The organism is Enterobacter roggenkampii (assembly GCF_001729805.1).
Lineage (GTDB): Bacteria > Pseudomonadota > Gammaproteobacteria > Enterobacterales > Enterobacteriaceae > Enterobacter > Enterobacter roggenkampii.
The window spans coordinates 2,629,770-2,745,112 of record NZ_CP017184.1 but is presented as its reverse complement, the minus strand read 5'-3'; the positions used below and the strand labels follow the sequence as shown (position 1 = coordinate 2,745,112).

General features: G+C 56.3%; 97 protein-coding genes, 2 tRNA genes, 1 other RNA gene and 2 pseudogenes (2 of these 102 cut by a window edge). 74 read left to right on the top strand and 28 right to left on the bottom strand.

The annotated features are described in order from the left end of the window. The 27 genes from tssJ to BFV67_RS12765 all read left to right on the top strand — a co-directional run. On the top strand, nt 1-284 hold the 3' portion of the coding sequence (tssJ, locus tag BFV67_RS12900) for a type VI secretion system lipoprotein TssJ (RefSeq protein WP_023344389.1). The gene continues 220 nt to the left of window position 1, outside the view; only the last 284 of its 504 coding nucleotides appear in the window; the start codon falls outside the window, past its left edge; its stop codon occupies nt 282-284. 28 nt (nt 285-312) lie between these two features. Then, nucleotides 313-1,656 carry a type VI secretion system baseplate subunit TssK gene (tssK, locus tag BFV67_RS12895; protein WP_021240388.1) on the top strand — a complete coding sequence of 448 codons (1,344 nt, stop codon included), beginning with the start codon at nt 313-315 and terminating at the stop codon, nt 1,654-1,656. A gap of 17 nt (nt 1,657-1,673) precedes the next feature. Further along, nucleotides 1,674-2,912 carry a DotU family type VI secretion system protein gene (locus BFV67_RS12890; protein WP_008502648.1) on the top strand — a complete coding sequence of 413 codons (1,239 nt, stop codon included), beginning with the start codon at nt 1,674-1,676 and terminating at the stop codon, nt 2,910-2,912. Between the two features lie 3 nt (nt 2,913-2,915). Continuing rightward, nucleotides 2,916-6,536, top strand: a complete 3,621-nt coding sequence (tssM, locus tag BFV67_RS12885; protein WP_069598471.1) for a type VI secretion system membrane subunit TssM — start codon at nt 2,916-2,918, stop codon at nt 6,534-6,536. Between the two features lie 16 nt (nt 6,537-6,552). After that, nucleotides 6,553-7,269 (top strand): type VI secretion system-associated protein TagF, encoded by a 717-nt coding sequence (tagF, locus tag BFV67_RS12880; protein ID WP_008502646.1) that lies wholly within the window; start codon nt 6,553-6,555, stop codon nt 7,267-7,269. 11 nt (nt 7,270-7,280) lie between these two features. Then, complete coding sequence (tssA, locus tag BFV67_RS12875) at nt 7,281-8,297, top strand: type VI secretion system protein TssA (RefSeq protein ID WP_023325475.1); 1,017 nt, start codon at nt 7,281-7,283, stop codon at nt 8,295-8,297. A gap of 75 nt (nt 8,298-8,372) precedes the next feature. Next, nucleotides 8,373-8,897 carry a type VI secretion system contractile sheath small subunit gene (gene tssB, locus BFV67_RS12870; RefSeq protein WP_069598955.1) on the top strand — a complete coding sequence of 175 codons (525 nt, stop codon included), beginning with the start codon at nt 8,373-8,375 and terminating at the stop codon, nt 8,895-8,897. 3 nt (nt 8,898-8,900) lie between these two features. Continuing rightward, complete coding sequence (tssC, locus tag BFV67_RS12865; protein ID WP_069598470.1) at nt 8,901-10,400, top strand: type VI secretion system contractile sheath large subunit; 1,500 nt, start codon at nt 8,901-8,903, stop codon at nt 10,398-10,400. 369 nt (nt 10,401-10,769) lie between these two features. Continuing rightward, nucleotides 10,770-11,159 (top strand): T6SS amidase immunity protein Tai4 family protein, encoded by a 390-nt coding sequence (locus BFV67_RS12855; protein WP_100245875.1) that lies wholly within the window; start codon nt 10,770-10,772, stop codon nt 11,157-11,159. A 180-nt stretch (nt 11,160-11,339) separates the two neighbouring features. Then, on the top strand, nt 11,340-11,822 hold the full coding sequence (locus tag BFV67_RS12850; protein WP_008502640.1) for an Hcp family type VI secretion system effector: 483 nt from the start codon (nt 11,340-11,342) through the stop codon (nt 11,820-11,822). Nucleotides 11,823-11,879: 57 nt separating this feature from the next. Continuing rightward, on the top strand, nt 11,880-12,422 hold the full coding sequence (locus BFV67_RS12845; RefSeq protein ID WP_021240381.1) for a hypothetical protein: 543 nt from the start codon (nt 11,880-11,882) through the stop codon (nt 12,420-12,422). After that, entirely contained in the window at nt 12,413-12,820 is a 408-nt protein-coding gene (locus BFV67_RS12840; protein ID WP_031274939.1) for a putative T6SS immunity periplasmic lipoprotein, read from the top strand. The genes BFV67_RS12845 and BFV67_RS12840 overlap by 10 nt, the downstream gene beginning before the upstream one ends. A gap of 81 nt (nt 12,821-12,901) precedes the next feature. Continuing rightward, nucleotides 12,902-14,662, top strand: a complete 1,761-nt coding sequence (gene tagH, locus BFV67_RS12835) for a type VI secretion system-associated FHA domain protein TagH (protein WP_063616079.1) — start codon at nt 12,902-12,904, stop codon at nt 14,660-14,662. Further along, nucleotides 14,659-15,456 (top strand): PP2C family protein-serine/threonine phosphatase, encoded by a 798-nt coding sequence (locus tag BFV67_RS12830; RefSeq protein WP_008502637.1) that lies wholly within the window; start codon nt 14,659-14,661, stop codon nt 15,454-15,456. Before tagH ends, BFV67_RS12830 begins: the two co-directional genes overlap by 4 nt. Before the next feature lie 16 nt (nt 15,457-15,472). Next, on the top strand, nt 15,473-16,471 hold the full coding sequence (locus BFV67_RS12825) for a hypothetical protein (protein ID WP_069598469.1): 999 nt from the start codon (nt 15,473-15,475) through the stop codon (nt 16,469-16,471). A 9-nt stretch (nt 16,472-16,480) separates the two neighbouring features. Then, entirely contained in the window at nt 16,481-17,293 is an 813-nt protein-coding gene (locus BFV67_RS12820; RefSeq protein ID WP_008502635.1) for a type VI secretion system accessory protein TagJ, read from the top strand. Continuing rightward, on the top strand, nt 17,286-17,849 hold the full coding sequence (gene tssE, locus BFV67_RS12815; protein ID WP_008502634.1) for a type VI secretion system baseplate subunit TssE: 564 nt from the start codon (nt 17,286-17,288) through the stop codon (nt 17,847-17,849). Before BFV67_RS12820 ends, tssE begins: the two co-directional genes overlap by 8 nt. A gap of 2 nt (nt 17,850-17,851) precedes the next feature. Beyond that, nucleotides 17,852-19,723, top strand: coding sequence for a type VI secretion system baseplate subunit TssF (gene tssF, locus BFV67_RS12810; RefSeq protein WP_069598468.1), 1,872 nt, complete (start codon nt 17,852-17,854; stop codon nt 19,721-19,723). After that, nucleotides 19,720-20,763, top strand: a complete 1,044-nt coding sequence (gene tssG, locus BFV67_RS12805; protein ID WP_069598467.1) for a type VI secretion system baseplate subunit TssG — start codon at nt 19,720-19,722, stop codon at nt 20,761-20,763. The genes tssF and tssG overlap by 4 nt, the downstream gene beginning before the upstream one ends. Before the next feature lie 38 nt (nt 20,764-20,801). After that, a complete protein-coding gene (gene tssH / locus BFV67_RS12800; protein WP_069598466.1) occupies nt 20,802-23,417 on the top strand; it encodes a type VI secretion system ATPase TssH in 2,616 nt (871 codons plus the stop codon). 24 nt (nt 23,418-23,441) lie between these two features. After that, nucleotides 23,442-24,860, top strand: a complete 1,419-nt coding sequence (locus tag BFV67_RS12795; RefSeq protein WP_045410456.1) for a serine/threonine protein kinase — start codon at nt 23,442-23,444, stop codon at nt 24,858-24,860. 65 nt (nt 24,861-24,925) lie between these two features. Beyond that, the gene (tssI, locus tag BFV67_RS12790; protein WP_069598465.1) at nt 24,926-27,631 is read left to right on the top strand and encodes a type VI secretion system tip protein TssI/VgrG; all 2,706 of its coding nucleotides are present in this window, start codon (nt 24,926-24,928) and stop codon (nt 27,629-27,631) included. Between the two features lie 11 nt (nt 27,632-27,642). Continuing rightward, nucleotides 27,643-28,218 carry a hypothetical protein gene (locus BFV67_RS12785; protein WP_047747424.1) on the top strand — a complete coding sequence of 192 codons (576 nt, stop codon included), beginning with the start codon at nt 27,643-27,645 and terminating at the stop codon, nt 28,216-28,218. Between the two features lie 3 nt (nt 28,219-28,221). Next, on the top strand, nt 28,222-29,298 hold the full coding sequence (locus BFV67_RS12780) for a hypothetical protein (RefSeq protein WP_069598464.1): 1,077 nt from the start codon (nt 28,222-28,224) through the stop codon (nt 29,296-29,298). A gap of 75 nt (nt 29,299-29,373) precedes the next feature. Beyond that, a complete protein-coding gene (locus BFV67_RS12775) occupies nt 29,374-29,814 on the top strand; it encodes a DcrB-related protein (RefSeq protein WP_021240367.1) in 441 nt (146 codons plus the stop codon). A 3-nt stretch (nt 29,815-29,817) separates the two neighbouring features. Continuing rightward, the gene (locus BFV67_RS12770) at nt 29,818-34,176 is read left to right on the top strand and encodes an RHS repeat-associated core domain-containing protein (RefSeq protein WP_071965098.1); all 4,359 of its coding nucleotides are present in this window, start codon (nt 29,818-29,820) and stop codon (nt 34,174-34,176) included. Then, nucleotides 34,133-34,921 (top strand): macro domain-containing protein, encoded by a 789-nt coding sequence (locus tag BFV67_RS12765; protein ID WP_063617948.1) that lies wholly within the window; start codon nt 34,133-34,135, stop codon nt 34,919-34,921. The genes BFV67_RS12770 and BFV67_RS12765 overlap by 44 nt, the downstream gene beginning before the upstream one ends. Nucleotides 34,922-35,460: 539 nt before the next feature. Here BFV67_RS12765 and ychF read toward each other — a convergent pair. Together ychF and pth are read right to left on the bottom strand one after the other, a co-directional pair. Continuing rightward, nucleotides 35,461-36,555: a redox-regulated ATPase YchF gene (gene ychF, locus BFV67_RS12755; protein WP_003856650.1), complete on the bottom strand. Its 1,095-nt coding sequence runs from the start codon at nt 36,553-36,555 to the stop codon at nt 35,461-35,463. A gap of 126 nt (nt 36,556-36,681) precedes the next feature. Beyond that, complete coding sequence (gene pth, locus BFV67_RS12750; RefSeq protein ID WP_008499504.1) at nt 36,682-37,266, bottom strand: aminoacyl-tRNA hydrolase; 585 nt, start codon at nt 37,264-37,266, stop codon at nt 36,682-36,684. Between the two features lie 274 nt (nt 37,267-37,540). On the opposite strand from pth, the gene ychH reads away from it, so the two are divergent. Beyond that, on the top strand, nt 37,541-37,816 hold the full coding sequence (ychH, locus tag BFV67_RS12745) for a stress-induced protein YchH (RefSeq protein WP_008499505.1): 276 nt from the start codon (nt 37,541-37,543) through the stop codon (nt 37,814-37,816). A 122-nt stretch (nt 37,817-37,938) separates the two neighbouring features. Beyond that, nucleotides 37,939-38,997, top strand: coding sequence for a MerR family transcriptional regulator (locus BFV67_RS12740; RefSeq protein ID WP_069598463.1), 1,059 nt, complete (start codon nt 37,939-37,941; stop codon nt 38,995-38,997). Here the strand turns inward: BFV67_RS12740 and dauA are convergent. The 4 genes from dauA to lolB all read right to left on the bottom strand — a co-directional run bounded on the left by dauA (nt 38,983) and on the right by lolB (nt 43,337). Continuing rightward, entirely contained in the window at nt 38,983-40,662 is a 1,680-nt protein-coding gene (gene dauA / locus BFV67_RS12735; RefSeq protein WP_047747429.1) for a C4-dicarboxylic acid transporter DauA, read from the bottom strand. The two genes, BFV67_RS12740 and dauA, sit on opposite strands and share 15 nt — an antisense overlap. Nucleotides 40,663-40,786: 124 nt before the next feature. After that, on the bottom strand, nt 40,787-41,734 hold the full coding sequence (gene prs / locus BFV67_RS12730; RefSeq protein ID WP_003856663.1) for a ribose-phosphate diphosphokinase: 948 nt from the start codon (nt 41,732-41,734) through the stop codon (nt 40,787-40,789). Between the two features lie 125 nt (nt 41,735-41,859). Continuing rightward, entirely contained in the window at nt 41,860-42,729 is an 870-nt protein-coding gene (ispE, locus tag BFV67_RS12725; RefSeq protein WP_047747430.1) for a 4-(cytidine 5'-diphospho)-2-C-methyl-D-erythritol kinase, read from the bottom strand. Continuing rightward, nucleotides 42,726-43,337 carry a lipoprotein insertase outer membrane protein LolB gene (gene lolB / locus BFV67_RS12720; RefSeq protein ID WP_069598462.1) on the bottom strand — a complete coding sequence of 204 codons (612 nt, stop codon included), beginning with the start codon at nt 43,335-43,337 and terminating at the stop codon, nt 42,726-42,728. The genes ispE and lolB overlap by 4 nt, the downstream gene beginning before the upstream one ends. Nucleotides 43,338-43,538: 201 nt before the next feature. Here lolB and hemA point away from each other — a divergent pair, with 201 nt between their 5' ends. From hemA to kdsA, 5 genes are all read left to right on the top strand, one after another. Then, nucleotides 43,539-44,795 (top strand): glutamyl-tRNA reductase, encoded by a 1,257-nt coding sequence (gene hemA / locus BFV67_RS12715; protein WP_008499512.1) that lies wholly within the window; start codon nt 43,539-43,541, stop codon nt 44,793-44,795. A 41-nt stretch (nt 44,796-44,836) separates the two neighbouring features. Further along, complete coding sequence (gene prfA, locus BFV67_RS12710; protein ID WP_021240360.1) at nt 44,837-45,919, top strand: peptide chain release factor 1; 1,083 nt, start codon at nt 44,837-44,839, stop codon at nt 45,917-45,919. Then, on the top strand, nt 45,919-46,749 hold the full coding sequence (prmC, locus tag BFV67_RS12705) for a peptide chain release factor N(5)-glutamine methyltransferase (RefSeq protein ID WP_069598461.1): 831 nt from the start codon (nt 45,919-45,921) through the stop codon (nt 46,747-46,749). Before prfA ends, prmC begins: the two co-directional genes overlap by 1 nt. 121 nt (nt 46,750-46,870) lie before the next feature. Then, the gene (gene sirB1 / locus BFV67_RS12700; protein WP_023292212.1) at nt 46,871-47,680 is read left to right on the top strand and encodes an invasion regulator SirB1; all 810 of its coding nucleotides are present in this window, start codon (nt 46,871-46,873) and stop codon (nt 47,678-47,680) included. 36 nt (nt 47,681-47,716) lie between these two features. Next, nucleotides 47,717-48,571 carry a 3-deoxy-8-phosphooctulonate synthase gene (gene kdsA, locus BFV67_RS12695; RefSeq protein WP_008499516.1) on the top strand — a complete coding sequence of 285 codons (855 nt, stop codon included), beginning with the start codon at nt 47,717-47,719 and terminating at the stop codon, nt 48,569-48,571. Nucleotides 48,572-48,685: 114 nt separating this feature from the next. Here the strand turns inward: kdsA and chaA are convergent, their stop codons facing one another. Further along, nucleotides 48,686-49,786 (bottom strand): sodium-potassium/proton antiporter ChaA, encoded by a 1,101-nt coding sequence (chaA, locus tag BFV67_RS12690; protein ID WP_008499517.1) that lies wholly within the window; start codon nt 49,784-49,786, stop codon nt 48,686-48,688. A 270-nt stretch (nt 49,787-50,056) separates the two neighbouring features. On the opposite strand from chaA, the gene chaB reads away from it, so the two are divergent. Beyond that, nucleotides 50,057-50,287: a putative cation transport regulator ChaB gene (gene chaB / locus BFV67_RS12685; RefSeq protein WP_021240355.1), complete on the top strand. Its 231-nt coding sequence runs from the start codon at nt 50,057-50,059 to the stop codon at nt 50,285-50,287. Nucleotides 50,288-50,464: 177 nt separating this feature from the next. Next, nucleotides 50,465-51,160: a gamma-glutamylcyclotransferase gene (locus BFV67_RS12680; protein WP_069598954.1), complete on the top strand. Its 696-nt coding sequence runs from the start codon at nt 50,465-50,467 to the stop codon at nt 51,158-51,160. Nucleotides 51,161-51,189: 29 nt separating this feature from the next. Here the strand turns inward: BFV67_RS12680 and BFV67_RS12675 are convergent, their stop codons facing one another. The 3 genes from BFV67_RS12675 to BFV67_RS12665 form a co-directional block, all read right to left on the bottom strand. Beyond that, on the bottom strand, nt 51,190-51,429 hold the full coding sequence (locus BFV67_RS12675; protein WP_008499520.1) for a DUF1883 domain-containing protein: 240 nt from the start codon (nt 51,427-51,429) through the stop codon (nt 51,190-51,192). A 211-nt stretch (nt 51,430-51,640) separates the two neighbouring features. Continuing rightward, on the bottom strand, nt 51,641-53,425 hold the full coding sequence (locus tag BFV67_RS12670; RefSeq protein WP_069598460.1) for a methyl-accepting chemotaxis protein: 1,785 nt from the start codon (nt 53,423-53,425) through the stop codon (nt 51,641-51,643). Nucleotides 53,426-53,531: 106 nt separating this feature from the next. Beyond that, nucleotides 53,532-53,885, bottom strand: a complete 354-nt coding sequence (locus tag BFV67_RS12665) for a DsrE/DsrF/TusD sulfur relay family protein (RefSeq protein ID WP_008499522.1) — start codon at nt 53,883-53,885, stop codon at nt 53,532-53,534. Nucleotides 53,886-53,957: 72 nt separating this feature from the next. Here BFV67_RS12665 and nasR point away from each other — a divergent pair, with 72 nt between their 5' ends. From nasR to BFV67_RS12630, 7 genes and pseudogenes are all read left to right on the top strand, one after another. Then, nucleotides 53,958-55,142 (top strand): nitrate regulatory protein NasR, encoded by a 1,185-nt coding sequence (nasR, locus tag BFV67_RS12660; RefSeq protein WP_069598459.1) that lies wholly within the window; start codon nt 53,958-53,960, stop codon nt 55,140-55,142. Between the two features lie 228 nt (nt 55,143-55,370). Then, entirely contained in the window at nt 55,371-56,618 is a 1,248-nt protein-coding gene (locus BFV67_RS12655; RefSeq protein WP_069598458.1) for a CmpA/NrtA family ABC transporter substrate-binding protein, read from the top strand. A 2-nt stretch (nt 56,619-56,620) separates the two neighbouring features. Next, nucleotides 56,621-57,499, top strand: coding sequence for a nitrate ABC transporter permease (gene ntrB, locus BFV67_RS12650; protein WP_008499525.1), 879 nt, complete (start codon nt 56,621-56,623; stop codon nt 57,497-57,499). Between the two features lie 9 nt (nt 57,500-57,508). Then, nucleotides 57,509-58,297 (top strand): ABC transporter ATP-binding protein, encoded by a 789-nt coding sequence (locus BFV67_RS12645; protein WP_021240347.1) that lies wholly within the window; start codon nt 57,509-57,511, stop codon nt 58,295-58,297. A gap of 13 nt (nt 58,298-58,310) precedes the next feature. Further along, on the top strand, nt 58,311-62,297 hold the full coding sequence (gene nirB, locus BFV67_RS12640; protein ID WP_084833293.1) for a nitrite reductase large subunit NirB: 3,987 nt from the start codon (nt 58,311-58,313) through the stop codon (nt 62,295-62,297). After that, a pseudogene (locus BFV67_RS12635) lies at nt 62,294-64,818 on the top strand (nitrate reductase). The gene nirB and the pseudogene BFV67_RS12635 overlap by 4 nt, the downstream one beginning before the upstream one ends. Nucleotides 64,819-64,865: 47 nt before the next feature. Then, the gene (locus tag BFV67_RS12630; protein ID WP_021240345.1) at nt 64,866-66,272 is read left to right on the top strand and encodes a YchO/YchP family invasin; all 1,407 of its coding nucleotides are present in this window, start codon (nt 64,866-64,868) and stop codon (nt 66,270-66,272) included. Nucleotides 66,273-66,275: 3 nt separating this feature from the next. On the opposite strand, the gene narL is transcribed toward BFV67_RS12630, so the two are convergent. Both narL and narX read right to left on the bottom strand, forming a co-directional pair. Next, the gene (narL, locus tag BFV67_RS12625) at nt 66,276-66,926 is read right to left on the bottom strand and encodes a two-component system response regulator NarL (RefSeq protein WP_008499531.1); all 651 of its coding nucleotides are present in this window, start codon (nt 66,924-66,926) and stop codon (nt 66,276-66,278) included. After that, nucleotides 66,919-68,715, bottom strand: a complete 1,797-nt coding sequence (gene narX / locus BFV67_RS12620; RefSeq protein ID WP_021240344.1) for a nitrate/nitrite two-component system sensor histidine kinase NarX — start codon at nt 68,713-68,715, stop codon at nt 66,919-66,921. Before narX ends, narL begins: the two co-directional genes overlap by 8 nt. Nucleotides 68,716-69,024: 309 nt before the next feature. Between narX and BFV67_RS12615 the strand changes: the two genes are divergently transcribed. The 5 genes from BFV67_RS12615 (at nt 69,025) to narI (ending at nt 77,461) form a co-directional block, all read left to right on the top strand. Further along, entirely contained in the window at nt 69,025-70,422 is a 1,398-nt protein-coding gene (locus BFV67_RS12615) for a NarK family nitrate/nitrite MFS transporter (RefSeq protein WP_021240343.1), read from the top strand. A gap of 379 nt (nt 70,423-70,801) precedes the next feature. Beyond that, nucleotides 70,802-74,545, top strand: a complete 3,744-nt coding sequence (locus BFV67_RS12610; protein WP_045334908.1) for a nitrate reductase subunit alpha — start codon at nt 70,802-70,804, stop codon at nt 74,543-74,545. Next, complete coding sequence (narH, locus tag BFV67_RS12605; protein ID WP_021240341.1) at nt 74,542-76,077, top strand: nitrate reductase subunit beta; 1,536 nt, start codon at nt 74,542-74,544, stop codon at nt 76,075-76,077. The genes BFV67_RS12610 and narH overlap by 4 nt, the downstream gene beginning before the upstream one ends. Next, complete coding sequence (gene narJ / locus BFV67_RS12600) at nt 76,074-76,784, top strand: nitrate reductase molybdenum cofactor assembly chaperone (RefSeq protein WP_032652252.1); 711 nt, start codon at nt 76,074-76,076, stop codon at nt 76,782-76,784. Before narH ends, narJ begins: the two co-directional genes overlap by 4 nt. Next, nucleotides 76,784-77,461, top strand: coding sequence for a respiratory nitrate reductase subunit gamma (narI, locus tag BFV67_RS12595; RefSeq protein ID WP_021240339.1), 678 nt, complete (start codon nt 76,784-76,786; stop codon nt 77,459-77,461). The genes narJ and narI overlap by 1 nt, the downstream gene beginning before the upstream one ends. Here the strand turns inward: narI and BFV67_RS12590 are convergent. Continuing rightward, complete coding sequence (locus BFV67_RS12590) at nt 77,458-78,354, bottom strand: DMT family transporter (RefSeq protein ID WP_032652250.1); 897 nt, start codon at nt 78,352-78,354, stop codon at nt 77,458-77,460. The two genes, narI and BFV67_RS12590, sit on opposite strands and share 4 nt — an antisense overlap. A 107-nt stretch (nt 78,355-78,461) precedes the next feature. Between BFV67_RS12590 and BFV67_RS12585 the strand changes: the two genes are divergently transcribed. After that, nucleotides 78,462-78,905, top strand: a complete 444-nt coding sequence (locus BFV67_RS12585) for an Lrp/AsnC family transcriptional regulator (protein WP_021240337.1) — start codon at nt 78,462-78,464, stop codon at nt 78,903-78,905. Between the two features lie 59 nt (nt 78,906-78,964). Here the strand turns inward: BFV67_RS12585 and BFV67_RS12580 are convergent. The 5 genes from BFV67_RS12580 to BFV67_RS12560 all read right to left on the bottom strand — a co-directional run bounded on the left by BFV67_RS12580 (nt 78,965) and on the right by BFV67_RS12560 (nt 80,851). Further along, a non-coding RNA gene (locus BFV67_RS12580) (RtT sRNA) lies at nt 78,965-79,095 on the bottom strand. A 45-nt stretch (nt 79,096-79,140) separates the two neighbouring features. After that, a tRNA-Tyr gene (locus BFV67_RS12575) sits at nt 79,141-79,225 on the bottom strand. Between the two features lie 35 nt (nt 79,226-79,260). Further along, nucleotides 79,261-79,345: transfer RNA gene (locus BFV67_RS12570), tRNA-Tyr, on the bottom strand. A gap of 158 nt (nt 79,346-79,503) precedes the next feature. After that, nucleotides 79,504-80,346 carry a formyltetrahydrofolate deformylase gene (gene purU / locus BFV67_RS12565; RefSeq protein ID WP_021240336.1) on the bottom strand — a complete coding sequence of 281 codons (843 nt, stop codon included), beginning with the start codon at nt 80,344-80,346 and terminating at the stop codon, nt 79,504-79,506. Nucleotides 80,347-80,392: 46 nt separating this feature from the next. Next, the gene (locus BFV67_RS12560) at nt 80,393-80,851 is read right to left on the bottom strand and encodes a YchJ family protein (protein WP_032623056.1); all 459 of its coding nucleotides are present in this window, start codon (nt 80,849-80,851) and stop codon (nt 80,393-80,395) included. A 115-nt stretch (nt 80,852-80,966) separates the two neighbouring features. On the opposite strand from BFV67_RS12560, the gene rssA reads away from it, so the two are divergent. The 3 genes from rssA to galU all read left to right on the top strand — a co-directional run bounded on the left by rssA (nt 80,967) and on the right by galU (nt 84,083). Further along, nucleotides 80,967-81,869, top strand: a complete 903-nt coding sequence (gene rssA, locus BFV67_RS12555; RefSeq protein WP_032674974.1) for a patatin-like phospholipase RssA — start codon at nt 80,967-80,969, stop codon at nt 81,867-81,869. A gap of 91 nt (nt 81,870-81,960) precedes the next feature. Beyond that, complete coding sequence (gene rssB, locus BFV67_RS12550) at nt 81,961-82,974, top strand: two-component system response regulator RssB (RefSeq protein WP_069598457.1); 1,014 nt, start codon at nt 81,961-81,963, stop codon at nt 82,972-82,974. A gap of 200 nt (nt 82,975-83,174) precedes the next feature. Further along, entirely contained in the window at nt 83,175-84,083 is a 909-nt protein-coding gene (galU, locus tag BFV67_RS12545) for a UTP--glucose-1-phosphate uridylyltransferase GalU (RefSeq protein ID WP_008502780.1), read from the top strand. Between the two features lie 201 nt (nt 84,084-84,284). On the opposite strand, the gene hns is transcribed toward galU, so the two are convergent. Continuing rightward, entirely contained in the window at nt 84,285-84,698 is a 414-nt protein-coding gene (gene hns, locus BFV67_RS12540) for a histone-like nucleoid-structuring protein H-NS (RefSeq protein WP_008502781.1), read from the bottom strand. 549 nt (nt 84,699-85,247) lie between these two features. Between hns and tdk the strand changes: the two genes are divergently transcribed. Further along, entirely contained in the window at nt 85,248-85,862 is a 615-nt protein-coding gene (gene tdk, locus BFV67_RS12535) for a thymidine kinase (protein WP_069598456.1), read from the top strand. A gap of 68 nt (nt 85,863-85,930) precedes the next feature. Here the strand turns inward: tdk and adhE are convergent, their stop codons facing one another. After that, nucleotides 85,931-88,609, bottom strand: a complete 2,679-nt coding sequence (gene adhE, locus BFV67_RS12530; protein WP_008502783.1) for a bifunctional acetaldehyde-CoA/alcohol dehydrogenase — start codon at nt 88,607-88,609, stop codon at nt 85,931-85,933. A 478-nt stretch (nt 88,610-89,087) separates the two neighbouring features. On the opposite strand from adhE, the gene BFV67_RS12525 reads away from it, so the two are divergent. From BFV67_RS12525 to BFV67_RS12495, 7 genes are all read left to right on the top strand, one after another. After that, on the top strand, nt 89,088-89,735 hold the full coding sequence (locus BFV67_RS12525) for a YchE family NAAT transporter (RefSeq protein ID WP_008502784.1): 648 nt from the start codon (nt 89,088-89,090) through the stop codon (nt 89,733-89,735). 771 nt (nt 89,736-90,506) lie between these two features. Further along, nucleotides 90,507-92,138 carry an oligopeptide ABC transporter substrate-binding protein OppA gene (gene oppA / locus BFV67_RS12520; protein WP_008502785.1) on the top strand — a complete coding sequence of 544 codons (1,632 nt, stop codon included), beginning with the start codon at nt 90,507-90,509 and terminating at the stop codon, nt 92,136-92,138. Nucleotides 92,139-92,222: 84 nt separating this feature from the next. Then, nucleotides 92,223-93,143 (top strand): oligopeptide ABC transporter permease OppB, encoded by a 921-nt coding sequence (gene oppB, locus BFV67_RS12515; protein ID WP_069598455.1) that lies wholly within the window; start codon nt 92,223-92,225, stop codon nt 93,141-93,143. A gap of 12 nt (nt 93,144-93,155) precedes the next feature. Continuing rightward, entirely contained in the window at nt 93,156-94,064 is a 909-nt protein-coding gene (gene oppC / locus BFV67_RS12510; RefSeq protein WP_008502787.1) for an oligopeptide ABC transporter permease OppC, read from the top strand. A gap of 11 nt (nt 94,065-94,075) precedes the next feature. Beyond that, on the top strand, nt 94,076-95,089 hold the full coding sequence (oppD, locus tag BFV67_RS12505; RefSeq protein ID WP_023292231.1) for an ABC transporter ATP-binding protein: 1,014 nt from the start codon (nt 94,076-94,078) through the stop codon (nt 95,087-95,089). After that, nucleotides 95,086-96,090 (top strand): murein tripeptide/oligopeptide ABC transporter ATP-binding protein OppF, encoded by a 1,005-nt coding sequence (gene oppF, locus BFV67_RS12500; RefSeq protein WP_008502789.1) that lies wholly within the window; start codon nt 95,086-95,088, stop codon nt 96,088-96,090. The genes oppD and oppF overlap by 4 nt, the downstream gene beginning before the upstream one ends. A 14-nt stretch (nt 96,091-96,104) precedes the next feature. Further along, entirely contained in the window at nt 96,105-96,974 is an 870-nt protein-coding gene (locus BFV67_RS12495) for an ion transporter (protein ID WP_008502790.1), read from the top strand. Nucleotides 96,975-97,005: 31 nt separating this feature from the next. Here the strand turns inward: BFV67_RS12495 and BFV67_RS12490 are convergent, their stop codons facing one another. Further along, a complete protein-coding gene (locus BFV67_RS12490) occupies nt 97,006-97,335 on the bottom strand; it encodes an HI1450 family dsDNA-mimic protein (RefSeq protein ID WP_006810881.1) in 330 nt (109 codons plus the stop codon). Between the two features lie 33 nt (nt 97,336-97,368). Then, entirely contained in the window at nt 97,369-98,829 is a 1,461-nt protein-coding gene (gene cls, locus BFV67_RS12485; RefSeq protein WP_008502791.1) for a cardiolipin synthase, read from the bottom strand. A 144-nt stretch (nt 98,830-98,973) separates the two neighbouring features. Between cls and BFV67_RS24210 the strand changes: the two genes are divergently transcribed. Together BFV67_RS24210 and leuE are read left to right on the top strand one after the other, a co-directional pair. Continuing rightward, on the top strand, nt 98,974-99,147 hold the full coding sequence (locus tag BFV67_RS24210) for a YciY family protein (RefSeq protein ID WP_021240326.1): 174 nt from the start codon (nt 98,974-98,976) through the stop codon (nt 99,145-99,147). Between the two features lie 111 nt (nt 99,148-99,258). Further along, nucleotides 99,259-99,894 (top strand): leucine efflux protein LeuE, encoded by a 636-nt coding sequence (gene leuE / locus BFV67_RS12480; protein WP_008502792.1) that lies wholly within the window; start codon nt 99,259-99,261, stop codon nt 99,892-99,894. A gap of 109 nt (nt 99,895-100,003) precedes the next feature. Here leuE and BFV67_RS12475 read toward each other — a convergent pair whose 3' ends face one another. Both BFV67_RS12475 and BFV67_RS12470 read right to left on the bottom strand, forming a co-directional pair. After that, a complete protein-coding gene (locus BFV67_RS12475; RefSeq protein ID WP_000111939.1) occupies nt 100,004-101,014 on the bottom strand; it encodes a phage integrase in 1,011 nt (336 codons plus the stop codon). A gap of 96 nt (nt 101,015-101,110) precedes the next feature. After that, a complete protein-coding gene (locus BFV67_RS12470) occupies nt 101,111-101,410 on the bottom strand; it encodes a helix-turn-helix domain-containing protein (protein WP_000106733.1) in 300 nt (99 codons plus the stop codon). A 120-nt stretch (nt 101,411-101,530) separates the two neighbouring features. On the opposite strand from BFV67_RS12470, the gene BFV67_RS12465 reads away from it, so the two are divergent. Beyond that, complete coding sequence (locus tag BFV67_RS12465) at nt 101,531-101,809, top strand: regulatory phage cox family protein (RefSeq protein ID WP_001064688.1); 279 nt, start codon at nt 101,531-101,533, stop codon at nt 101,807-101,809. 41 nt (nt 101,810-101,850) lie between these two features. Then, on the top strand, nt 101,851-102,090 hold the full coding sequence (locus BFV67_RS12460) for a hypothetical protein (protein ID WP_000042568.1): 240 nt from the start codon (nt 101,851-101,853) through the stop codon (nt 102,088-102,090). 2 nt (nt 102,091-102,092) lie between these two features. Here BFV67_RS12460 and BFV67_RS12455 read toward each other — a convergent pair whose 3' ends face one another. Next, entirely contained in the window at nt 102,093-102,281 is a 189-nt protein-coding gene (locus BFV67_RS12455; protein ID WP_000184654.1) for a hypothetical protein, read from the bottom strand. Between the two features lie 97 nt (nt 102,282-102,378). On the opposite strand from BFV67_RS12455, the gene BFV67_RS24440 reads away from it, so the two are divergent. The 5 genes from BFV67_RS24440 to BFV67_RS12435 all read left to right on the top strand — a co-directional run bounded on the left by BFV67_RS24440 (nt 102,379) and on the right by BFV67_RS12435 (nt 105,910). Continuing rightward, nucleotides 102,379-102,549, top strand: a complete 171-nt coding sequence (locus BFV67_RS24440) for a hypothetical protein (RefSeq protein ID WP_167352772.1) — start codon at nt 102,379-102,381, stop codon at nt 102,547-102,549. Then, nucleotides 102,546-103,046 (top strand): replication protein B, encoded by a 501-nt coding sequence (locus BFV67_RS12450; RefSeq protein WP_069598453.1) that lies wholly within the window; start codon nt 102,546-102,548, stop codon nt 103,044-103,046. Before BFV67_RS24440 ends, BFV67_RS12450 begins: the two co-directional genes overlap by 4 nt. Nucleotides 103,047-103,112: 66 nt before the next feature. Continuing rightward, nucleotides 103,113-103,322: a DUF2732 family protein gene (locus BFV67_RS12445; protein ID WP_063441873.1), complete on the top strand. Its 210-nt coding sequence runs from the start codon at nt 103,113-103,115 to the stop codon at nt 103,320-103,322. Between the two features lie 31 nt (nt 103,323-103,353). After that, nucleotides 103,354-103,617, top strand: coding sequence for a DUF5405 family protein (locus BFV67_RS12440; protein ID WP_069598452.1), 264 nt, complete (start codon nt 103,354-103,356; stop codon nt 103,615-103,617). Nucleotide 103,618: 1 nt separating this feature from the next. Continuing rightward, on the top strand, nt 103,619-105,910 hold the full coding sequence (locus BFV67_RS12435) for a replication endonuclease (protein WP_069598451.1): 2,292 nt from the start codon (nt 103,619-103,621) through the stop codon (nt 105,908-105,910). 232 nt (nt 105,911-106,142) lie between these two features. On the opposite strand, the gene BFV67_RS12430 is transcribed toward BFV67_RS12435, so the two are convergent. The 3 genes and pseudogenes from BFV67_RS12430 to BFV67_RS12420 all read right to left on the bottom strand — a co-directional run bounded on the left by BFV67_RS12430 (nt 106,143) and on the right by BFV67_RS12420 (nt 111,660). Beyond that, nucleotides 106,143-108,371: an AAA family ATPase gene (locus tag BFV67_RS12430; protein WP_069598450.1), complete on the bottom strand. Its 2,229-nt coding sequence runs from the start codon at nt 108,369-108,371 to the stop codon at nt 106,143-106,145. 502 nt (nt 108,372-108,873) lie between these two features. Further along, nucleotides 108,874-109,899 carry a phage portal protein gene (locus BFV67_RS12425; protein WP_069598449.1) on the bottom strand — a complete coding sequence of 342 codons (1,026 nt, stop codon included), beginning with the start codon at nt 109,897-109,899 and terminating at the stop codon, nt 108,874-108,876. A gap of 1 nt (nt 109,900) precedes the next feature. Then, nucleotides 109,901-111,660 (bottom strand): annotated as a pseudogene (locus tag BFV67_RS12420) (terminase ATPase subunit family protein). A 166-nt stretch (nt 111,661-111,826) separates the two neighbouring features. Here BFV67_RS12420 and BFV67_RS12415 point away from each other — a divergent pair. From BFV67_RS12415 to BFV67_RS12395, 5 genes are all read left to right on the top strand, one after another. After that, entirely contained in the window at nt 111,827-112,681 is an 855-nt protein-coding gene (locus BFV67_RS12415) for a GPO family capsid scaffolding protein (RefSeq protein ID WP_069598448.1), read from the top strand. A gap of 55 nt (nt 112,682-112,736) precedes the next feature. Continuing rightward, a complete protein-coding gene (locus BFV67_RS12410) occupies nt 112,737-113,831 on the top strand; it encodes a phage major capsid protein, P2 family (RefSeq protein WP_069598447.1) in 1,095 nt (364 codons plus the stop codon). A gap of 3 nt (nt 113,832-113,834) precedes the next feature. Then, a complete protein-coding gene (locus BFV67_RS12405) occupies nt 113,835-114,590 on the top strand; it encodes a phage terminase small subunit (protein WP_069598446.1) in 756 nt (251 codons plus the stop codon). Nucleotides 114,591-114,689: 99 nt separating this feature from the next. Further along, nucleotides 114,690-115,196 (top strand): head completion/stabilization protein, encoded by a 507-nt coding sequence (locus BFV67_RS12400; protein ID WP_048998837.1) that lies wholly within the window; start codon nt 114,690-114,692, stop codon nt 115,194-115,196. Further along, nucleotides 115,196-115,343, top strand: the 5' portion of a protein-coding gene (locus BFV67_RS12395) for a tail protein X (protein WP_023333101.1). 56 nt of this gene lie beyond the right edge of the window; only the first 148 of its 204 coding nucleotides appear in the window; the start codon lies at nt 115,196-115,198; its stop codon lies beyond the right edge, outside the window. Before BFV67_RS12400 ends, BFV67_RS12395 begins: the two co-directional genes overlap by 1 nt.

The following is a 115,343-nucleotide window of genomic DNA, read 5'->3' as shown; positions in this document are numbered from 1 at the left end:
ACAACGCGTCAGCCACGCTTGGCGCGAATCTGCTGAACAGCGATGTGTTCTTCCTGATGCCGGGACAGCTGTCAAAAACTCTCAGCGGGCAAAGCTCGCCGGAGGCTCGCTACATCGGCGTGATGGCGGAGTACCAGGTGCTGGATGGCAAAAAATGGCGCGTTTCACTCCCTCTGCCCGTGCCTGGCGAAAATCATATCTACCAGTTCTGGAAATGGTCCGCCGATGAACTTCAGGCCAACGTTTTTCTCGACGTGAACGGCATTCGGGTCATCAGCCAGTAACGCGCTTCTAAACAGGAAACACATCATCATGACGAAAGCAGAAAAGGTCGTCTGGACCGAAGGCATGTTCCTGCGTCCACACCATTTTCAGCGGACTGAAAGCTATCTGCTCAACCATGTTCGTGAATGGGGCGCGCTGCAGCGATCGTATCTCTGGGGCTTTCTCGACGTTGAACTGGATGAAGCGATGCTTCGTCAGGGATGCATTGCCCTGAGCTACTGCAGTGGGCTGCTGCCGGACGGCACCTTTTTCCAGGTGCGCAACGGGCGCAACGGTCCTGTACCGCTGAAAATTCCTGACAATCTCACCAACGAAAAGGTGGTGCTCGCACTGCCGGTTCGTCGTGGCGAGAGAGAAGAGGTGATTTTCAGCGAAGAGCCATCCTCGCTGGCGCGCTTTATCGCGTTCGAGCAGGAGGTGGAGGACGATAACGCCATGTCGGTGGGGGATGCTACCGTCCAGTTTGGCCGCCTGCGTCTGACCCTGATGCTCGAAAAAGACCTCACGGCGGAGTGGACCGCCATCGGCGTGGCGTTTGTGACCGAGAAGCGTAATGACAACCACGTGCGGCTCGACAACAGCTACATCCCGCCGATGCTCAATGCCAATAACAGCCCGCAGATCTACAGCATGATCAACGATCTGCACGGCTTACTGGTGCAGCGCAGCCAGCAGATTGGCGGCCGTTTGCGCCAGCCCGGCCGCTTTAACACCTCTGAAATGATCGAGTTTACGCTGCTGTCGCTGGTTAACCGTCATCTGGGCGAGGTGTCTCATTTAAAAACCCTCCCGCTGCTGCATCCGGAAACCCTCTGGCGCAGCTGGCTGCCGTTTGCCACCGAGCTCGCCACCTGGACGTCGCAGCGTACCGCCGAAAGCGTGCTGCCGATTTACGATCATGACGATCTGGCGAACTGCTTCAGCAAGCTGATGCTGATGCTGCGTCAGGGGCTGTCGCTGGTGATGGAAGACCACGCTATCCAGCTGCCGCTTAACGAGCGCTCTCACGGCCTCAACATCGCCACGGTGCCTGAAACCAGCATGGTGCGTGAGTTCGGCTTCGTGCTGGCGGTCAAAGCCAACGTGCCGGGCGAACACCTGCAAACCCATTTCCCGGCGCAGATGAAGGTCGCACCGGTGTCGAAAATCCGCGATCTGGTTCAGCTTCAGCTGCCGGGCATTATGCTGCGCGCCATGCCGGTTGCACCGCCGCAGATCCCGTGGCATGCCGGCTACAGCTACTTTGAGCTCGAAAAGGGCAGCGAGCTGTGGCACGAGATGGATAAGTCCGGCGCATTCGCCCTGCACCTTGCGGGGGAGTTCCCGGGGCTGGATATGGAGTTTTGGGCCATCCGTAGCCCGACAGAATAATAAAGCGAGCGCTTAATATGCAGGAACGACAGGATACCGGCAGCGATGCCGCGTTCACCGGGGCCAGTAGCAACAATCAGCTGGTGGCGGCCGCCAATCCGCTGCTCAATGCGATTCCGCAGATCCGTCATTCGGTATCGCACGACGATCAGGTGGCGTTACGCCAGCGCCTGATCGATGAAATTCGCCGTTTCGAAGTCCGCTGTCAGCAGGCGGGGCTGCCCTACGAAGTGATCGTCGGGGCACGCTACTGCCTCTGTACGGCGCTTGATGAAGCCGCCGCGCTCACCCCCTGGGGCAGCAGCGGGGTCTGGTCAAGCAACGGCCTGCTGGTGACGTTCCATAACGAAACCTGGGGCGGCGAGAAGTTCTTCCAGCTGCTGGCGCGCCTGTCGCAAAACCCGCGCGAGCACATTCTGCTGCTGGAGATGATCAACTACTGCCTGCTGCTCGGCTTCGAAGGACGCTATCGGGTGCTGGACAATGGCCGCACCCAGCTTGAGACCATCAAGCAGCGACTGTGGCAGATGATCCGCGGCGTGCGCGGCAGCTATCCGGCGCCGCTTTCTCCCCATCCGGAAGATCGCCCGGTGCTGCGCAAGCTCTGGCGGCCGATGGTTCCTCTCTGGGCCTGCGTGGCGCTGGCCGGGTTTATCGCCTGTCTGTTTTATATCGTGCTCAACTGGCGTCTTGGCGACAGCACCAACCCGGTGCTGGCGAAGATTTACCAGTCCCAGCTGCCGGAAACCACTATTCAGCAACCGGCGCGTCAGCTTCCGGCAGTGCTGAACCTGCGCGGCTTCCTGAAACCGGAGATCGAGGCTGGCCTCGTCGCGGTGAAAGACGAAGCGGATCGCAGCGTGGTTATCCTGAAAGGCGACGGGCTGTTTGCCTCTGCCTCGACCGTCGTGCGCGACCGCTATGAACCGGTCATCCACCGCATCGCGCAGGCAATGAATAACGTGAGCGGCAAAATTCTGGTGGTGGGCTACAGCGACAACGTGCCGATCCGCAGCGCGCGCTTTGCCTCTAACTATGAACTCTCTCTGGAACGCGCCCGCTCGGTACAGAAAATGCTGCAGGGAAGCCTCTCTCAGCCTGGCCGCGTGAAAGCGGAAGGGCGGGGCGAGATTAACCCGGTGGCGCCGAACACGACGCCTGAAAACCGCGCCCGTAACCGCCGTGTGGAAATTACTCTGCTGGTGTCGCCTGAAAATACCCAGGCCGAGCTGAACGGATTGCCGCAAGGAAACTAAGGAATGCTGACGACTCTTCTTTCCATACTGACTAACCGCATTCTGTGGAGCTTCCTCGGCGTCACGGCGCTGGCGGCGGTGATCTGGATGATTGGCCCGCTGTTGTCCATCGTGGACACCCGGCCGCTTGAATCTGAACAGAACCGCATCATCAGTATCGCCGTGGTCTATCTGCTGTGGGCGCAGGGCCACATTTTGCCGCGTCTTTATAACGCCTGGCTGAACCGCAAGCTGATGGACAAGCTCAATGAGAACACCACCAGCCCGGAAGCGGCGGATCCGCAGAAGCGACTGAACAACGAGGAGCAGATCCTCGCCAGCCGTTTTGATGAAGCCGCGCAGATGCTGAAAAAAGCGCACTTCAGCAAGGCGGGGCAGGGCGCTCAGTGGACGCAGCGCTTCAGCACGCAATATCTCTATCAGCTGCCGTGGTACGTCATTATCGGCGCGCCGGGTTCCGGTAAAACCACGGCGCTGGTCAACTCCGGGCTGCAGTTCCCGCTGGCCGACCGCTTCGGTAAGACCGCCCTGCGCGGCATTGGCGGCACGCGTAACTGCGACTGGTGGTTTACCAACGAGGCCGTGCTGCTGGACACCGCGGGTCGCTATACCACCCAGGAGAGCGAGCAGGTGCAGGACGCCGGGGAATGGCTGCAGTTCATGGGGTTACTGCGCAAGTATCGCCGCCGCCAGCCGATCAACGGTGTGATCGTCACCATCAGCATTTCTGACCTGCTCACCCAGTCAGCCGAGGCGTCCCGCCAGCAGGCGGTGAACCTGCGCCAGCGTCTGTCCGAGCTGCATGAACAGCTGGGGATTCGCTTCCCGGTCTACGTGATGGTGACCAAGGCCGACCTGCTTAAAGGCTTCCGCGCCTGGTTTGCCGACTACGATAAAGCGCAGCGCGACCAGATCTGGGGCTTCACGCTGCCGTGGGAACAAACCAAACACGCCGATTACGACCTGATGGGCAACTTCCAGCAGGAGTTTTCTCTGCTGCAGCAGCGCCTCGACGCCGGGCTGCCGGAAACCATGCTCAAAGAGCATGACGCGAAGACCCGCGCCGAAGCGTATCTTTTCCCGCAGGAGTTCGCCGCGCTGCGTCCGCTGCTGGCGGATTACCTGAGCACGGTCTTCGCCCGCTCGAACTTCGAAACCGAGTTCTCTCCGCGCGGGATCTACTTCGCCAGCGGGACGCAGGAAGGCATGCCGTTCGACCGCGTGATGGGCGAACTGAACCGCGCGCTGTCGCTGCCGGAAGGGGCAGAGCGGGATAACTGGGATTCGGTCAGCAAAGAATCGCCAATCCCGGGCGCAAAAGGCCAGAGTTTCTTCATCAAGAACCTGCTGCAAAACGTGATCTTCCAGGAAGCCGGGATCGCGGGCGAAAACCGCTGGTGGGAGCTGCGCAACCGGGCGGTGATCTGGTCCGGCTACGCAGCGCTGCTGGCCCTGCTGGTGATCCTCGGCGGTCTGTGGCTCACCAGCTATGCCAAAAACAAGGCCTACCTGGAAGAGGTGGATGCGAAAGTTCCGCTGCTCGACCAGCAGAGCAAGGCCTTACAGAACCAGACCCAGCGTGACCTGTTCGAACTGCTGCCGCTGCTGAATAGCCTGGTGGATCTGCCGAAAAGCGACGCGTTTGACGTGAACGATCCGCCGGTCTCCCGCCGTATGGGGCTTTATCGCGGGGATGACGTCAGCGACGCCTCTCAGTCCCTGTATCAGAAAGCGCTGGATCAGATGCTGCTCCCTGCCGTCGCCATGCACATCACCACCTGGCTTCGCAACGATAACGGCAGCGATGTGGAATACAGCTACGAGGCGCTGAAAGCCTATCAGATGCTCTATCAGCCGAAGCACTACGACGGCAAATTCCTGCATTCGTGGGTAATGCTCAACCTGCAGCGTAACCTGCCGCAGAACGTCACGAAGGCACAGCTGCAGCAGCTTGAATGGCACCTGACGCAGCTGCTGGAGCCGAAAATTCAGGCCTCGCCGTACGCGCAGGACGAGTCCCTGGTGGCGCGCGAAAGAGCGATGATCGGCCAGCAGCCGCTTTCAACCCGCGTCTACGGCCGCCTGAAGCGCCTGCTGGAACATGACGACAACCTGAAGCCGGTCTCCCTTTCCGACCTGGGCGGACCGCAGAGCGAGCTGGTATTTTCCCGCAAAAGCGGCAAGCCGGTGAGCGAAGGCGTGCCGGGGCTCTATACGCCGGACGGCTACTGGAAAAGCTTTAACGGCCAGATTGACAGCGTTACCACCGCCCTGCACGAGGACGATGCCTGGGTGCTGGGGGCCGCCACGGCGCAGGATGATAAACAGCAGATCGATAACGCCGTGCGCCAGCTCTATATGCGCGACTTTATCGCTAACTGGGATCGCTTTCTCGCTGACATTCAGCTGAATAACAGCACCGACCTTTCCCAGCGCATCAACACCGCGCGCCTGCTTTCCGGCGCCAACTCGCCGCTGCGCCGCCTGGTGCAGAATCTGAGCCAGGTCCTCACGCTCTCCCGCGATACGCCAGCGCCGGAAGATGCGGGTAAAGCGCAGGCGCAAAGCAGCCGCGCCACCCGCACGCTGGAAGCGCTGTTCAGCAATAATGACAATGCGCCAACGCAGGCCGCCGCGGTTACCCAGGCGCCGGAGCAGCTGGTGACCGACCATTACGCGCCGATGATTGAGCTGGCCCAGCCGCTGGAGAAGGGCGGGAAGACCATCGTGTTTGACGATTTTCTCAAGCAGGTGGATGAGCTGTATCGCTACCTGACCGCGGTTCAGGACGCGGCCAACAGCGGTATGCCGGCGCCGGGCGGGGAGGCGATCAGCCGCCTGCAGGCCAGCGCCGGTCGTCTGCCGGGCGGGCTGCAAACCATGTTCAGCAACATGGCGGTGGGCGCCAGCAGCGACACCCAGCGCCGTGACCTGGAAAACGTGCGTAAGCGCATTAACGTTGAGGTGGGCGGGTTCTGCCGTCAGGCGATTGCCGGTCGCTACCCGCTGGTGCGCAGCGCCAGCACCGAGGTCACCCCTGACGATCTCGCGCGCATGTTTGCGCCGGGGACCGGGCTGATGGATACCTTCTTTCGCGATAACCTGACCAGCAAAGTGGACACCACCCAGGCCAACTGGCGCTTTATGCCGGGCATCGACGGGAAAACGCTGCCGGGAAGCGAAGGGCTGCTGAGACCGTTCCAGCAGGCCCAGTCGATTCGCGACGCCTTCTTTGCTAACGGCGCAACCACGCCGTCCTTCAAGGTGACGGTTCGCACCGTGCGAATGGATAACACCATTCTGAACCTGACCCTGGACGTGGACGGTCAGCTGCTGCGCTACAGCCACGGGCCGCAGGCGGTGCAGATCATGAACTGGCCGGGGCCGGGCGGCACCAACCAGGTCCGCATGCAGCTGGGTCTGGCGAACGGCAGCACGGCGACGCTGGTGACCAACGGTTCCTGGGCGCTGAACCGCTTCTTTGATAAAGCGAGCACCAGCCCGGGGGCGGGTAGCCTCAGCCGTCAGGCCACCTTCAACGTCGACGGACATCAGGTCACGCTGGAGTTTGCGCCAAACAGCATTCGCAACCCGTTCCAGCTTCCCCGTTTCTCATGCCCATAACCGCAAGGACAGCCGTATGACGAATACCCCTGCGATGAACCGCTACAGCTGGTATGGCAAGTTACCCAGCGCCGGAGATTTTTTGCAGCGCCGCTTTCCTGACACCTTACAGCGCCAGTGGTCGCACTGGTTCCAGGTCGGTCTGCTGGCCTGGCAGCAGGAAGAGCAGCGCAGCGGCGAGCGCCCGTTTCAGAAAGCACCCGTCTGGAATTTTGTGGTACCGCCCATGCTGGGCAGCCAGATGATCCAGATGGGCTGTCTGCTGCCCGGGCGCGACAGCGTCGGCCGACAATACCCGGTTTGCATTCAGCTGAGCTTCGCCCCGTCAGAGTGGTCGACCAGCCTGCTCAGCCAGGCCGAAAGCTGGTATCAGCAGATTGGACGCCTGGGGCTGCACGCGGTGCGCAACAGTTTTTCCGCCTCGCAGCTCGACGAGATGCTGATGTCCATTCCGGCGCCGCAGCCGGTCGAGCCGCAAAAGCGCTCCGACATCCTGGATGTGATTGGCTACGACGAGGACGGCCAGAGCACGCTGGGCTGGCCTCAGGCGGCAGAGTGCTTTGACCCGCTGCGTCAGACCAGCTACTGGTGGACCAACCGCTGCGACGGATACCCGCTCTACACCCACGTGCACAGCGGTAACTTTACCGGGCAGCTTTTCACCCTGCTGTTCGATCCGGCAGGGGGCGCCCGTCCGGGCCGTCACGGTCTCTATCCGCCTATGTTTGAATAAGCAGGGATCTCATGAATATCGAAGAATTTCTCGCGCCCATAAGCCCCGACAACCCCTGCGGCGAAAACCTGGAGTACGACGCTGACTTCCAGGCGATGAACCAGGCAAGCCTTGGGAAAGCGGAACAGCAGTTTGGCGACACCATCATCCCGGCGGAGCCTGCTGACTGGAACACGGTCGAAAAATACGCCACCAGCCTGCTGACCCGCACCAAAGATCTTCGCGTCCTGCTGGCGTTAACCCATGCCTGGACCCGCCGTCGCGGGCTGGCGGGCTACGCGGACGGATTGCTGCTGGTGCAGGAGGCGATCGCCCGCTACTGGGAGCCGCTCTATCCGCTGCTCGAAGAGTACGGTGAAACCGACCCGTTCTACCGCATCAACGCTCTCGCCGGGCTGAGTGATAAATCCGACCTGACGGTCGCGGTACGCAACGCCTCGCTGCTGCGTTCAAACGGCGATGAAATTTCGCTGCGGGATGCCCAGGCGCTGCTGGACGGCAGTAAAACCGAATGCCCGGACTATCCCGGCGGGCGCCCGCGGCTGATTGACGAGCTGGCTCGCGGCGACCAGCCGGGGACCGCCGCGGTCATCGTCATTAACGAACGTCTGCTGGCCATTCGCGAGCTGCTCATCGGGCATCTCGGTGAAAGCGGCGTACCGGAGATGGAACAGCTGCTGAAAACCGTGGGGCTGGTGGCCAGCGCCTGTCAGGTGACCGACATCAGCAAGCTGCTGCCGAACCGTGATGCGCAGGCTGAACCCCAGACTGAGCAGCAGCCGACGGCAACGCAGCCCGTTCAGCCGGTGACCGACTGGCGCAGCGTGCAGGTCACCAGCCGCGCCGACGCCCAGCTGATGCTGGAAAAAGCGAAGCAGTATTTTGCGCAGTACGAACCGAGCCACCCCGCACCGCTGATGATTGAACGGGTGCAGCGGCTGTCAGAACTTAACTTTATGGACATTATTCGCGACCTGGCGCCAGACGGCGTTAACCAACTGGAAAACATCTTTGGGCGCCGCGAATAGCGCGTCCAGGCATTATGACGTCAGGCATGGAGCCTGGCGTTTCACCTTCACCGCGCATCTTTGATGGAGAACATCATGGCAATGAGTAACAGTGGGCAGAAATTCATCGCACGTAACCGTGCCCCCCGCGTGCAGATCGAGTATGACGTAGAGATCTACGGTGCAGAACGTAAAATTCAGCTGCCGTTTGTGATGGGCGTTTTGGCCGATCTGGTCGGCAAACCGGTGGAAAACCTGCCGGCCGTCGACGAGCGTAAATTCCTCGAAATTGACATCGACAACTTTGACGAACGCATGAAGGCGCTGAAGCCGCGCGTGGCGTTCCAGGTGGACAACACCCTGACGGGCGAAGGTAAGCTCAACGTGGATCTGACCTTCGACAGCATGGACGATTTCCTGCCGGACGCGGTGGCCCGCAAGGTTGAGCCGCTGAACAAGCTGCTGGAAGCGCGCACCCAGCTCTCCAACCTGCTGACCTATATGGACGGCAAAAACGGTGCGGAAGAGCTGATCGCAAAAATTCTGCAGGATCCGACGCTGCTCAAATCCCTGAGCCAGTTGCCGAAAAATGACGAAAGCGCGAAAGGTAGCGAGGAATAATCGATGAGCAACCAGACTCAACAACACGAGCAGCAGGCGGGTCAGGCGTTCAGCCAGGATGAATTCAGCGCGCTGCTGAACAAAGAGTTCCGCCCGAAAACCGACCAGGCGCGTTCCGCCGTCGAAAGCGCGGTCAAAACCCTGGCGCAGCAGGCGCTGGAAAATACCGTCACCTTCTCGAACGATACCTACCGCACCATTCAGAACCTGATTGCCGGTATCGACGAACAGCTGTCACAGCAGGTGAACCAGATCATTCACCACGAAGAGTTTCAGAAGCTGGAAAGCGCCTGGCGCGGTCTGAGCTACCTGGTGAACAACACTGAAACCGACGAGATGCTGAAGATCCGCTTTATGAGCATCTCCAAGCAGGAGCTGGGCCGCACCCTGAAGCGCTACAAGGGCGTGGGCTGGGACCAGAGCCCGATCTTCAAGAAGATCTACGAGCAGGAGTACGGTCAGTTCGGCGGCGAGCCGTTTGGCTGCATCGTCGGCGACTACTACTTCGACCACAGCCCGCAGGACGTTGAGCTGCTGGGGGAAATTGCGCGCATCGGTTCTGCGGCGCACTGTCCGTTCATTACCGGTACCGCACCGGGCGTGATGCAGATGGAGTCCTGGCAGGAGCTGGCCAACCCGCGCGACCTGACCAAGATCTTCCAGAACACCGAATACGCCGCCTGGCGTTCACTGCGTGAATCCGAAGATGCCCGCTATCTGGGCCTGGTGATGCCGCGCTTCCTGTCGCGCCTGCCGTACGGCATTCGCACCAACCCGGTGGACAGCTTTGACTTTGAAGAGCAGACCGACGGCGCGAACCACAACAGCTACGCCTGGGCGAACGCCGCGTACGCGATGGCCGCCAACATCAACCGCTCCTTCAAAGAGTACGGCTGGTGCACCTCAATTCGCGGCGTGGAGTCCGGCGGGGCGGTGGAAAACCTGCCGTGCCACACCTTCCCGAGCGATGACGGCGGCGTGGACATGAAGTGCCCAACCGAGATCGCCATCAGCGATCGTCGTGAAGCCGAGCTGGCGAAAAACGGCTTTATGCCGCTGGTTCACCGCAAAAACTCCGACTTTGCTGCCTTCATCGGCGCGCAGTCCCTGCAAAAACCGGCCGAGTACCACGACCCGGATGCCACCGCCAACGCGCGTCTGGCTTCTCGTCTGCCGTACCTGTTCGCCTGCTGCCGTTTTGCCCACTACCTGAAGTGCATCGTGCGCGACAAAATCGGCTCCTTCCGCGAGCGCGAAGAGATGGAGCGCTGGCTGAACGACTGGGTCATGAACTACGTCGACGGTGACCCGGCAAACTCCTCCCAGGAGACCAAGTCCCGTAAACCGCTGGCGGCTGCGGAAGTGCAGGTGCAGGAGATTGAGGACAACCCGGGCTACTACGCCGCGAAGTTCTTCCTGCGTCCGCACTACCAGCTGGAAGGTCTGACCGTTTCTCTGCGCCTGGTATCTAAACTGCCGTCGCTGAAGACGAAAGACGCGTGATGATGAGTGCCGGCCCTGGAGGGCCGGCTACATTTCGGTGAATATGAGATAGCTAATGAATTTGACTCTGACAGCGTTAATACGAAAATTCATCAGCTATTTAGCCATTTATACATTGCTAATAATTTCATTCATGCTGTTTGTGACGGTATCTGGCTACTATTTGTTTATCTTTGACTGGCCGGCAGATTTCCCGCGAATCGCAATGCATGCATTTCTATGCGCTGGACTTAATGCATTAGCGATAGGGATATACGTTGTCGCAGAAAAACGGAAAGAGAAAAATTAGTATTTTACGCGGACTGATGCGCTGCGGATCCTATGGCAAAGGATATTAAGGTGAAACGTTTCTGTTTTTTCCTCGTATTTATGACCTCTTATGTGTGTGCCGGAAATAACTATCCTGATTTTTATCATCAGCAAACATACCGGCAGGTTTTAAAAGATTTAGTTCTGGCGCGATGCCTTGCGCAGGTGGCAGATAAAGGCAGCCAGTTTTCTGCTGATGCGGCCCGCAGTGCAAGTGCATTCATTGAGTGGATACCTTTTGATGCCGAAAATGGCACTGATAAAGTGGATGCCCTCATCGGAAAATATAAAAATCAAATTAACGTTTTTCATTCAGAGCGAAAACCCGATGTCAAAGGTGTAACCTTAAACTGTTTACGTCTTTATCATAGCGATGAGCTGAACAAACTGGTTCCGCAGGTCATCATAGGCGATCCTGATCGTACCTGGATTCAGGATAACCCGCAGTAGTAAAAGACTTCACATTCTTTCCGTTCATTCAGGGGGAATGTAAGACTGTCAAATGACACGGGTCATTTGATGTGAGGCAGAGGTAAAATATGGACGGTTTTATTCAGCCCCATGCTTTCCTGTTTGCCATATAAGTGCTTTTTCGAAAGCAATATTGTTCATCCACGAAGAGTAGATATTATGGCTATTGATATGTTTCTGAAGGTCGAGGGTGTTACGGGCGAATCTAAAGATTCTAACCACACCGGCTGGACTGATATTACCTCCTTCTCCTGGGGCGCTTCCCAGCCAGGTAATATGAGCGTTGGCGGTGGCGGCGGTGCCGGTAAAGTTAACTTTAACGACCTGCACGTTAACGCGCTGATCGACAAATCCACCACCGCTATCCTGAAACACTGCGCCAGCGGTAAACACCTGACCAAAGTTGAGCTGTCCGTTTGTAAAGCGGGCGGCCAGCAGGTGGAATACTCCCGCATCACGCTGGAAGATGTGCTGGTGACCTCTGTTCAGTACACCGGTGCTGACAACGGCGATACCGTTGGTGTGACCTATGCATTCCAGGCTGCGAAAGTGAAACAGCAGTACTGGGAGCAGACCACGTCTGGTGGTAAGGGTGCTGAAAGCAGCGCTGGCTGGAACATCAAAGAAAACAAAGAAGCGTAATTGCGTATGTGGCCGGGGAGTTTTCCCCGGTCATTATCAACCGGGAAGGAAGATAGCATGGCAAGTTTGCAGGAAGGAGGCGCCCGTCCTCTCACCATTGGCGAAATAGCACTGGCGCGCTCGGTTTTTGGTGACGCAATAAAGTATTCAGAAGTTAAAGTCCATAATAAAAGCTATTTGCCGTTTAATATGCAGTCGACAGATGTCGCGATGACCCCCAATGGTGAGCTCTATTTTCGCGAGCCGCATTATCGGGATGACTTCTCAATAGAGGTTCCGCGATATAAACACTGGTTTATTCACGAAATGGTGCATGTATTGCAGCATCAGATTGGAATGAATGTTCGAACCCGAGGTGCATTCAGTTGGGCAGCAAGTTATAATTATTCTCTGCCCCCCGATAAAAAACTATCGGACTTTGGTATGGAGCAGCAGGCTTCTATCATTTCAGATTTTTATTATTTGATAAATTACGGTCTGGGTGATTTCCGGAACATTGCTGGGTTTGAGGGAATAATCGGCCCCGACCTGAAGGATAAATACCTGCAGGTATTATCGTTGTTTATTCAAAATCCTAAAGACCGGCGGGTATGGTTATGAAACAGTTACTCAGTGTTGTAGCAATCGCATTAACGGTGAGTGCCTGCGTATCTCATCCTGCACAATATCAGTCGCTTTCGGTTACGCTAAAGAACAACGAACCCTGCTTTGCTATTCCCGCTAACTCCGGGTTAGACGCGCCTGTCACCAGCCATTCGCCCACCATAATGAAACGCGCGGGAAATGAATGGAAAGCGGTATCGCCGCCGTCAACGTTTAGCCCTGAAGTGACGTTAACGACCCAACAGTGTCACCAGTGGCAGGGGATTGCGTGGCAAGCCGGAGAATATGATGTTGCTCTGAAGGTGTCAGGGAAAAACGATTCTATTCGCTATGCGGCCCGCTTCACCTTACAAGAAGGTCCCTCAGGCCAGTTTAAGCTTACGCAGACTGAATAGAATGTGTTAACCCCAAACGCCGCCGTTCTCGCCCCGAGAGCGGCAGCGTTTGAGCGCTAATCATACCAGCAGGAATACGCCATGCGATTCACGATTATTTCTACGAAACCCGGTCATCAGCCGCCGCAAAGCAGCTGTGATTTTTACGCCCCGGGCGGCACCATTGGGCGCGGTACGGATAACAATCTGGTATTGCCGGACAATGACCGCACCATCTCTCGTCTGCAGGCCATTGTTCACGTTGACGCTCAGGGCGAATGCCGCGTCACCAACCGTGGCAGCGTCACCCGCGTAGTATTAAATGACATTCCGCTGGAGCGAGGGCGTCAGGTTGAGCTGCAGGATGGCGACATTCTCGGTATTGATGACTACCGTATCGAAGTGACCGAACTGATCCACGATACCCAGCCCGTGAGCCGCATGGCGGCCAGCCTGCACCAGCAGGCGCGTCCGACCGTGGCTCCTGCGCCTGCGCAGCAGCCGAAACCGGCGAGTGCCGCACCCCGTGGAAAAGCCGAGCCGACCGCCGTGCCAACGGAGATCTGGGATAGCCTGATGCAGGAGTTTTCCATCTCCGACAGCATCTCCAGCAACCGTACAAAACCGCAGCCTGCGGCATCGCACGATCCGTTCTCCCAGCCTGCAGCCCCGGAGCGTAACGCCGAAGATCCGCTGGCGATGTTCAACGACAGCGATCCCACGCTCGAACGTAAGCATGTCGATCCGGACTCGCTGTTCAGCGACGAAGCGCTGTTTAAAAAAGAGAGCATTTTTGACGACGTTACGCCTTCCACGCTGGTGCCACCAGTTGAGACCCAGCCAGCCCCGAACGAAGAGGCGACGGATGAGCTCGATCCGCTGGCCCTGTTTGGCGGTAAGTCCAGCGCGCCAGCCGCGCGTAATGACGACCCGCTCGGGCTGATGGGCGGCGCGCCGTTAACCCATCCGGATGACGTGATTAACGAGAAGCCAGCCCCCGTGCCGGAACCTGAGCAGGAAGAGGACGCGCTGGCCGATTCTCCCCTGTTCGCCCCTGAGCCGCAGGAAGAACCGCGTGCTGAAGAGGAACCCGCGCGACCGGATTACGCTGGCTTCACCATGCCGACGCCACAGGCCGTTGCGCGCAGCAGCGCTCAGGCACCGAAGGGCCGCCTGCGCATCGATCCGGTGAATAACGCCGCCGCCCCAACCGCCACGGCAAACAGCGGTGAGAAGGGCGAAGTGCTGCAGGGCGAGCTGCTGGAGGCGCTGCTGGAGGGGATGGGGCTCAGCGAAATGCAGCCCGTTCCGCAGTTTGACCGTGAAAATATGCGTCAGCTGGGGCAGATCCTCGGCATGTTCTCTCAGGGGACCGTGGCGCTGCTCTCCTCGCGCTCCATTCTCAAGCGCGGCGTAAAAGCCGACATGACCATGGTGCTGGACGATGCCAACAACCCGTTCAAGCTGTTGCCGACCGGCAAAACCGTGTTAATCCAGATGTTCGGCACCCCGATGCCGGGCTTTATGCCGCCGACCAAATCCGTGCGCGATGCGCTGATCGATCTGCAGGCGCACCAGCTTGGTATGATCTCCGGCATCCGCGCCATTATTGCCGCGATGCTGCAGTCCTTTAACCCGGAGCAGCTGGAAGAGCAGGCGAAGCAGAACGGCATGACCTCGCGTCTGGCGCTGCCGGGCAGCCGCAAAGCCGCCCTGTGGGACTACTTTGTTCGCAGCTATGGCGAGACGGCGGGCGAGATTGAGGACGACTTCCACACCCTGTTCGGCGAGGCCTTCCTTCATGCGTATGACATGGAGGTGAATCAGTACAAAGACTCACAGAGCGGATCGGAAGACAAATGAATATCGCAACGGCTTCTCTCTCCCGCCAGGGGACGCGCGCCAGCAACCAGGATCAGACGGGAGAAACCATTGGGGAACGTTCAGCCTGCTTTGTCGTCTGCGACGGCATCGCGGGGCTGCCGGGCGGCGAAGTGGCCGCCGCGCTGGCCCGCAACAGCATTATCTCCCGCTTTGATGGCGACAAACATCTTAATGCGCAGCATATTCGCGACTACGTGCAGACGGCGAATCGCACTATTCTCAGCGAACAGCAGGCCGTTCAGGACTATCGCCGGATGGGCACGACGCTGGTTAGCCTGTTCATTGACCGTGATTACGGGCTGGCCTACTGGGCCCATGCCGGAGACAGCCGCCTGTACCTGTTCCGCCGGGGATGGCTGTGGCATGTGACCACCGACCACAGCCTGGTGCAGCAGATGAAAGATGCCGGGCATCAGACCGACAACCTGAACAGCAATCTGCTCTATCTGGCGCTGGGAATTGAAAACGGCGGGCCGGAAGCGAGCTACAGCGACGTGGTGCAGGTTGAAGACGGCGATGCCTTTTTACTCTGCACCGACGGGTTCTGGCACGGCGTCAGCGAAGAGCAAATGAAGCAGTCGCTGCATATGGTGAATACGCCGCAGGAGTGGCTGACCTTAATGAACCAAATCATTCAAAAGAATGGCGAGCAGGAGGGGAATGCCCAGGATAACTATACTGCCCTGGCGGTATGGATGGGCAACCCTCAGGACACCACTTTGCTGCACACTCTCTCTGACGCAGCACAATTTCTTCCCTGCGGAACTGATTAGACACACAAGGAACGATATGAAACTTTGGCTATCGGGTTTGGCACTTCTGGCGGCGACCTCTACCGCGCAGGCTGAAAATTTCCGCATCGTGCAGTCTCCTGCGCAGAAGCTGGATATCTGGATCGACAACATCAAAGACAACACGCCGCAGAGCTGGTGTAAGCCTGAGGTGGCGCTACGCATTGTGGCGAACGGCAAGAAAGACGTCTCCGTGCTGGAGAACTTTGTGCCGCGTCTTGGCGCGCTGCTGGAACACCAGTGCAGCAAAGTCAATAAACTCAGCTGGACGCTCAACGATCCGGCGGGTACCACGCTGGCGCAGGGCGCGGCTGGCAAAGCGCAGGACTGGGCGCTGGTGGTGAAACAGGAGCAGGCCGCGCCTGCTGCGACCGTCACCGCCACCCCAGCCAGCGGCGCGTTACTGCCGCCCGATCAGAACGTGGCTTCCCGCACCGTTGCCGCCGACCGTACGCCGTGGCAGGAGTTTACCCTGCAGGACGGCTGCCACCTGCGCACCTTCTGGGAAGGGGGCGCCTCTGCACCGGCGCTCTTCATTCCGGATTCTGACACCACCCGCTGCGGCAACGGCAGCTGGCTGAGCGGACACACCGTTGTGTCGCAGTCCCGCAACGGCGGGCAGAAAGAGATGGCGGTAACGTATATTCATGGCTTCCCGGTAACCGGGCTGAATCAGAGCGCCGACCCGGAAAACGCGCTGATCACCTCCGTCAACAAAGAGCGCATGGTATTCAGCACCCCAAACAGCGACCAGAGCTGGATGATCCTGCCTTACGACAGCGCCCTGAACAGCTGGAAGAGCAACGGCACCGTCGCGGTGGAGATCTCCCGTGAAACCGCCAGCGACGATGCAAAGCTGCAGGCGCGTATCGCCGCGGTGAAAAAAACCTGGAGCGCCTGGGTGGCACCCGGCACCCCGCTGAATATCGTGCTGATTGACACCCTGCGTCCTCAGCTGCGCGATCCGGCAGTCGGCGCATGGCGCGCGGCAAATTAAGGAATGGCGATGAATACGCTCTATCAACACCTGGCGGGTGAGTCGCTCAATGACGCGCTCGCGCGTCTGGAAGCAGAAATCAAAGCCCGTCCGGCGGATGCCGACCTCCGCGCCGCGTTCGTGCAGTTTTTAACCCTTAGCGGCAACTGGACGCGTGCCCTGACCCAGCTGAAAAGCTGGCTGGCGCTGAAGCCGCAGGCGAAACCCACCGTCACGCTGCTGGAGCAGTCCATTCAGGGCGAGCTGCAGCGCGCGCAGGTGATGGCGGGACAGGCGCGTCCGGCCATGCCTGAAACCCAGTGGCCGTGGCTAACCACCCTTGCGGCGGCGCTGAGCGAGGAGGGCGAGCGCGCGCAGGCGCTGCGTCTGGAAGCCCTTGAGCAGGCGCAGGCCACCCCCGGCCAGATTACCCTCGAAAACGAGGAGACGCAGGCCTTTGACTGGCTGATGGACGGCGATGCCCGTCTCGGCCCGGTGTGCGAAACCATCGTCAACGGGCGCTATTTCTGGCTGCCGTTTAACGCTATCGCGGAGATCCGTTTCCAGGCGCCTGCCAGCGTGACCGACCTGGTCTGGCGTCACGCGCTGGTGCGCCTGACGGACGGGACGGAGCAGGTGTGCCAGATCCCGGCGCGTTACCCGTTTGCCGCCGATGCTTCTGACGCGGTTAAACTCGGGCGGACCACCGACTGGCACCCGCTCGATACTGACGGCACGCTCTATGAAGGCCAGGGCCAGAAGGCCTGGCTGAGCGAGCAAAGCGAAAGCCCGCTGCTGTCCTTAAGCCTCGTGACGTTTGCGACGGATGGAGCCGATGAGTAATCCCGCTGGCGAAGGCGATCTGCTGCGCAGCGGCTGGCAAGCCCGCAGCAGGCAGGAGAAGGTGGGGGCGCGCGACAAAATGCAGCCCTCGCTGCTCGATCGCCTCACTGATAACGACCCGGAAAAAAAGCGTGAGTCGGCCAACAGCAATCTGATCACCCACGCCGCCCTGCGCCGCAATGTGCTGCGCGATTTGCAGTGGCTGTTTAATACCATCAACCACGATGCCTCCGGCGATTTAAGCGCGCTACCGCACGTGAGCCGCTCGGTGGTTAACTTCGGCGTCGCGCCCCTGGCCGGGAAAAGAATGTCGGACATCGAATGGCACGACATTCAGCGCAAGCTCACCGAGGCTATCATCAATTTTGAACCACGCATTTTGCCGCAGGGGCTGCAGGTCCGCTGCGTGTCGGATACCTCCTCGCTGGATCTGCACAACGTGCTCTCCATCGAGATCAAAGGGCGTTTATGGTGCGTGCCGTACCCGCTGGAGTTTCTGTTTCGCACCGATGTCGATCTGGAAAACGGCCATTTTGAACTGAAAGATGCGGGGTAATCATGGAAAGTAAACTGCTCGAATACTACAACCGTGAGCTGGCCTACCTGCGCGAAATGGGGGCCGAGTTTGCCGAACGCTACCCGAAAGTCGCCGGACGGCTGGGCATGCGCGGCATCGACGTGGCGGACCCGTATACCGAACGTCTGATGGAAGGGTTCGCCTTCCTGACCTCCCGCGTGCAGATGAAAATGGACGCGGAGTTTCCGCGCTTCTCCCAGCGTCTGCTGGAGATGATTGCGCCGAACTATCTTGCGCCCACGCCGTCGATGGCGATTGCGGAGATTCAGCCCGACAGCAGCCGGGGCGACCTGAGCAAGGGCTTCATCGTGCCGCGCGGCACCATGATGGACAGCCTGGCGCTGAAAAAAACCGGCGTGACCTGCAGCTATACCACGGCGCACGAGGTCAACCTGCTGCCGCTGAAAATCGACAAGGTTGAGCTGGGCGGAGTTCCCGCCGATTTGCCCCTCGCACAGCTGGGTCTGAGCCAGCGGGGGATCGGCAGCGCCCTGCGGATCCGCATCGCCTGCGACGGCCCGCAACATCTCGGGCACCTGGACTTCGACCGTCTGGAATTTTTCCTCGCCGGTCCGGATATCGAGGCGCTGAAGCTGCTGGAGCTGGTGATGGAGCACCACGCCGGGATCGTCTGTCAGACGGTCAGCCCGCAGCCGCAGCGACAGCTGCTGGCGACGGACGCGCTGCGCCAGGAGGGATTTGAGCCTGACCAGGCGCTGCTGCCGGACGATCTGCGCAACTTTGACGGCTATCGCCTGCTGCAGGAGTATTTCGCGTTTCCGGCCCGTTTCCGCTTCATTAGCCTCAGCGGCCTGAGCACGCTGATCCAGCGCTGTGAAGAAGAAAAAGCCTTCGACATCTTCATCCTGCTGGATAAGTCGGATGAACAGCTGGAGCGCGTGGTCGATGCCAGCCATCTGGCGCTGCACTGCACCCCGGTCATCAACCTGTTCCCGAAAGTTGCGGCGCGGCAGAAGCTGAATGACGGTCAGCATGAATACCATCTGGTGGTCGATAACATTCGTCCGCTGGATTATGAAATCTACGCGGTGAAAAAAATCTATGGCAGCGCGGACGGCCAGCGTGATGACCAGACGTTTCGTCCGTTCTGGAGCACCTGGAGCGGCGATGCGGGCAACTACGGGGCCTATTTCTCCCTGCGACGCGAGCAGCGCGTGCTGTCCGAGCACGCCCTGCGCTACGGCACCCGTACCGGCTATATCGGCTCGGAGGTCTTCGTCTCGCTGGTGGATGAACAGCACGCGCCGTGGCAGGAAAACCTGCGCTATATCTCTGCGGAGGTGCTCTGCACCAGCCGTGACCTGCCGCTGATGCTGCAGCAGGAGCTCGGGGAGTTCATTATGGCGGACTCCATGCCGGTGAAATCCCTCACCCTGCGTAAAGGGCCGACGCCGCCGCGTCCGGCGCTGGCGGAAGGGTTCAGCACCTGGCGGCTTATCAGCCAGCTGCAGATGAACTACCTCAGCCTGATGGACAGTGACAATGAGGAGGGGGCTGCCGCGTTGCGCCAGCTGTTAGGGCTGTACGCCAACCTGGCCGAAACGCCCGTGGCGCGTCAGGTGGAGGGCGTTCGCCACTGCGTGCTGGAGCCGGTTCACCGCCGCGTGCCTGAACCCGGCCCGGTGGTGTTCGCCCGCGGGATCGGCATTACCCTGACGGTGGATGAGCGAGCCTTTTCGGGGGCCAGTCCGTGGCTCTTTGGCAGCGTGATGGAGCGCCTCTTTGCCCGTCTGGTCTCTATCAACAGCTTCACCGAGTTCACCCTGAAAAGTCAGCAGCGCGGCGAGATTGGCTACTGGGCGCCGCGCATGGGTAAAAGGGCGCTGATATGAGTGACGCCGCCACTGCACCGCTGCGCGTGCATCGCCTGACGAAGCTGCCGGACGCGTTCTGGCACGGCGTCCGCGAGACGCCCTGGCGCTACGATCTGTTTCAGCTGTTAAGGCGCATTGATGCCCAGGGCGGCGAGCGCTATCCGCTGGGCCGCGCGCCGCTGCCAAAATTTGAACCGCTGCGCATCGGCCAGCAGCCGTCGATGAGTTTTGCTCCGTCGACGCTGGCCAGGGTGCGTCAGCGGGAAGAGAGCGGGCTGCATGAGGTGTCTATCCTCAGCTTCGGCCTGTTTGGCCCGAACGGCCCGCTGCCTGTCCACATGACCGAGTACGCCCGCGAGCGTATTTATCATCATCAGGACACCAGCCTGAGCGCGTTTGCCGATCTGTTCCACCATCGTCTGGCGCTGCTGTTTTACCGCGCCTGGGCGGATGCGCAGCCCACCGTCTCGCTGGACCGCGCCGATAACAAGCGCTTTGAGGGCTATCTGGCGTCGCTGATTGGGATGGGCCAGCCGGGTCAGATGGACAACGGCAGCCTGAGCGCGCACGCGCGCTTTACCCACGCCGGGCACCTGACCCGTCATGGGCGGGATCCGGAGGGGCTGGAGAAGATCCTGCGCAGCTATTTTAAGGCGCCGGTCAAACTGGTCAGCAACGTGCCGCAGTGGATGCCGCTCTCCACGCGCGAGCAAGCGCAGCTGGGAGCAGGACGCCGCATGCCGCGCATGGGTGAATCCGCCTTTCTCGGCGTCGCCGTCCGCGACGTGCAGCATAAGTTTCGCATCGAGATTGGCCCGCTGAGCGCGGAGGAGTACAACCGCTTTCTGCCGGGTGAAGCGTGGGTCACCGAGCTGCGCGACTGGGTGCGTCAGTACGCCGGCGTGGAGTTTGAATGGGAAACGCGGGTGATCCTGCGCGCAGACGCGGTGCAGGGCGCCACGCTCGGCAGTCATGCGCGATTAGGCTATAACACCTGGCTGGGCCTTCAGCCGCAGCCTGTCCCGCGCGGCGATCTGGTGTATCGCGCAGAGCGGTAATCCTTCCGTATACCGAATCATTGTTAATGGAAACTAACATGTCAGAAATTAGCCGTGCCGTGCTTTTCGGCAAACTGGATACGCTGTTATTTACCTCTCTGGAAAGCGCCACTGCGTTCTGCAAGCTGCGCGGCAACCCCTATGTTGAGCTGGTGCACTGGCTACATCAGCTGATGCAGCAGCAGGATGGCGATCTGCAGCAGGTCATCCGCCACTTTGCCCTTGATGAACAGCAGCTGACGCGCGATATCGTTGCCGCGCTGGATGTGCTCCCGCGCGGGGCGAGTTCCGTTTCCGATCTCTCCGAGCATATCGACAGCGCCGTGGAGCGCGCCTGGGTCTTCGGCTCGCTGAAGTTTGGCGTCAGCCGCATTCGCGGCGGCCATTTGCTGATCGGCATGCTGAAAACCTGGAATCTGGCTAACGTGCTGAAAAGCATTTCGGCGCAGTTTACCCGCCTTAACGTCGAGGTATTGATTGAGCAGTTCGATACCATCTGCGCCAACAGTAAAGAAACACAGCAGGCCGCTGCAGCCGTCGACGCACCGGCGGGTGCGGTACCGGCTGCACAGGGGACGCTGGCCCAGTACGGTCAGGACCTGACCGCCCGCGCCCGCGACGGGAAGATTGACCCGGTTGTCGGGCGCGACGAGGAGATCCGCCAGATGGTCGATATCCTGATGCGCCGTCGTCAGAACAACCCGCTGCTGACCGGGGAGGCCGGAGTCGGGAAAACGGCGGTGGTGGAAGGGCTGGCGCTGCGTATCGCCGACGGCGACGTGCCGGAGCCGCTGCAGAACATTCAGCTGTGGCTGCTGGATATCGGTATGCTGCAGGCCGGTGCAGGCATGAAAGGCGAGTTTGAAGCCCGTCTGCAGGCGCTCATTAACGAAGTCCAGTCCAGCGCCACGCCGATCATTTTGTTTATCGATGAGATCCACACCCTGATTGGCGCAGGCGGCCAGCAGGGGACCGGCGATGCGGCGAACCTGCTGAAGCCAGCCCTGGCGCGCGGCCAGCTGCGCACCATCGGCGCCACCACCTGGGCAGAATACAAAAAGTACATTGAGAAAGATCCGGCGCTGACCCGTCGTTTCCAGACGGTGCAGGTTCACGAGCCGGACGAAGCGAAAGCCATTCTGATGCTGCGCAGCACCGTGTCACCGCTGGAGACGCACCACCAGGTGTTGCTGCTCGACGAAGCGGTCAGCGCGGCGGTGAAGCTGTCCCACCGCTACATCCCGGCGCGTCAGCTGCCGGACAAAGCCGTTGCGCTGCTCGATACCGCCTGCGCCCGCGTCGCGGTCAGCCAGAGCGCGCCGCCTGCGCAGCTGGAAGACTGCCTGCGCCACCTTGCCGCGCTGGACGTGGAAATTGAGATCGCAGAACGCGAAGCGCGCGTGGGGGCCGGTGATGCCGAGCGCGTCACGGCATTACGCGACGAACGCGACGCGTATGAGACAAAACGCGAAGCCCTGGCCCGGCGCTGGGAAGAAGAGCGCAGCCTGGTGCAGGAGATTATCCGCCTGCGCGCCGCGCTGTTCGCGGCGGGCGAAGAAGATACCGCCGAGCTGCGCGGCCAGCTGGCGGAACAGCAGCAGGCGCTGAACGCCTTACAGGGAGACGAGCCGCTGCTGTTTGCCGCGGTGGATGAAAACGTGGTCGCCGCGGTCGTCTCTGACTGGACCGGGATCCCGCTGGGCCGGATGGTGAAAAACGAGATCGACGCGGTACTCAACCTTGCCGACACGCTGAACCAGCGCGTTATCGGCCAGCGTCACGGTCTGGACCTGATTGCCCGCCGCGTGAAAACCTCCCGGGCGAAGCTCGACGACCCGAACAAGCCGGTGGGCGTCTTTATGCTGTGCGGTCCGTCCGGCGTCGGTAAAACCGAAACCGCGCTGGCGCTCGCCGAATCTCTGTACGGCGGCGAGCAGAACGTCATCACCATCAACATGAGCGAGTTCCAGGAAGCGCACACCGTCTCCACCTTAAAAGGTGCGCCTCCGGGGTACGTAGGGTATGGTGAAGGCGGCGTGTTAACCGAGGCCGTGCGCCGCCGTCCTTACAGCGTGGTGCTGCTGGACGAAATTGAAAAAGCGCACCCGGACGTCCACGAGATCTTTTTCCAGGTGTTTGATAAAGGCTGGATGGAAGACGGCGAGGGGCGCCACATCGATTTCCGCAATACCATTATTATTCTGACGTCCAACGTCGGCACCGAGCTGATTAGCGCCATGTGCGCCGATCCGGACCTGATGCCGGAGCCTGAGGCGTTAAGCGGCGCGCTGCGCCAGCCGCTGCTGGAGGTCTTCCCGCCCGCGCTGCTGGGTCGCCTGCTGGTGGTGCCGTACTACCCGCTCAGCGACGAGATGCTGGGGCAGATTGTTCGCCTGCAGCTCAAGCGCATTCAGCGTCGTCTGGAGGAGAATCACAGCATTATTTCTGAGTTTGACGACAGCGTGGTGGAACAGATTGTTCAGCGCTGCACCGAGGTGGAGTCCGGCGGCCGCATGGTGGATGCTATTCTGACCAACACCCTGCTGCCCCAGATGAGCCAGATCTTACTTACCGCCAGCCGCAGCGACGAGCAGTACCGACGTCTGCACGTCACCTGCGAGCAGGGCGAGTTTCACTGTCAGTTTGCCGCGTAATAATCATCAAGAGAACTGTAAAAGATGACGGATAATGATAACAATCGGACTGTCCCAAACGCGCTCCCGGTCGGGTACCGCTTCAACGAGTTTGAAATCAAAGAGGTGATCGGCGGCGGCGGTTTTGGCATTGTCTATCGCGCGTGGGATCACCAGCTCGAACGCACTATCGCTATCAAAGAATTTATGCCTTCCTCGCTCGCCGTACGCGGCGACGACATGACCCTGGTGCTGCGCAGCGAGCGCTTTGGCAAAGCGTTTTCCGCAGGCCTGAACAGCTTTATCCAGGAAGCCCGTCTGCTGGCGCGCTTTAACCACCCGAACCTGCTGCACGTTCTGCGCTTCTGGGTGCAAAACGACACGGCCTACATGGGGACGCTGTTTTACAGCGGCACCACGCTTTCGCGCCTGCGCGAGGAAAAGCCGGAGCTGATCAACGAGGCCTGGATCCGCCGCACGCTGCCGATGCTGTTCGGTGCGATCAAGACCATCCACGACGAAGGCTATCTGCACCGAGACATCTCGCTGGATAACATCCAGATCCAGGATAACGGCCTGCCGGTGCTGCTCGATTTCGGCTCCGCGCGCCGCACCATCGGTAACCTTTCCGACGAAACGGAAACCATGCTGCGCCCGGGCTTTGCGCCGATTGAGCAGTACACCGACGACAACGAAAGCGAGCAGGGCCCGTGGACGGACATTTACGCCCTCGGCGCCGTGCTGCGTACCCTGATTGTGGGTTCTCCGCCGCCGGTCAGCGTGGTGCGCTCGATTCAGGATACCTGCAAACCGCTGGTGGAAATCATGCCGCAGGGCTATTCCATTCCGCTGCTGCAGGCCATTGACCGCGCGCTGGCGCTGCACATGGAGGACCGTCCACAGTCCATCGATGAGTTCGCCGCGCTGATAGAGATGCCGGTCGCCGGGATTAACGACGTGCTGACGGCGAAAAAGCCCGGCACGATGCTGGTACCGGTGGAGGAGGAACAGCCGGCGTCGCTGCTCGACTGGCGTCGCTACAGGATCCCGGGCATGGTTGCCGCAGGCGTGCTGGTCGGCGTTGTCGCTGGCGCGATGCTGTTCAGCAGCGGCAAAGATGCGCCAGAGCAGGCTGCGCAGGCACCGGCAGAGACGCGTCCAACCGAAACCGCCGCGAACGCCCCAGACGTGAAGCCAGAAACGGCGAAGGTGAGCGAACCGGCGACGGCACAGCAGACGCCACCGCCTGCCGCGAGCCCTGTTGCGTTGGTCTATATCCGCATCCTCGACGGCGAAACGCTGAAAGTAAACGGCGAGCCAAAAGCGCTGCGTCCGGGAACCAACGGCTATGCATCGCTCAAGCTGCCGGCCGGTGAGGCGAAGATTGAACTGCAGGGCAACGGAAGAACGCGTGGCCAGACGCTGGATATTACCAAGCCGGGCACCTGGCTGGTGAATCCGTAGAATGACGCTCAGTTACTGATGCGAACCTCTTTTCTGAATCGCATAAGCTAGATGGAATAAAGATTATGCTCAACCGAATTACCGTTCAGCTCCCGGTGGAGGGGCTTCTGTTCTGGAAACTGACGGGCCGCGAGGCGATGTCCGAGTCGTTCGCGCTGACGCTGACCGTGCTCGGCACGGACGCGCGCATTGACCGCAGTAAGCTGCTGGGCCAGCCGGTCACCGTGACCATCCCGACGCAGAGCCTGCTGACGTCCCGCTATATTAACGGCAAGATTACCCGCGTGGCGGTCAGCGCCGTTGAGCTGACGGGCACCCGCTATGCGGTGTACCAGCTGACGGTGGAGCCGGACCTGTGGCCGATGAAGCGCGACCGTAACCTGCGTATTTTCCAGGGTCAGACGGTGCCGCAGATTGTGAAAACCCTGCTGGGTGAGCATCAGGTCAACGTTGAGGACAAACTCACCGGCAGCTACCGGGTGTGGGACTACTGCGTGCAGTATCAGGAGTCGAGCCTGGACTTCATCAGCCGCCTGATGGAGCTGGAGGGGATTGCGTATCACTTCCGCCATGAGGCGGACAAGCACACCCTGGTGCTGACCGACGCCGCCACGCAGTACCAGCCGTTCAGCGGCTATGAGGTCATTCCATACCACCAGACGCCGTCAGGCGGCAGTACGGATGAAGAGGGCATCAGCCAGTGGGCGTTGGAGGACAGCGTGACGCCGGGGATTTACAGCCTCGATGACTATGACTTCCGCAAGCCGAACGCGTGGCTGTTCCAGGCCCAGCAGAACCCGGCGTCGCCGAAGCCGGGCAGCATCGACGTGTACGACTGGCCGGGTCGCTTTGTGGACAAGGGGCACGGGGAGTTTTATGCCCGCATCCGTCAGGAGCGCTGGCAGGTGGAGCATCAGCAGATTCAGGCCACCGCGACGGCGGCGGGGATTGCGCCCGGTCACACCTTCACCTTAACCAACGCGCCGTTCTTCAGCGACAACGGGGAGTATCTGGTCACTGCCGCAGGTTACCACCTCGAAGAGAACCGCTATGCCAGCGGCGAGGGGGAGACCATTCACCGGACCGATTTCACGGTCATTCCTGCGTCGGTGGCCTTCCGTCCGGCGCAGACCACGGCGTGGCCGCGCACCTACGGCCCGCAGACGGCGAAAGTGGTGGGGCCGAAGGGCGAGAGTATCTGGACGGACAAATACGGTCGCGTGAAGGTGAAGTTCCACTGGGACCGCCTGGCGAAAGGCGATGACACCAGCTCCTGCTGGGTGCGCGTGTCGAGCGCGTGGGCGGGCCAGGGCTACGGCGGGGTGCAGATCCCGCGCGTGGGCGATGAGGTGGTGGTGGACTTTATCAACGGCGACCCGGACCGGCCGATTATTACCGGCCGCGTGTACAACGACGCGAGCATGCCGCCGTGGGCGCTGCCGGCTGCGGCAACGCAGATGGGCTTTATGAGCCGCACGAAAGACGGTTCCGTGGACAACGCCAACGCCCTGCGGTTTGAGGACAAGGCGGGTGCAGAGCAGGTATGGATCCAGGCCGAGCGCAACATGGACACCAGCGTTAAAAATGATGAAACGCACAGCGTTGGCGGAGCGCGCAGCCATTACGTGAAGAAAAACGAACTGCATCGCGTGGAAGCGAATCAGACCCAGGCCGTGAAAGGTGGCACCGAGATCCTGACGGGGAAAGGTAAGCTGGATGCGGCGGTGGAGCAGTACGTTATCGCTTCCGGGACGAAGCTGCGGCTGGTCTCTGGTGAGAGCGCCATTGAACTCAACGCGAACGGCAAGATTAACCTGATCGGCAAAGAGTTTAACTTCTTCGTGGAAGGGGATGGGTATATCACCACGGGCGGTAAGCTGCATCTGAACACGTCGGGAACCAAGCCGGGCACGACGGCGCCGGGATCGGGGCATAAAGGGGATATTGATGCGGCGGTGCAGGCGTATTTCTCTCCAGATCAGGCTAAAAAATCTGCCGGCGCGGGAGTTGCCGGAGGAGCAGGTAAAACGGCACCAGCGCAAAACAATTCAGCTGCATCAACTGGCACAGACAAAACCAGTGAATATGATTATTCGTTGCAGGACATGGTGGATAAGCAAAAGAATTTAAAGGCTAAACCTCAAAAGTGGACGCGACGAGGTTTTGTTAACGCCTCTGAAGATGATATTAAGAAATATGCAAACCCCGATAACTACAATACCGGAACTGATAAATATCAGTTCCTTGATCTCTCATCTTCATCAGGTGTTTCTGAAACTGATATGGCTTCCTTCTTGAAAGGGAAAGGCGTACTTGAAGGTCAAGAAAAAACATATCTTGATGCAGCAAAGAAATACAATGTCAGTGAAGTTTACCTGGCCTCGCATTCAGCTCTCGAAACAGGTAACGGAGCGAGTGAACTGGCAAAAGGTGTCGAGGTCAACGGTGTAAAAGTTTATAATATGTACGGTATTGGCGCTTTAGATGGCAATGCCGTTAAAACAGGTTCCAATTACGCATATAAAATGGGATGGACTTCACCAGAAAAAGCGATAGATGGTGGTGCGAAATGGATTTCCGAAAAATACATTAATAATGCGGATTATGCCCAAAACAATCTTTATAAGATGCGATGGAACCCAGCTTCGCCAGGAACGCATCAGTATGCAACTGATGTCAACTGGGCTGTAGCCCAAACATCAAATATGAAGAAAATGTTTGATAATTTCCCTGGAGCAAACCTATCATATGATATTCCCAAGTTTAAGTAATGGATTAACTTATGAGTAAGAAAATTCTGAGTGTTTTCTGTTCTGTTCTGGTGTTCTGCAGTTTGAACAGTTATGCGGCGACTGCTCAAATCAATAAAGAAGTTGAAAATTCATCACATAATCTTTTAGCAAATCCCGATTTTTCTGTACAAATAAACAATCAATCTGTCGCGTTGGGCGACAGATGGACTAATGACGTTGCACGTAAAGTTGAGTTACCGGTTGAAGGCCATTTTGTCGGAGAGGTTCCTTTTGACGGAACAAATTATAAATTCTTTCAGCATCAAAAGTCTGGGTTAGAAATATTCAGTTCCAATCTTTGGTGGGATAAAGCCGAGAGAAGCGTTGATGATTATATTGTGTCGCAGATTACGCTAACTGCTGCGGATGGCAAAACAGTTCGCGGGATCCATATTGGTTCAACAATAAATGAACTTAATAAAGCTTATGGTGGTGGCCAGGTCGAAAATGATTCCGGAGAGCAGTGGGTTTCCTATGAATTGGGTAAGAAATTACTCTCTTTTGAGGTAAAAGACAGTAAGGTTGTAAAAATAACAATGAATTACGATAATGGTTCTTCAGAGTGATTTATGACCAAAAAATATTTAGCAGTCGTATTGTTCACTGCTTTATTGGCAGGCGTCGTTGAAACGTCAACCGCGCTTGAATTATCGCAATACAATAAGCTCAATACGGTAAGTCGCATCGTTAATGATAGCGAAGTGACAGACATTCTCAGGAAAACGCTGGGAAATCATTACCAGGCCTTTATTGATAACTTTGATGTCTTCGGTGAACCGCATACCACTCCAGGTGGAGGATTGTTTGTTGAGGGCTGGCTAAAGGATCTCTACCAGGAAAATGCCTCAGCGCTGGTTATCAATCCTGACGGCAAAATCTTCGCGGCCTGGGTGGTTCCAGAATCAAACGTTATCCATTACCAGTCATCTGATAATAGTCAGCCGATTAATGCCGATATTCAGCAATGGGCCGCCAGGTTCAATACGATGCAGTTTGCAGCGAACAGCCAATCGAGACCTGCGTTTGACGGGTTTTGGGCAGGCGGGGTTGGCAACGACTCGACGTTAACCCTGCAGTTAGCTGAATCAGGCAACCGTATCACCGGGTCTTATTGCTATATCTCCCGGAGAGGAAACCGCATCGACTGCCCGGAAGATGATGAGCTAAATCTTAGCGGTACGATCGCGGGAAACCGTGCGAACGTTGAGTTCAACTCATCGTTTGGCGGCGCAGGCGGACGGGCTGTTCTGGAAATAAAGGGGAGTGAGATGGAATGGCGTTTAGTTACTCCTCCTCAAAAAGGAAATGATTATGCTCCGCAGCGTTATACGTTACGTAAAGCCGCTTCGGTTCAAAACGCTGAAACCAGAAAACTGGACACCGAAAGGTTCGCTATTTCTCTTATAAATAAGTGCGGTCATTTTGATAGCGAATGTGATCAGATGGTCTATCTCGGCGTGCGCAAAAGCGATAACAGTACGATCTCCTTAAGGGGAAAAACGTTGCACGACTCCGCAGGTAAAATAATCGGCTCAACCTACAAGAATGGCGAGATCGCTTATACCGTGACGTATGCACCCGTGAAATTGGTTGTCAGCAAAGGCAGCCATGTTTTAGTCGAACAATCAGGTCAATGGCGTAAATAATAAAACAGCCAGCCAAAGGGCCAACATGGATTGGCCTTTTTGTTTCTCTCAATATTAATCATCCCGAGTTCACTTATGAAATACACCCTCCAGGAAGGTTCATTTTCCCTTTTTCCTGCTGCCTGGCAGGATAACAGCATGAACATCATTCGCGATGACGAAAGCGGGCTGTCCGTGGTGGTCAGCCGCGGCGTGATTCCCGATGGCAGCGACTACGAACAAGAGTTTCACCGCCAGTGGGATGTGTTACGTCCTCAGATGGGTGAGATCGCCCAGAGCGAATTCCGGAACGTAAACGCCGGGCCTGACGGAAAAATTAACGGGCTGGAAGTTGAGACCACGTTTGACCGTAACGGACAGCGCCTGTGGCAAAAACAGCTGGCCGTGCAGACGCCGGGCAAACCGGTATTGATGATTTTTACCCTCTCGGCATTAAGAGCCTTTACCGAAGAGGACGAGGTGCGCTGGAGCGCGCTTAAGCAGAGTCTGACGCTAAACGACAACCGGAATGTGTAAGGCATGAGCGATAACAACGCGGCCCGTAAGGGCGACGAGATTATTCACTCCAGCATTTTTGCTGATATCACCAGCATTGTGGCGGAAGGTGCCGCCTATGCGGTGATCGGTGCGGCAGTGGGGCTGGCGGCTACGGCCGCCGCGCCACTCCTCGGTGCCGGAGCCGCCGCAGCGGGCGTGGCGGCGATTGGGTCCAGCTGTCTGTTAAGCGGGATTATCGGTGGCGTGCTGGCGAACGTGGCGGGGATCACCGACGATATCAGCAACGCCGCGGAAGGGTTAGGCAATGCGCTTTTCCCGCCGTCGCCTGCGGGTAAAATCACCACCGGTTCGAACAACGTACTGACCAATGCAATCCCTGCCGCGCGCGCGGCAGGCACGCTCACGCCCGCCGATACACCGTCCCCTGAGCCGCAGTCGCCGGGCAGCTTTGCCGATTACGCGGGCATGCTGCTTTCCGCCGCCGGACAGTTTGGCAGCGAAATGTGGCAGCCGAGCGTGGCCTCAGCCGCCGCGGGAACCTCGCCGCTGGAAGAGGACAAGGTGGCGTGTGAAAAGCACTCCGGGCCGCAGTATCTGGCGGAAGGCTCCAAAAGCGTCTTTATCAACGGGCAGCCCGCGGTGCGTGCGAAAGATCGCACCACCTGCGAAGGCACCGTTTCCGACGACGTCTCCCCGAACGTGATCATCGGCGGGGACACGCTCACGGTCCGTGATATCAAAAGCGGTAAAACGCCGGGTCTGGCGCTGGGGATGATTGCGCTCTCCCTGCTGCGCGGGCGCCCGGGCAAGATCCTCAAAAACATGCCCTGCGCGCTGGCAGCGGCTGGCGGTGGGATGCTGGCCGATATGGCGGTGAATGCCGTGTTTGGCTCCTCGCACCCGGTTCACGCCGCCACCGGCGTGAAGGTGCTGAACGACGACGATGAGCTCGACTTCTCGCTGCCGGGGCGCTTCCCGCTTCGCTGGCAGCGCAGCTACAACAGCCTGACCACCCGCGAAGGGCTGTTTGGTCTGGGCTGGGCAACGACTTTTGACAGCTATCTGACGCTGGAAGATAACAATGCGACCTGGTTCGACGAAACCGGGCGCGAGCTGAGCTTTGAGCTGCCGCCGGTCGACCGCGCGTTTTACAGCATCAGCGAAGGCATCATTATCCGCCGCAATGAGAATGGCGACGTGGCGATTGCCGACGATGACGGCGCGGTGTGGCGTCTGTATAAACCGACCCGCGCGAATCCCTCCATCCTGCGTCTGGCCTCCCTCAGCGACGAATACGACAACGCGTTGCTGACGGAGTGGGACGAGCACGGCAGGCTGGTTGGTATCCATGATGAGCCGCGGGCCATCGACGTCACCCTGCGCTATGACGATGAACGTTTCCCGCTGCGCGTGACCGCAGCCAGCCATTTCGACGGCAACCAAACCTGGCCGCTGATGCAGTGGTGCTACGATGCGCGCGGCCAGCTGGCGAGCGCGACGGACGCCTCCGGCGTGGTGACGCGTGAATACCGTTACAACGACCACGGCCTGATGGTCTGGCACCGGATGCCGGGCGGGCTGGAGAGCGAATACCGCTGGCAAAAATTCGACCACTGGCGCGTGGTGGAAAACCGCACCAGCACCGGCGACGGCTGCCGCTTTAGCTATGATTTAGCCGCCGGGCTGACGACCGTCGAGCACTACGATGGTCAGACGCGCCGCCACTACTGGAACGCGCAGAATCTGATTGTCCGCTACGTTGACGAGCGCGGTGAAAACTGGCGCTACGAGTGGGATGATAACGAGCTTCTGACGCGTCGCATCGATCCGCTCGGCAACGCCGTCACCTTCGTCTACGACGAGATGGGCAACCGGGTGCAGGAGACCGATGCCGACGGCAATACACGCACCACCACCTGGCTGGAGCACCGCGCGCTTCCCGCGGCCATTATCGAAGCCGACGGCAGCGCCACCCGGTTCTGGTACGACGAACATCACGGGCTGAAGCGCGTGGTGGACCCGATGGGGCAGACGACGCAGTTACGCCGGGACGCGTTCGGCCAGGTCGTTGAAGAGGTCGATGCCGCAGGCAACAGCCGCTACCAGGAGTACAACGAGGCCGGGCAGATTGTCCGTTCGACGGACTGTTCCGGGCGTATTACCCGCTATCGCTATCATCCGCTGGGCTGGCTGGTGGCTGAGACTGGCGCCGACGGTGAAGAGACGCGCTACCGCTACGACGCCGCAGGGCGTCCGGTGCAGCTCGATCGCCCGGAAGGCTGGACGGAATCGCTCAAATGGAACGAACGTGGCCTGCCGGTGAAACATGCGGGCGCCGACGGGAAAGAAAGTGAGTTCAGATACGACGAGGCGGGGCGCTTAACCGCCACCCGAAATACGCAGGGTGAAGAGGTGCGCCGCAGCTGGGACAGCCGCGGGCGTCTGATTGCCCTGGAAAACGAGAACGGCGAAGCGTATCAGTTCCGCTGGGGGCCAGACTCGCTGCTGCTGGAAGAGGTGGGGCTTGATGGCGTGGCCTCGCAGTATCGCTATGATGCCTGCGGGCGCACGATTGCGCGCACCTTTGCCGCCGGTCATCCGGAGGCTATCACCCACGCCTTCGCCTGGAGCGCGAGCGGCCAGCTGGTCGCCCGCACCACGCCGGAAGGGCAGACCCGCTACCATTACACGCCGTCCGGGCTATTAAGCCGGATTGGGCTGCATCCGGCGCTTTCAGCCGACGCGTGGACCACCGAGGCAGAGCAGGAGCTTGCCTTTGAGTATGACGCGCTCGGTCGCGTGACGCGCGAAGCGGGCGAGCACGGTGAGCTGGCATGGGAGTATGACGCGCTGGGCAACCGCACCTCCGTCACGCTGCCCGATGGCCGCGAGCTGAAACAGTTCTACTACGGCAGCGGGCATCTGCTCAGCATTGCCCTCGATAAGCTGTCGGTCTCCGACTTTACCCGCGACGAGCTTCACCGCGAGACCAGCCGCACGCAGGGGCTGCTGACCACCCGCAGCGAATACGACCGCCTCGGCCGACTGCACCGCCGGGACGTCTTTACCGGCAATGCCCAGCGCCCGTCGCCGCGCCGCTGGTCCCGCCGCTGGGATTATGACTACCGCAATAACCTGGTGCGCGAAGAGCGGGACGATAACCCGTTCAGCTGGTACCGCTGGCAGTACGACAGCGCCGGGCGCCTGCTCGTTCAGGACGGCACGCTGCCTGGCCAGGAGCAGTGGCGCTGGGATGCTGCCGGTAACCCGCTTGAAGGCTCTGCTGAGAAGGTCACGCACAACCGCCTGACGCAGCTGAACGGCATTCGCTGGCGCTATGACATCCACGGCCGTACCGTGGAGAAGGATAACGGCCAGACCCGCTGGCACTACCGCTATGACGGCGAGCATCGCCTGACAGAGGTCATCAGCCAGCCAAGGGACCGCAACAGGCCGCAGACGCAGGTCAGCTTCCGCTACGATCCGCTCGGTCGCCGCATCAGCAAAACGCGACGCCAGATGCTGGGCGGACAGCCAACCGGCAAGCCGGTCACCACCCGGTTTGTCTGGGAAGGGTTCCGCCTGCTGCAGGAGGTGCACGGGGATGTGCCGCTCACCTACGTCTACAGCGATCAGGACAGCTACGATCCGCTGGCGCGTATTGACGGTGTTGATGCCCCGGAGATTTTCTGGTTCCACTGCCAGCCGAACGGCACGCCGGAGCGGATGACGGATATCGAAGGGCAGGTGCGCTGGGAAGGGGTGAACAGCGCCTGGGGCAAGCTGCTGCGGGAAAGCGAGACGCAGATATCAGGATATTCTCAGAACCTGCGCATGCAGGGGCAATACCTGGACCGTGAGACAGGGCTGCACTACAATCTGTTCCGGTATTACGACCCGGACTGCGGAAGGTTTACGCAGCAGGACCCGATAGGGCTGGCGGGGGGGATAAACCTTTACCAGTATGCGCCGAATGCGCTGGGATGGGTGGATCCGTGGGGGTTGACTCCTAAAACATTAATTCACTACACGACTGAAGAAGGGATGAAAGGTATCACGGAAAGTGGTGTAATAAGACCTTCATCAGGAGATATACACGCCCGATTCGGGGATGGTCAATACTTCACTAATATCAGACCTGAAATGATTGGCGGACGAACACTTAAAGATGTTGGCGGAACTGGAAAAATGTCTCTGGGTCAATTAGCAGCTGATATATATGGTGATGCGAGGAAATTAAAAGGCATAAGCCATTTTGTCGAAATAGATGTTACTGGCTTAGATGTAATTGAACCCCGGAAAAATACATTTTTGATCTTAAACACAAAAGATCTCGATGTCTCTAAAAGAATTGTTAAAAGTGGGAGGAGTTGTGGTTGAGGTGAAAAAATATTATAAAGGAAATGTGGATTTTATTGCAGGTGAAGGGATCATTCTCAATGAATTTATAGGAGATGTAACCACTCGACAAATAAATATTATAGATGGTGAATATTATGCTTCTTCCTCTTTGCTGGACAAAAATGATAAAGTAGGTTTTCTATTATATGATGGTAAAAAAAGCGACTTGGACTTAAGTGACGCTGAAGAAATTTCAAATGAGGAATTTGAAACTTTCTGGCAAACATCAACGAGTTCATTGCAAGAAAAAAAGCGAATAAAGTACTTATCTGGAGATGCTGTGGAACCTTTGAAAAAATCCACAGTTATTGCTCATATTGTGAATAATAAAGGGAAATGGGGTAAAGGTTTTGTTCTGTCCCTTTCAAATAAATACCCGGCTGCAAAGAAACATTATCTCAGTAGCTTCAAAGAAAATAACTTCCCTGAATTAGGAATGGTTGATTTCGTCATAGTTGATGCTCAAGAGCAAATATTTATTGCTAATATGTATGCGCAGGATGGAATAAAGAAAAATATAAATGACAGAAAACAATACGTATCATATGCATCCCTGGAAGTTTGTCTTGAAAAATTATCTGACTTTGCTTTAGTTAATCGCCTTTCAGTACAAATGCCAAGGATAGGAGCAGGCCTTGGTGGAGGTGATTGGAATGTTATAGAGACATTAATACAAAAAAAGATTTGCTATAAGATGATTGATTGCAGTGTAATAACTTTATAATATGAAATTTAGGAGTCTATTTATTAGATTTGATTGTTGCTTAGGGGAAGGTCTTTTATTTAAAGGGGCAAGGGCTTTAGTATGCAAATATCTATAACATATACTATTGAACAAGGAACGAGTTTCACGACAACCAAAAATACGCCGAGGCTTTAGAGCAATACCAAAATGCCTGGCAAGCTCTTCCTGAGCCAAAGTTCGAATCTGAATTTGCCAACTGGATCTCTGCCTGCATGTACAGCGCATATTTTGATCTCGCGGATTACGCTGAGGCAAAGAAATGGGGAGAGACGACATTACGGACACGTGGATCGGATATAGACACTGCACCCTTAATCGATCTCGGCATGGTCTGTTATGAGTTGAATCAATTCGAGGAAGCGTATAAATATTTTAACGATGCTTATAACTACGGCAAAGAGCGTGCATTTCAGGATAGACCTAAAAAATATCTTGAGTTCTATCTAAGCAAGAGGGCTTAAGTTCGTTAACTTAAAAAAATCCACGCCAAGGCGTGGATTTTTTTCATTCAAAACAAATCAGACGTTAAACAGGAAGTTCATCACATCGCCATCTTTAACGATGTAATCTTTCCCTTCTGCACGCATCTTGCCTGCTTCTTTCGCGCCTTGCTCACCCTTGTAGGTGATGAAGTCTTCAAACGCGATAGTCTGCGCACGAATAAAGCCTTTCTCGAAGTCGGTATGGATCTTACCGGCCGCCTGAGGCGCAGTCGCACCCACAGGAATCGTCCAGGCACGCACTTCCTTCACGCCAGCGGTGAAGTAGGTCTGCAGGTTCAGCAGCTCATAGCCCGCGCGGATCACACGGTTCAGGCCCGGCTCTTCCAGACCCAGCTCGGCCATGAACTCTTCACGGTCGGCGTCGTCCAGCTCGGCGATGTCGGATTCAACGGCAGCACACACGGCAACAACCACAGAACCTTCCGCCGCAGCGATTTCACGCACTTTGTCGAGGTACGGGTTGTTCTCGAAACCGTCTTCGTTAACGTTGGCGATGTACATGGTTGGCTTCAGGGTCAGGAAGCTCAGGTATTTGATCGCCGCTTTGTCTTCGTCAGTCAGGTTTTTCAGCGCGCGCAGCATGCCGGCGTTTTCCAGCTGTGGCAGACATTTTTCCAGCGCAGCCAGTTCCGCTTTCGCGTCCTTGTCGCCGCCTTTGGCTTTCTTCTGCACGCGGTGAATTGCACGTTCGCAGGTGTCGAGGTCAGAGAGCGCCAGCTCGGTGTTGATGACGTCGATGTCGTCAGCCGGATCCACTTTGTTGTTGACGTGGATGATGTTGTCGTTCTCGAAGCAGCGTACAACGTGGCCGATCGCTTCGGTTTCACGGATGTTGGTCAGGAACTGGTTACCCAGGCCTTCACCTTTGGATGCGCCTTTTACCAGGCCCGCGATGTCCACGAACTCCATGGTGGTCGGCAGAATACGCTGCGGCTTCACGATTTCCGCGAGCTGGTCCAGGCGCGGGTCAGGCATTGGCACCACGCCAGTGTTAGGTTCGATGGTACAGAACGGGAAGTTCGCCGCTTCGATACCCGCTTTGGTAAGCGCGTTAAACAGGGTGGATTTGCCCACGTTTGGCAGACCGACGATACCGCATTTGAATCCCATTTCTAAATCACCTTAATATCTTGATAATCAATCCGTTAACGATAACCGATTGATGAAAAGTAAATAACTACGCCTATTATACACGTAACCCGCATCACGCGCGGTAAAAAAGCCGTACTGGATGGATTATTGCGCTTTGAAAGCGTGTAAGCGGTTTGTCGCTTTGGTTAAGCCGTCTTGCAGCCAGATTTCCGTGCAGCGCGCCGCTTCGTCTACCGCCTCATCAATCAGTTTCTGCTCAGAAACCGGTGGCTTACCGAGCACGAAACCGACAACTTTGTTTTTATCGCCCGGATGGCCGATTCCCACGCGCAAACGGTGGAAATTCGGGTTATTACCCAGCTTGCTGATGATGTCTTTAAGACCGTTGTGGCCGCCGTGCCCGCCGCCCAGCTTGAATTTTGCCACGCCAGGGGGAAGATCCAGCTCATCGTGGGCGACCAGAATTTCATCCGGATTGATGCGATAAAACGTTGCCATCGCTGCCACGGCTTTACCACTCAGATTCATAAACGTGGTGGGGACCAGCAGGCGAACATCCGCGCCAGCAAGGTTGATACGTGAGGTATACCCGAAGAATTTAGGTTCTTCACGCAGGGGAGCACGTAACCGCTCGGCCAGCAGATCGACGTACCATGCCCCGGCATTGTGGCGGGTAGCCGCATATTCTGCGCCCGGGTTGGCGAGGCCGACAATTAGTTTAATCGTCACGATTCAATTCCTAATGGGTTCCAGATCTGGCGCGTAGTTTACTGTCTGGCGCGCCGCTTGACAAAATTCTGCGATCGTCGCAGCGAAATACGAATAATTACTTACCTGAACAATTAGAATTTCAAGCTGTTCAACGTGTTATTTGTAAACTTTTGTGTGGGCGTTATCTGTAATTGTGATCATTCACGCAACTCATAAAAGGAGCGTTGTCTATACTTTACACACAAGGATTAGGGGCTTTTCCCCTGACAACCCAAAGTTCCGGAGGTGACACATGAAACGCAAAAACGCTTCGCTACTCGGTAACGTGCTGATGGGTTTGGGGCTGTTTGTGATGGTCGTCGGCGTAGGTTATTCCATATTAAACCAGCTGCCGCAGCTTGATCTTCCGCAATACTTCGCGCATGGCGCGGTACTGAGCATCTTCCTCGGTGCGGTATTGTGGCTCGCCGGGGCGCGCGTGAGCGGACATGAGGAAGTCTGCGATAAATACTGGTGGGTGCGCCACTACGATAAACGCTGCCGTCGAGATCAGCATAAGCACAGCTAGTGCCATGACGAAAGAATACCGAAACGACTCCCTGGGAGTCGTTTTTTTTTTTGCATCGAGGGTTGACCCTCACGTAACGTAAGGCGCCAGAGTGGCGGCACTGGCAAAGAAAAGGAGCAGCTATGTTGATTCAGGTGGGTGAACTGGCGAAACGGGCCGGTATCACCGTACGCACATTGCATCACTATGAGCAAACAGGAGTGTTGCTGCCTTCTGCCAGAAGCGCGGCAGGTTACCGGCTTTACAACCTGGCGGATGTTCAGCGCCTGCATATGATCCAGGCGCTGGCAAAAGCGGGGCTGGAACTTGCTGAAATCAGGGATTTCCTTGAGCAGGGGTCGCTGTCGTTAACCGAGTTACTCGATGCGCAAATCACGTTGCTGGATAAACAGCTGCGTAGCATACATACGCTGCGCGACCGGCTGGTCGAACTGCGTGCCGGGCTTCTCGACGATGCGGCGCCGGACCTGGAATCCTGGCTACAGACTCTGGAGTTAATGAATATGTACGATCGCTGGTTTAGCAAAGAAGAGTTACAGCAGCTGCCGTTTGCGGTGCAGAAGGACGCGCTGTCGGCTATCTGGTCAGGGCTGGTGGCAGAGGCCAACGCGCTGCTGGAGCACCATATACCCGTTACGGACGAGAGGGCGAAGAACCTGGCGACGCGCTGGATGGAGCGCCTGGAGCAGGACACGGCGGGCAAACCGGAGTTTCTTACCCGGCTGAACGAGATGCACAGCGTAGAGCCACAGATGCAGGTGCAGACCGGCATCACGCCGGAGATGACGGATTACATTACGCGCGCGTTTGCGGAATCCAAGCTCAGTATATGGGAGAAGTACCTTACTCCCGAAGAGATGGCCTTTACGCGGAAGCACTACTTTGATCGCATGATGGAGTGGCCGCCGCTGGTGGCGAAGCTGCATCAGGCGCAGCGGGAAAATCTCGACCCCGCCTCTGACGATGCCCAAAAGCTTGCCGAAAACTGGCTGGCGCTGTTCCAGTCGTACGCGGGCACCAACCCGGAGACCCAGCAAAAGTTTCGTACGGCCATGCAGCAGGAGCCGCATCTGATGAAGGGAACCTGGATGACGCCTGCCGTGCTTGCATGGCTCCAGCAGGCCATCGGGGTGATGATGCAGAGACGTTTCTCTGCATCAGGCAATTCACAGATCCGCTAACGCGGCTTCACGGTTAGGATAAAAGGCAAGGCGGCCAGGGATCGGCTGCACGCCTGCACGCGCCATGGTGCGCAGGGGCTGGAATTCGAGGTTACTCACCCGCAGCTCACAGCCTTCAGGCAGACGTTTCACAAAGCGCTGGAAGGCGTCCAGGCCGCCCGCATCCAGCACCGGTACGGCATCCCATTTCAGCACCACAACCCGTTTGCCCGCGATGCGAGACTCCAGATCGCTGAACAGACCTTCCGCCGCGGCGAAGAACAGCGGGCCAATCACGCGCAGAACCAGCACATCGTCAGGCACCTCCACGTTAACCGGGGAGAGGCGCGTCATTTGCGCAATACGGCGCATAAACAGCAGGGAAGCCAGCACGATCCCGACGCTGATGGCGATAACCATATCGAACAGCACGGTCAGCGACATGCAGATCAGCATCACGATGATGTCGTCTTTCGGCGCCCGACGCAGCAGGTTTACCACCTTGTGCGCCTCACTCATGTTCCAGGCCACCATCAGCAGCAGGGCGGCCATGGCGGAAAGCGGTAGCCAGGAGAGCAGCGGGGCGAGGATCAGCAGGGCGAGGATCACCAGCAGGGAGTGGATAACTGCCGAAACGGGTGACGTTGCACCCGCGCGCACGTTTGCCGCAGAACGGGCGATGGCTGCCGTGGCGGTAATACCACCAAAGAACGGTGCGATGAGGTTCCCTAACCCCTGACCAACCAGCTCGCTGTTGGCTTTGTGCTTGGTGCCGGTCATCCCGTCCAGAACGACGGCGCAGAGCAGGGATTCAATCGCCCCCAGCATCGCCATCGAGAACGCGGCGGGAAGCAGGGCGCGCAGGGAATCCCAGCTTAAGGTAAAGCTGGATCCGGGCATATCCCACGGCAGCACCAGCTGCGGCAGCAGCTGCGGAATGCCGCTCCCCTGCGAACCGTCCGCCAGAACATAGTGGAACTGCGAGCCGATAGTGGCGACATGGCCGCCGAACATATTGACGATGGCCATCACCGCGCAGCCCAGCAGCAGCGCGGGCAGATGGCCCGGCAGTCGAATGCCAAGACGAGGCCAGACGATCAGCGTGCCCAGCGTCACAATCCCGATGGCGGCGTCGCCCAGGTTGGCCGTCGGCAGCGCCATAAACAGCGCACCCACTTTCTGTAAATAGTGCTCCGGAACATGGGGCATTTGCAGGCCGAGGAAATCCTTGATCTGCATGGTTCCGATGGTGATCCCAATCCCCGAGGTGAACCCCAGCGTGACGGAAAGGGGGATGTACTCAATCAGCCGCCCAAAGCGGGCCAGACCAAACAGAATCAAAAAGACGCCGGACATCAGGGTGGCGACCAGCAGGCCAGCCAGACCAAACTGCTGCGAAACGGGGTAGAGGATCACCACAAAGGCGGCGGTCGGGCCGGAGACGCTGAAGCGTGAACCGCCGGTCAGGGCAATGACGATCCCGGCCACGGCCGAGGTGTACAGGCCATACTGCGGTGCAACGCCGCTGCCAATGGCCAGCGCCATCGCCAGCGGAATCGCGATAATGCCGACGGTGATCCCGGCAATCAGGTCACGGATAAAACGTGACGAGGTGTACTTCTCTTTCCAGCAGGCGTCGATGAGGGCGCGAAAGGGCAGAACATGTGAGGAGGTTACGTTTTTCACAATTATCTATCATCCGTATGCGCATCATCTGTCATGTGAATGGCAGGTGAAGGAGGCATTAATCATACAAATAAAACCCAGAGACAAAAAAACCCGCCGCAGCGGGTTTTTCGGCCGTGTTCGATTAGTGTTCGAACATTGCAGAGATGGATTCTTCGTTGCTGATACGACGAATCGCTTCGGCCAGCATCCCGGACAGGGTCAGGGTACGCACGTTTGGCAGTGCCTTGATCTCGTCGCTCAGTGGGATGGTATCGCATACTACAACTTCGTCAATGACGGAGTTGCGTAGGTTGTTTACGGCATTGCCGGAGAAGATCGGGTGGGTCGCGTAAGCGAATACGCGCTTGGCACCACGCTCTTTCAGCGCTTCAGCCGCTTTACACAACGTACCGCCGGTATCGATCATGTCGTCAACCAGCACGCAGTCGCGGCCAGCCACGTCACCGATGATGTGCATCACCTGAGAAACGTTAGCGCGCGGACGACGTTTGTCGATGATCGCCATGTCGGTATCGTTCAGCAGCTTAGCGATAGCACGGGCACGTACCACGCCGCCGATGTCCGGAGAAACCACGATGGGGTTATCCAGGTTAAGCTGCAGCATGTCTTCCAGCAGGATTGGGCTGCCGAATACGTTATCAACCGGGACGTCGAAGAAGCCCTGGATCTGCTCTGCGTGCAGGTCAACGGTCAGTACGCGGTCAACGCCAACGCTGGACAGGAAGTCAGCGACAACTTTCGCGGTAATTGGCACACGCGCGGAACGGACGCGACGGTCCTGGCGGGCATAGCCGAAGTAAGGGATTACAGCAGTGATACGGCCTGCGGAAGCGCGACGCAGGGCGTCGACCATAACAACCAGTTCCATCAGGTTGTCGTTCGTTGGAGCACAGGTGGACTGGATGATGAAAATATCACCACCGCGTACATTTTCGTTAATTTGTACGCTGACTTCGCCGTCGCTAAAGCGACCTACAGCGGCGTCGCCGAGGGAAGTGTACAGGCGGTTGGCAATACGTTGTGCTAGTTCCGGGGTGGCGTTACCAGCAAAAAGCTTCATATCAGGCACGAGAAGAACCTCAGGCATGCGTCCAGTGGTGGATAGCGTTCGCCGTAAACTGTGCGGGCCAGGCAAAGGCTATCCAGGCGGTGTATTAAAGAGCGCGATGCAACGTCTGGAACAGGGTGACGTTGTCACCGAAACTCAGTCTGCGCCAGAATGGCCTGCTGTAGGGGGGAAATGTTCATCCCACGCGCTACAAAACCATGCAGCCAAACCGGCGCTTGCTCAAGCACCTGACGAGCGGCGGATTCGGTGTCAAATTCAGCAAAGACACAGGCCCCTGTACCAGTCAGGCGCGACGGCGCGTATTCTAACAGCCAGGAAAGCACCGCATCAACCTCGCGAAAACGTTTTCTTGCGATATCCTCGCAATCGTTGCTGAATTCACAATTTAATAACGTTTCTATTGACCGAATCGGGGTATTTCTTTTCAGGTCAGGATCTTTAAAGATGACCGGGGTCGGAATGCTCACGCCGGGGTGAGCAACCAGATACCATTTTTCCGGCGGGTTGACCGGGGAGAGGATTTCGCCCACGCCCTCAGCAAAGGCCGCATGACCGCGAACAAATACCGGGACATCCGCACCCAGCTTCAAGCCTAAGGCGGCCAGTTCGTCCTGCGACAGCCCGCAGCCCCAAAGGTGGTTCAGGGCAACCAGCACGGTAGCGGCGTTGGATGAGCCGCCGCCCAGGCCGCCGCCCATCGGCAGACGCTTCTCGATACGAATGTCCGCACCGCTTCCCGCAGGCAGACGACCCGATTCCGCAGCGGCGTTCATCAGCAGACGCGCAGCGCGCACAATCAGGTTGTCCTCATGCGCCACGCCGTCGACCGGCGTCAGGAGGCAAATCTGCCCGTCCTGGCGCAGTTCGATAGAAATTGTGTCGCCATAGTCAATAAATTGAAACAGCGTCTGCAGGGTGTGATAGCCGTCAGCGCGCTGGCCGGTAATGTATAAAAACAGATTCAGTTTTGCCGGAGAGGGCCAGTGGGTCATCATTTAACGATCCAGTTGTCCATTTTCAGCTTGATGCGCTGGCTGCCCTGGGTCAGTTCCATGTTGGATGGCAGCGACGGTTTACTCTTGCTGTCATAGTCGCTGTACACCACTTTCCAGGTTTTGCCGTTCTGGGTGTAGTTCACCTGGCTTAGACGATATTGATCGTCAAGCGTGTAGTCGGTGGCGTCACCCGGCAGGCCAAGGATCCACTGGCGCAGGCTGTTGAGGGGGATAGGCATTCCGGTCAGCTTGCCAATCATCTCTTCGGCATCGGTTGCGGTGTAGTGCTGGCCTTTGTTATCGGTGATCTGCGCTTCGCCCGGTTTCGCGATAAGCTCCAGCTCGGTGCTGCCCAGCGGGTTCAGCAGCAGCAGGCGATAGTTGTCCTGACCCGTCTGCTGCCAGAAGAAACGGGCATACACTTTTTGCTCATCAGAGAGGTAGGCGAAGGCGCCGCGGGTCTGGTACTGGCTCAAATTACGGACGTCCTGCTGGTGCTGACGCCACTGGGGTGAATCAGGGCTTTTGCCCGGGCCTTTTGGTCGGGTGACGGTACACGCGGTCAGAACCAGTGCCGCCAGGGGCAGCAGGCGAATCAGTCGGGTCATAATGAGGACAAATCCTTGAGATACGTTGCAGTTATAACTGTTAATGCTAGCGTCGAAGGGGGCTACCGTCTACGTTCAAATTATCTCAAAGCGTTGTGTAACCTATTACTCCGAAAGGGGGCTGTCTCTTTTATTGATCTCGCGCATCCTGTATGATGCGTTCTGCTAACCTTATTAACGCTGGTACTACTCCCGCTCAACATGACCCTATTAGCACTCGGTATCAACCACAAAACGGCCCCGGTTTCGCTGCGAGAACGCGTAACGTTTTCGCCAGACACGCTCGACCTGGCGCTGGACAGCCTGCTTGCACAGCCGATGGTGCAGGGTGGCGTGGTGCTCTCGACGTGCAACCGTACCGAGCTCTATTTAAGCGTGGAAGAGCAGGACAACCTGCACGAAGCGCTGATCCGCTGGTTATGCGACTACCACAATCTCAATGAAGACGAGCTGCGCAACAGCCTGTACTGGCATCAGGACAACGATGCCGTCAGCCATCTGATGCGCGTGGCCAGCGGGCTGGATTCGCTGGTGCTCGGTGAGCCGCAGATTCTGGGGCAGGTGAAAAAAGCCTTTGCGGATTCGCAAAAAGGGCATCTGAAGGCCAGCGAGCTGGAGCGCATGTTCCAGAAGTCATTCTCCGTGGCGAAGCGTGTGCGAACCGAAACCGACATTGGTGCCAGTGCGGTTTCTGTTGCTTTCGCGGCCTGCACCCTTGCACGCCAAATCTTTGAATCCCTCTCCACCGTCACCGTGATGCTGGTGGGCGCGGGCGAAACCATCGAACTTGTGGCGCGCCATCTGCGCGAGCATAAAGTGAAAAAGATGATTATCGCTAACCGCACCCGCGAACGCGCGCAGGTGCTGGCGGATGAAGTGGGGGCAGAGGTGGTTGCCCTGAGCGACATCGATGAACGCCTGAAAGAGGCGGACATTATTATCAGTTCGACCGCCAGCCCGCTGCCGATTATCGGCAAAGGGATGGTGGAGCGCGCGCTGAAGTCCCGCCGTAATCAGCCGATGCTGCTGGTGGATATCGCCGTCCCGCGCGACGTGGAGCCAGAAGTCGGCAAGCTGGCTAACGCCTATCTTTACAGCGTAGATGACCTGCAAAGCATCATTTCGCACAACCTCGCGCAGCGTAAAGCGGCGGCGGTGCAGGCGGAAACCATTGTCGAGCAGGAAACCAGTGAGTTTATGGCCTGGCTGCGCGCGCAAAGCGTCAGCGAGACCATCCGCGAGTACCGCGGGCAGGCGGAGCAGGTGCGTGATGACCTGACTGCCAAAGCGTTAGCGGCCCTGGAGCAGGGCGGCGACGCGCAGGCTATTATGCAGGATCTGGCGTGGAAACTGACCAACCGCCTGATCCATGCCCCAACCAAATCTCTTCAGCAGGCTGCCCGTGACGGGGATGATGAACGCCTGACTATTCTGCGCAACAGCCTCGGGCTGGAATAGCGCCCTATACCCATTTTCTAAGACAAGGTGCACTTACGCCTATGAAGCCTTCTATCGTCGCTAAACTGGAAGCTCTGCACGAGCGCCATGAAGAAGTCCAGGCGCTGCTCGGGGATGCCGGGACCATTGCGGACCAGGAACGTTTTCGCGCACTTTCACGTGAATACGCGCAGTTAAGTGATGTTTCTAAATGCTTTACCGACTGGCGACAGGTTCAGGAAGATATCGAAACCGCGCAGATGATGCTCGACGATCCTGAAATGCGCGAGATGGCGCAGGAAGAGTTGCAGGATGCGAAAGCGCGTTCTGAGGAGATGGAGCAGCAGCTTCAGGTGCTGTTGCTGCCAAAAGATCCGGACGACGAACGCAACGCGTTCGTGGAAGTCCGCGCCGGGACCGGCGGGGACGAAGCGGCGCTGTTTGCCGGGGATCTGTTCCGCATGTACAGCCGCTACGCCGAATCGCGTCGCTGGCGCGTGGAGATCATGAGCGCCAACGAAGGTGAACACGGTGGCTACAAAGAGGTTATCGCCAAGATCAGCGGCGACGGCGTGTATGGTCGTCTCAAGTTTGAATCCGGCGGTCACCGCGTGCAGCGCGTACCGGCTACCGAATCTCAGGGCCGAATCCACACCTCCGCCTGTACGGTGGCGGTGATGCCGGAGCTGCCGGAAGCTGAACTGCCGGACATCAACCCGGCGGACCTGCGTATTGATACCTTCCGCTCCTCTGGCGCGGGCGGTCAGCACGTTAACACCACCGACTCCGCCATCCGTATTACCCACCTGCCGACCGGCATCGTGGTGGAGTGTCAGGACGAGCGTTCCCAGCACAAAAACAAAGCCAAAGCGCTCTCCGTGCTGGGCGCACGTATCCACGCGGCCGAAATGGCGAAACGCCAGCAGGCGGAAGCGTCTACGCGTCGTAACCTGCTGGGCAGCGGCGATCGCAGCGACCGTAACCGCACCTACAACTTCCCGCAGGGGCGCGTGACCGACCACCGCATCAACCTGACGCTGTACCGTCTGGACGAAGTAATGGAAGGCAAGCTGGATATGCTGATTGAGCCTATCGTGCAGGAATACCAGGCCGACCAGCTGGCGGCACTGTCCGAGCAGGAATAATGGATTTTCAGCGCTGGTTACGTGAGGCTGCCGGTGAGCTTTCCGAAAGCGAAAGCCCGAAACGCGATGCCGAAATTTTGCTTGAGCATGTGACGGGTAAAGCCCGCACGTACCTGCTGGCCTTCGGCGAAACCAAACTGACTGCTGAACAGGAAGCCCGGCTCGCCGCGCTGCTTGCCCGCCGTAAAACCGGCGAGCCGGTGGCGCACCTTGTCGGCGAGCGCGAGTTCTGGTCGTTACCGCTTTACGTCTCGGCGGCGACGCTGATCCCGCGTCCCGACACCGAGTGTCTTGTTGAACAGGCGCTGGCGCGCTTACCCGCATCGTCCTGCCGCATTCTCGATCTCGGAACGGGGACCGGGGCCATCGCCCTGGCGCTCGCTACTGAACGGCCCGACTGCGCGGTCACGGCGGTGGATGTGATGCCCGACGCGGTGGCGCTGGCGCAGCGTAACGTGGAACGTCTTGGCCTGACCAACGTGACGGTGCTGCAAAGCAGCTGGTTCAGCGCGCTGGAGAAGCAGACGTTCGGAGTGATTGTCAGTAACCCGCCCTATATTGACGAGCGTGACCCGCACCTTGCGCAGGGGGATGTGCGCTTCGAACCGCTGACGGCGCTGGTCGCCGCCAGGGAGGGTTTAGCCGACCTTGATCACATTGTGACAACGTCACGACAACATTTGCTTTCCGGCGGCTGGCTGCTGGTGGAGCATGGCTGGACGCAGGGGGAAGCCGTGCGGGCGCTCTTTACCCAGGCGGGCTACGCCGATGTCAAAACCTGCCGCGACTACGGCGGCAACGAACGCCTGACGCTGGGGCAGTGGTTATGAGCGCAGGTACTGATAAAGGCGTAAGGCTGACTGAAAGGCGGTTTGGCGTTATCATCTACATCGTTTTGAGTTTTATCTCGCCCGGGCGTCGCTGTACGCTCGGTCGTTACTGGGGTAAGTCATGAAGTCCTTAGCCGATTTCGAATTTAATAAAGTGCCGCTTTGCGATGGCATGATCCTGATTTCTGAGATGATCCGCGACGATTTTACGTCGCAGTACGTCTACGATGAGCTGGAGAATCTGGTCTGCCTGGCGCGTGAAGAGATCAATCAGGCGCGCCCGCAGGACTGGCAATTAGAGAAGCTGCTTGAGCTTTTCTACGGCGAATGGGGTTTCTGCGACACGCGGGGCGTGTATCGCCTGTCTGACGCATTATGGCTGGACCAGGTCTTAAAAAATCGTCAGGGGAGCGCCGTTGCGCTGGGTTCTATTTTGCTTTGGGTTGCGCATCGCCTGGATATTCCACTGGTGCCGGTCATTTTTCCGACGCAGATGATCCTGCGTGCGGAGTGGCTGGACGGTGAGATGTGGCTCATTAATCCCTTCAACGGCGATACGCTGGATGAACATACGCTGGACGTGTGGCTGAAAGGCAATATCAGCCCGGTGGCTGAGCTCTTCAACGAAGATCTCGACGAGGCGGATAACGCAGAAGTGATCCGCAAGCTGCTGGATACGCTGAAGTCTGCGTTAATGGAAGAGCGTCAGATGGAGCTGGCCCTGCGCGCCAGCGAAGTGCTGCTGCAGTTTAATCCGGAAGACCCGTACGAAATTCGCGACCGTGGGTTGATCTATGCCCAGCTCGATTGTGAGCACGTGGCGCTGAACGATCTGAGCTATTTCGTCGAGCAGTGTCCGGAAGATCCTATTAGCGAAATGATTCGTGCGCAGATCAACGCGATCTCGCACAAGCAAATTACACTGCATTAATCTTAATTCCGATTCACACCTGAATAAGGCGATCCTATGAAACAAAAAGTGGTTAGCATTGGTGATATCAAGGTAGCAAACGACCTGCCGTTCGTGCTGTTTGGCGGCATGAACGTGCTGGAATCCCGCGACCTCGCCATGCGTATCTGCGAGCACTACGTGACCGTGACCCAGAAGCTGGGCATCCCGTACGTGTTTAAAGCCTCTTTTGACAAAGCCAACCGCTCCTCCATCAACTCTTACCGTGGCCCGGGCCTGGAAGAAGGGATGAAGATTTTCCAGGAGCTGAAGCAGACCTTTGGCGTGAAAGTGATCACCGACGTGCATGAAGCCGCTCAGGCGCAGCCGGTGGCAGACGTGGTTGACGTGATTCAGCTCCCGGCGTTCCTGGCTCGCCAGACCGACCTGGTTGCCGCGATGGCGAAAACCGGTGCCGTGATCAACGTGAAAAAACCACAGTTCGTGAGCCCGGGCCAGATGGGGAACATCGTCGATAAATTTATCGAAGGTGGCAACGACAAGGTTATCCTGTGCGACCGTGGTTCCAACTTCGGTTATGACAATCTGGTTGTGGATATGCTGGGCTTCAGCGTGATGAAAAACGTCTCTAATCAGTCTCCGGTGATTTTCGACGTGACCCACGCGCTGCAGTGCCGCGACCCGTTTGGCGCTGCGTCCGGTGGCCGTCGTGCTCAGGTGACCGAACTGGCGCGCGCCGGTATGGCAACCGGCCTGGCTGGCCTGTTCATTGAAGCGCACCCGGATCCGGATAACGCAAAATGCGACGGCCCATCTGCGCTGCCGCTGGATAAGCTGGAGCCGTTCCTGAAACAGATCAAAGCGATTGACGATCTGGTCAAGAGCTTCGATGAGCTGGATACCAGCAAATAACAAAAAACCCGCTTCGGCGGGTTTTTTTATGGGGCATATTGCCGGGTGGCGCTTTGCTTACCCGGCCTACAAAACCCGTAGGTCCTGCAAGCGAAGCGCCGCTGGGCAAAAAGGCTACGCAAAAATTGTCATCAAGTAAGCCACAAACAGCGCCATATGCGCCGCGCCGTTCAGCACGTTGGTGCGTCCGGTTGAGAATGAAATCTGGCACAGCAGCAATGAGGCCACCATCACAATCATCTCTGGCGCGCCCAGCGCGAACTGCAGTTCGTTACCGGTCATAAAGGCAATCAGGGTCACCACCGGCACGGTGAGTGAAATGGTCGCCAGCACGGAGCCGAAGAACAGGTTCATGGCGCGCTGCACCTGATTGTTTAAGACGGCTTTCAGCGCCCCCAGCCCTTCCGGGGACAGGATCAGCAGCGCCACCAGGAAACCGGTAAACGCGACCGGCGCGTTCAGTTCGGTTAACAGCGTTTCCAGCGGATTGGCGTTCATCTTGGTGACGGCAATCACCGCAATCAGATGCACGATCAGCCAAACCGTATGCCACGCGCTGCTGTGGGCCGACGGCTTACCGTGGTGCGGGTCATCGTCGTCGCTGTCGTCTTCATGCTCATACACAAACAGGCTCTGGTGTGTTTTGGTCTGAATCAACAGAAACACGCCGTACATGGCTGCGGAAATCAGCGCAACCAGCAGCGCCTGACCGGTGGAGAAGTTGGCACCCGGCAGCGCCATCGGGAAGACCAGCACGATAATCGCCAGCGGGAAGAGGGCAATCAGATACTGTTTTATGCCGAACAGGTTCATATACTGGGTCGCGAATTTACGCCCGCCCAGCAGCAGAGAGAAGCCCACCAGGCCACCCGTCACAATCATAATGATCGAATAGAGCGTGTCGCGCATCAGCGTCGGCGCGGCATCGCCGGTCGCCATGAGCGCGGAAATCAGGCTGACTTCGAGAATAACGACGGAAAGGCTGAGAATTAACGATCCGTAGGGTTCGCCCAGACGGTGGGCCAATACGTCCGCATGGCGAACGACGCTAAAGGCGCTGGTTAAGATACCGACCAGGGCAAGAATATTGATACCAACCACCACTGGCAGTGACTGACTGCTTCCCCAGAAGAGCAGCACAGCCAGCGCCAGAACCGGGAAAATGAGAGACGTCTCCTTGTGGCGGGTCTTTACCGCCTCGTGTGTTGCTGTCATGTGCTTCTCCATCAATGCAGGTGCTTGTAATTATAGATAGATTTTTGAGGTCATTAAATTAACAGATCTCTGTTAAATGCCCTTTATTTTTTACTTAATTTTACCTTTTTTAATAATTATCACGCCTGATTCATGTAATTCACCATATTCTCCGAATATTTGTTAAATAACAATGATTTAATGTTTTCGTTCATTCATAAATGAAGTGTGGGTGGCACGCTGCCATATCGTCGTCCACACTTATCTCTTTAACCAAAAGAGAGGTGAGTGATGCCTTATAAAACGAAACGCGAATTACCCGATAATGTGCAAAACGTGCTGCCCGCTCACGCGCAGGATATCTACAAAGAGGCGTTTAACAGTGCCTGGGAACAGTACAAAGATAAGGACGATCGCCGGGATGATGCCAGCCGTGAAGAGACGGCACACAAAGTCGCCTGGGCCGCTGTAAAACATGAATATGAAAAAGGAGACGACGATAAATGGCATAAAAAGAAATAGCCCTGAAATAATTCGCTGCCTTCATTTTGACTTTTCAGGCGGTTGAACTGCCGTTGTATTGCAACTGGTCCGCTAATTGCTTATCGTTATTCAACTGCTGGCAAAATGACCAGCACCTAAGGCCGGGAAGGCGAATTACAGATGTCGCAAGGAAGCATGCAGTGGCGGAGGTGGAAAGTGTTAACGCGTGATTTCTTAATGAAGGCAGATTGTAAGACGGCATTTGGTGCTATTGAGGAATCGCTTCTCTGGTCAGCTGAACAACGTGCGGCGTCGCTCGCTGCCACGCTTGCCTGCCGCCCGGATGATGGCCCGGTATGGATTTTTGGCTATGGTTCACTGATGTGGAACCCGGCGCTCGAATTTGTCGAATCGGCAACGGGCACGTTGCCCGGCTGGCACCGCGCATTTTGCCTGCGCCTGACGGCCGGACGCGGCAGCGCGTGCCAGCCCGGGCGTATGCTTGCACTGAAAGAGGGCGGACGCACCACGGGCGTGGCGTATCGCCTCCCGGATGCCACGCTGGAAGAGGAGCTTACGCTGCTCTGGAAGCGTGAGATGATCACCGGCTGCTACATGCCAACCTGGTGTAAGCTGGAGCTGGACGACGGACGCACCGTCAATGCGCTGGTGTTTATTATGGACCCGCGCCATCCGCTGTATGAAGCGGACACCCGCACGCAGGTGATTGCCCCGTTAATTGCCGCCGCCAGCGGGCCGCTGGGTACCAACGCGCAGTATCTCTTCTCTCTCGATCAGGAGCTGACCCGCCTCGGCATGAAGGACGATTGTCTGAATGAGCTGGTGGTGAAGGTGAAGGCGCTGCTGGAAGGAAACCCGCTCAACGGCACGCTGCGACCGGGTTTTGCCTGATAATACGCCCGGCTCGCCGGGCGCATAATTTAAGCTGCTACGTAACTGACAGAATGCTCCAGAGACTGGCTGTGGCTGTCGATCAGCACATCCCAGGTGCCGGTATACGGCACGGTAAGCCAGGCGTTATCATCCTGCACGGTGAGAATATCCGCCTGGGATTGTTTTTGTGCTTTCGCACTCATCAGATGAATACGGCAGCGCTCTGAGCAACGCACCACTACCGTATCCCCGCCAAACAGTTTCAAACTTGTTTTTACCAGTGCCATTTTTTACCCCGTAGTCTTAAACAACGCTCTCCCTGCAGCCATATCCGAGCGTGATGTTGTTCACAATTCACTCATGGCATAACACCAAAGGGGAGGGGGAGGGATGCTGATTTTGATCAAAAAATGGCATAACGATTAAACAAAAATGACAAAATTCCTCAAAATTTCAGCTAACGCGCGTTTTACCCGCTAAACGCACGCCAGTAGAAAATTAAATGCGGAAATGGCCGGCGGTTTCAGCAAGGTCGCCCGCCTGGCTCTGCAGGGCGCCCGCAGCGGCGGCGGATTGCACGACCAGCTCGGCGTTCTGCTGGACCATTCTGTCGAGGTGGGTCACCGCGTGGTTAATTTCGTGAATGCCTTTCATCTGCTCGCTGGTGGCGATAGAGATTTCGCGCATGATGCCGGAGACGCTGCCGATGCTGGAGCGGATCTCGTCCATGCTTTCCCCGGCCAGATGCACGTAGCGGGAGCCGGTGGCCACGCTGTCGGTGGTGGAATCAATCAGCGATTTAATCTCTTTCGCCGCCTGGGCGCTGCGGCTCGCCAGGTTACGCACTTCGCCCGCCACCACGGCAAACCCGCGCCCCTGCTCGCCGGCACGGGCCGCCTCGACGGAGGCGTTCAGCGCCAGAATGTTGGTCTGGAACGCGATGCCGTCAATCACGCTGGTGATGTCGCCAATTTTAGCCGACGCGACTTCGATGGACTGCATGGTGCTGATCGCCTGGGATACCACCTCGCCGCCGCGCGCCGCGGCCGCGGAGGCCTTGCTCGCCTGGTCGTTCGCTTCCGCCGCCGATTCGTTCGACTGGGTCACGGAGGCGGTGATCTGCTCCACGGCGCTTGCCGTCTCGCGCAGGCTGGACGCCGCCTGCTCGGTACGTCCTGAGAGATCCTGGTTACCCGCCGCAATCTCCTGGGCGGCGTTTTTCACCGACTCGCTGGCATCACGGAGCTGCACCATCACCACCGACAGCTTATCGCTGAAGGCGTTAAAGGCCTGGGCAATCTGCGCCACCTCGTCCTCGCCGCTGTCCGGCAGACGCTGCGACAGGTCGTTAGTCCCGTTGGCAATGTTGTGCATCGCGTCGCGAATGTCCGACAGGCGCTTCAGCAGACGGGCAATCAGGAGGTGAACAATGGCCGCGCTCAGCAGCGCCAGGATCACCAGCGAAATCGCCGAGGCTTTAAGCAGGGAACGCATGCCGGAAGTGGCATCACCGTTGTCGAGGGCGACGACCAGCAGCCAGTTTGTGCCCGGCACGGCTGTCGCCACGAAGGTTTTTTCGACGTCGTTCAGCGTACCGTCGGCAAGGTTACCGCTTTTCAGCGCAGCAAAATCGATGCCTTTGATGGTCTCAGCAAACGGTTTAAGCGTCAGAGCCGGATCGTTAGCCGCAATCACGCTGCCGTCACTGTTCAGAAGCAAGCCGCTGCTGGACGGAGTTGGATGGATCCCGCGCACGTTCGCCACCACGCTGTCCATGGCCACATCGCCCGCCACCACCGCTTTCAGGGCGCCATTCTCTTTCACCGGCACGGCGAAGGTCACCACCAGTTTACCGGTACCGGCATCAACGTAAGGCGCGGTGACGACCGGGCCGTCCGTGCTGACCACCTGCTGATACCACGGGCGAATGGTCGGGTCATAATCCGCAGGTACGCCCGCGGGCTCAGAGAATTTCGCCGTTTTGCTGGCGTAGCCGACATAAACGTTGGTGAATCCACCCGCCTGCGCAAGCTGTTTAAACACCGGAACCGGGTCGTCACTCAGCGCAACGGTCTGGGCAGAGGCGATAACCGTCATCTTGCTTTTTACCCAGTCGGCAATCGCCATGTTATGGCTGGCGCTGGTGCTGGTCAGGATATCGCGCTGTGACTGCTGGTTATCCTGGCGTGTGACCTGGAAGTTAATAACGGTGTTGAGGAGAAGGGCGACGACCAGACAGCCTGCCGTCGCCGCGATGATGCGTGCACGAATCGATCTGAACATAAGTGAAATACCTGCTGTGTTGTTTCCATGCCTATCGGCAACCCCGCAGGTAAACTTGATGCTGAAACCGCGTCCATAAGAAAATAATATTTTTACGGGTTTATTATTAAAAAGTTAATACTTTATCAGCGGACAGCGTCCACTCGGCCAGTTCAACCAGCGTACCAATTTCTACGCCATCAATCAGCGGCAGTCCGGTGATACCGCGCCCGTCGGTGCAGGTTTTGCACAGCTTCACCGGCACGTTTTGCGCGGTCAGGATCTCCAGCATCTGCTGAATGTTATAGCCCTCGGCCGGCTTTTGTCCCTTCAGCCCGGCGGTGACGGCGTCCGACATTAAAAAAAGGCGTAACGCCAGGTCGCTCTCTTTTTCACGTAGCGCGATCGCCAGGCGCAGGCTGTTGAAAAGGGATTCGCTGCCGTAGGCCGCACCGTTGGCGACGATCACAATCTTCTGCATGTTGACTCCTGTTCTTATAAAGGCACGAATATTGCTTAATTTCCCGGAGTTTCGCTGTCCGGGAGAGTAAGCATGACATTAATGGCAGGCATTTCGCCAGGCGCTGCCGAATGGCTCACGCGCGCAAAAATGATGCGCCAGGAGCAGTTCAGCAAGCTGGCACAGCTGGGCGTGCTTGTGCACGGCATTAGCCAACTGGTGCACATGTTACAGTGCGAGCGCGGGGCGTCCAACGTCTGGCTCTGCTCACAGGGCAAGCTGTACGCTCCCGAATGCAAAGCCAGCCGGGCGCTGGTGGATGAGAACCTCGCTGCCCTTTACGGCATTCTTGAAACACAGTCGCCGATCCCGGGAAGTGCCGTCTGTGAACGCATCGGCGGCGCGCTCCTGAGCCTGGATACGCTTCCCGCGCTGCGTGACGGTGTGATTCAGCAGACGGTAACGGCACCCCAGGCGATGGAACACTACTCCCGCATGCTTCGCCATCTGCTCAGTATCGTGCCGCAGCTTAATGACAGCATTGACGATCCGCAAATCGCAGGACGTTTTGTCGCGCTTTATAGCCTGATGCAGGGCAAGGAGCTGGCGGGACAGGAGCGGGCGCTGGGGGCGATTGGCTTCACGCAGGGTTTTTTCGATGATGTGACTCGTCAGAGGCTGGTTGACCGCATTGACGGGCAGCAGGCCTGCTTTGAGATCTTTCTCTCACACAGCTCCGCTGACGTTCAGACCACCTTTTCAATGCACTGTCAGCCCGATCGTGAAACGGAGCAGCTCCGGCGCGTGGCCTGTACCCGCCAGCCCGCCGCCGATAACGGCCTTACCGCGCTGGCCTGGTTTGCTCTGCAAACCGCGCGCCTTGAGCATCTGCGCACGCTGGAGGAGACGATCATCGCCGATCTGATGGTCGCGGTGGACGAATGCATTCACCGTGACGATGAGTACGCGCCCCCCGGCGATGAACAGGATGACCCGCCGATCCGCTATCCGGAAAAACCGTTGCTTACCCTGGTTCGCCAGCAGGCGCGCGAGATAGAGAAGCTCTCACGTCAGCTTGCGTCGCTGCGCGATACGCTAGAAGAGCGCAAAATCATTGATAAAGCGAAGAGCGTGCTGATGACCCACCAGAATATGAGTGAGGAACAGGCCTGGACGGCGCTGCGCAAAATGGCGATGGACAAGAACCAAAGGATGGTGGATATCGCCCGCGCGCTGCTCATGGTGAAGAGTGTATGGCAGGTAACACCAAAGGAGTAGCTGCACGGTCAGTGGGCATTTTATGCCTGTTTGCGGTGCGTAAAGGCGAGGGAATAACGGTAAGCGCCGCAAGAAACGGTGTGTTAAAACCTGGCATTCACTTTGCATTATCAGATTAACCATTTTTGACGATGCGCCAACGGCGGTGCATCCGTCTTCGGGATAAAGGCGTCCACTGGTGCTTCGGCACCGTGGGCGCTTTTTTTTGGTTTTTTTTCAGGAGTGGTCATGGCGGATTTGTCGAGACGGCGTTTTTTGCAGGCCAGCATGCTGGCGAGTGGTGCAATGCTGTTGCCGGGTGTCATGCAGGCCGCATGGGCGGCAGGCTCGGATAAACCGGAGCAGGAAACAGTGCGCATCGGGTTTATCCCGCTGACCGACTGTGCCCCGGTGGTTATCGCGGCGCTGAAAGGGTTTGATAAAAAATATGGTATTACCATCGTGCCCACCAAAGAGGCGAGCTGGGCGGCGGTGCGCGACAAGCTGGTGGCGGGCGAACTCGATGCCGCGCACATTCTTTACGGCCTGCTGTACGGACTGGAGCTGGGCATCGCCGGCAAGCCACAGCAGATGGCTAACCTGATGACCCTCAACCAGAACGGTCAGGCGATTACGCTCTCCAGCGATCTGGCAGAGAAGGGCGTTCATGACCTTGACGGGCTGAAAAAGCGGATTGGGCAGCAGGCGCCTGGCACCTATACCTTCGCGCACACCTTCCCGACCGGGACGCACGCCATGTGGCTCTACTACTGGCTGGCCAGCGCGGGCATTCACCCCTTTGACGACGTGCGCACGGTGGTGGTGCCGCCGCCGCAGATGGTGATGAACATGCGCATTGGCAACATGGTCGGCTTTTGCGTCGGCGAGCCGTGGAACGCGCGTGCCATCAACGACCGCATCGGTTTTACCGCCGCCACGTCGCAGTCTGTCTGGGCCGACCATCCGGAAAAAATCCTCGGCACCCGTCGCGAGTGGGTGGAGAAAAACCCGCACACCGCCCGGGCGCTGGTGAGCGCAGTGCTGGAGGCGGCGCGCTGGATTGAGGCCTCTCCGGAAAACAAACGCGAAACCGCGCAGATCCTCTCCCGCCGGGCGTGGCTCAACTGCAAAGAGCAGTATCTCACCGGACGCATGCTCGGCGAGTACGACAACGGCCTGGGCCAGCGCTGGCAGGACGCGCACCCGATCCGCTTCTTCAACGAGGGGGCCGTCAGCTACCCGTATCTCTCCGACGGCATGTGGTTCTTAACCCAGTTCCGCCGCTGGGGCTTGCTCAAAGCCGCCCCGGACTATGCGGGCATCGCACAACGCATTAACCAGACGGCGGTCTGGCAGGATGCCGCCACGGCGGTGGGGGGCATTACCACACCGACTTCACCACTACGCAGCAGCACCTTGATGGACGGCACCGTCTGGAACGGTACCGACCCGGAAGGATACGCCAGCCGTTTCGCCATTCACCGTAAAGGGGCCTGATTATGCAGCATCTGCAAAAGACAAAATCACACGAGACGCCGGAGAGTGGAGAGGTGATTGTCCTGCCTCCGGTGCAGGTTCGCCGCCGTACGCCGACGTTTGCGCGTCGGATTAACGCGATCCTTCAGCGCATCATTCCGGCTTTTCTGGGGCTGGGACTGCTGGTGGTGCTCTGGCAGCTGGCGGCGATTAACAGCAAAGGTTTCCCGACGCCGCTCAGCACGCTCGATTCCGCTATTACCCTGTTTGCCGATCCGTTTTATCGCGACGGGCCAAACGACATGGGCATCGGCTGGAACGTGCTCGCCTCATTACAGCGCGTGGCGGTGGGCTTTGGCCTGGCCGCGTTCGCCGGGATCCCGCTCGGTTTCCTGATTGGCCGCTTCACCTTTTTTTCGCGCATGTTCGGCCCGCTGATCGCGCTGTTACGCCCGGTTAGCCCGCTGGCCTGGCTGCCCATCGGCCTGCTGCTGTTCCAGAAAGCGGAGCCCGCGTCGAGCTGGACCATTTTTATCTGCTCCATCTGGCCGATGGTGATCAACACCGCCGAAGGCGTGCGCCGTATTCCGCAGGACTACCTCAACGTGGCCCGGGTGCTGCAGCTTTCCGAGTGGACCATCATGCGCCGCATTCTCTTCCCGGCGGTGTTGCCCGCGGTGCTGACCGGGGTGCGCCTCTCCATCGGCATCGCCTGGCTGGTGATTGTCGCCGCCGAGATGCTGACCGGCGGTTTAGGGATCGGTTTCTGGATCTGGAACGAGTGGAACAACCTCAACGTCGAAAACATTCTCATCGCCATCGTCATCATTGGCGTGGTCGGGCTGCTGCTGGAGCAGGGGCTGATGCTGATCGCCCGTCGCTTTAGCTGGCAGGAAAAATAAGGAGCGAACATGAAACCATTAATCCAGGTCCAGGCCGTGAGCCAGCGTTTTTCCACCGCCAGCGGCGAATTTCTGGCGCTGCAGAACGTCTCCTTTGATATCCATGAGGGCGAAACCGTCAGCCTGATTGGGCACTCCGGCTGCGGTAAATCGACGCTGCTTAACCTTATCGCTGGGATCACGCTGCCGACGGAAGGCGGGCTGATTTGCGACAACCGCGAAATTGCCGGGCCGGGTCCGGAGCGCGCGGTGGTATTCCAGAACCATTCGCTACTGCCGTGGCTCACCTGCTTCGACAACGTGGCCCTGGCAGTAGATCACGTGTTTCGCCACAGCATGAGCAAGGCGGAGCGCCGGGAGTGGATTGAGCACAACCTCGACCGCGTGCAGATGGGGCACGCCCTGCACAAGCGCCCGGGGGAGATCTCCGGCGGCATGAAGCAGCGCGTCGGGATTGCCCGCGCGCTGGCGATGAAGCCGAAAGTCCTGCTGATGGATGAACCCTTCGGCGCGCTGGATGCGCTGACGCGCGCCCATCTGCAGGACTCGGTGATGCAGATCCAGCAGGCGCTGAACACCACCATCGTGCTGATTACCCACGACGTGGACGAGGCGGTGCTGCTCTCCGATCGCGTGCTGATGATGACCAACGGCCCGGCGGCGACCGTCGGGGAGATCCTGCACGTTGACCTGCCGCGCCCGCGTAACCGGGTGCAGCTGGCCGACGACAGCCGCTATCACCACATGCGTCAGCAGATCCTGCATTTCCTCTATGAAAAGCAGCCGAAAGCGGCGTAGCGAGGGGGCGTTGATGCGACTGGTCATTATCGGAAATGGCATGGCGGCCACGCGGCTGATTGCCTCGCTCACCGGGCGTGCTGCCGATCGTTTCGCCATTACCGTCATCGGTGACGAGCCGGAGCATGCCTATAACCGCATCCAGCTTTCGCCGGTGCTGGGCGGTGAAAAAACGGCTGGGGGCATCTGTCTTCAGAATGACGACTGGTACCAGGAACGGGGCGTGACGGTGCTGCGGGGCGAAAAGGCGCTCGCCGTGAATGTGGACACGCGGGAAGTGCAAACCACCGCCCGCACGCTGGGCTGGGATGCGCTGGTGTTTGCCACCGGATCAACGCCCTTTGTTCCGCCGATCCCCGGCTGCGATGCGCCGCATGTCTTCACGTTCCGTACCCTGGAGGATATCCGGGCCATTCGGGCGATCGCCGGTCCGGCGGTAGTGCTGGGCGGCGGCGTGCTCGGGGTTGAGACGGCGGCAGCGCTGGCGCGCTCAGGGGACAACGTCACGCTTGTTCATCGCGGTCCGTGGCTGATGGAGCAGCAGCTGGATGAGCAGGCGGGCGTGCTGCTGGAAGAGGCGCTGGCGGCGCGGGGCGTGCGCTGTGAGCTCGCCTCTGGCATCGCGGCGATTGATGGGAATAGCGTGACGCTGCTGAACGGACGCAGCGTCGCCGCGGCGCGCGTGGTGTTGGCGACCGGCGTGCAGCCCAACGTCGTGCTGGCGCAGGCCAGCGGCATTCGCTGCGCGCGCGGCATCGTGGTGGATCACCAGATGCAAACCTCCGTGCCGGACGTCTACGCCATTGGCGAATGCTGTGAAATTGACGGCCAGACGTTTGGCCTGGTCGCCCCCTGTCTGGCGCAGGCGGATATCCTCGCCGCACGGCTGGCCGGAGACGTCACCGCGCCGTTTGTTCTGACCGACAACGGCATGCGCCTCAAGGTGACCGGCGTGGAGCTGTTCAGCCTCGGTCGCGCGGCAGAGCAGGAGGGCGATGTGGTCTGGAGCGCATGGGATCCGCTGACTCGTCACTATCGTCGCTTACTGATCCATCAGGGGGCGCTGGCTGGCGTGCTGCTGATGGGGGACTGCCGCAGCGCGGCAACATTTACCGATTTACTGGCAACGGCTGCGCCCGCGCACGCGGACTGGCTGTTCGATCGTTTCACTACGCAACCGCAGGTTGCAGGACAGAACGCTATGACAAAACCTACTCTGGTGGTGGTTGGGCACGGTATGGTCGGCCATCATTTTCTCGAAGACTGCGTTAACCGCAATCTGCATCAGCAGTATCAGATCATTGTCTTTGGCGAGGAGCGCTATGCTGCCTACGACCGCGTGCATCTGTCGGAATATTTTGGCGGCCGCAGCGCGGCGTCGCTTTCGCTGGTGGAGGGGGATTTCTTTGCCGACAACGGCATTGAGCTGCGCCTGTCGCAGCAGATTGTCGCTATCGATCGCGACGCGCGCGTGGTGCGTAGCGCCAGCGGGCATGAGACCCACTGGGATAAACTGGTGCTGGCGACCGGCTCATACCCGTTCGTGCCGCCCGTGCCGGGCAACGATTTGCCGGGCTGTTTTGTCTACCGCACCCTTGACGATCTGGACAAGATTGCGGCGCATGCGGCGGGCTCACGCCGCGGTGTCGTGATTGGCGGCGGGCTGCTGGGGCTGGAGGCGGCGAATGCCCTGAAGCAGCTCGGGCTGGAAACTCACGTGGTGGAGTTTGCGCCTAACCTGATGGCGGTCCAGCTCGACAACGACGGCGCGGCGATGCTGCGCAAGAAAATCGAGGCGCTGGGCGTCGGTGTGCATACCAGTAAAGCAACGACGGAGATCGCCGCCGCGGACGGCGGGCTGGTGCTGCGCTTTGCCGATGGCGAACAGCTTGAAACAGACATGGTGGTCTTTTCTGCCGGCATTCGTCCGCAGGACGCGCTGGCGCGCAGCAGCGGGCTGGCTATCGGCGAACGCGGCGGGATCGGCATTGACGACCGCTGTCAGACCTCCGATCCGGACGTGCTGGCCATTGGTGAATGCGCCCTTTGGGAAGGGAAAATCTTCGGGCTGGTTGCGCCCGGCTACCAGATGGCGAGGGTGGCCGCCGCCGCGCTGGCGGGAGAGGAGAAAACCTTCGCCGGCGCGGATATGAGCACCAAACTCAAGCTGCTGGGCGTGGACGTGGCCTCGTTCGGCGATGCTCACGGCCGCACCCCAGGGGCGCTGAGCTACCAGTGGACGCACGGCCCGCAGCAAATCTACAAGAAAATCGTGGTCAGCCACGACGGCAAAACGCTGCTCGGCGGCGTGCTGGTGGGTGATGCCAGCGAATACGCCACGCTGGTACAGATGATGCTCAACGGGATAGCCCTGCCAAAAGAGCCGGAAACGCTGATATTACCCGCGTCGTCAGGCAGTGCGCCAAAAGCGCTCGGCGTGGCAGCGCTGCCGGAAAGCGCACAAATCTGTTCGTGTCATAACGTCAGCAAAGGCGATATCTGTCAGGCGGTAAGTGCGGGCGCAACGGATATCGGCGCGATTAAGCAGTGCACCAAAGCGGCGACCGGCTGCGGAGGATGTAGCGCACTGGTGAAGCAGGTGATGGAGTTCCAGCTGGCGGCGCAGGGCGTGGAGGTGAAAAAGGACATCTGCGAACACTTCCCGTACTCGCGTCAGGAGATTTACCACCTCGTGCGCGTCAACCATATCCGCACCTTTGACCAGCTCATTAGCCGCTACGGTCAGGGACACGGGTGCGAAATCTGTAAGCCACTGGTGGGGTCAGTGCTCGCCTCCTGCTGGAACGAGTATCTGCTGAAACCGGCACACCTGCCGCTGCAGGACACCAACGACCGCTACTTCGCCAATATCCAGAAGGACGGTACTTACTCCATCGTGCCGCGCATGCCTGCGGGGGAAGTGACCGCAGACGGGCTGATCGCCATCGGCCAGATTGCGAAACGCTACAGCCTGTACAGCAAAATCACCGGCGGCCAGCGTATCGACCTGTTTGGCGCCACGCTCGAACAGCTGCCGGAGATCTGGCAGGCGCTGGTGGAAGCCGGATTTGAAACCGGGCACGCCTACGGCAAATCCCTCCGCACGGTGAAATCCTGCGTCGGGTCGACCTGGTGTCGCTACGGCGTGCAGGACTCCACCGGCCTCGCGGTCAGGCTCGAGCACCGTTACAAAGGCCTGCGCGCCCCGCACAAAATCAAAATGGCGGTCTCAGGGTGTACCCGCGAATGCGCCGAGGCGCAGAGTAAAGACGTGGGGGTGATTGCCACCGATAAGGGGTGGAACCTCTACCTGTGCGGCAACGGCGGCATGAAGCCGCGCCATGCGGATCTCTTCGCCAGCGATCTTGATGATGACACGCTGATCCGCACCGTAGACCGTTTCCTGATGTTCTACATCCGCACGGCGGATCGCCTGCAGCGCACCAGCACCTGGATGGACAACCTGGAAGGCGGCCTCGACTACCTGCGTGAGGTGATCCTCAACGACAGCCTGGGCATCGCCCACGAGCTGGAGCAGGAGATGGCCCGGGTGGTGGAAACCTACCAGTGCGAATGGCAAACCACGCTTAACGATCCGAACCGTCTGGCGCTGTTCCGCACCGCGGTGAACGTCGCGCCGTCTGATGAAAGCAAGCGCTGGCAGGAAATCTGCGGCATCGACGATATCCCCGAGCAGGCGGGAATCGGCGCGCGGCTTGGGCGTAAGCCGATCGCGCTGTTCCGCTTTGGCAAAACCGTTTACGCCCTCGACGATCGGGAGCCTGGCAGCAGCGCGAACGTGCTTTCCCGCGGCATTCTTGGCGATGCGGCGGGGGAGCCGGTGGTGATCTCCCCGCTCTACAAGCAGCGTATCCGCCTGCGCGACGGCTGTCAGGTGGAGAACGGCGAACCCGCGGTGCGCGCCTGGCCGGTCAAAATTGAGAACGGCAAGGTGTGGGTCGGTAATGATGCCCTGGTAATGCGTGCGGAGGCCTCATGACGGAAACCCGGACAACGTGTCCCTACTGCGGGGTCGGCTGCGGCGTGGTCGCCCGCGTGGACGGTGAAACGGTCAGCGTTCGGGGGATGAAACCCATCCTGCGAACTTTGGCCGCTTGTGCGTGAAAGGATCGGCCCTGGGGGAAACAATGGGGTTACAGGGGCGATTGCTGCGCCCCGTTGTTGACGGTGCTGAGGTGGCCTGGGCGCAGGCGCTGGGAGCGGCAGGCGAGCGCCTCCAGGACATTATCGACAAATGGGGGCCGCAGGCGGTGGCGTTTTACGCGTCCGGGCAATTGCTTACCGAGGATTATTACGCCGCCAATAAGCTGATGAAAGGGTTTATCGGCGCGGCGAACATTGATACCAACTCCCGGCTCTGCATGTCATCGGCGGTCGTTGGCTACAAGCGCGCCTTTGGTGAAGACGTCGTGCCGTGCAGCTACAAGGATGTGGAAAACAGCGATCTGGTGGTGCTGGTGGGCTCAAACGCGGCCTGGACGCATCCGGTGCTGTATCAGCGCCTGGTACAGGCAAAGCACAACAATCCGCAGATGAAAGTGGTGGTCATCGATCCGCGCAGAACCGCCACCTGTGATATTGCTGACCTGCATCTGGCGCTCACTCCCGGCAGCGACGCCGGGCTGTTCGTCGGTCTGCTTAATGTCATTCAGGGAACGGACGCGTGGCCGATATCCCGCGTGGCGGCGTTTTGCGGCCTCTCGCCGCAGGATATTGGTACGTTTTACGACTGGTTTATGACGGTGCCCCGGGCCATCACGCTCTACACCATGGGAATCAACCAGTCCTCCAGCGGCAGCGACAAATGCAGCGCCATCATTAACGTGCACCTTGCCAGCGGAAAATTTAACCGTCCGGGCTGCGGCCCGTTTTCGCTGACCGGACAGCCAAACGCGATGGGCGGAAGAGAGGTGGGCGGGCTGGCAAATCAGCTGGCGGCGCACATGAACTTTGAGCCGGACGATCTCTCGCGGGTGGCGCGTTTCTGGGGAACGGAACGGCTTGCGCAGACGCCGGGCTTGATGGCGGTGGAGCTGTTTGACGCCATTGCCCGCGGCGAGGTGAAGGCAGTGTGGATCATGGGCACCAATCCTGCTGTCTCGCTGCCGGACAGCCACGCGGTGTGTCAGGCGCTGGCGAACTGCCCGCTGGTGATTGTCTCTGAGGTGATGAACGATACCGACACCAGCCGGTTTGCCCATATTCGCTTTCCGGCGCTGGCCTGGGGAGAGAAGGACGGGACGGTGACCAATTCCGAGCGACGCATTTCGCGCCAGCGCGCGTTTCTGCCCGCACCGGGTGAGGCAAAGCCGGACTGGTGGATCGTCGCGCAGGTGGCAAAGCAGCTGGACTACGGCGAGGCCTTTGCCTGGCAACATCCGCACGAGATTTTTTGCGAGCATGCGGCGCTGACGGCCTTTGAAAATGACGGTGCGCGGGCGTTAAACCTTCATGACCTGGCTACGCTTACCCGTGAGGAGTGGGAGCGGCTTGAACCCTGGCAGTGGCCTGGGGGGGATTTCCCGTGCCGAAACATTGTTCCCGTTGACCCACAGTCGCACGGTGCGACGGTCAGCGCGTTGTACCCGCTGATTCTCAACTCGGGGCGCATCCGCGATCAGTGGCATACCATGACGCGAACAGGATATGTGGCCAGACTGATGCAGCATATCGCCGAACCCTTTGTTGAGGTTTGCCCCGCAGACGCCGTTCGGTTTTCCCTGTGCGACGGCCAGCTGGCGCGCATCAGTTCGCCGCGCGGCGTCATGGTAGCAAGAGTGCGCATCAGCGACGCCCAGCGTGAAGGGAACGCTTTTGCCCCGATGCACTGGAACGCTGCGTTTGCCCGCCAGGGAAAGGTGAATGCGCTGGTGGAAGGGCGCTGCGATCCGGTTTCGGGCCAGCCGGAGAGTAAACAAACCGCCGTCAGAATCCAGCCCTGGCAGCCCGTCTGGCAGGGAGAACTCTATGCCCGCGAAGGGCTGGAAATGCCGTCTTCGGTTTACTGGTGGCGTAAAGCTTCACGCCTGACGGTGGCGTGCGATAAACCGCTGCTGTCGTGGGTAATGGAATACGCCAGCGGCCGGGGCTGGCAGCTGCAGGTTGCGCAGACCGGTGAACGCAGCAGCGTGCTGGCCTGGCATGAAGGCCAGCTTATGCTGGGTTTCTGGGAAGGTACCGCGTTACCGGCGCTGGCGCATACGGTGATTGAAGCCGCTTTTCATTCACCCCCCGTGCTGCCCGCAGAACGCCACGCCCTGTTGAACGGGCAGAGCGTCGGGAAGGCGATGGATCCGGGACGCATTATCTGCAGCTGTTTCAGCGTCGGGGAAGAGGTGATACGGGAGGCGATTGCCGGAGGGTGTGATTCCGTCACCGCGCTGGGGGCGAAGCTGCGCTGTGGTACGAACTGTGGTTCCTGCGTGCCGGAGCTGAAAGGGCTGTTTCAGGATAATCCTGAAATGTCCGCCAGAACTGCATTTCAGGGCTTATCGCGTTAACATAATAAGAGTTTATTCATAAACACAGGTTCTTATTGACGACGTTGATGGCTGTATCGTCCCGCATTCGTTTGCTGTTTTTACTCCCCCTTCTTACGGCCGGAGCCGTTCACGGTGCGCCGAATTCCTTTATGCATCAGGCGCAGCACCCCTTTGATAATAACGGGGATAGTCTGCCCGATCTCGGCCTGGCGGCGCCAACGGGCGAAGGGGAGAAACACCTCGCCGAAATGGCGAAAGCCTTCGGTGAAGCCAGCATGACCGACAACGGGCTGACGACCGGCGAGCAGGCGCGTCAGTTTGCCTTTGGTCAGGTGCGCGACGCGGTAAGCGGGGAAGTGAACCAGCAGATTGAGTCCTGGCTGTCGCCCTGGGGAAACGCCAGCGTGAACGTGCTGGTGGATAATGACGGCAAATTTAACGGCAGCAGCGGGAGCTGGTTTATCCCGTGGAATGATACTAACCGTTACCTCAGCTGGAGCCAGCTTGGCCTGACGCAGCAGACGGATGGCCTGGTCAGTAACGCCGGAATCGGTCAGCGCTGGGTCGCCGGGAAATGGCTGCTGGGCTACAACACCTTTTACGATAATCTTCTGGATGAAAACCTGCAGCGTGCCGGGCTGGGCGCGGAAGCGTGGGGGGAAAATCTGCGCCTCTCAGCGAACTACTATCAGCCCTTTGCCGGATGGCGCGCGCGATCTGACGTTCAGGAGCAGCGCATGGCGCGCGGATATGACGTGACCGCTAAAGCCTGGTTGCCGTGGTTTCATCACCTGAACACCAGCGTCAGCGTTGAGCAGTACTTTGGCGATAACGTTGACCTGTTCAACAGTGGAACCGGGTACCACAACCCGGTTGCGGTCAATCTGGGGCTTAACTATACCCCCGTTCCGCTGGTCACGTTGACCGCCGGGCACAAGCAGGGCGAAAGCGGCGAGAGCCAGAATAACCTTGGGCTGAAGCTCAACTACCGCTTTGGCGTGCCGCTGGCTAAGCAGCTTTCCGCCGATGAGGTCGCCGCGACGCGATCCCTGCGCGGCAGCCGCTACGATTCACCGGAGCGCACTAGCCTGCCGGTGATGGAGTTCCGCCAGCGTAAAACGCTGTCCGTCTGGCTGGCCACGCCGCCGTGGGATCTGAAAGGGGGCGAGACCGTTATGCTGAAGCTGCAGGTTCGCAGCACGCACGGCATCCGTCAGATCCACTGGCAGGGGGATACGCAGGCATTGAGCCTGACGTCGCCGGCCAAAAGTAACAGCGCAGACGGCTGGAGCGTGATTATACCTGCCTGGAATGAACAGGAAGGTGCGACAAACCGCTGGCACCTCTCGGCGGTGGTAGAAGATGAGAAAGGCCAGCGCGTCTCGTCCAATGAGATCACGCTTGCTGTGGTGCAGCCGCTGGTCGCATTGCCCGATGACGACCCGCGCTGGAAGCTGCTGCCGGAGGAGTAATCCTTAGAAAATGCGTTCCTGATGCACCCACACGGCGGCTTCAACGCGAGATTTTAACTTCATTTTCTTCAGCATATGCTTCACGTGCACTTTGACCGTGCTTTCGGTGATGTCCAGGCGGCGAGCGATCATTTTGTTCGGCAGGCCCTGGGCAATGAGCTTGAGAATGTCGCGCTCGCGCGGCGTGAGCTGGCTGACGTCACGGTCAGAGGTGGCGCGGTTGGCGCGCAGGCTGGCGGCCAGCACCGGCGTTAAGGCTTCGCTCAATACCATCTCGCCCGCCGCCGCCTGCTGCAGCGCCTTAAGCAGATCTTCCGGCTCCATGTCTTTCAGCAGATAGCCATCCGCCCCGCGTTTCAGCGCCGTGACCACATCCTCTTCATGGTTCGACACGCTAAAGACGACGATGCGTCCGGAAAGCGATTTTTCCCGCAGCTTGTCGAGGGTCTCCAGTCCGTTCATGCCCGGCATATTCAGATCGAGCAGGATCAGATCGGGATCGAGGGATTCGGCAAGCTCAATGCCCTGTTCGCCGTTGCTGGCTTCGCCCACCACGGTGATATCGGGGGCCATGCTGACCAGCTGTTTCACGCCAGTACGCAGCATCGGATGGTCGTCGATCAACAGGATGGATGCCGGTTCCTGATTAGTCATGGGTATCTCCTTGAGCAGTTGTAAGCGGTTTCTCGGGAATAAAGGTGACGACAACTTCCGTGCCGCCCGTCTCTCTCCGGCGAACCTGGCAATCACCGCGCAGGCTTTGGGCGCGGTCTCGCATAATGATTAAACCATAGTGGTTAGTGCGTTCGGCATTTTCCGGCACGCCGCGGCCGTTATCGTGAACCGTCAGTTTCACCTGATTGTCGTGCTGGCTGACGGTGACCGTGACCGCCGTTGCTTCAGCGTGTTTAAGCACGTTGCTCAGCGCTTCGCGGGCGATCTGCAGTAAATGTATGGCCTGATGGGAGGGGACAAAGCGCGGCGGCAGCTGGTAATCCAGCTTCACCGGGAACCCCAGCCGGGCGCTAAATTCGTGACAGCTGGATTCCAGCGCCGGGCGCAGGCCCGGCTCGGTCAGCTGCAGACGGAAGGTGGTCAGCAGCTCGCGCAGCTGCACCCAGGAGGTGTTCAGCTCGTTGCGGATCTGGCTGAGCAGCTGCTTGTTGCTGTCGGGCATCTCCGCATCCTGCATCTGCAGGCAGCTCACCTGCATTTTCATACAGGAAAGCGACTGGGCGATGGAGTCGTGCAGCTCGCGGGCGATGGTCGCGCGCTCTTCCATGACGATCAGCTGCTGCTGTTTTTCCTGATGCCTGTCGAGCGCCAGCGTGGCCGTCAGCTGTTCAACCAGCGTATCCACCAGCTGCTGCTGGTCGTGGCTCAGGTGGCGTCCGGTTGGCAGGGTGGCCAGCAGAATGCCGTACTGAGTGTGGCTGTCCGTCAGGCGCCACTTCAGGGTCGTGCCGCCGGAGGTCAGCGGCGGCAGGCCGCGAGGGCAAAGATGGCAGCCTTTGTCATCGCAGGACATATCGGACTGACAGGTAAATTCCTGGTGGTTCTCTTCGTCTTCCACATCGTAGACCCGCAGCTCCAGATCGCGCAGCAGGGTCAGCTTTTGCAGGCCATTCAGCACCGGAGAGAGGCGCTCACATAGCGGCACCTGCATGTGCAAGCGACGGTTGGCCTGCCAGAGGAAAGAGAGGATCTCGTTTTTCTGCTCCAGCCCGGCCGTTTTTTCCTGTACGCGCTGCTCCAGCACCGCGTAGCTCTCGGAGAGCTCTGCCGACATGGTATTGAGTGCCTGGCCGAGCATGGCCATCTCGTTGCGCCCGCTAATGTGCGTGCGCTGGGTAAAATCGCGTGCGGTGACCGCGCGGGCCATCGCCAGCAGCTGTTTCCAGGGATTCAGCAGACGCGCGCGGAGCCAGACGATGGTGAAGATCAACAGCAGCCCCATAAACAGCGCCATGGCCCGGTGCACCATCACCACCCGGTCGATGCGTAATTCGGTCGTCTGGTCGAACGCGGAGACCAGCGCGTCAATGCGGGAGACAAACCCCGCCACGTCCTGGGCAACGGCTTCTGTACTGCGCGCCTGTTTCAGGCCCGGCTGCAGCTGGGTGTGCCAGTACCCCTGAAGGGCGTTCAACTGGGATTGCTGACCGGCACGGATGGCGGCATTTTCCAGCTCGGGGCTGAACGCCGTGCGCTCCATTTCATCGATTAAAGGCCGATCGTCCTGCGTCAGCGGAACCGCCGCCAGCAGACGGTAACTCTGCATGCGTAGCGAGCCTGCCTCGTTGATGGCATGCGCATTACCCTGTACCCCTTGTACCAGCCAGCCGGAGATCGCCATGCCGGTCACGCCGATGGCGGTGGACAGCAAAACAATCAGGGCGAGCTGATTCACGAGCGTTAGCGGAGATAAGCATCTTTTTAACATAGAGTGGGCGTGCTCCTGACGTGGCCTGCTTGCAGGAATGGCGCTATTCTGGTGCATACCCTGGAGTATACCCATACCAATAAAGGATTACCCCTAAATTGCCAACGGAGTAGGGGGAAAGAGGTGGGCGCTGCAGGGAACCGTCAGTGCCGTGAAAAACCACGTCTTTTTTACCGAATTAGCCTACTCACTAAGGATGAGGCCTTATTTTACACCGCAAATCCTCCCACTTTTCCTTTGATTTATATCAACTTACCGCCGCCCTAAAACCCTAATGTTTGCAGCATCATTCGAGAATCAGAGGTGTCTATGAGTCACTCATCCGCTCCCGAAAGGGAAAATGGTGCCGTTATTACTGACTGGCGTCCAGAGGATCCGGCGTTCTGGCAACAGCGCGGCCATCGTGTAGCAAGCCGGAATCTGTGGATTTCCGTGCCGTGCTTGTTGTTAGCGTTTTGCGTCTGGATGTTGTTTAGCGCGGTGGCGGTAAACCTGCCCAAAGTCGGGTTTACGTTTACAACCGATCAGCTGTTTATGCTGACCGCGCTGCCGTCGCTGTCAGGCGCGCTGCTGCGCGTCCCTTACGCGTTTATGGTGCCGGTCTTCGGCGGCCGTCGCTGGACGGCGTTCAGTACGGGCATCATGATCGTCCCTTGCGTGTGGCTCGGCTTCGCGGTGCAGGATACCTCCACGCCGTTCAGCGTGTTCGTGATTATCTCCCTGCTGTGCGGCTTTGCCGGGGCGAACTTCGCCTCCAGCATGGCGAACATCAGCTTCTTCTTCCCGAAAGCGAAGCAGGGCGGCGCGCTGGGGATTAACGGCGGTCTGGGCAATATGGGCGTGAGCGTGATGCAGCTGATCGCTCCCCTGGCGATCTCGGTCTCCATTTTTGCAGCCTTTGGCGGCGGTGGCGTTGAGCAGGCGGATGGTTCTTCCCTCTATCTGCAAAACGCAGCCTGGATCTGGGTGCCGTTCCTCGTGGTCTTCACCCTTGCAGCCTGGTTCTTTATGAATGACCTGTCTGCGTCGAAGGCGTCGCTGAGCGAACAGCTGCCGGTGCTGAAGCGTGGACACCTCTGGGTGATGGCGCTGCTGTATCTGGCGACCTTCGGTTCGTTTATCGGCTTCTCGGCGGGCTTCGCGATGCTGTCGAAAACGCAGTTCCCGGACGTGCAGATCCTGCAATTCGCCTTCTTCGGCCCGTTTATTGGCGCCCTGGCGCGTTCGCTGGGCGGGATGGTATCCGACCGTCTGGGCGGGACCCGCGTGACGCTGGTTAACTTCGTCGTGATGGCAGTCTTCTGTGCGCTGCTGTTCCTGACGCTGCCTGCTGACGGACAGGGCGGGAGCTTCATCGCCTTCTTCGGCGTGTTTATGGTGCTGTTCCTGACGGCCGGGCTGGGGAGTGCGTCTACCTTCCAGATGATCTCCGTGATCTTCCGCAAGCTGACGATGGACCGCGTGAAGGCGCAGGGCGGAAGCGAAGAGCAGGCGATGCGTGAAGCGGCAACGGATACGGCTGCAGCACTGGGCTTTATCTCTGCGATTGGCGCAATTGGCGGCTTCTTTATTCCGAAAGCGTTCGGCATCTCGCTGGATCTGACCGGCTCTCCGGCGGGTGCAATGAAGGTCTTCCTCATCTTCTATATCGCCTGCGTTGTGATTACGTGGCTGGTATATGGCCGTAATACCAAAAAAAATAAGTAAGTGTGATTATCCGTTTACGCGGCCTTCGGGCCGCGTTTTTTTTGGGTCAAAATAGTTACAACATACTGAAAGCCCTGCTGAGGAAATCCGCAGGCAACACTGTGATCGCCATCGCTTTCCAGGGCGCTCTACCCCTTAATACCTGAGATGTTAAATTTTGCCTGGTCTTTTGTAGGATGAAATTGAAATAACCTTATATTTCATATAGATATGAAATTTATAAAGATACCGCTTTGGTGGTATTCGGTGTAATCCCTCGCCTGAAAGTCCCTCGTCGTCTTGATCGTTATCAATTCTCCCTCTCTTTCAGGGCGTTACCTTCGCTGCAAATCAGCAATGTCGATTTAGAGAGCCACAGGCTCCATACAGGAGATACCCGATGAGCAAGTTTTTGGACCGGTTTCGCTACTTCAAGCAGAAGGGCGAAACGTTTGCCGATGGGCACGGCCAGGTTCTGGATACCAACCGGGACTGGGAGGACGGTTACCGCCAGCGCTGGCAGCATGACAAAGTCGTCCGTTCTACCCATGGCGTAAACTGCACTGGCTCATGTAGCTGGAAGATTTTCGTTAAAAACGGTCTGGTGACGTGGGAAATGCAGCAGACCGACTACCCGCGCACCCGTCCGGATATGCCGAACCATGAACCGCGCGGCTGCCCGCGCGGCGCCAGCTACTCCTGGTATCTCTACAGCGCCAACCGTCTCAAATACCCGCTGATGCGTAAACGCCTGATGAAAATGTGGCGTGAAGCGAAAGTGCAGCACAGCGATCCGGTTGATGCGTGGGCATCCATCATCGAGGACGCCGACAAAGCGAAAAGCTTCAAACAGGCGCGCGGTCGCGGTGGTTTCGTTCGCTCTTCCTGGAAAGAGGTGAACGAGCTGATTGCGGCCTCCAACGTCTACACCGTGAAAACCTACGGTCCTGACCGCGTGGCAGGCTTCTCGCCAATCCCGGCGATGTCGATGGTCTCTTACGCTTCCGGCGCGCGCTATCTCTCCTTAATCGGCGGTACCTGCCTGAGCTTCTACGACTGGTACTGCGACCTGCCGCCGGCGTCTCCACAGACCTGGGGCGAACAGACCGACGTACCGGAGTCCGCCGACTGGTACAACTCCAGCTACATCATCGCCTGGGGCTCAAACGTGCCGCAGACCCGTACGCCGGACGCGCACTTCTTTACCGAGGTGCGTTACAAAGGCACCAAAACCGTGGCGGTGACCCCGGACTACGCCGAAATCGCCAAGCTGTGCGACCTGTGGCTGGCACCGAAACAGGGTACCGATGCCGCGATGGCGATGGCGATGGGCCACGTCATGTTGCGCGAGTTCCACCTGGATAAACCAAGCCAGTACTTCACCGACTACGTCCGTCGCTACACCGACATGCCGATGCTGGTGATGCTCGAAGAGCGTGACGGCTACTACGCCGCAGGCCGTACGCTGCGCGCCGCCGATCTGGTGGACGCGCTGGGCCAGGAAAATAACCCAGAGTGGAAAACCGTCGCCTATAACAGCAACGGTGAGCTGGTGGCGCCAAACGGCTCTATCGGCTTCCGCTGGGGCGAGAAGGGCAAGTGGAACCTTGAGCAGCGTAACGGCACGACCGGTGAAGAGACGGAACTGCGTCTGAGCATGCTGGGTAGCCAGGACGAGATTGCGGATGTGGGCTTCCCGTACTTTGGCGGCGAAGGTTCCGAGCACTTCAACAAGGTTGAGCTGAAAAACGTGCTGATGCACAAGCTGCCGGTGAAACGCCTGCAGCTGGCCGACGGGACTACCGCGCTGGTCACCACCGTCTATGACCTGACCATGGCGAACTACGGCCTGGAACGCGGTCTGGGTGATGAAAACTGCGCCACCGGCTATGACGACGTGAAGGCTTATACCCCGGCATGGGCGGAGCAGATCACCGGCGTGCCACGCGCGCAGATCGTGCGTATCGCCCGCGAGTTTGCGGAAAACGCCGATAAGACCCACGGTCGCTCGATGATCATCGTCGGTGCGGGTCTTAACCACTGGTATCACCTCGATATGAACTACCGTGGTCTGATCAACATGCTGATCTTCTGCGGCTGCGTCGGCCAGAGCGGCGGCGGCTGGGCGCACTACGTGGGTCAGGAAAAACTGCGTCCGCAGACCGGCTGGCAGCCGCTGGCGTTTGCCCTTGACTGGCAGCGTCCGGCACGCCACATGAACAGCACCTCCTACTTCTATAACCACTCCAGCCAGTGGCGTTACGAGACGGTCACCGCGCAGGAGCTGCTGTCGCCGATGGCGGATAAATCCCGCTACAGCGGCCATCTGATTGACTTCAACGTCCGCGCCGAGCGCATGGGCTGGCTGCCGTCGGCGCCGCAGCTGGGCACGAACCCGCTGCGCATTGCGGAAGCGGCGAAGAAAGCGGGCATGTCACCGGTGGATTACACCGTGCAATCCCTGAAGGATGGCTCAATCCGCTTCGCGGCGGAACAGCCGGAAAACGGTAAAAACCACCCGCGTAATCTGTTCATCTGGCGCTCCAACCTGCTGGGCTCGTCCGGTAAAGGCCACGAGTACATGCTGAAGTACCTGCTCGGTACCGAAAACGGTATCCAGGGGAAAGATCTCGGCAAGCAGGGCGGCGTGAAGCCGGAAGAGGTGGAGTGGAAAGACAACGGTCTCGACGGCAAGCTGGATCTGGTGGTGACCCTCGACTTCCGTCTGTCCAGCACCTGCCTGTACTCCGACATCGTGCTGCCTACCGCCACCTGGTACGAAAAAGACGACATGAATACCTCGGATATGCATCCGTTTATTCATCCGCTGTCTGCGGCCGTTGACCCGGCGTGGGAATCAAAAAGCGACTGGGAAATCTACAAAGACATCGCGAAGACCTTCTCCGAAGTCTGCGTGGGGCACCTCGGCAAAGAGACCGACGTGGTAACGCTGCCCATCCAGCACGACTCCGCTGCCGAACTGGCGCAGCCGCTGGACGTGAAGGACTGGAAAAAAGGCGAATGTGACCTGATCCCGGGCGTGACCGCACCGCACATCATTCCGGTTGAACGTGACTACCCGGCAACCTACGAGCGCTTTACCTCTATCGGCCCGCTGATGGAGAAAATCGGCAACGGCGGGAAAGGGATCGCCTGGAACACCCAGAGCGAAATGGATCTGCTGCGCAAGCTCAACTACACCAAAGCGGACGGCCCGGCGAAAGGCCAGCCCATGCTGAACACGGCGATTGATGCGGCAGAGATGATCCTGACCCTGGCACCGGAAACCAACGGTCACGTCGCGGTGAAGGCCTGGGCGGCGCTGAGCGCGTTCACCGGTCGCGACCATACGCACCTGGCGACGAATAAAGAGGAAGAGAAAATCCGCTTCCGCGATATTCAGGCCCAGCCGCGCAAGATTATCTCCAGCCCGACCTGGTCTGGCCTGGAAGACGAGCATGTGTCCTATAACGCGGGCTACACCAACGTTCACGAGCTGATCCCATGGCGCACCCTGTCCGGCCGCCAGTCGCTGTATCAGGACCACCAGTGGATGCGCGACTTCGGTGAAAGCCTGCTGGTGTACCGTCCGCCTATCGACACCCGCTCCGTGAAAGCGGTAATGGGCGCGAAATCGAACGGTAACCCGGAGAAGGCGCTGAACTTCCTGACGCCGCACCAGAAGTGGGGGATCCACTCCACCTACAGCGACAACCTGCTGATGCTGACCCTGTCGCGCGGCGGTCCGATTGTCTGGATGAGCGAAACGGATGCCAAAGATCTGGGTATTGAAGATAACGACTGGATCGAAGTGTTCAACAGCAACGGTGCCCTGACGGCGCGTGCGGTGGTGAGCCAGCGCGTACCGGCCGGGATGACCATGATGTACCACGCGCAGGAACGTATCGTGAACCTGCCGGGGTCAGAGATCACCGAGCAGCGCGGCGGGATCCACAACTCCGTGACCCGCATTACGCCGAAGCCGACCCACATGATTGGTGGCTATGCCCAACTGGCCTACGGCTTTAACTACTACGGCACCGTAGGATCGAACCGCGATGAGTTCGTGGTGGTACGTAAGATGAAGAATATTAACTGGTTAGACGGCGAAGGTAATGACCAGGTACAGGAGAGCGTAAAATGAAAATTCGTTCACAAGTCGGCATGGTGCTGAATCTGGATAAATGCATCGGCTGCCATACCTGCTCGGTCACCTGTAAAAACGTCTGGACCAGCCGCGAAGGTATGGAATACGCCTGGTTCAACAACGTGGAAAGCAAGCCGGGCACCGGCTTCCCGACCGACTGGGAAAATCAGGAGAAGTGGAAGGGCGGCTGGATCCGCAAAATCAACGGCAAGCTGCAGCCGCGCATGGGTAACCGCGCTTGGCTTCTGGGAAAAATCTTTGCTAACCCGCACCTGCCGGGCATCGAGGATTACTACGAGCCGTTTGACTACGACTACCAGAATCTGCACAACGCGCCGGAAGGTAAACACCAGCCGATCGCCCGTCCCCGCTCGCTGATCACCGGTCAGCGCATGGACAAAATTACCAGCGGTCCAAACTGGGAGGAGATTCTGGGCGGCGAGTTCGAAAAACGCGCCAAAGACCAGAACTTCGAGAACATGCAGAAGGCGATGTACGGCCAGTTCGAAAATACCTTCATGATGTATCTGCCGCGCCTGTGCGAGCACTGCCTTAACCCGGCGTGCGTGGCGACCTGCCCGAGCGGCGCCATCTACAAGCGTGAAGAAGACGGCATCGTGCTGATCGACCAGGACAAGTGCCGCGGCTGGCGCATGTGCATCACCGGCTGCCCGTACAAAAAGATCTACTTCAACTGGAAGAGCGGCAAGTCCGAGAAGTGCATCTTCTGCTACCCGCGTATCGAAGCCGGTATGCCGACCGTCTGTTCCGAAAGCTGCGTAGGCCGTATTCGCTACCTCGGCGTGCTGCTGTACGACGCGGACGCGATTGAAAACGCCGCGAGCACCGAGAACGAGAAGGATCTGTATCAGCGTCAGCTGGACGTGTTCCTCGACCCGAACGATCCGAAGGTGATTGAGCAGGCGCTGAAGGACGGCATTCCGCAGAGCGTGATTGACGCCGCGCAGCAGTCTCCGGTGTACAAAATGGCGATGGACTGGAAGCTGGCCCTGCCGCTGCATCCGGAATACCGCACGCTGCCGATGGTCTGGTACGTGCCGCCGCTGTCGCCGATTCAGTCTGCCGCTGACGCGGGTGAGCTGGGCAGCAACGGCATTCTGCCGGACGTGGAGAGCCTGCGTATCCCGGTGCAGTACCTGGCCAACCTGCTGACCGCAGGGGATACCCAGCCCGTACTGCTGGCGCTGAAGCGTATGCTGGCGATGCGCCACTTCAAGCGTGCCGAAACCGTGGACGGCGTAACCGACACCCGCGCGCTGGAAGAGGTCGGTCTGACCGAAGCGCAGGCGCAGGAAATGTACCGCTATCTGGCGATTGCCAACTACGAAGACCGTTTCGTGGTGCCGAGCAGCCACCGTGAGCTGGCCCGCGAGGCCTTCCCGGAGAAAAACGGCTGTGGCTTTACCTTTGGCGACGGCTGCCACGGGTCAGACAGCAAATTCAACCTGTTCAACAGCCGTCGCATCGACGCCATGGATGTGACCAGTAAAACGGAGCCGCACTCATGATTGAACTCGTCATTGTTTCGCGTCTGCTCGAGTACCCGGATGCTGCGCTGGCGCAGCATCAACAGGAGCTCTTTGATGCGCTTGCGGCATCTGAAAACCTGGATAAAGAAGATGCCCAGCGGCTTGGCGTTTTCCTCCGTGACCTGCTGGCGCGCGATCTTCTTGATGCGCAGGCGGACTACAGTCAGCTGTTTGATCGGGGGCGTGCGACCTCGCTGCTGCTGTTCGAACACGTTCACGGTGAATCCCGCGACCGCGGTCAGGCGATGGTTGACCTGATGGCACAGTACGAGCAGCACGGCCTGCAGCTCGACAGCCGCGAGCTGCCGGATCACCTGCCGCTCTATCTGGAATATCTGGCGCAGCTGCCAAAAGAAGAGGCGCTGGGCGGTCTGCAGGACATCGCGCCGATCCTGGCGCTGCTCGGCGCGCGTCTTCAGCAGCGTGAGAGCCGCTACGCGGTGCTGTTCGATCTGCTGGTGAAGCTCGCCAACGCCTCTGTCGACAGTGAAAAAGTGGCGGAGAAAATCGCCGATGAGGCCCGTGACGATACGCCACAGGCGCTGGATGCGGTCTGGGAAGAAGAGCAGGTCAAATTCTTTGCTGACCAGAACTGCGGCGAGTCTGAAATCGCTGCTCACCAGCGCCGCTTTGCCGGCGCGGTTGCCCCGCAATATTTGAATATCTCTAACGGAGGACGGCACTAATGCACTTCCTGAATATGTTCTTCTTTGACATTTACCCGTATATCGCGGGCACCGTGTTCCTGGTGGGAAGCTGGCTGCGTTACGATTATGGCCAGTACACCTGGCGTGCCGCCTCCAGCCAGATGCTGGACCGCAAGGGGATGCACGTGGCGTCTAACCTGTTCCACATCGGGATTCTGGGCATTTTTGCCGGTCACTTCCTCGGGATGCTGACGCCGCACTGGATGTATGAAGCGTGGCTGCCGATTGAGGTGAAGCAGAAGATGGCGATGATCGCGGGCGGTGCCTGCGGCGTGATGACCCTTGTTGGCGGCCTGCTGCTGCTCAAGCGTCGTCTGTTCAGCCCGCGCGTGCGTGCGACCACAACCGCAGCGGATATCCTGATCCTCTCCCTGCTGATGGTACAGTGCGCGCTGGGTCTGCTGACCATTCCGTTCTCGGCGCAGCATATGGACGGAAGCGAAATGATGAAGCTGGTCGGCTGGGCGCAGTCCGTGGTGACCTTCCACGGCGGAGCATCTGAGCACCTGGACGGCGTGGCGTTTATCTTCCGCGTTCACCTGGTGCTGGGGATGACGCTGTTTGTGCTGTTCCCGTTCTCCCGCCTGGTCCACATCTGGAGCGCGCCGGTGGAGTACCTGACGCGCAAATACCAGATTGTTCGCGCCCGTCGCTAATTCGCCGTTTTGATACTAACCCCGCGCTCGCGGGGTTTTTTTTCGCCCCAGCCCAGGTTGTTGCCCGCGGCAGCAAACAGGATCAGCGCGCCGCCCGCCAGCTGCGTCAGGTTAAGCGCGTGTCCGAACACCAGATTATCGACAACAATTGCCACCACCGGATAGATAAACGACAGGGAGCCGGTGATGGGCGTAGGCAGCTTCTGAATTGCGCTGTAGAGCAGCTGGTACATAATGCCGGTATGGACAATGCCGAGCGTCAGCAGCATCGGCCAGGGGAAATCACCGGAAAATGACGGCAGGCTGGCAAACGGCAAAAGCATCACGACGCCGGTCAGCACCTGGATAAAGGCAATATGCTGCGGTGCGATTGTTTTCAGTTTGCGCGCAATGATTGCCGTCAGCGCGTAGAAGAAGGCCGCGGCCATGGCCAAACCTATTCCGGTGAGCCATTCGCTGCCATGCGCGCCGGTGAGCTCGCTGGAGAGCAGGATCACCACGCCGCCAAAGGCGAGGAATAGCCAGCCCCATTTCACCAGGCTGACGCGTTCGCCCAGAAACATCCCCATCAAGACCAGCATAAAAGGCTGGGTGTTATAGACCACGGTTGAAAGACCAATTGAGATACGCTCATAGGCCGCGAAGAGCAGCAGCCAGTTCACCACGAGCGCCACGCCGCCGAAAATAGCCAGCAGCAGCGTGGTGCGGGTGAGGGGGCTGAAGGGCTTTTGACTTGCCCGGATAAAAATAAAAAGCGCCATAGCCCCGATAAGACAGCGCCAGAACACCACTTCCGTCACCGGCAGACCGGAGAGCAAAACAAACGCGCCGATAGAGCCGGAAATTAACATCGCCAGGCTCATTTGCCACACGCCTTTATGGAAATCACGCATCATCCACCTCCTGATTAATGACGCTATTGTCGAAAATCGCTGTCGGGTTTTACAGGGGTGAGATAAGGTTGAAAAGGTAAATGGCTTTTTAAAATTAGGTGAAAAGAATGGAATGCCTTATCGATGATATCGACCGACAAATTTTAGCCTGCCTGGTTGAGGATGCGCGCATGTCGTTGAAGGTGCTCAGCGGCCGCATCGGTCTGACGTCCCCCAGTACGGCAGAACGCCTGAAGCGGCTGGAAGAGCGCGGTGTGATTCAGGGGTATGGGGCGCGGGTGAATCTGGCGGCGCTGGGGTATACGCTGCAGGCGCTGGTGCGCGTACGGCCGTTGCCAGGGCTGTTGCATAAGGTGGATAAGTATATTCAGGCGATGCCGGAGTGTATTGAGAGCGACAAAGTCACCGGGGAAGATTGCTTTGTGATTAGGCTGGTGGTGCGATCGATAGAACAACTGGATGCGCTGCTGGACGGTCTGGCAGAGCATGCTCAGTGTAATACGTCGATTGTGAAGAGTTCGCCGGTCAGGCGTCGCTTGCCTCCGATGTAGGTTTCTGTCGCCGGGTGGCGGCTGCGCCTTACCCGGCCTACAAGGGCGGACTTGGTTTTTTTATGTTGGGGAAGGATGACCCGGCGCGTTGCGCCTCGCCCTTCGGGTCGTTGCCTTCGGCAACGCTTTCTCGCTGCGCTCGAATCGAACCTTAGTCGAAGCTTCTCTTCCTTCCCCGTTACGGAAATGCATGATGCCCGGTGCGAACAGAAGATTTGGAGTTATTTGAAAGTGATGGTGGTGGGGGAAGGATTCGAACCTTCGAAGTCGATGACGGCAGATTTACAGTCTGCTCCCTTTGGCCGCTCGGGAACCCCACCAGGGGTAATTCAAATTTTGAGGTCGTGCTGAGAGATGGTGGTGGGGGAAGGATTCGAACCTTCGAAGTCGATGACGGCAGATTTACAGTCTGCTCCCTTTGGCCGCTCGGGAACCCCACCACGGGGTAATGCTTTTTTACTGGCCTGCTTCCTGCTGGAAGCGGGGCGCATCATATCAAATGAGACGCCCCTGTAAAGCTTTCCTTTAGGGAAATGAAGTTGTTTGCCTGCTTTTTATCCGTAAAGGCGCAAAGCTAATCAATTCATTTTCCGAAAGATTAAAGAATGATGGTTCTGTTGCCGTAAACGAAGACACGCTGGGCCAGTACCTGATACAGCGCGCGGCTTAACACATTCTTCTCAACGTCACGCCCTGCACGCATCATGTCCTCAGCGGTGTAAGTGTGATCCACATGAATCACGTCCTGCATGATGATGGGACCTTCGTCCAGATTGTCATTCACGTAGTGGGCTGTCGCGCCGATGATCTTCACGCCGCGCTCGTACGCCTGGTGGTATGGACGCGCACCAATAAAGGCCGGCAGGAACGAGTGGTGGATGTTGATGATCTTGTTCGGGAAACGCGCCACGAAAGACGGCGTTAACACGCGCATGTATTTCGCCAGCACCACGTAGTCCGGGTTATGCGCTTCAATGGCCTGCGCCATCAGGTCGTCGTGTTCTTCACGCGTATGGCCTTCATGGCTAACCAGCTCGAACGGAATATCAAAGCGCTCGACCAGCGAGCGCAACGTCTCATGGTTGCCAATAACTGCCGCAATTTCGACATCCAGACCGCCGTAGTTGGCTTTCATCAGCAGGTCACCCAGGCAATGTGCTTCTTTAGTCACCAGGATCACGATGCGGCGTCGGCCCGCAGGGGTCAGCTCGCGCACGGAGCCTTCCGGAAGCGCGCTGTCCAGATCGGCCAGCAGGGTGGTGTCGTTGAAAATACCTTCCAGTTCGGTACGCATGAAGAAGCGGCCGGTACGGTGGTCAACGAACTCGTTGTTCTGCACGATATTCAGTTCATGCTTGTAGCAAATGTTGGTAATTCGTGCGATCAGCCCTTTTTGATCGGGACAGATGGTGCGCAGAACTTTACGTTGTAATGATTGCATCGCCGGGAAATCCTGTTTGTATTTGCGAAGTCTGGGTTGTCAGGCATTACTGCCCGCAACACTTTTTAAATTTTTTACCTGAACCACACGGGCAGGGATCGTTACGACCAAACTGTGGACGCGTTCCGTCAATATAATACCATTGCCCGCGTTCCTTTAAGAACCGGGAACGCTCGATAATGGCGCCAGGCTTAGCGTTCTCGGTAAAACGGGCAACAAAGCTGACGTAACCTTCATCTTCATGACTGCCTGGAGAGGATTCATAGACGGTGAGGCCGAGCCACTGCGTGTTCGCAAACCCGGCTTCGATGTCCTGTTTGAAATCGGCTGCGTGGCAGGATGGATGCCAGGTTTTAATAAGGTAGTCTGCGTCTTTGATCACAAAAGCAGTGTACCGTGAACGCATAAGGTGTGACGGGTCTGGTGCAACCTGATCGCCAGAAAGATATCGCTGGCAACATAGGCTATACTCCAGAGCGCTACCACAAGGGCAGAGTTGAGACACGATTCTCTTCCTGGAACAAAAAAATAAAGGCGTAAAACGCTTCGGGTAGCACTATGTTAACTGAGGCGTTGCGTTGATGCCATGTCAGGAATCCAGGGGACGTAAAACAGGACTAATGAGAAAGGTTAAAATTGGGCTGGCGCTGGGTTCAGGTGCCGCCCGGGGATGGTCACACATCGGCGTGATTAATGCCTTAAATCAGATGGGCATTACCGTCGATATTGTTGCAGGGTGCTCAATCGGATCGCTTGTCGGCTCCGCTTACGCGTGCGGAAAGCTACCGGAGCTCGAGACGTGGGTGCGCTCCTTCAGCTACTGGGATGTGCTGCGTCTGATGGACCTCTCCTGGCAGCGTGGTGGACTGCTGCGCGGCGAACGCGTCTTTAACCAGTTCCGCCAGGTTATGCCCCTCGAAGACTTCACTGATTGTCAGATGCCTTTCGGCGCCGTCGCGACGAACCTCAGTACAGGTCGCGAACTCTGGCTAACCGAAGGGGATATCCATCTTGCCGTGCGTGCCTCCTGCAGTATGCCGGGACTCATGGCGCCTGTCCCACACAACGGTTACTGGCTTGTCGATGGTGGCGTCGTTAACCCGGTTCCCATCTCTCTGACGCGTGCAATGGGTGCTGACATCGTGATTGCCGTCGACCTGCAGCACGACGCCCACCTGATGCAACAGGATCTCATGCCGGTCAACCTCCAGAGCGAAGATGCTGAGGGCGAGAAACTGGCTTGGCACGCGCGCCTGCGCGGAAGAATCGGGCGTATGACCGCACGTCGTTCGGTTGCTGCGCCGACGGCGATAGAAATCATGACCACGTCAATTCAGGTACTCGAGAATCGCCTTAAACGTAACCGTATGGCAGGCGATCCTCCGGATATTCTTATTCAGCCGTACTGTCCGCAAATCTCTACTCTTGATTTCCATCGGGCTGAGGCCGCCATCGCAGCGGGCTCGTTAGCCGTCGAAAAGAAAATGGACGAATTGTTGCCTTTTGTGCAAACCGCACGTTAAGCACCTTTTTTTGACTACTTCAGCAAAATCTGACAGGCGATAGTGCCGATCGCATGCCACTATTTAGTTACTGTCAGCCAGGGGAGGAACCATGACGCAGCCATTGGCCGGAAAACACATTTTGATTGTTGAAGACGAGCCCGTTTTCCGATCGCTACTGGATTCGTGGTTATCCTCGCTGGGCGCAATGACGTCACTGGCTGAAGATGGCATCGACGCCCTGGAAAAAATGATCAGCATTACGCCCGATTTGATGATTTGCGACATTGCGATGCCGCGCATGAATGGACTGAAGCTGGTTGAGCATCTGCGTAACGAAGGCAATCAGACGCCGATTCTGGTCATCTCTGCCACCGAAAACATGGCGGATATCGCAAAAGCATTACGTCTAGGGGTACAGGATATTCTGCTTAAACCGGTTAAAGATTTGAACCGGCTGCGAGAAACGGTCTTAGCGTGCCTTTATCCGAATATGTTTAATTCCCGGGTAGAGGAAGAGGAACGTCTTTTCCAGGACTGGGACGCTCTGGTGAGTAATCCGCCTGCTGCGGCGAAACTGTTGCAAGAGCTCCAGCCGCCCGTCCAGCAAACTATTTCCCACTGTCGCGTAAATTATCGGCAGCTGGTGGCCGCTGACCAGCTAGGGCTGGTGCTGGATATTGCGCCACTGTCAGATTCCGACCTTGCGTTTTATTCCCTGGATGTCACCCGGGCGGGGGATAACGGTGTATTAGCGGCGTTGCTTCTTCGTGCGCTATTTAATGGTTTGTTGCAGGAACAGTTATCCCATCAGGGACAACGGTTGCCGGAGTTAGGCAGTTTACTCAAACAGGTAAACCAGCTTTTTCGTCAGGCCAATTTGCCTGGACAGTTTCCGCTATTGGTCGGCTATTACCACAGCGGTTTAAAAAATCTGATCCTCGTTTCAGCCGGTCTCAATGCATCACTGAATACCGGTGAACACCATATTCAGGTGAGTAACGGTGTACCGCTTGGGACGTTGGGAACGGCGTATCTTAATCAAATTAGCCACCGCTGTTCCTCCTGGCAGTGCCAAATTTGGGGCGTCGGGGGGCGGCTACGCTTAATGTTGTCCACGGAATAAGCAATTGGATCGTCATTTTAAGATTGCTTTACCTGTGTTTTGCGGGGAGTGCTACTATCGCTGCCCGGTTTCATGCGTATTTATCCTAATTGATCGGCAACGCGTTCTTTTCAGACCCGGACTGCGGGGCGAGGCTGATATACTCAACGCGTTATTTATTGCATAAAAGTTCAAAACTTGAACAGCTCAGGAGAATTTGAATGGCTGCCCTAAATTCGAAAGTCAGAAAGGCCGTTATCCCGGTAGCGGGATTGGGGACCAGGATGTTACCAGCAACCAAGGCGATTCCTAAAGAGATGCTGCCTCTGGTTGATAAGCCATTAATCCAGTATGTCGTGAATGAATGTATCGCAGCCGGCATCACTGAAATTGTGCTGGTTACGCATTCATCTAAAAACTCTATCGAAAACCATTTCGATACAAGCTTTGAACTTGAAGCCATGCTGGAAAAGCGCGTTAAGCGTCAGCTGTTAGAAGAAGTTCAGTCTATTTGCCCTCCACACGTCACCATTATGCAGGTTCGTCAGGGGCTGGCGAAAGGTCTGGGCCACGCTGTTATGTGCGCACACCCGGTCGTGGGTGATGAGCCTGTAGCGGTAATTCTGCCTGACGTTATTCTGGACGAATACGAATCCGATCTTTCTCAGGATAACCTGGCTGAAATGATCAAGCGTTTCGACGAAACCGGCAGCAGCCAGATTATGGTTGAGCCTGTTGAAGACGTAACGGCATACGGTGTAGTTGACTGCAAAGGCGTTAACCTTGAGCCGGGTGAGAGTGTGCCAATGGTTGGCGTCGTAGAGAAGCCTAAAGCCGACGTAGCGCCTTCAAACCTTGCTGTTGTAGGTCGCTATGTCCTGAGTGCTGAAATCTGGCCTCTGCTGGCGAAAACGCCTCCAGGAGCGGGTGATGAGATCCAGCTGACGGATGCCATCGATATGCTGATCGAGAAAGAGACCGTTGAGGCCTACCATATGAAAGGTAAGAGCCATGACTGCGGTAATAAGCTCGGTTATATGCAGGCGTTTGTTGAATATGGTATCCGCCACAATACCCTCGGCGAAGAATTTAAAACCTGGCTCAAAGAGAGCGTAGGTATTAAGAAATAAGCCACCGCTGCAAATGTTCAAACCGGTGAGGCGTTGCCCACCGGTTTTTTTATGCCCGTAACACTCCCGAAAACCTGTCTTAAAGTACAGTCGATGAAATTGCTAAATAATGCTTTATGACAGAGTGTAAGAGGATGTTTGCGACAAATTTAGGTTAAAAAAAATCCCGCAATAAGCGGGATTTTTCTGAATAAGGCTCGATTAATCCTTGATCAGGAAGTCGTCCAGCTGTTTACCTTGCTCATCCATCGCTTTCTTGATAACAGCAGGAGTACGACCCTGGCCAGTCCAGGTTTTAGTTTCGCCGTTCTCATCAACGTAGCTATATTTAGCAGGACGGGCAGCACGCTTTGCTTTAGTACCGGTTTTAGCGGCAGCCATGCTGTTCAGCAATTCATTTGGATCGATACCATCAGCAATCAGCATTTCACGATATTGCTGCAGTTTACGAGTACGTTCTTCGATTTCAGCCGCAGCAGCGCTTTCTTCTTCACGGCGTTCATTAACTACAACTTCTAATTTTTCCAGCATTTCTTCAAGCGTTTCGAGGGTGCATTCTCTTGCCTGCGCACGAAGAGTACGGATGTTGTTCAGAATTTTAAGTGCTTCGCTCATTGTAGTAATCTCAAACTTATAATGGGGGGTGGTTTGTTGACCTAATAATAGAGCCATAAATTCAGTTGTGCAATAGCCAGGAATGTAAGGAATTCAAAAAATACTAAATATTGCCGCTATTATTAATTACGCTAACTTAAATTCCGCCACCCAGCAGTCTCGGTTGTTATCATCTGAGCATGCTAAAACAGGCCGCCTGCATCTTTTTTTTGTGACATTTCCCGCAGGAATTATAGTTGCGGCGGAGAAATATCAGCCTTTTGTATTAGTTCTCACCCCTGGTGCTAAGCCTGAAATAGTTAATAAATAGTGAATCTTAAAGGACACGGATTCCACTATAAAAAGAAGTGTTATGTTTGGCTTAACTTATAACTTCGTCGCCTGGCTGAATGCGTTTACTTCATGTTTTAACGGGTTATTTTGTTAAACAGACGGTACTGAACGCCGTACTGAACTGCATCCTCTGTGCGCTGCATCGCTGATGACCAGACAAAATATGGTACAATGACTCATCGGGAATATTACACATTGATTAGGGTTTTACGGCCAATGGCACAACTTTATTTCTACTATTCGGCAATGAATGCCGGGAAATCCACCGCGCTGCTGCAATCCTCGTACAATTATCAGGAGCGAGGGATGCGTACCGTTGTTTATACGGCGGAAATTGACGATCGCTTTGGCGCGGGGAAGGTGAGCTCCAGAATAGGGCTCTCGTCGCCTGCAAGGCTGTTTAACCCGAAAACCGATCTGTTTGAAGACATTCGTGCAGAACATGCTGCGCAGCCCATTCATTGTGTCCTGGTCGATGAGAGCCAGTTTCTGACGCGTGAACAGGTCCATGCCCTGTCAGAGGTAGTCGATGAGCTTGATATCCCCGTGCTGTGTTATGGCCTGCGCACGGATTTCCGCGGCGAGCTTTTTGAAGGGAGCCAGTATTTGCTCGCCTGGTCGGATAAACTTGTCGAACTGAAAACGATCTGCTTCTGCGGTCGTAAAGCCAGTATGGTACTTCGTCTTGACCAGGCCGGAAAACCTTATGCAGATGGTGAGCAGGTGGTGATAGGCGGCAATGAACGCTATGTTTCGGTCTGCCGTAAGCATTATAAAGAAGCGCTGTCTATAGGCTCGCTGACGGCGATTCAGCACGACAACAGAAAATAACGTCTGGCTTATTATTCAGACATAAAAAAACCCGCCATAAAGGCGGGTTTTTCATCTGCTGATGTCAATTAAGCGCTTTTCTTCGCTTTCTTGTCAGCTTTGATGACAGAGGCTTCTGTTTTCACAGCGGCAACGTCACCTTCTTTGAACTCACGACCGTAGTAGGTATCCAGCAGAATCTGTTTCAGCTCGGAGATCAGTGGGTAGCGCGGGTTAGCACCAGTACACTGGTCATCGAATGCATCTTCAGACAGCTTATCTACGTGAGCAAGGAAGTCAGCTTCCTGTACGCCCGCTTCACGGATTGACTTAGGAATACCCAGTTCAGCTTTCAGGCTTTCCAGCCATGCCAGCAGTTTCTCAATCTTGGCAGCAGTACGGTCACCCGGTGCGCTCAGACCAAGGTGGTCAGCGATTTCAGCATAGCGACGACGTGCTTGTGGGCGGTCGTACTGGCTGAAAGCAGTCTGCTTGGTTGGGTTGTCGTTAGCGTTATAACGGATAACGTTGCTGATCAACAGGGCGTTCGCCAGACCGTGAGGAATGTGGAACTGTGAGCCCAGTTTGTGCGCCATTGAGTGGCAAACACCCAGGAAGGCGTTGGCAAACGCGATACCGGCGATGGTTGCGGCACTGTGGACACGTTCACGTGCTACAGGGTTTTTAGACCCTTCGTTGTAGGACGCTGGCAGGTTTTCTTTCAGCAGTTTCAGAGCCTGCAGAGCCTGACCGTCAGAGAACTCAGATGCCAGTACAGAAACGTAGGCTTCCAGGGCGTGAGTTACCGCATCCAGACCACCGAATGCACACAGTGACTTCGGCATCTCCATAACCAGGTTCGCATCAACGATAGCCATGTCTGGCGTCAGCGCATAGTCAGCCAGTGGGTATTTCTGACCGGTTGCATCGTCTGTTACTACCGCGAATGGCGTGACTTCTGAACCGGTACCGGAAGTGGTGGTGACCGCGATCATTTTCGCTTTTACGCCCATTTTCGGGAACTTGTAGATACGTTTACGGATATCCATAAAGCGCAGCGCCAGTTCTTCGAAGTGAGTTTCTGGATGCTCGTACATCACCCACATGATTTTCGCGGCGTCCATTGGGGAACCACCACCCAGTGCGATAATCACATCTGGTTTGAAGGAGTTAGCCAGTTCAGCACCTTTACGTACCACGCTCAGGGTTGGGTCAGCTTCAACTTCGAAGAACACTTCAGTTTCGACGCCAGCCGCTTTCAGCACAGAGGTGATCTGGTCAGCGTAGCCGTTGTTGAACAGGAAACGGTCAGTCACGATGAGCGCACGTTTGTGGCCATCAGTAATCACTTCATCCAGCGCGATTGGCAGAGAGCCACGGCGGAAGTAGATAGATTTCGGAAGTTTGTGCCACAACATGTTTTCAGCTCGCTTAGCAACGGTTTTCTTGTTGATCAGGTGTTTTGGACCAACGTTTTCAGAGATGGAGTTACCACCCCAGGAACCACAACCCAGAGTCAGGGAAGGTGCGAGTTTAAAGTTGTACAGGTCACCGATACCACCCTGAGAAGCAGGGGTGTTGATCAGGATACGTGCGGTTTTCATCATCTGACCGAAGTGAGCAACACGCTCTGGCTGGTTATCCTGGTCAGTGTACAGACAAGAGGTGTGACCGATACCGCCCATGGCAACCAGCTTCTCCGCTTTCTCTACCGCCTCTTCGAAATCTTTCGCACGGTACATGGCAAGCGTAGGAGACAGTTTTTCGTGTGCGAACGGCTCGCTTTCGTCAACAACTTTCACTTCACCGATCAGGATTTTGGTGGTTGCCGGAACGGTAAAGCCTGCGAGTTCAGCAATTTTGTAGGCTGGCTGACCCACGATAGCGGCGTTCAGCGCGCCATTTTTCAGGATGATGTCCTGAACCGCTTTCAGCTCTTTGCCCTGCAGCAGGTAGCCGCCGTGGCTGGCGAAACGTTCGCGAACCGCGTCATATACGGAATCCACAACTACAACAGACTGTTCAGATGCACAGATTACACCGTTATCGAAGGTTTTAGACATCAGTACAGACGCGACAGCACGTTTGATGTCAGCAGTTTCGTCGATAACAACAGGGGTGTTACCCGCGCCCACACCGATAGCCGGTTTACCGGAGCTGTATGCAGCTTTAACCATGCCTGGACCACCGGTCGCCAGAATCAGGTTAATGTCCGGGTGATGCATCAGCGCGTTGGACAGCTCAACAGAAGGTTGGTCGATCCAGCCAATCAGGTCTTTTGGTGCACCCGCAGCGATAGCGGCCTGCAGGACGATATCTGCAGCTTTGTTGGTCGCGTCTTTCGCACGTGGGTGTGGAGAGAAGATGATTGCGTTACGGGTCTTCAGGCTAATCAGTGATTTGAAGATAGCGGTAGACGTTGGGTTAGTGGTCGGAACGATACCGCAGATAATGCCGATAGGTTCAGCGATGGTGATAGTACCGAAGGTGTCGTCTTCAGACAGCACGCCACAGGTTTTCTCATCTTTATAGGCGTTGTAGATATACTCTGAAGCAAAGTGGTTTTTGATCACTTTATCTTCAACGATACCCATGCCGGATTCGGCAACGGCCATTTTAGCGAGAGGGATTCGAGCATCTGCAGCAGCCAGTGCGGCCGCGCGGAAGATTTTATCAACCTGTTCTTGGGTGAAATTGGCATATTCACGCTGGGCTTTTTTCACGCGCTCGACGAGGGCGTTCAGTTCAGCGATATTAGTAACAGCCATAATGCTCTCCTGATAATGTTTAAACTCTTTTAGTAAACCAGCGCTCGATACGTCACACAGTATAGACAGAGCCGATAGCACTTGCGTAACACAAAATAAAACAAAGAGTTACTTTGTACACCAGCACACTAATTTACTAAAAGAGCCTTACCTTAGCATCATCCCTTTTTGGCAGGTGGCCTCCCTGGGGATGTAACCAAGATTACTCACTTCTGAGTACGAAAATCATGATCTGCGTCAATTTTCCCCTAAGCTGATACCTTTCAGCAGGGTTATTTCGTGCTGATTTTTCCAGTGTTAAATAATTACGTAAGTATTGGAAGCGGCGCTATCATTGATTATACAAATGTTTAACATCCTGAAATGATAACGTTTTGGTACAGATTTCAAGTGAAGTATGCTGATAAAAAGGGTATCTTCAGCGCGATTTCTCACGACAAATTGTCAGTCCAGGGCATGTGTATAAGCGGAGCAAAACGTGATCCAAACGCTCTTTGATTTTCCAACGTATTTTAAATTTTTTATTGGTTTGTTTGCCCTGGTCAACCCGGTGGGGATCATTCCTGTCTTCATTAGTATGACGAGTTACCAGACAGCGGCGGCCAGGAATAAGACCAACCTCACCGCTAACCTGTCGGTGGCGATCATATTGCTCACCTCTCTTTTTCTCGGCGACACGATTCTCCAGCTTTTCGGGATTTCGATAGATTCTTTCCGCATTGCAGGTGGGATCCTGGTGGTGACCATCGCCATGTCCATGATCAGCGGTAAGCTTGGCGAGGATAAGCAGAATAAACAAGAGAAGTCAGAAACCGCCATCCGCGAAAGCATTGGCGTGGTGCCGCTGGCCTTACCGCTCATGGCCGGTCCTGGGGCCATCAGTTCAACCATTGTCTGGGGCACGCGTTATCATAGCCTGATGCACCTGATTGGTTTTTCCGTGGCTATTGCCATTTTTGCGCTCTGCTGTTGGGGCGTGTTCCGCATGGCACCCTGGCTGGTGCGCTTGCTGGGTCAGACGGGCATCAACGTCATTACGCGTATCATGGGCCTGTTGCTGATGGCGTTAGGGATCGAATTCATCGTCACGGGTATTAAAAGCATTTTCCCCGGATTATTGCATTAATACTTCATATGAAAGAACGGAGCGACGGCTCCGTTTTTTTTACGTGATTATCAGCAAATCATATAACTAAAGTTGAAATGCTCACATATCATAATAAATTCTACTAATAATGTTCATTTCTTGTATTTCAATAGGTTATTAATTCCGCCTTACCCCGCCTGCGCAGAAAATCTTCGATCGCTCTGTTATTTTACTCACATGATACTCTGGGGCTTGCTGAGAGATAACCGAAATGATATTAGTAATTTCAACATTCCCCTAGATGAATGTGCTAAATAATAACCAGTTGTTAAATTTTTGTACAAAATCACACGATGATAGCGCAGCGACGCGCTTGTAGAGAAAATTTTCTCTATCCTATTGAATATCATGTCTTTATAGTGATGTTCGATGTCCGGCAGGGCTGCCCTCAACGATACGGTACTCACCGTAAAAGAGAATTGCTTAACAAATTTGCAAAATGTATTGGCGCACGATTACGCCATTTGATACTTTCCGGCCTAATATTTTGCAGCATAAAACAATCAGATGAGAATTATTTTCATATGGTTCTCATCTCGGATATCCAGAACAGGTCTCAAACAGGGGAGGCCTGTAAAGAATCGACGCAAGACTGCCATACGAGCGGTCAGTAATAAAAAAGTCGGTGATAGCAAGCAGTAAAAGAAGAACCTGACAGCAGCAAAAAAAACTCCTGCGCTGTACAGGCCCCAACAGGGGATTACACAGCTGGCGAAGGCCAGTCATTATAATGAGTGGAGTATCAACACAATGTCCATCATCACAAAAAAAAATCTGGTAGCGGCGGGGATTTTAACTGCGCTAATCGCGGGAAACGCTGCAATGGCTGCGGACGTTCCTGCAGGTGTTCAGCTGGCGGAGAAGCAGACGCTGGTGCGTAACAACGGTGCGGAAGTTCAGTCTCTTGACCCGCACAAAATTGAAGGTGTTCCTGAGTCTAACGTTAACCGCGACCTGTTCGAAGGCCTGCTGGTCACTGACGTAGACGGCCACCCGGCACCGGGCGTGGCAGAAAAATGGGAAAACAAAGATTTCAAAGTCTGGACCTTCCATCTGCGTAAAGATGCGAAATGGTCCGACGGTACGCCGGTCACGGCTGAAGATTTCGTTTATAGCTGGCAGCGTCTGGCGAATCCAACGACCGCCTCTCCGTATGCGAGCTACCTGCAATATGGCCATATTGCCAATATTGATGACATCATCGCGGGCAAAAAACCGATCACCGATCTGGGCGTTAAAGCGATCGATGCCAATACCTTCGAAGTCACGTTGAGCGAACCTGTTCCGTACTTCTATAAGCTGCTGGTTCACCCGTCCGTCTCCCCGGTACCAAAATCCGCCGTGGAAAAATTTGGTGAAAAATGGACCCAGCCTGCCAATATCGTGACCAACGGCGCCTATAAGCTGAAAGACTGGGTGGTCAACGAGCGTATGGTGCTTGAGCGTAACCCGCAATACTGGGACAACGCTAAAACCGTGATTAATCAGGTGACCTACCTGCCAATTTCTTCCGAAGTGACTGACGTCAACCGCTACCGCAGCGGAGAAATCGACATGACCTATAACAACATGCCGATTGAACTGTTCCAGAAGCTGAAGAAAGAGATCCCGAAAGAAGTTCACGTCGACCCGTACCTGTGCACCTACTACTATGAAATCAACAACCAGAAAGCACCGTTCACCGACGTACGTGTTCGTACTGCGCTGAAGCTGGCACTGGATCGCGATATCATCGTGAACAAAGTGAAAAACCAGGGCGATCTGCCGGCATACAGCTATACCCCTCCTTACACCGATGGCGCAAAACTGACCGAGCCAGACTGGTTCAAACAGACGCAGGAACAGCGTAACGCAGAAGCGAAGAAACTGCTGGCCGAAGCGGGCTATACCGCCGATAAGCCGCTGACCTTCAGCCTGTTGTACAACACGTCCGATCTGCACAAAAAACTGGCTATCGCCGTCGCCTCGATCTGGAAAAAGAACCTGGGCGCGAACGTGAAGCTGGAGAACCAGGAGTGGAAGACCTTCCTCGACAGCCGTCATCAGGGCACCTTTGACGTGGCGCGTGCCGGCTGGTGTGCGGACTATAACGAACCGACCTCCTTCCTGAACACCATGCTGAGCGACAGCTCAAACAACACCGCGCACTATAAGAGCCCGGCGTTTGACAAGCTGATTGCCGACACGCTGAAAACCACTGACGAAGCACAGCGTACTGAACTGTACTCTAAAGCTGAGCAGCAGCTGGATAAAGATTCCGCGATCGTTCCGGTTTACTACTACGTTAACGCCCGTCTGGTGAAACCGTGGGTAGGTGGGTACACCGGTAAAGACCCGATGGATAATATCTACGTTAAAAACTTGTATATTATCAAGCATTAATGGCAATGAGTGGGGCGGGCGTGCTCGCCCCACGGTGTCTAACCAACGTCACATTATATAGGCACACGCCAGAAGGTACGGGCAATGTTGAAATTTATCCTACGTCGCTGTCTTGAAGCGATTCCAACGCTATTTATTCTCATCACGATTTCCTTCTTCATGATGCGCCTTGCGCCGGGAAGTCCATTTACCGGTGAGCGTACGCTGCCGCCAGAAGTGATGGCGAATATCGAAGCGAAATACCACTTAAACGATCCTATCTCTACCCAGTACTTCAATTACCTGAAGCAGCTGGCCCACGGTGATTTTGGACCGTCATTTAAATATAAAGACTATTCCGTTAACGACCTGGTGGCGTCCAGCTTCCCGGTTTCGGCGAAATTGGGTGCAGCGGCATTCATTCTGGCCATTGTTTTCGGGGTCACCGCAGGCGTCATCGCCGCGCTCAGACAAAATACCAAATGGGATTATGCCGTAATGGGGGTGGCAATGACCGGGGTAGTCATACCCAGCTTCGTTGTCGCGCCATTACTGGTGATGATATTTGCCATTACGCTGAAGTGGCTGCCTGGCGGCGGCTGGAACGGCGGGGCATTTAAGTTCATGATTTTGCCGATGGTGGCATTATCCCTGGCGTACATCGCCAGTATCGCGCGTATCACCCGTGGTTCAATGATCGAAGTGCTGCACTCGAACTTCATTCGTACCGCGCGCGCGAAAGGGCTGCCGATGCGTCGGATTATCTTCCGCCACGCGCTCAAACCGGCGCTGTTGCCCGTACTCTCCTACATGGGACCAGCATTCGTCGGGATCATCACCGGCTCGATGGTTATCGAAACCATTTACGGCCTGCCGGGCATTGGCCAGCTGTTTGTTAACGGCGCGCTTAACCGCGACTATTCGCTGGTACTGAGCCTGACCATTCTCGTCGGTGCGCTGACCATTCTCTTTAACGCTATCGTCGATGTGCTGTATGCCGTCATCGACCCGAAAATCCGTTACTAACTGGAGCACGCCATGATGTTGAGTAAGAAAAACAGCGAGGCGCTGGAAAACTTCAGTGAAAAACTGGAAGTGGAAGGTCGTAGCCTCTGGCAGGACGCGCGTCGTCGCTTTATGCACAACCGCGCGGCGGTGGCGAGTCTTGTGGTTCTGGTAATCATCGCGCTGTTTGTGACCCTTGCACCGATGCTGTCGCAATTTACCTATTTCGACACCGACTGGGGCATGATGTCCAGCGCGCCGGATATGGAGTCTGGCCACTATTTTGGTACGGACTCCTCCGGACGTGACCTGCTGGTGCGCGTCGCTATCGGTGGGCGTATCTCGCTGATGGTCGGGATTGCTGCCGCGCTGGTGGCGGTGATCGTGGGGACGCTCTACGGCTCACTGTCCGGCTATCTTGGCGGCAAAGTGGACTCGGTGATGATGCGTCTGCTGGAAATCCTGAACTCCTTCCCGTTTATGTTCTTCGTCATCCTGCTGGTGACCTTCTTTGGTCAGAATATCCTGCTGATCTTCGTGGCCATCGGGATGGTGTCCTGGCTGGATATGGCGCGTATTGTTCGCGGCCAGACGCTGAGCCTCAAACGCAAAGAGTTTATCGAAGCCGCGCAGGTCGGCGGTGTCTCTACCGGGAATATCGTGGTTCGCCATATCGTTCCTAACGTGCTGGGCGTGGTGGTGGTCTATGCCTCACTGCTGGTGCCAAGCATGATCCTGTTTGAATCCTTCCTGAGCTTCCTCGGTCTGGGTACGCAAGAGCCGCTGAGCAGCTGGGGCGCGCTGCTGAGTGATGGTGCAAACTCAATGGAAGTATCACCGTGGCTGCTGTTATACCCGGCGGGTTTCCTGGTCGTTACCCTGTTTTGTTTTAACTTTATCGGCGATGGCCTGCGTGATGCCCTCGACCCGAAAGACCGTTAAGGAGCGCCGTCATGACAATGATTGAAACGGCAACCGCGCCACAGGCGCAGCAGCGGAGCGACCTTCTGCTGGACGTAAAAGATCTTCGCGTCACCTTTAAGACCCCGGACGGGGATGTGACCGCCGTGAACGATCTCAACTTCAACCTGCGCGCGGGTGAAACGCTCGGTATCGTGGGGGAATCCGGTTCCGGTAAATCCCAGACCGCCTTTGCGTTAATGGGCCTGCTGGCCGCTAACGGTGTGATTGGCGGTTCCGCGAAATTCAACGGTCGTGAAATCCTCAACCTGCCGGAGCACGAGCTGAACAAGCTGCGCGCAGAGCAGATCTCGATGATTTTCCAGGATCCGATGACCTCGCTGAACCCGTACATGCGCGTCGGTGAGCAGCTGATGGAAGTGCTGATGCTGCATAAAGGTCTGGGCAAAGCCGAAGCCTTTGAAGAGTCGGTCAAAATGCTCGATGCGGTGAAAATGCCGGAAGCGCGCAAGCGTATGCGCATGTTCCCGCACGAGTTCTCCGGCGGTATGCGTCAGCGCGTGATGATTGCGATGGCGCTGCTGTGCCGGCCAAAACTGCTGATTGCCGACGAACCGACCACCGCGCTGGACGTTACCGTTCAGGCGCAAATCATGACCCTGCTGAACGAGCTGAAGCGTGAGTTCAACACGGCGATTATCATGATCACCCACGACCTGGGCGTGGTGGCGGGCATCTGTGACAAAGTGCTGGTGATGTATGCCGGTCGTACCATGGAATACGGCAAAGCGCGTGAGGTGTTCTATCAGCCAGCCCATCCTTACTCGATCGGCCTGCTGAACGCGGTGCCGCGTCTCGATGCGGAAGGGGAATCCCTGCTGACCATTCCGGGCAACCCGCCAAACCTGCTGCGCCTGCCGAAAGGCTGTCCGTTCCAGCCGCGCTGTCCGCACGCGATGGAAATCTGCAATAGCGCACCGCCGCTGGAAGAGTTTGCACCAGGCCGTCTGCGCGCCTGCTTTAAGCCGCAGGAGGAGCTGGTATGAACGCATTAGATGAAAAACGCAATGTACTGCTCGAAATTGCTGACCTTAAAGTGCATTTCGACATCAAGGACGGCAAACAGTGGTTCTGGCAGCCGTCGAAGACCCTGAAAGCGGTGGACGGCGTCACGCTGCGCCTGTATGAAGGGGAAACCCTGGGCGTGGTGGGCGAGTCCGGCTGCGGTAAATCGACCTTTGCGCGCGCCATTATCGGTCTGGTAAAAGCCACCGACGGCAAAGTGGCCTGGCTGGGTAAAGATCTGCTGGGCATGAAGCCCGACGAGTGGCGCGACGTGCGCAGCGATATCCAGATGATTTTCCAGGATCCGCTGGCGTCATTAAACCCGCGTATGACCATCGGTGAGATTATTGCCGAGCCGCTGCGGACCTATCATCCGAAGATGTCTCGCCAGGAAGTGCGCGATCGCGTTAAGGCGATGATGCTGAAAGTCGGGCTGTTGCCTAACCTCATCAACCGCTATCCTCACGAGTTCTCCGGCGGTCAGTGTCAGCGTATTGGTATTGCACGCGCCCTGATCCTCGAACCGAAGCTGATTATCTGTGATGAGCCGGTTTCCGCGCTCGACGTCTCCATTCAGGCGCAGGTGGTTAACCTGCTGCAGAAGCTGCAGCGCGAAATGGGGCTGTCGCTGATCTTCATCGCGCATGACCTGGCCGTGGTGAAACACATCTCTGACCGCGTGCTGGTGATGTATCTGGGGCACGCCGTGGAGCTGGGCACCTATGACGAGGTGTACCACAATCCGCTGCACCCTTACACCAAAGCGCTGATGTCGGCAGTGCCGATCCCCGATCCCGATCTGGAAAAGAATAAGACCATCCAGCTTCTGGAAGGGGAATTGCCTTCACCGATTAACCCGCCGTCGGGCTGTGTCTTCCGCACGCGCTGCCCTATGGCCGGGCCGGAATGTGCGAAAACGCGGCCGGTTCTAGAAGGCAGTTTCCGACATGCGGTTTCCTGCCTGAAAGTAGACCCGTTATAATCGCAAGGGCTGACATGATGTCAGCCCTTATTTTTTGCGAGGTCACTGTGTCGCGTTTATTCACGTCAGCCCGTCGGCGGCTTTATCATGTTTTATTCGATCCTGAAACGGTATCCGGACGGCGCTTCGAGGGTCTTTGTGGTTTATTTGCGCTCCTCAGCGTGGTTATCATCTTTATTGAATCGGGTGCCGGGACGCAATACCACCTGACGTTTGACGAATGGCATGTCTTTGTCTGGCTTGAGCTGGCGATTACCCTGGTGTTTACCGCTGAATATCTCCTCCGAGTGATTGCCTGGCCTAACCCGGCCCGATATGTTTTCAGCTTCTGGGGATTTATCGATTTAGCCACCATTCTGCCGCTCTACGTCATGTGGCTGTGGCCGGAAATCAGCCTGAGCTATGTCTTTGCCTGGCGAGCGATGCGCGTTATTCGCGTATTACGTATTCTGAAATTACTGCGCTTTATGCCCTCACTGCGCATATTCTGGAGCGCAATCGTCAGCGCCCGTCATCAGCTTATTCTGTTCTATTCGTTTATTGCCATTGTCATGATTGTTTTTGGCGCACTGATGTATCTGATTGAGGGGCCGAAATATGGCTTTACGACGCTCAATGCGTCCGTCTACTGGGCGATCGTGACCGTAACGACCGTGGGGTACGGGGATATCACGCCCCATACGCCGCTGGGGCGAATTGTGGCCTCAGTGCTTATTTTGATTGGCTATTCGGTCATTGCCATTCCGACCGGGCTGATTACCACGCACATGAGTAGCGCATTTCAGAGCCGGAAGCAGCAGCGCAAATGTCCGCGATGTCATCAGGGGGAACATGAACTCAACGCGCGTTATTGTCACCGCTGTGGGAATCCGTTGCCGGAGTAAATAAAAAAGGCTGCAATCGCAGCCTTTTTTATTATTCGCGCCAGAGAATATGGCACAGCTTGTGGTCTTTCTCACGGCAGAGCAGGACGCGAGCGAAGATATCATTAATTTCGCCACCGTCTTCATCGGCCAGCCCGATCACCACTTCGGCGAAGAAGTCAGGGTTCAGGTCGAAATCCACATGCTCAGCCCAGTCTTCTGAAGGGTCGAACAGTTCGGCACCGCCGCGCTCTTCGAACTGCAGATTAAAGAGGATCACGTCTGCGGGATCGAGGTTATCAACCGCCAGTTCGAGAAAAATGTCATAGGCCTGCTCGAGCGTTTCGTCTTCGGTCAGGCGATTGTTCAGATCCATTTCCATGATGACTACCTGTTTAACATCGTTGGGCACGTTTTACAGCAACGGACTAAAGAAGTAAAACAGTCGTTCGGCAATTCTCTGCCACAGCGGACGTTTTACCCACAGTCTGGCATCCAGCAGGCGGGAGCGAGAGATATAATCATCCTGCACCGCCGCGAGATCGCCGCCAAAGCCGGCATCATCAATAACCAGCGTGATTTCAAAGTTAAGCCACAGGCTGCGCATATCCAGGTTCACCGTTCCCACCAGGCTTAACTCGCCGTCGACAAGCACGCTCTTGGTATGGAGCAGTCCGCCTTCGAACTGGTAGATCTTCACCCCTGCGGCCAGCAGTTCGCTAAAGAATGCCCGGCTGGCCCAGCCCACCAGAAGGGAGTCATTTTTGCGCGGCAAAATAATGCTCACATCCACGCCGCGCTGCGCCGCGGTACAGATCGCGTGCAGGAGGTCATCGCTGGGAACAAAGTAGGGCGTCGTCATGATCAGATATTCACGCGCCGAGTAGGTCGCCGTCAGCAGCGCCTGATGAATCAAATCCTCCGGGAAGCCCGGGCCGGAAGCAATGGTATGAATAGTGTGACCGCTGGCCTCTTCAAACGGCATAATATTGCCGTCCGGCGGTGGCGGCAGGATGCGTTTGCCGGTCTCTATCTCCCAGTCGCAGGAGTAGACGATGCCCATCGAGGTGGCAATCGGCCCCTCCATGCGCGCCATCAAATCCACCCACTGACCCACGCCCGAGTCCTGTTTAAAGAAGCGCGGGTCAACCATGTTCATGCTGCCGGTGTAGGCAATATAGTTATCGATCATGATCATTTTACGGTGCTGACGAAGGTCCATCCGGCGCAGAAACACGCGCAGGAGGTTAACCTTCAGCGCCTCGACCACTTCGATACCGGCATTGCGCATCATCCCTGCCCAGGGACTGCGGAAAAATGCCACGCTGCCCGCAGAGTCAAGCATCAGACGGCAGTGAATGCCGCGTCGCGCCGCGGCCATCAGAGATTCCGCGACCTGGTCAGCCATCCCGCCGGGCTGCCAGATATAGAAAACCATCTCGATATTATGACGCGCCAGCTGGATATCGCGGATTAACGCCTGCATAACGTCGTCGGACGAGGTTAGCAGCTGGAGCTGATTACCCTTAACGCCGCCAATCCCCTGACGGCGCTCGCACAGCTTAAACAGTGACGAGGCGACGCTGCTGTTCTCCTCGGCAAAGATATGCTTGCAGGCTTTAAGGTCGTTTAGCCACTTCGCGGTGGAGGGCCACATGGCGCGGGCCCGCTCGGCGCGGCGTTTACCGAGATGAAGCTCACCGAAAGAGAGATAGGCGATAATTCCCACCAGCGGCAGGATGTAGATGATCAGAAGCCAGGCCATGGCAGAGGGTACGGCTCTGCGCTTCATCAGGATGCGTAACGTCACACCCGCGATTAACAGCCAGTATCCCAAAATGACCAGCCAACTCACCACGGTGTAGAAGGTTGTCATAGGTAAAAAAATCCTTTTGAAAGCGTATTGTTATGAGTGTACGCATCAGGATTCATCTGGCAAATAAAAACGCCAGGTAAAAGCGCTGGTTTGCAGCCGGGTTGGGTTTATAATGGCGTCTCTGTTTGAGAAAGAGTTGTAGACATGAAGCGCAGTAGAACAGAAGTAGGGCGCTGGCGCATGTTGCGACAGGTGAGTCGTCGCAAGGCTCGTTGGCTGGAAGCACAATCCCGCCGCAATATGCGTATTCACGCCATCAGAAAATGTGGAATGACCCGGCACCGCAACGCGTTGCTGTTCGCCGTCCAGGATATCTGAGTACCATGAGGGCACCGTAATGGTGCCCGCTGATTTTATAAGGTCTGATTTTTGGGAGTAGCGTTGTTGCAGCGCTATTCCTGTTGTGTTGAGCAAAAGGAGGGAGAAGAAGTGTTTGCGGAGTTTGGCGTACTGAATTTCTGGACGTATGTTGTTGGCGCGTTTTTTATCGTGCTGGTACCGGGGCCAAATACCCTGTTTGTGCTTAAAACTGGAATTGGACACGGCGTTAAAAAAGGGTACCTGGCCGCCACGGGTGTATTTATCGGCGATGCGGTGCTGATGTTTCTTGCCTGGGCGGGCGTCGCGGCATTAATCCAGACCACGCCGGTACTGTTTAATATCGTGCGTTATCTCGGCGCCTTCTACCTGCTGTGGCTGGGCGGCAAAATGCTCTGGTCGGTCATTACCCGCCAGAATCACGCTCAGGAAAGCGGCACCGAGCCTGCCAGCACGATCATGAAACGTTCGCTGGTGCTGAGCCTGACGAATCCAAAAGCGATTCTGTTCTACGTATCGTTCTTTGTTCAGTTCATCGACGTGAATGCGCAGAACACCGGTACCTCTTTCCTTATCCTCGCGACGACGCTTGAGTTGATAAGCTTCATGTACATGAGCTTCCTGATCTTCTCCGGTGCATTTGTCACGCGCTATCTCAAAACGAAAAAGAAACTGGCAAAGCTGGGGAACGGGCTGATAGGGCTGCTGTTTGTCGGGTTTGCGGCGAGGTTGGCGTCGCTGCACTGATGTATGAAAGGCTCCTGCGGGAGCCTTTTTATTGTCTGGCGTAACTTGAAAGCCGCGCAAGACAAGGCTTCACGTTTTACTACTAGCAGTCAAAAGCCATAAAAAGCGGCTAGGGTGTGGACACATTGTGGACACTCTGACCACCATTAGCACCCTTCAACGGGTTAAGCGAAATCGCATCCTGAAGGTACTGAGGAGCGAAGTGCGCATAGACCATTGTCTGCGCAATTTTCGTATGACCTAAGATCCTCTGCAGTGTAATGATGTTGCCCCCGTTAATCATAAAGTGCGTGGCGAAAGAGTGTCGTAGCGCATGTGTTGCTTGTCCGGCCGGTAAATCGGGCTTAACCTCTTTGAGGGTTCGCCTGAAGTCAGCATAACTGGCTTCAGGAAAAAGAAAGCCTCGTGTTTTGCCGACTACGTAAGCCGCAACGTCATCAGAGATCGGGACCGTGCGCGGTGTGTTGGTTTTCGTCTTAACGAAAGACACCCGGTTATGAATCACGTTCTCCGCCTTTAACCGTGCCGCTTCTCCCCATCTTGCCCCGGTGCTCAAACATAAAACCGCAATTTTACGATTATCACCTGAGAGCGCAGCTAGTAAGGCGTCAATTTCCTCAAGAGTGAGATAGCCCGTTTCGGCTGTCTGCTCTTTCAGTTTTTTGAATCCCCTGAATGGATGTTCACCGTTATAGAGCTCTGACTCAATCAGGGTAGTGAACATCCCACCTAGTGTGATCAGGTCGCGGTTGATGGTTGTTGGCTTAATACCTTCACCCCGGCGTTGAGCACAATATTGCGTTATCAGGCTCTTGGTAATCTGGAAAGCGCACGGGTTTCCGGTCATCGTTTCGAAACGCTCAATTTTCCTGAGATACGATTGACCGTGCTCCTCATGTTTACCTTTCAGCTTCCACCATAACTCTTTCAGTTCCGACAATTGGCGTTTGTCCGTTGGTTTTGAAAGCCATTCCTTTGAGTGATGGTTATATTGAGTATGCTTTTCAAATGCCATCGCCTCGCTTTTCTTGTCGAACTTCCGACGGATGCGTTTTCCGTTACGCCCAGCCGGTCTAATGTCCACTTCATATCGACCATCATCGAGCTTTTTAACAGACATAAAGCCTCCCGATGATGTTACTGCGTACTTCAATTTCCTGATTTAGATAGCAAAAACTCACTGTGCATTTATTGCACAAAAAAGCGCCGTAAATGGTTAGCCAGTTTTCTGGTCTGAGTGGGGTGACGTTGTTGTCTGCTGCCCAAAGTGCGCGAGAGCCGGTGCAATCTGCCCAGCTTCAGGTGCTATTTGGTCAGTCATAAACCATAAGGTGTACTTGGTGAAACGAGGATGTTGAAGGATTCTCATTATGGGCTCGACACCCGGTTTTTTATCCCCAGCTTCGTATCCACAAAATGAACCATATGCTATTCCAGTTAACTCACTGATTTCCTTTCTATTTAATCGTTCTGACTCCCTGATGAGTTTGATTTTTTCATTTATCGGGGTTGACATAAATCCTCCATACGATGATTATTCCCTTATAAGGAAATAAATTCCTTTTTAGGGGTTTTGGCTATAGGCAATTAAAGCCCTTTATGAGCAATTAAATGCACTAAAGGAGAATCGTAACAGATGAACAACCAGCTTGTAAGTAGCACGGATGCGGTCCCGTATCAGGAGTTTGCCCGTCTTATTGGTAAAACACCCGCAGCCGTTAAAGGCATGATTGAGAAGGGCAAGCTGCCTGTAGTCGAGATGACTGATCCGCAGTCAACGAGTGGGCGCGCAGGGGAATATTGGGTCTACCTGCCAGCATGGAACAAAGGAATGAAGATGGCTTATGACAGCCGTCCTAAAGAGATTCGCGATGGTTGGCTGATGTGGCTCGGCTTAGGGCAACCTTCACGGTGATTAAATTCATCTAATCCATTCAAATTCAATCGAGAAATTGCATGTCAAAACCAATAAAGCATGGCTGCATTCGTCATATCACTAATGGTATGCGGGTGCTGATCGACTTAAAAAGCGTGGCCGCTATCCGTGAGCGCACTGAAACAGCCGACAAAGTTGAGGTGCATCTGACGTCGGGAGAAGTTTTTGAACTTGATGTTGCCTATGAGGAGATTGCAGGTCTGTATCTAGAATTTTTAGCAAAAGAACGTGGGGTTATGGCAAACCCCACCAGTATTTGAGCTTAGTTGATATCTAAAAAGCTTTTATGCGTGACAGGCATTTTAGATTGAACTGCCTCTCTCAACTGGATTGACAGTTTGTTGATTTCCTCAGCCTTCTCACGATTAGAGATCGCATCAGAGGAAGAATTAACCAATGCAATGGCTGATTTTAGAGTGGCAATTAATTCATCATTTTGTTGATTAGTCATGAAATACCTCAGGTGATTGGCTTGTTTTTGGCGATTCGATCCTATCACAAGGCCATGTGTCGGGCATGGTTAAAACCCGACTCCCTAAGGAGAATTTATGAAAGAGCCTCGCTGTATTGCACAGTTGCTTCGAAGAGAAAACCCTAATCCGATCAACTTCACCATCACTCACGGTCGCGGCCGCAAGGGCATAATCATCCGAACCGGTAAGCCGGGCGTTATCGAGAAGGTTCGCCGTCTGGTCAAAAAGAGAGGACTGTGGTTATGACGGTAATGACACTGGACGTGATCCAGAAACAACCAACAGCGCTTCGCGGTCTGGTCTGCAAGTATCTGGCTCAGCCTCGCTGGCAGGACACTTGCGATTTTTACAATCAGATGATGGAGCGGGAGCGTCTTACGGTTTGTTTCCACGCTCAATTAAAACAGCGCCACTCTGTCATGCGCTTAGAGGAAATGACCGAAGCCGATCGTGAGCGTCTTGTTTGCGCGCTTGATGAATTGAGAAATGCATTCGCCCGGCACCGCCAACTTGGCGTGTCGAAAGCAACTTTCATCAGCCGCCTGACCGTTAGCCAAAGGCGATCACTGTTTCTTCATGCTGGGCTGACAGAGCAGGAATTTATGATGCCGTACTGGCGTTTGAACGAAGAGGGCTGTTATTGGCGCGACAAACTTTTCCGCGCGCTGCGAGAGCTGTTTAGCCTTTTTGAGTACGCACCAACCATTTTAACCTCGGTAAAACCTGAGCAGTATTTACATTAATTAATCTGGATTCGGTTTATTACGCGCCTTACAGCGTGGGGACTCCTTTTGTCCGGAGATAGGCAAATGCAAAAACAAAATACAGCTCCAGGTGGCATGTTTTCCGCTCTTCTGGAGCAGGCAGTAAACGAAGCACAGCGCGACCTCGCGACACGATTCTCATCTCGATTTGACGGGCTTATCGCGCATATCAGCAAGTCTGAGCTCAATCGTACCGAGATTATCGAGTTATTAGGTCAAGAATCGGCAAATTTGCACAACTCAATTTTCGATTGAGCAGGCTAACCACTTTTAAAAGGAAGCCAGATTGAGCATACGCATCGAGATTAATAACCAATACGTCATCACCAGTGACCGCTATCAATTCATTTTGCAGGAAAAAAAGACCGCTACATCCGGGAAGAATGAAGGTAAGGAATGGCTGGACGTTGTGGGTTACTACCCAAATATCCCTAAGCTTATCTCAGGCTTGGTATTGCATGATCTTTTGACCAGCGATCTTACCAGCTTCTCAGCTTTGGAAGCTCGGATTGAACGCATGGGGAAGCAATGTCTGGACGCTTTTAAATAATATGTCCAACGAACCTCGGGGGCGTGTTGTCCCCTCGCCACCACCACCATTTTTGAAGGGCACCAGTGATTCATTCGTTGGTGCTTATCCCTGGAATAACGTCACCAAAGAGGCCATTGGCCGCGACAGACCCCTTACACGTGCCGAACTCCGTCAGGTGCAAGGTGTTTTAAACCGGATTGACCGTCTGCCGTTTTTCCTGCAAACACTGTTTACATCGCGTTATAACTTCATCCGCCGTAAAAAGAGCCCTTTAGGTGGGCTGTATTTCCTTAAAAACACGTTTGAGCGCAAGCTGCTGCCGCGTCTTGAGCGTGTTAATGAGCTGTGCGGGATGAATGAATCCGCCTCGATTGGTTTTCTGTCCGAGCGCGACCAGTATGCGCGCTTACCAGATATGAATGACAAAGAACTCAGGAAATTTGCGGCCAGAATTGCCTCTCAGCTCTGGAGCAAATACGAGGAGTTAAGCGACGCCTGGGCGGATGCTCACGGCGGGAAAGAGACGCTTTTCACCGATGAAGCTCAGTCGCACCTATACGGGCAAGTGGCCGGTGTTGCTCGCGCATTAAACATCACCCCGATGTACTGGAAAAAATACCGTAAGGGTCAGATGACGATCCGCATGGCATTTTCCGTTATTTCACGACTGATTAAAGACGAGTGGTGGGTCAACCAGCTCAAGGTGCAGCGGATGCGCTGGCGCGAGGCGCTGCTCATCGCAGCAGGCGAGGTCAACAAAGACCGTTCACCTTACGCAAGCAAAATAGCGATCCGCGATGTTCAAGCGCGCCGCCTGGCTAATCTCGAATACCTGAAATCCTGCGAACTGGAAAACAAAATCACCGGCGAACGTATTGACCTCATAAGCAAGGTCATGGGGAGTATTTCGAACCCTGAAATACGTCGTATGGAGCTGATGAATACTATCGCCGGGATTGAACGCTACGCGACCAGCGTTGGTGACGTGGGGATGTTTATCACGCTGACCACTCCATCGAAGTATCACCCGACCCGTCAGGTTGGCAAAGGTGAAAGCAAAACTGTACAGCTCAATCACGGCTGGAACGAAACAGTATTCACACCCAAAGACGGCCAGCGCTATCTATGCCGAATCTGGAGCCTGATGCGTACAGCTTTCAAAGATAACGATTTAGATGTTTACGGGATGCGCGTTGTCGAACCGCACCACGACGGCACGCCACACTGGCACATGATGCTGTTTTGCAAACCCGGTCAGCGTAAAGCCATTAACGAAATTATGCGTCGTTATGCCCTCAAAGAGGACGGACACGAAAAGGGCGCGGCAAAACAGCGCTTTGAGTCACGCCATCTTAATCAGGGCGGGGCGGCGGGTTATATCGCCAAATACATTGCAAAAAATATCGACGGTTACGCGCTTGACGGCCAGCTCGATCACGACACCGGCAAGCCTCTGAAAGATACGGCCGCAGCCGTCACCGCATGGGCGTCAACATGGCGTATCCCTCAGTTTAAACCGATTGGTCTCCCGACGATGGGCGCTTACCGCGAACTGCGCAAACTGCCGCGCGGGGTGAGTATTGCCTGCGAGTTTGACGACAGGGTCGAGGCCGCGCGAGCAGCTGCAGATGAGGGGGATTTTGAGCGGTACATCATCGCGCAGGGTGGGGCAAACATGCCGCGTGATGCTCAGGCCGTCAGGGTCGCCCGTAAGGTGACGGATGAGGTCAACGAATACGAGGAAGATGTTGAGAGGGTTGTCGGGATTTATGCCCCTCACCTCGGGGCTCACCGTGTCCATGTAACCCGTACAGCCGAATGGCGAATCGTACCAAAGGTTTTGGCCGTTGAGCCTTTGACCTTAAAAAGCGGCTCTGCCGCGCCTCGGAGTCCTGTCAATAACTGTGGAAAGCTCACCGGCGGCGGCGATCCTGTTATGACCACCACACCGTCTGAGCAAGCCGCAGCGGTGTTAAATCTGATTGAGCGCGGGGTTATCGGCTGGAATGAGCCGGACGTCGTGAAGGTGCTTAACGGAGCGTTAAAAGCTGGCGTACCGCGTAAGAATCGCCAGCAAAGAAGGAATGCGCAGCTCAAAACGAGCGAGCTAGCGCCATCAGCCAGGATGACAAAAGCCGAAAGGGATCGCGTCGCAAAAATTCGTTTCGATTTAGCTCTGGAAGGGATTAACCCGGAACGGTGGGAACTTAACGCGCTGACGCGTGGTGCAACAGTAGTTTATGGCAAGAAGTCTTTTAGCTACTCGTGTGCTCAGGAGTGGGATGAAATCAAGTTAAATTTTGACTTCTGAAAAAAATTTAATAGAATGTCCGTGCTACCGCTTGGGATATCTGCATTGCATTACTCTTCGTATTAGCTTTATACAGAGGGTATAAAGGCTGCTATTGGCAACAATGGCGCTTGCATGGAGATAAACTCATGTTAAAGCTAGTGAATGTACGCCAGTACAACCGCTACCGCTTCGGGCGTTGGGAGACGGTGCGCAAGCACCGTCGTTCATACCCGAATCGATAATATGCGGCCTAAGCGGTAGCGGTTTCCTCATCGATTTCCTCATCGATTTCATCCATCATTTTAGCATAATGTTTTTCATCTCCTGTTGCTGAGAATATACTTTTTAGCTGTTTGAGGTACTTGTCTGGGTCAATGTCACCCATATCGGTGATATTCACAGAGTCAGAATGAGAACCTCGGTTTATGTATCGATAAAACGCCCTAAAATCGCTATTGTTCTCATCTTTTTCGAGTTTAGTTAGTTCATCTTGTAAGGAGTCTGTTCTGTGAACAAAGCCAAAATAGTATTCTAAAATGTTTCTCATTATGTTTGGTATTATGATTTTATTGACCTTTTCTTCTTTAGCGTCTTTTAATATTTGCCAAAGTGATTGATACTCATTTTGTATACTATTTTTTTGTATTTCGGTGATGGTGCTAAATTCATTCTTAGTGATTCTAAAAAGACGGTAATCACGCTTGAAGTTTTTGTCATTTTTACTTTTAGGAGATAATTTTATCAACTCATGGAAAAAATAGAGATTGTGAGTGAGTATTAGTATTTTTTTTGTGGTTTCATTTTTGATTAGTTCATGATGAATGATTGATGCTATATCATAAACATAATTTTGTGAAAGGCTAGATATTGGGTCATCAATGATTATTAAATTATCTCTGTTATCTTCGTCGTCTTTATCCGTTTTCCCTTTGCAACATTCCAAGAAATAGAGAAAAGTGATTAATGTTTTCTCTCCTTCACTAAGGGATTTGTATACATCATCATTTTCATCTTTGTCTGAACGGGAAATGATGTACATATCCTTATTTTCTTCGTGTTTTTTTACACTAAAGCCATATATGCCTAAACTTTTCAGTCTCAAGTTGATAGACTCGATTGTTTCATCGATGTTCGAAATCTGTTCTCTCAGTTCTTTAATGTTTTTAGTATTATCCTTTCCTTGATTTTCAATTTCTTTCATTTCATCAAGAATCTTTTTGTGGTTATCTTGAAAGGTCTTTTCGTGAGCAGCTAAGGCATTTAATTCTGGATTGCAAAAGTTTCTAAGAGCTGGCCATATTTTACTTTTAACTGCGTTTTCGGTTTCCTTGAACTTTGCAACTTTAAGATTAATATCTTTAATTATTGTATTATAATCTGCAATGCACTTAATTATCTTTTGTTCGATTGACTCATCACTCTCAAGTATGATGATAGATGAAGGGTTATGAAGTTTGCTGATTATTAGATCTATATTCCTACTTGCAATTTCATCTAAAATTTTGATGTGAGAAGTGGTGATTTCTCTATCCTCTTCAGTTATCAGTTCACAAGTAGATATTTCTTGAGTTAATTTTTGATAAATTGGTTTCGTCGCTAACTCATAAGCTGATTTAATTGCGCTTATTTGATTTGTTTTATTAGCGTAACTTTCATCAAAGATAGACTCAATTGCCTCTATGAATTTAGCATTGATTGTGCTTTCTTGGCAGAATGGGCATAAATTATCTTTAAGATAAAGTTCTTTCCCTTTTTTTACCCAGTCAAGATTTTGAAGTCGTTTTATTGTTTCTGATAAATAACTGTTACTTGAGTCTATAATAGGTGTGGCTAATAGTTTCTTATCTTCTTCTGAAAGTGCAAATGATAACAAAGCAGTGATGAGAGGTATTTCTTTATTTTTGTACTTTATCAGTTCGCTGTACTCTTTAGATAGTTGCTCCAAGTTTGCGATTGGTAATGCAAGTGTTTTTTGTAATTGAGCGAAAAAAGCCTTTTTGCTCCCTAGTGGACCTCGCATGACGTTTTTTAGATCAGACGATCTTATCGATTCTGTTTTTACCCAAATGGCCTCGATGCAGTCATTTTCTTTGGTGTTTTGTTCTTCTTTTAATTTTGTTGCTGCATCTCTTTTATTCCGGTATTGTTCTTTTAAATCTTGTCTTAAGCCTTCTTTTATTGCTAGATCCTTTTCTATATCTGCATTTTTCTTGCTTAGAGTGAATACACCTTTTTGTTCTTTTGCATGATAGAAGTTATCTTCGATAAATTTTGAATTATAAACGATTGGGCGATAGTCATTTAGTAATGGACATTCGCATTCTGCAAAATCTTTGTGGGTCGTATTGTAAAAGAAATTTGAGATTGTAGATTTCCCACAACCGTTTTGACCATATAGAATATTTATTTTCTTTGAGAGGTCTACATTCGTGAAAATGTTTTTATTGTAACTTGTGACATTTTTTAGCCTAAGTTCCATGTTTACGCCTCATTTGTCATATATGATTTGTGTGTAGTGTTAGGTTGCTAACTAGCCCCCTAAAGCATAAAGATCTATCTTAAGTCTGAGGGGGTTTCAAGCGCAAAAATAGTAGGGCTCATAACTACTTATAATTTTAGTGATATAGCGCAACCTTGAGTTGAAAATCATTCAAATTCAGCAGCTTTAGCAGTGCATGACATCGGTGCGTGAATTTGCATACATTTTTTATTAAGGAGTTTACCTGCCAGCGCCAGCACTGACGTGGTTCGGCACTTCAGATGCAAGTGCATTAAATCCGCCACATTAAGCGGGCAGGCGAGGCGGGGATAGCACTGCGCGCCAGACGTGGTGACAGGATTTATTTTGCGCGTCTGTGCGTGTCGTGGCGGCGCGCTGAGTGGTGAGGTTGAATCGTGAGGCGTTGGCGGGGTTGCGTGGCGTGTGCGGCGTCTGGTGAGCTCTGAGGATATGCCGCCCGGAGGCGGCATTCTATGCGGGTTTACTCGGTCTCGATGTTGTAATCCTTAAAGCGGATCACCTCCATCCCGAGCCAGTCGTTTATCTCTTTGAAACGCTCCTGCAGCGGCGTCAGCTCGTTACGCACAAACACCCGCGCCACCTTCTCGATATCGCCCATCGAGCCGATATTTTCAGGCTTGCCGCCCATGAGCTGGAACGGCACGCGGTGCGCATCGAGCAGGTCAGCGGCGCTCACCTTCTTGATGTTAAAAAAATCATCCTTCGTGGCGACTTCACTCAGCGGCACGATCTTAATACCATCCGGTTTCCCGTTCGGGGCGTAGAAAAACAGGTTTTTGAAATTCCCGAGTCCTTTCGAGTCGCGCATGGCAGAGCGCAGCGCCTCGACGTCGGTGCTGCTCTGCGCCGCGTCGGTCACGTACATAATGTAACCCGCGTGCGCGCCGTTCTGGTAATACTTGCGACGAAACAGCGTGGCGGATTCATTCAGCCAGGCGGAATTGAGCGCGCTAAGGTATTCCGGCATCCCGTAGAGCTCCTGATTGATATCAGGCTCAAGCAGATGGCACACCGAACCGGGCGCGAACTGGTGCGGGTGGGTATAGTCCGACACGTACCAGTAAACGCCATCCTCGACACCACGGCGGGTATATTTGGCCGGGGAGGTTTCCAGTTTAAAGAGCTGGCCGGTCACGCTCATGCGCTTTTCAAGATAGCCGTTGGCAAACACCAGATAATCGAGCACAAGGCGGCTGAAGTCCTGACGGGACAGCAACGGGTGCGGGATAAAGGTGCTGGTCAGAATGTTGCGCTTCACGTAAATCGGGGAGCTGTGGTGTACGGCTGCGCGCAGGCTTTTTGCCAGCCCCGAGAAATTGACCGGCGGCTCATACCATTTGCCGTTATTGATGCATTCGACATAGTCGAGGATGTCGCGGCGATCCAGAACGGGTGACGGCTCACCAAAGGTGAACGCCTCCATTTTCTGCGGAGCGCTGGCGGTCATGCTGGTATGTTTTGGCTGTTTGTTTTGGCGTTTTTTCATCTTAGTTAATATCCAGAATGGAGCTTGATTGCATACCGCTACCGGCGGAAAGCGGAGGGCGTGCATGGTCGCCCACGCGATATCCGCGTGGCTGGCTTCCTCGCTGCGGCTGGCTTCATAGGTGGCGCTGCGGCCGCTGCTGGTCATGGTTTTGCGGATAGCCATAAATGACTGCGTGATGTCGGTTGCCCCGGCGTCGTATTCCAGACACCCGCGGCGAATGGTGTCTTTTGCTTTCAGCACCATTGCGGTTTTCATTTCCGGCGTGTAGCGGATGGCGCGCGCCGCCGGGAAGAATGAGCGCACGAGCTGGTAAACACCCTGGCCGATGCCGGTCGCATCGATGCCGATATAGTCAACGGTGTATTTCTCGGTCAGCGCCCGGATGGCCTCGGCCTGCGCGGCAAAGTCCATCCCTTTCCACTGGTGACGCTCAAGGATGCGGAACTTGCCACCGGCAACCAGCGGCGGAGCCAGTACCGCGCACCCGGCGCTGTCGCCGGTGTGTGACGGGTCATAGCCAATCCAGACAGGACGCCAGTTAAACGGACGGTCGGCGAACGGCTCGAAGTCCTCCCATTCTTCCATCGCATCGACCATGCAGCGCTGCAGCTCCTCGAACGGGAATACCGACGCCTTATCGTCGACGAACTCGCACATAAACAGGTTACGGAAGTCATCCGCGCTGTTTTCCTGCTTGAGCTGTTCGAGGTTAAACAGAGTGCAGCCACCGGCGAGCGCGTCCTCAATGGTAACAATCTGCCGCCACTGGCCATCCGCGCACAGCACGCCACCGGCAAGCGCCTGATGACTGATATCGATATCGACACGCTCGGCGGCGCTGCTGCGGCCACGGTTAAACAGCTCGCCTGACCAGAACGGGTAAGCGCCATGCGCCAGTGTCGACGGGGTCGAAAAATAGGTTGTGCGCAGGTGCGACTGCGAGGCCATGCCCGAGGCGACTTTGCGCAGCTTCTGAAAATTGGGGATCCAGAAAATTTCATCGACGTACAGGTCGCCGTTGTGGCTCTGCGCGGTGTTGGAATTGGTCCCGAGAAATATCAGCTCAGCACCATTGTTGCCGATGACAATCGGGTCGCCTGACAGGTCGACGTCAACCAGACGGGCAAAGGCGATAATGTACTTACGGAACACGTAAGCCTGCGTTTTACTGGCCGACAAAAATATCTGGTTCTGCCCGGTCTTAAGCGCGCGCAGGAGGGACTCGCGCGCAAAGTAGAACGTCGCGCCAATCTGTCGCGATTTCAGGATGTGGCGGATGCGGTGCTCTAACCCCGCTTTATGCCAGCGGAGCTGATAGTCAAACGACTGGTCGAAGAAAATCTCCTCCAGTTTTTCTATGGCCTCCTCGCTGAAATAGTTTCGTTTCGGCTTTTTGCGATCCCCTTTGTTACGGCTGGCGATATTGGGGTTTAAATCCACCTCGTTTCCGGTCTGGCCGTAGCGGTTTACGCGCGCGAGCCGCTCCATCTGGCGCGACAGAAAATCCGCGACTTTGAAGTCATGCGCGGTCAGGTCTGGCTTTGCATAGAGCTGAATAAGCCGCGCCTCTAACGTCGATTCCACGCGGTTAATCGGGGCGGTTTCCTCCCATCCATCGCGCTGTTTCCAGCTCTGCACGGTCGGGCGCTTGAGCTGCAGCATGTCGCAGATTTGCGGCACGGCGAACCCCTGCCAGTACAACAGGCGCGCCTGTCGTCGCGGGTCATTGAGCAGTGAAAGGTCAGTTGAAATGGTCATGCTTGCCTCGTTTTTGGTGTGACGTGGCAAGGCTAAGGAAATGGGAGGGTATTCGCGCTAAGTGCCTGTTGTGTCAGATCTAATCAGATCGTAAGCGGTGGCTGATATGGGGCAGAGTCGGGAAACTAAACCCGACCCGAAAACCCAACATCAGGACACCTGAACAATGGCAAAGAAAGTTTCTAAATGGTTTCGCATCGGCGTCGAGGGTGACACCTGCGATGGCCGCGTCATCAGCGGCGATGATATTCAGGATATGGCCGACACGTTCGACCCGCGCGTCTACGGCTGCCGCATTAACCTCGAACATATCCGGGGGCTGATGCCTGACAGCCCGTTTAAACGTTATGGCGATGTGACCGAGCTCAAGGCTGAGATTATCAGCGATGGCTCTGCGCTCGATGGCAAAAAAGCGCTGTTTGGCAAAATCGCCCCGCTCGACGAGCTGGTCAGCATGGTTAAGGCCGGGCAGAAGGTTTACACCTCCATGGAGATCCGCCCGAACTTTGCCAACAGCGGCAAATGTTACCTCGTTGGCCTGGCCGTCACCGATGACCCTGCAAGTCTCGGCACCGAATACCTCGAATTCTGCAGCCGCGCCGCGCAGAACCCGCTCGCCGGTAAAAAAGACCAGCCGGACGACGTTTTCTCTGTCGCCTCACTGGCTGAACTGGAGTTTGAGGACGTTCCCGACACCATGCTTAACAGCCTTACCGATATGGTTAAAGCCATTTTCAGCCGGAAGCAGGTCAGCGATGACGCGCGTCTCGCGGATATGCATGAGGCGGTGACCACCGTCACCGAGCAGGTGCAAACCAATCTCAACGCCACCGACAAGCGCATCACCGAGCTGGAGACCGCTTTTGCGCAGCTTAAGCAGAACGTGACCAGCAAGGCGGAAGAAAGCGCGCAGGCGTTTAACGCCCTCAAAAGCTCCCTCGATAACACCGAAAGCCAGAGCCAGCCGCGCCGCGAACTTTCAAAAGGCGGTACGGGCGACGAGCTGCTGACCAACTGCTGATAACACGCCGGGCGTGCTGCCCGGCCTGAACCCTTTTACCCGAACAGGAAAAACCATGCGTAAAGATACCCGCTTCAAATTTAATGCCTACCTGTCCCGCGTCGCGGAGCTGAACGGCGTTTCCACCGATGACGTGGCGAAGAAATTCTCCGTCGAGCCGTCGGTCACGCAAACCCTGATGACGACTCTGCAGATGTCATCCGCGTTTCTGACCAAAATCAACATCGTGCCGGTCGACGAGCTGAAAGGCGAAAAGGTCGGGGTCGGTGTTAACGGCACAATTGCGAGCACTGCCGACACCGCCGGTGATGATGAGCGTAAGACCGCTGACTTTACCGCGCTGGAGTCCAACAAATACGAGTGCGCGCAGATTAACTTTGACTTCCATATCCGCTACAAACAGCTCGACCTGTGGGCGCGATTCCAGGACTTCCAGACCCGTATCCGTGACGCCATTATCAAGCGCCAGTCCCTCGATTTCATCATGGCCGGTTTCAACGGTATTAAGCGCGCCGACACGTCAGACCGTGTAAAAAACCCGATGCTGCAGGACGTGGCGATCGGCTGGCTGCAGAAGTACCGCAATGAAGCGCCAGCGCGTGTGATGTCCAAAATCACCGACGAGGACGGAGCGGTTATTTCCGACGTGATCCGCGTGGGTAAAAACGGCGACTATGCGAACCTCGACGCGCTGGTCATGGATGCCACCAGTAACCTGATTGACGAGATTTATCAGGATGACCCGGAGCTCGTCGTCATCACCGGGCGTAAGCTGATGGCGGATAAGTATTTCCCTATCGTCAATCAGGAGCAGGCAAACACCGAATCGCTGGCCGCTGACATCATCATCAGCCAGAAGCGAATCGGCAACCTGCCAGCCGTGCGCGTGCCTTACTTCCCGGCAGATGGACTGATGGTCACGCGTCTCGACAACCTGTCTATCTACTTCATGGATGACGCGCACCGCCGCGCCATCATCGAAGAACCGAAAAAAGACCGCGTGGAAAACTACGAGTCAATGAATATCGACTACGTGGTCGAGGCTTACGCCGCCGGTTGCCTGATTGAAAACATCAAGCTCGGTGACTTCACACCACCGGCAGCGCCGGAAAGCGCTTCCGCGCCTGCAGCACAGGAAGGTGGAGAGTAAACCATGAAGAGTCCCGCAGCACGTCACATGATGCGGGTCTCGGCCTCTGAAACAGCGCAGCGGGCTGCTAAGCCGCTGCGCAATGCAACTGCCTATGAGCAGATGCTGGTTAAGCTGGCCGCAGACAACCGCACGCTGAAACAAATCCGATCCAATGAGCGAAAGGCAGACAAAAAGCGTGAGCTGCTGCCGTTCTATCTGCCGTGGGTCGCTGGCGTCCTCGCAAACGGCAAGGGTGCGCAGGATGACATTTTCATGACTGTCATGCTGTGGCGTCTAGATGCTGACGATATCGCCGGGGCGCTGGAGATTGCCCGATATGCCATGACCTACGGCCTGACCATGCCGACCGGGCGACGTCCGACGCCTTACCTGCTGGCCGAAGAGGTCGCGCTCGCCGCGCAGCGCCTGCTCATGGCAAAACAGCCGGTCGAGCTCGAAAACCTGCTCGACACCCTCGCGCTGACTGAGCGCGCGGATATGCCCGATATCGTGCGCGCGAAGCTGCACAAAATTACCGGCTACGTGCTGCGTGATGCAAAGCAACTGCCCGAAGCGCTGGCGCACCTGCAGCGTGCGATCCAGTTAGAAAGCACTATCGGCGTGCGAAAAGACATTGAGCAGTTAGAGCGTCAGCTCAGGCCAAAGCCTGAACCGGCACCGAAAACCAAAACGACTCAACCGCGCACGCGCAAAGTCGCCGCTAAACCGGCGGCACGGCGCGGGCGTCCACCAAAGGCGGCAAAAGCCGCTGGTTAACCGAGCGCTCCCCGAGCCGGGCGGCACGCCGGTCAATGCGGGTATCAATTGCCCTGACTGCGACCGGCGTCCACCGCCCACCCATTACCCGAGGTTGTCATGACGACGCTGATTATTGAGCCAAAAAAAGAGCCGCAGGATGTGCCGGGCGTGGTGATACCGCCACCGGGCGTGAGCGAGCCGGTAATCAAAAACACCCCGTTTTTTCCTGACGTGGATCCGAAGCGCGTGCGGGAAGAAATGCGGCTGGAGCAGACCGTTTCCCCCGTGCGCCTGCGCCGGGCGATTAAGACCGCCATTGCGGAGACTAACGCGGAGCTGAGCGACTGGCGCGAAAGTCAGCTTGATGCCGGTTACGCCACGCTGGCGGATGTCCCGACCGACGAGCTCGACGGCGAGAGCGTGCGCGTTTTCCACTACTTCAACGCCGTGTGCTCGATGACGACGGCCACGCTGTATGAGCGTTTTCGCGGCGTGGATGCGACCGCCAAAGGCGATAAAAAGGCCGACAGCATCGACAGCACTATCGATGAAATGTGGCGGGACATGCGCTGGTCTGTCGCGCGCATCCAGGACAAAGCGCGCTGCATCGTGGGGCAAATCTGATGAAAGCCTATGCGCTGCAGGGTGACACCCTCGACGCGATTTGCGCCCGGTACTACGGGCGCACTGAGGGTGTGGTCGAAACCGTCTTAGAGGCAAATCCAGGCCTGTCTGAGCTCGGCGTGATCCTGCCGCACGGCACGGCAGTAG

Excerpts from the sequence above, each read along its gene's own strand:
- tssK (WP_021240388.1), top strand. The coding sequence starts at position 313 with ATGACGAAAGCAGAAAAGGTCGTCTGGACCGAAGGCATGTTCCTGCGT.
- BFV67_RS12890 (WP_008502648.1), top strand. The coding sequence starts at position 1,674 with ATGCAGGAACGACAGGATACCGGCAGCGATGCCGCGTTCACCGGGGCC.
- tssM (WP_069598471.1), top strand. The coding sequence starts at position 2,916 with ATGCTGACGACTCTTCTTTCCATACTGACTAACCGCATTCTGTGGAGC.
- tagF (WP_008502646.1), top strand. The coding sequence starts at position 6,553 with ATGACGAATACCCCTGCGATGAACCGCTACAGCTGGTATGGCAAGTTA.
- tssA (WP_023325475.1), top strand. The coding sequence starts at position 7,281 with ATGAATATCGAAGAATTTCTCGCGCCCATAAGCCCCGACAACCCCTGC.
- tssB (WP_069598955.1), top strand. The coding sequence starts at position 8,373 with ATGGCAATGAGTAACAGTGGGCAGAAATTCATCGCACGTAACCGTGCC.
- tssC (WP_069598470.1), top strand. The coding sequence starts at position 8,901 with ATGAGCAACCAGACTCAACAACACGAGCAGCAGGCGGGTCAGGCGTTC.
- BFV67_RS12855 (WP_100245875.1), top strand. The coding sequence starts at position 10,770 with ATGACCTCTTATGTGTGTGCCGGAAATAACTATCCTGATTTTTATCAT.
- BFV67_RS12850 (WP_008502640.1), top strand. The coding sequence starts at position 11,340 with ATGGCTATTGATATGTTTCTGAAGGTCGAGGGTGTTACGGGCGAATCT.
- BFV67_RS12845 (WP_021240381.1), top strand. The coding sequence starts at position 11,880 with ATGGCAAGTTTGCAGGAAGGAGGCGCCCGTCCTCTCACCATTGGCGAA.
- BFV67_RS12840 (WP_031274939.1), top strand. The coding sequence starts at position 12,413 with ATGGTTATGAAACAGTTACTCAGTGTTGTAGCAATCGCATTAACGGTG.
- tagH (WP_063616079.1), top strand. The coding sequence starts at position 12,902 with ATGCGATTCACGATTATTTCTACGAAACCCGGTCATCAGCCGCCGCAA.
- BFV67_RS12830 (WP_008502637.1), top strand. The coding sequence starts at position 14,659 with ATGAATATCGCAACGGCTTCTCTCTCCCGCCAGGGGACGCGCGCCAGC.
- BFV67_RS12825 (WP_069598469.1), top strand. The coding sequence starts at position 15,473 with ATGAAACTTTGGCTATCGGGTTTGGCACTTCTGGCGGCGACCTCTACC.
- BFV67_RS12820 (WP_008502635.1), top strand. The coding sequence starts at position 16,481 with ATGAATACGCTCTATCAACACCTGGCGGGTGAGTCGCTCAATGACGCG.
- tssE (WP_008502634.1), top strand. The coding sequence starts at position 17,286 with ATGAGTAATCCCGCTGGCGAAGGCGATCTGCTGCGCAGCGGCTGGCAA.
- tssF (WP_069598468.1), top strand. The coding sequence starts at position 17,852 with ATGGAAAGTAAACTGCTCGAATACTACAACCGTGAGCTGGCCTACCTG.
- tssG (WP_069598467.1), top strand. The coding sequence starts at position 19,720 with ATGAGTGACGCCGCCACTGCACCGCTGCGCGTGCATCGCCTGACGAAG.
- tssH (WP_069598466.1), top strand. The coding sequence starts at position 20,802 with ATGTCAGAAATTAGCCGTGCCGTGCTTTTCGGCAAACTGGATACGCTG.
- BFV67_RS12795 (WP_045410456.1), top strand. The coding sequence starts at position 23,442 with ATGACGGATAATGATAACAATCGGACTGTCCCAAACGCGCTCCCGGTC.
- tssI (WP_069598465.1), top strand. The coding sequence starts at position 24,926 with ATGCTCAACCGAATTACCGTTCAGCTCCCGGTGGAGGGGCTTCTGTTC.
- BFV67_RS12785 (WP_047747424.1), top strand. The coding sequence starts at position 27,643 with ATGAGTAAGAAAATTCTGAGTGTTTTCTGTTCTGTTCTGGTGTTCTGC.
- BFV67_RS12780 (WP_069598464.1), top strand. The coding sequence starts at position 28,222 with ATGACCAAAAAATATTTAGCAGTCGTATTGTTCACTGCTTTATTGGCA.
- BFV67_RS12775 (WP_021240367.1), top strand. The coding sequence starts at position 29,374 with ATGAAATACACCCTCCAGGAAGGTTCATTTTCCCTTTTTCCTGCTGCC.
- BFV67_RS12770 (WP_071965098.1), top strand. The coding sequence starts at position 29,818 with ATGAGCGATAACAACGCGGCCCGTAAGGGCGACGAGATTATTCACTCC.
- BFV67_RS12765 (WP_063617948.1), top strand. The coding sequence starts at position 34,133 with ATGTCTCTAAAAGAATTGTTAAAAGTGGGAGGAGTTGTGGTTGAGGTG.
- ychF (WP_003856650.1), bottom strand. The coding sequence starts at position 36,555 with ATGGGATTCAAATGCGGTATCGTCGGTCTGCCAAACGTGGGCAAATCC.
- ychH (WP_008499505.1), top strand. The coding sequence starts at position 37,541 with ATGAAACGCAAAAACGCTTCGCTACTCGGTAACGTGCTGATGGGTTTG.
- BFV67_RS12740 (WP_069598463.1), top strand. The coding sequence starts at position 37,939 with ATGTTGATTCAGGTGGGTGAACTGGCGAAACGGGCCGGTATCACCGTA.
- ispE (WP_047747430.1), bottom strand. The coding sequence starts at position 42,729 with ATGATGACCCACTGGCCCTCTCCGGCAAAACTGAATCTGTTTTTATAC.
- lolB (WP_069598462.1), bottom strand. The coding sequence starts at position 43,337 with ATGACCCGACTGATTCGCCTGCTGCCCCTGGCGGCACTGGTTCTGACC.
- hemA (WP_008499512.1), top strand. The coding sequence starts at position 43,539 with ATGACCCTATTAGCACTCGGTATCAACCACAAAACGGCCCCGGTTTCG.
- prfA (WP_021240360.1), top strand. The coding sequence starts at position 44,837 with ATGAAGCCTTCTATCGTCGCTAAACTGGAAGCTCTGCACGAGCGCCAT.
- prmC (WP_069598461.1), top strand. The coding sequence starts at position 45,919 with ATGGATTTTCAGCGCTGGTTACGTGAGGCTGCCGGTGAGCTTTCCGAA.
- sirB1 (WP_023292212.1), top strand. The coding sequence starts at position 46,871 with ATGAAGTCCTTAGCCGATTTCGAATTTAATAAAGTGCCGCTTTGCGAT.
- kdsA (WP_008499516.1), top strand. The coding sequence starts at position 47,717 with ATGAAACAAAAAGTGGTTAGCATTGGTGATATCAAGGTAGCAAACGAC.
- chaA (WP_008499517.1), bottom strand. The coding sequence starts at position 49,786 with ATGACAGCAACACACGAGGCGGTAAAGACCCGCCACAAGGAGACGTCT.
- chaB (WP_021240355.1), top strand. The coding sequence starts at position 50,057 with ATGCCTTATAAAACGAAACGCGAATTACCCGATAATGTGCAAAACGTG.
- BFV67_RS12675 (WP_008499520.1), bottom strand. The coding sequence starts at position 51,429 with ATGGCACTGGTAAAAACAAGTTTGAAACTGTTTGGCGGGGATACGGTA.
- BFV67_RS12670 (WP_069598460.1), bottom strand. The coding sequence starts at position 53,425 with ATGTTCAGATCGATTCGTGCACGCATCATCGCGGCGACGGCAGGCTGT.
- BFV67_RS12665 (WP_008499522.1), bottom strand. The coding sequence starts at position 53,885 with ATGCAGAAGATTGTGATCGTCGCCAACGGTGCGGCCTACGGCAGCGAA.
- nasR (WP_069598459.1), top strand. The coding sequence starts at position 53,958 with ATGACATTAATGGCAGGCATTTCGCCAGGCGCTGCCGAATGGCTCACG.
- BFV67_RS12655 (WP_069598458.1), top strand. The coding sequence starts at position 55,371 with ATGGCGGATTTGTCGAGACGGCGTTTTTTGCAGGCCAGCATGCTGGCG.
- ntrB (WP_008499525.1), top strand. The coding sequence starts at position 56,621 with ATGCAGCATCTGCAAAAGACAAAATCACACGAGACGCCGGAGAGTGGA.
- BFV67_RS12645 (WP_021240347.1), top strand. The coding sequence starts at position 57,509 with ATGAAACCATTAATCCAGGTCCAGGCCGTGAGCCAGCGTTTTTCCACC.
- nirB (WP_084833293.1), top strand. The coding sequence starts at position 58,311 with ATGCGACTGGTCATTATCGGAAATGGCATGGCGGCCACGCGGCTGATT.
- BFV67_RS12630 (WP_021240345.1), top strand. The coding sequence starts at position 64,866 with ATGGCTGTATCGTCCCGCATTCGTTTGCTGTTTTTACTCCCCCTTCTT.
- narL (WP_008499531.1), bottom strand. The coding sequence starts at position 66,926 with ATGACTAATCAGGAACCGGCATCCATCCTGTTGATCGACGACCATCCG.
- narX (WP_021240344.1), bottom strand. The coding sequence starts at position 68,715 with ATGTTAAAAAGATGCTTATCTCCGCTAACGCTCGTGAATCAGCTCGCC.
- BFV67_RS12615 (WP_021240343.1), top strand. The coding sequence starts at position 69,025 with ATGAGTCACTCATCCGCTCCCGAAAGGGAAAATGGTGCCGTTATTACT.
- BFV67_RS12610 (WP_045334908.1), top strand. The coding sequence starts at position 70,802 with ATGAGCAAGTTTTTGGACCGGTTTCGCTACTTCAAGCAGAAGGGCGAA.
- narH (WP_021240341.1), top strand. The coding sequence starts at position 74,542 with ATGAAAATTCGTTCACAAGTCGGCATGGTGCTGAATCTGGATAAATGC.
- narJ (WP_032652252.1), top strand. The coding sequence starts at position 76,074 with ATGATTGAACTCGTCATTGTTTCGCGTCTGCTCGAGTACCCGGATGCT.
- narI (WP_021240339.1), top strand. The coding sequence starts at position 76,784 with ATGCACTTCCTGAATATGTTCTTCTTTGACATTTACCCGTATATCGCG.
- BFV67_RS12590 (WP_032652250.1), bottom strand. The coding sequence starts at position 78,354 with ATGCGTGATTTCCATAAAGGCGTGTGGCAAATGAGCCTGGCGATGTTA.
- BFV67_RS12585 (WP_021240337.1), top strand. The coding sequence starts at position 78,462 with ATGGAATGCCTTATCGATGATATCGACCGACAAATTTTAGCCTGCCTG.
- purU (WP_021240336.1), bottom strand. The coding sequence starts at position 80,346 with ATGCAATCATTACAACGTAAAGTTCTGCGCACCATCTGTCCCGATCAA.
- rssA (WP_032674974.1), top strand. The coding sequence starts at position 80,967 with ATGAGAAAGGTTAAAATTGGGCTGGCGCTGGGTTCAGGTGCCGCCCGG.
- rssB (WP_069598457.1), top strand. The coding sequence starts at position 81,961 with ATGACGCAGCCATTGGCCGGAAAACACATTTTGATTGTTGAAGACGAG.
- galU (WP_008502780.1), top strand. The coding sequence starts at position 83,175 with ATGGCTGCCCTAAATTCGAAAGTCAGAAAGGCCGTTATCCCGGTAGCG.
- hns (WP_008502781.1), bottom strand. The coding sequence starts at position 84,698 with ATGAGCGAAGCACTTAAAATTCTGAACAACATCCGTACTCTTCGTGCG.
- tdk (WP_069598456.1), top strand. The coding sequence starts at position 85,248 with ATGGCACAACTTTATTTCTACTATTCGGCAATGAATGCCGGGAAATCC.
- adhE (WP_008502783.1), bottom strand. The coding sequence starts at position 88,609 with ATGGCTGTTACTAATATCGCTGAACTGAACGCCCTCGTCGAGCGCGTG.
- oppA (WP_008502785.1), top strand. The coding sequence starts at position 90,507 with ATGTCCATCATCACAAAAAAAAATCTGGTAGCGGCGGGGATTTTAACT.
- oppB (WP_069598455.1), top strand. The coding sequence starts at position 92,223 with ATGTTGAAATTTATCCTACGTCGCTGTCTTGAAGCGATTCCAACGCTA.
- oppC (WP_008502787.1), top strand. The coding sequence starts at position 93,156 with ATGATGTTGAGTAAGAAAAACAGCGAGGCGCTGGAAAACTTCAGTGAA.
- oppD (WP_023292231.1), top strand. The coding sequence starts at position 94,076 with ATGACAATGATTGAAACGGCAACCGCGCCACAGGCGCAGCAGCGGAGC.
- oppF (WP_008502789.1), top strand. The coding sequence starts at position 95,086 with ATGAACGCATTAGATGAAAAACGCAATGTACTGCTCGAAATTGCTGAC.
- BFV67_RS12495 (WP_008502790.1), top strand. The coding sequence starts at position 96,105 with ATGATGTCAGCCCTTATTTTTTGCGAGGTCACTGTGTCGCGTTTATTC.
- BFV67_RS12490 (WP_006810881.1), bottom strand. The coding sequence starts at position 97,335 with ATGGAAATGGATCTGAACAATCGCCTGACCGAAGACGAAACGCTCGAG.
- cls (WP_008502791.1), bottom strand. The coding sequence starts at position 98,829 with ATGACAACCTTCTACACCGTGGTGAGTTGGCTGGTCATTTTGGGATAC.
- BFV67_RS24210 (WP_021240326.1), top strand. The coding sequence starts at position 98,974 with ATGAAGCGCAGTAGAACAGAAGTAGGGCGCTGGCGCATGTTGCGACAG.
- BFV67_RS12475 (WP_000111939.1), bottom strand. The coding sequence starts at position 101,014 with ATGTCTGTTAAAAAGCTCGATGATGGTCGATATGAAGTGGACATTAGA.
- BFV67_RS12470 (WP_000106733.1), bottom strand. The coding sequence starts at position 101,410 with ATGTCAACCCCGATAAATGAAAAAATCAAACTCATCAGGGAGTCAGAA.
- BFV67_RS12465 (WP_001064688.1), top strand. The coding sequence starts at position 101,531 with ATGAACAACCAGCTTGTAAGTAGCACGGATGCGGTCCCGTATCAGGAG.
- BFV67_RS12460 (WP_000042568.1), top strand. The coding sequence starts at position 101,851 with ATGTCAAAACCAATAAAGCATGGCTGCATTCGTCATATCACTAATGGT.
- BFV67_RS12455 (WP_000184654.1), bottom strand. The coding sequence starts at position 102,281 with ATGACTAATCAACAAAATGATGAATTAATTGCCACTCTAAAATCAGCC.
- BFV67_RS24440 (WP_167352772.1), top strand. The coding sequence starts at position 102,379 with ATGAAAGAGCCTCGCTGTATTGCACAGTTGCTTCGAAGAGAAAACCCT.
- BFV67_RS12450 (WP_069598453.1), top strand. The coding sequence starts at position 102,546 with ATGACGGTAATGACACTGGACGTGATCCAGAAACAACCAACAGCGCTT.
- BFV67_RS12445 (WP_063441873.1), top strand. The coding sequence starts at position 103,113 with ATGCAAAAACAAAATACAGCTCCAGGTGGCATGTTTTCCGCTCTTCTG.
- BFV67_RS12435 (WP_069598451.1), top strand. The coding sequence starts at position 103,619 with ATGTCCAACGAACCTCGGGGGCGTGTTGTCCCCTCGCCACCACCACCA.
- BFV67_RS12430 (WP_069598450.1), bottom strand. The coding sequence starts at position 108,371 with ATGGAACTTAGGCTAAAAAATGTCACAAGTTACAATAAAAACATTTTC.
- BFV67_RS12425 (WP_069598449.1), bottom strand. The coding sequence starts at position 109,899 with ATGAAAAAACGCCAAAACAAACAGCCAAAACATACCAGCATGACCGCC.
- BFV67_RS12415 (WP_069598448.1), top strand. The coding sequence starts at position 111,827 with ATGGCAAAGAAAGTTTCTAAATGGTTTCGCATCGGCGTCGAGGGTGAC.
- BFV67_RS12410 (WP_069598447.1), top strand. The coding sequence starts at position 112,737 with ATGCGTAAAGATACCCGCTTCAAATTTAATGCCTACCTGTCCCGCGTC.
- BFV67_RS12405 (WP_069598446.1), top strand. The coding sequence starts at position 113,835 with ATGAAGAGTCCCGCAGCACGTCACATGATGCGGGTCTCGGCCTCTGAA.
- BFV67_RS12400 (WP_048998837.1), top strand. The coding sequence starts at position 114,690 with ATGACGACGCTGATTATTGAGCCAAAAAAAGAGCCGCAGGATGTGCCG.